This window comes from Streptomyces sp. NPDC049954, assembly GCF_040656295.1.
Classification (GTDB): Bacteria; Actinomycetota; Actinomycetes; order Streptomycetales; family Streptomycetaceae; genus Streptomyces.
The window spans coordinates 427,686-543,028 of the sequence record NZ_JBFALS010000004.1; the positions used below are offsets into that span (position 1 = coordinate 427,686).

The following is a 115,343-nucleotide window of genomic DNA, read 5'->3' on the forward strand; positions in this document are numbered from 1 at the left end:
CCCCGGCGCCCCCGCTCGCCGCGGCGCGCGCGCCGGCCCCCCCCCCCCGCGCCCCGCCCCCCCGCCCCCCTTCCCCATGTGCGCTGCCTCGGGCCGTTCGCGCTGCTTCTCGGGCGGCCTTCCCGGGGCTCAGTCCTCAGTGGCCGAACCAGCCCCCGTCGTTGCCCCGGCCGCCACCGCCACCGTTGCCGTTCCCGTTGCCGTTGCCGTCCCCGCCGTTGTTTCCGGGGAACAGGTCGCCGAGGCCGCCGTCGGGGTGGTCGTCCCCGCCGCCCTGCGGCTGGTCCGGCTGGTCGGGCTTGGCGTCGTTCTTCGGCTTCTTCGGGTCCTTCTTCTTCGGGTCCGGGATGTCGACCAGGTTGAAGTTGGGTGCCTCCTTCCCGGCCAGCGCCCCGTTCACCGCGTCGCGCCAGATCGGGCCCGGGACCGCGCCACCGAAGACCAGCTCGTTGTACTGGCCGCCGATCGTGATGTCGCGCATCTTGACCTGCTGCGTCGCGCTGCCGACCCACACCGCGCCCGACATGTTCGGGGTGTAGCCCACGAACCAGGCGTTGCGGCGCTCGTCCGTCGTACCCGTCTTACCGGCGCTCGGGCGGTTGTCGAGCCCGGCCTCCTTACCGGTACCGGAGTCGATCACGCCGTTCAGCAGGGTGTTTATCGTGTCGGCGGTCTTCTCGGACATCGCCCTCGTGCAGTTCGACTTCGGGACCGCGATCGGCTTCTTGTCCATGCCGGTCACCGACTCGATCGCGACCGGGGTGCAGTACGTGCCGCGCGTCGCGAAGGCCGCGTAGGCCGAGGCCATCGTGAGCGGGGACAGGCCCTTCGCGCCGAGCGCGATCGAGGGGACCTGCGGCAGCTTCTCGCCGCTGCCCTGCACTATCCCGAGCTTGTCGGTCAGCTGGGTCACGGGGCAGGTGCCGACCTCGGAGATCAGCGAGATGAAGTAGGTGTTGATGGACTTCGCCATCGCCTCCTTCATCCGGTACGGGCCCTTCTCGGTCTCGTTCTCGTTCTCGACCTTCGCGTGTTCCTCGTTGGTCCACGGCTTCTCGCAGCCCTGGACCGGGCTCGGGTACTCCATCGAGTACGGCGAGGGGTACTCCTTCGTCGCCGGCATCCCCTTCTCGATCGCCGCCGCCGCCACGAAGGGCTTGAAGGTCGAACCGGTCGGGAAGCCGAAGTTCGAGCCGCTCATGTCCTTGTTGACGCTGAGGTTGTAGGCCGACTCGTTCTTGCCGTTGCCGTACGGCTTGGACTGGCCCATCGCGAGGATCTTGCCGGTGCCCGGCTGGACCAGCGTGCTCGCCGCGTCCACCGGGTCCGTCTTGTAGACGTGCTCGGCCAGCGACTTCTGCACAGCGTCCTGCGCCTGCGGGTCCAGCGTCGTGCGGATCGTGAGCCCGCCGCGGTTCCACAGCTTGGCGCGGTCCGCCTTCGTCTTGCCGAAGGCCGGGTCGGTCATGAACACGTTCTCGACGTACTGGCAGAAGAAGCCGGCCCCGCGCGTGGCGGTGATGCAGCCGCTGTGCGGACGCTGCACCTTCAGCCCCAGCGGCTTCGCCTGCGCGGCCTGCATCTCACCGCGCGTGATGTCGTGGACCTCGAACATCCGGCGCAGCACCGTGTCCCGTCGCTTCTTCGCCTCGTCCGGGGCGTTGACGGGGTCGTAGCGGGTCGGCGACTGCACGATGCCGGCCAGCATCGCGGCCTGCTCCAGCTTCAGGTCCTTGGCGTGGATGGAGAAGTACCGCTGCGAGGCGGCCTCGACTCCGTACGCGCTCTGCCCGAAGAAGGTGATGTTGAGGTAGTTCTCCAGGATGCCCTTCTTGCCGAGTTCCTTCTCGATCTGAATGGCGTACTTGAGTTCCTTGATCTTGCGGCCGATCGTCTGCTGCGTGGCCTGCGCGACCTTGTCGGGGTCGTCCCCCGCCTCCTCGATGAAGACGTTCTTCACGTACTGCTGCGTCAGGGTCGAGGCGCCCTGGGCCACTCCGCCGCTCTGGGCGTTCTGGTTGACCGCGCGCAGGACACCCTTGAGGTCGACCGCGCCGTGCTCGTAGAAGCGCGCGTCCTCGATGGCGACGAGCGCCTTCTGGACGTACGGCGACATGTCCTTCAGCGGTACGACGGTGCGGTCGCGGGAGTAGACGGTCGCGATCTGGCCGCCCTGCGAGTCCAGGATGGTCGAGCGCTGGCTCAGCGGCGGGCGCTTCAGATCGGCCGGGATCTCGTCGAACTCCTGGACGGTCCCCTTGGTCGCCAGTCCCAGGGCACCGACGGCGGGCAGGGCGATCCCCGCGAGCACCGCTCCCGAGAGCACACTGACACCGAGGAACTTGGCGGCTTGCTGGACAGGGGAGAGTCCACCGCCCGAGCGCTTCTTTCCCATGCAGGGCAGCCTACGTTCTCAATCGCCGGACATCCGTATATGCCTTGGCCTAAGCTGCACCCAACTGTCACAGCAGCGGTCACGGGAGCGCAATCCCGTCCCCGAGCTGTTGCCCGACTGTTGCCCAGCCGCTCGTCCTCCCCGGTCAGCGCCCGTGTGTCCCCCCACCCAACCGCTGTCCGGTTCCCTTCCTTACGTCCCCCCTCGTCCCTCGCGTGGCAATCGAACTGTCCCGAACAGTACGTATTGACGCGATTGTCGTGCGCTCACTCCGTTGGGTGATGTGCCGCATGCGCATAGTCCGTTCGGGCCATTCAAGATTGGGCCCGAAGGGGGTGTTGCGCTGTGCCCACGTTCCGTAACGTCCTGGACTGGCGGCGGTGAATATGCCGCTGCCGCCGTGGGGGAGCCTCGATTCGGGAGAGGACGGCGCCGGCATGGGCTGGGTTACCGACTGGAGTGCGCAGGCTGCCTGCCGCACTACCGATCCGGATGAACTGTTCGTACAAGGGGCAGCGCAGAACAGGGCCAAGGCGGTGTGCACGGGTTGCCCCGTGCGGACCGAGTGCCTGGCCGACGCGCTGGACAATCGTGTCGAGTTCGGTGTCTGGGGAGGGATGACTGAACGGGAACGCCGCGCGCTGTTGCGCAGGCGCCCCACCGTCACCTCCTGGCGCCGGCTGTTGGAGACCGCGCGCAGCGAGTACGAGCGCGGGACGGGCCTGTTGCCCGCAAACGCCGACGTGGGCCTCGACCTGGGCCTGGACGTCGGTGTGGACAGCGGCGCCGGGCTGACCGGGGTCGAGCTGCCGGAGAGCGGCGGTGGTGACAGGGAGAGCAAGGGCGCACGGGAACGGGAGCGGCACGAGGCCGCCGCCCAGGTGCTGCGGTTCGGGCGGTACGCGGCCGTGGGGTGAGGGTGTCCGGCTGTTTCGCGTGCTGACTGCCGACCTCTGACCTCTGACCTCTGACCTCTGACCGCTGACCGCTGACTGCCGACCGCTGGCTGCTGACCACTGCCTGCTGTTCCGTCGGCTGTCGCGGCGCTGACAGCCGGCCCGCTCAGTGGCCTGGTGCGGTACGGGTGTTGGCCGCCCGGTGGCGTGTCCTGCCATGCCGTGGCCAGTCGCGCCGTGGCGAGTCGCGCCGCGCCGTGGTGCGGCATGCCGTGCGCGGGTGCTGGTGAGTGGTTGACGGCCGCCGAGTGAGCGATCGCCGGTTGGGGGCTCACCGGTGCGGCGGTACGGCGGCGCGGTGGGCCGTTCGGCGCGTCGGCCTGTCCTGTTCCGTCGGCCCGCGCCCTCTCCTTGCCCGCTTCCTCGTCCTCGCTCTCGCCTCGCTCTGGGCTCAACTCTTCTTGCTGTCCTCGTCCTTCTTCATGTCCGCTTGTTCCGCTGACGGGCGGGGCTCCTCGGCCGCCGCCGCGAGGCGGTCGCCGATCACGCGCAGGCCGGTCAGGTCGTGCACGTCGCCGGGGAGCGCGGCCACCTCGGCCACCGGCACCTCGGGGTGCAGGGCCGTGAAGCGGTCCCGGGTGCGCTGTTCGCGGTCGAGCAGGCGCATCCGTTCGGCGTGCAGGCGCAGCAGACCCGCTGCCACGCGGGCCGCGGCAGCCGAGTCCTCCTCGTCGGGCAGCGCCGCGGAACCCGGTGCGTCCTCGGGGGAGTCGAGGGCCGCGGAGTTCGTTTCGCGGGCGTTACCGACACCAGCTTTCCCGGCCCGCTGATCGACAATGCCGCTCTCGTCAAGATTTTCGGCGGCGGCCAGCGCGCGTTCCGCCGAGAGCCCGGCGGCGCCGCTGCGGTGCGTGCGGTTGAGGACGAGACCGGCCAGCGGCATCCCGTCGGCGGCCAGTCGCTGCACGAAGTACGCGGCCTCCCGCAGCGCGTCCCGCTCGGGTGCCGCGACCACGAGGAACGCCGTCCCGGGGGCCTGGAGGAGGCGGTACGTCGCGTCCGCACGGGTGCGGAAACCGCCGAACATCGTGTCCATCGCCGCGACGAAGGTCTGTACGTCGCCGAGGAACTGGCCGCCCAGCAGCTTGCCGAGGGTGCCCGTCATCATGGACATCCCGACGTTGAGGAACTTCATCCCGGCCCGGCCGCCGGCCTTCGCGGGCGCCATCAGTACGCGGATGAACTTCCCGTCGAGGAAGGAGCCGAGGTTCTTGGGCGCGTCCAGGAAGTCCAGCGCCGAACGCGAGGGCGGGGTGTCGACCACGATGAGGTCCCACTCGTCCCTGGCCCGCAGCTGGCCCAGCTTCTCCATCGCCATGTACTCCTGCGTACCGGCGAAACCGGCGGACAGGGACTGGTAGAAGGGGTTCTCCAGGATGGCCCTGGAGCGCTGCGGATCGGCGTGCGCCTCGACGATCTCGTCGAAGGTCCGCTTCATGTCGAGCATCATCGCGTGCAGTTCGCCCCCGCCCTTGACGTCGGCGACGCGGCGCGGGGTGTTGTCGAGGGCGTCGATCCCCATGGCCTGCGCGAGGCGGCGGGCCGGGTCGATGGTGAGGACGACGACCTTGCGTCCGCGTTCGGCGGCGCGCAGTCCCAGGGCGGCGGCCGTCGTCGTCTTGCCGACGCCGCCGGAGCCGCAGCACACCACGATGCGGGTCCCCGGGTCGTCCAGCAGCGGATCGATCTCCAGGGCGGGCGCCGGGTCCAGGCTCATATGTCCTTGTCCCTCTCGGTGGCGTGGGGCGGTACGGCGGTGGGCGGCGGGGCGCCGGGGCGGGGCGGAGCCTGGGGAGACGGCGGCGGGGACGTCCGTGGTGGCGCGGGAGCCTGCGGGGACGGTGCCGTGGGAGTCCGCCGGGACGGCGGCGGTGGCGCGGTCACAGGCCCTGGCTCCGCAGCTCCTTCGACAGGCGGTAGACCCCGGCCAGGTCCATTCCCCCCGCGTAGAGCGGCAGTTCGTGCAGCGGCTGGCCGAGCCCGGCGAGGGCCTCGCGCTGGGCGGCCTCCAGGGCGTGCCGTTCCGCGTACTCGGCGGCCTGCTCCAGCAACGGGGCCACGAGCCGCTGTGCGGGGCCCCCGCGCCGCGCGGAGCCGAGGCCCGCCGCCGACAGGGTCCCGGCGAGCGCCGCGTGCCGGGCGCCGCCGTCGCCCTCGTCCAGGGCCCGGCCGAGATCGGCGTCCCCGATGAGCGCGGGGCGCACCATGTTGACGAGGACGCGGCCCACCGGGAGCCGTGCGGCGCGCAGTTCGGCGATGCCGTCGGCGGTCTCCTGGACCGGCATCTCCTCCAGCAGCGTCACGAGGTGCACCGCCGTCTCCGGGGACTTCAGCACCCGCATGACGGCCTGCGCCTGGTTGTGTATGGGGCCGATCCTGGCGAGCCCGGCGACCTCGTCGTTGACGTTGAGGAAGCGGGTGACCCGGCCGGTCGGCGGGGCGTCCATGACCACGTAGTCGTACGCGAACCGGCCCTGCTTGTCCTTGCGGCGCACCGCCTCGCACGCCTTGCCGGTGAGGAGGACGTCGCGGACCCCGGGCGCCATGGTCGTCGCGAAGTCGATCGCGCCCATCTTCTTCAGCGCGCGGCCCGCGCTGCCGAGCCGGTAGAACATCTGGAGGTAGTCGAGCAGCGCGAGCTCCACGTCGATGGCGAGCGCGAACACCTCGCCGCCGCCGGGGGCCACCGCGATCTTGTGCTCGCCGTAGGGCAGCGGCTCCGTCTCGAAGACCTGCGCGATGCCCTGCCTGCCCTCGACCTCCACGAGGAGGGTGCGCTTGCCCTCGGTCGCGAGGGCGAGCGCCAGAGCGGCGGCGACCGTGGTCTTTCCGGTCCCGCCCTTGCCGCTGACGACCTGGAGCCTGCTCACATCCACCTCATGCCCGCGAGCCTAAATCCTCACCGGCTCCAGTGGAGGGGGTGGGGAGGTTCGTCCCCTTTGTGTAGTTGCCTGCGTGCTGTTGTGTGCGTGCCCGGGGAGACGTTGGGCCCCGTCCCGGCCAGCCGTTACAGTCGCCGCATGACCAAATGGGAATACTCGACTGTGCCGCTGCTCGTCCACGCGACCAAGCAGATCCTCGACAACTGGGGCGAGGACGGCTGGGAACTCGTGCAGGTCGTTCCGGGCCCGAACCCGGAGCAGCTGGTGGCCTACCTGAAGCGCGAGAAGCAGGCGTGAGCGCCGTCGAGCAGCGCCTCGCCGACCTGGGACTGAACCTGCCCGGCGTGGTGCCGCCGCTGGCCGCCTACCAGCCGGCCGTACGCAGCGGCGTGTACGTGTACACGGCCGGGCAGCTCCCCATGGTCGACGGGGCGCTGCCGACGATCGGCAAGGTCGGCGCCGAGGTCACCGCCGAGGAGGCCAAGGAGCTGGCCCGGGTGTGCGCGCTCAACGCGCTGGCCGCGGTCAAGTCGGTGGCCGGGGACCTGGACCTGGTCGCCCGCATCGTCAAGGTCACCGGCTACGTGGCCTCCGCGAGCGACTTCACGGGACAGCCCGCGGTGCTGAACGGGGCGAGTGAACTGCTGGCCGAGGTGTTCGGCGACAAGGGTGTGCACGCGCGCAGCGCGGTCGGCGTCGCGGTCCTGCCGATGGACGCGCCGGTCGAGGTCGAACTGATCGTCGAACTGCTGGCCTGAGACTGTCCGGCGGCCGGTAGCCGGAGAGCGGCCGTTGGCCGGTGACCGGAGAAGGGCCGTCGGCCGGTGGCCGGAGAACGGCCGTCGGCCGGAGACGGGGCCCGGAGACGGGGCCGGGGCCGGGGGGCCCGGAAGCGAGGCCCGCCCCGGCTCTTTGGCGCGCGGCCCCGCCCCGCCCTCGTACGCGCCTCGCCGCCCCGTTCGCACTCCGTTCGTACTTCGAACTGTCGCTCGGGAAGAGTTAGCCTCCGGCCATGGGTAATGGTCGTCATGGACAGTGGTATCCCGCCGAGTGGCCCGAGCGGATCAGGGCGCTCGCCCGCGGGGAGCTCGAACCCGTGACGCCGCGCCGCGCGTCCACCGTGCTGTTGCTGCGTGACGTGCCGGACGGCGCCGGCGGTCTCGCCGTGCACATGCTGCGGCGGCGGGCCTCGATGGCCTTCGCGGCCGGGGCGTACGCGTATCCGGGCGGCGGCGTCGACCCGCGCGACGACGAACAGCAGGTGCGCTGGGCCGGGCCCCCGCCCGCCGACTGGGCCGTACGGCTGGGACTGGACGAGCCCGCCGCCGCGCAGGCCGTCGTGTGCGCCGCCGTGCGCGAGACCTTCGAGGAGTCCGGGGTCCTGCTCGCCGGGCCCACCGCCGACACCGTCGTCTCGGACGTCTCCGGCGCCGAGTGGGACGCCGAACGGGCCGCCCTCGTCGCGCACGAACTGTCCTTCGCCCAGTTCCTGAACCGCCACGAGCTCGTGCTGCGCAGCGACCTGCTGGGCGCGTGGGCGCGCTGGATCACCCCCGAGTTCGAGTCCCGCCGCTACGACACGTGGTTCTTCGTCGCCGCGCTCCCCGAGGGCCAGCGCACCCGTGACGTCTCCACCGAGGCCGACCGCACCGAGTGGGTCCGCCCCGTCGACGCGCTGGGCCGGTACGAGGACGGGGCGCTGCAGATGATGCCGCCGACCGTCGCGACCCTGCGCGCCCTCGTCCCGTACGGCTCGGTCGTCGGCGTCATGGACGACCTCGACGCCCCCGACCTCACCCCCGTCCTCGCCCAGGCGCGGCTGGAGGGCGAGGAGGTCGTCCTGACCTGGCCCGGGCACGAGGAGTTCACCAAGCGGGTCCCGGAGGCGCCGGAGGTCCTGGAGGCCCCCGCCGGGCCGCGTAGCGACGTACCGGCGGTGGACGTACCCGCCCCGGGGGCACGGGCCGAGGAAGGCCGGGGCGCGCTGTGAGCGCCGTGCCCGCGCCGCCCGGCAGCCCCCGCGACGCCGTCGTGAGCGGCCCCGCGAGCGAGCGGGCCGTCAACGTCCTGGCCCCGAACCCGTCCGTCATGACGCTCGACGGCACCAACACGTGGATCGTGGCCGAACCGGACTCGGACCTGGCCGTCGTCGTCGACCCCGGGCCGCTCGACGAGGCGCACCTGCGCGAGGTCGTCGCGACCGCCGAGCGGGCCGGCCGCCGCATAGCCCTGACCCTGCTCACCCACGGGCACCCCGACCACGCCGAGGGCGCGGGGCGCTTCGCCGAGCTGACCGGGACGGCCGTACGCGCCCTCGACCCGGCCCTGCGGCTGGGCGAGGAGGGGCTGGCCGCCGGGGACGTCGTCACGACCGGCGGACTCGAACTGCGGGTCGTGCCGACCCCCGGCCACACCGCCGACTCGCTCTCCTTCCACCTGCCGGCGGACGGCGCCGTCCTGACCGGCGACACGATCCTCGGGCGCGGCACGACGGTCGTCGCCCACCCGGACGGTCGGCTCGGCGACTACCTCGACTCGCTGCGCCGCCTGCGGTCCCTGACCACGGACGACGGCGTGCACACGATCCTGCCGGGCCACGGGCCGGTCCTGGAGGACGCGCAGGGCGCCGTCGAGTTCTACCTCGCCCACCGCGCCGCCCGCCTCGCCCAGGTCGAGGAAGCCGTCGCCGCCGGGCTCACCTCCGCGCCCGAGGTCGTCGCCCGCGTCTACGCCGACGTGGACCGCTCCCTGTGGCCGGCCGCCGAATGGTCCGTCGCCGCCCAGCTGGAATACCTGCGGGTACGAGGCTGAGCCCGCCTCTCGTGCCGGTGGCCCCGCGCGTACGACGCTGAGCCCGCCTCCCGTGCCGGTGGCCGCGCGGACGACGTCTCGTACCGGCACCCGGACCCGTGCGCGTACGACGGCGGCCGGCCCCGTGAAGAGGGGGCCGGCCGCCGTCGTCGTCCGCCCGCTCGCGCGGGCCGGGGGTCAGCGCGAGCGCTTCGCCAGCCGCTCCACGTCGAGGAGGATCACCGCGCGGGCCTCCAGACGCAGCCAGCCGCGGCCCGCGAAGTCGGCGAGCGCCTTGTTGACCGTCTCGCGGGAGGCGCCGACGAGCTGGGCCAGCTCCTCCTGGGTCAGGTCGTGCACGACGTGGATGCCCTCCTCCGACTGCACGCCGAAGCGGCGCGAGAGGTCGAGCAGGGCGCGGGCCACCCGGCCGGGGACGTCCGAGAAGACCAGGTCGGACATCTGGTCGTTGGTCTTGCGCAGCCGCCGGGCCACGGCACGCAGCAGGGCCGCGGCCACCTCGGGACGGCCGTTGAGCCAGGGCTGGAGGTCGCCGTGGCCGAGGCCGAGCAGCTTCACCTCGGTCAGCGCGGAGGCGGTCGCCGTGCGCGGGCCCGGGTCGAACAGCGACAGCTCGCCGATCAGCTCGCCGGGGCCGAGCACCGCGAGCATGTTCTCGCGGCCGTCGGGCGAGGTGCGGTGCAGCTTCACCTTGCCCTCGGTCACCACGTAGAGGCGGTCTCCCGGCTCGCCCTCGTGGAAGAGAGCCTCTCCACGGGCGAGGGTCACCTCACTCATGGAGGCGCGGAGTTCCGCAGCCTGTTCGTCATCGAGCGCCGCGAACAGCGGGGCGCGTCGCAGAACGTCATCCACGAGTTCTCTCCTTGTCGACCTGCTCAGGGGACCGGTCGGACCCCATTTTGCCGGACGTGCCAAACAGTGTGATCAGTCACAAGTCTGCCGCACGCTTGTCGTGTCCCGAGCGGTAGGGGGCCGATTGGAGTGCTCTACCCCGTCCTCGACGTCGAATGTCCGAGCCGCCCTCTACGCTGACCGAGTGTCCAACACACCCGTGAGAGCACAGGCCAGAGGGGTGGGCGGCGTCGGACCCGACCCGCGATTCCGCTCTGGGCGAACATGCACCTGATGGGCCCGTAAGAGCGCATGAGAGCGGCAGGCGACACACCGGCGAAGGGCCTCGACGGAGGGTTCGGAGGGCACGACGTGACAGCGAAGAAGACCGAGAAGAAGACGGCGGCGACGGGAACGGCGGCTGCGGAACCGGCTGCGACGGAACCGGCTGCGGCGGGAACGGCCAGGACCGCCACGACCGGGGCGGCCGCGAAGAAGGCCGTCACGAAGAAGGCCGTCACGAAGAAGGCGGCTGCGACGAAGGCGGCCGGGAAGGCTTCCGCGAAGGCGCCCGCGAAGAAGGCGCCCGCGAAGAAGGCCCCTGCCAGGAAGGCCGCGGCGAAGAAGACCTCCGCCCCCGCCAATCCCCCCGGTTTCGCGAAACGGGAGTCGCGGGCCGCGATGACCCACCGGGCGCACCTCATCAACGAGGAGCTGGCCGAGGTCTACCCGTACGCCCACCCCGAACTGGACTTCGAGAACCCCTTCCAGCTCCTCGTCGCCACGGTGCTGTCCGCGCAGACCACCGACCTGCGGGTGAACCAGACGACCCCGGCGCTGTTCGCGAAGTACCCGACCCCGGAGGACATGGCGGCGGCGGTCCCGGAGGAACTGGAGGAGGTCATTCGGCCGACCGGGTTCTTCCGCGCCAAGGCCCGCTCGCTGCTCGGCCTCTCGGCGGCCCTGCGCGACGAGTTCGGCGGCGAGGTCCCGGGCGAGCTGAAGGACCTCGTGACCCTGCCCGGAGTGGGCAGGAAGACCGCCTTCGTCGTCCTCGGCAACGCCTTCGGGGTCCCGGGGATCACCGTCGACACGCACTTCGGGCGGCTCGCCCGGCGCTGGAAGTGGACGGCGGAGGAGGACCCGGTGAAGGTCGAGGCGGACGTCGCCGCGATCTTCCCGGAGAGCGAGTGGACGATGCTCTCGCACCGGGTGATCTTCCACGGCCGCCGGATCTGCCACGCCCGCAAGCCCGCGTGCGGCGCCTGCCCGATCGCCCCGCTCTGCCCCTCGTACGGCGTCGGCGAGACGGACCCCGAGAAGGCCACGAAGCTGCTCAAGTACGAGAAGGGCGGGATGCCCGGGCAGCGGCTCAAGCCCCCGCCCGGCTTCCCCGGCCCGCCCGCCCCGCCCCTGGGCGGCGCCTGACCCGCGCGCCCGACCTGGTCCCGACCTGGTCCTGACCTGCGAAGGAACGAACCGGGCGAGGACAGGCGTTGTGCGGGGAAACGCGGGGCATGGATGGCGGGGGAGCGGGAGAGCGGCGCGCCATGAAGGACACGGACCGACGACGATCCGGCCGGGAACGGCCGGAGGAAGCACCTGGCGGTGAAGCGACACTGAGCACGGACGGCACGACCGAGAACGCACGCGGCGCGACCCGGAGCACCGCGACACGGAGCACACGGAGCGCGGGCGGCGCGACCAGCGCCACGGCGGCGGTGGGCGCCCCCGCCCCGCCCCCCTCGCACCGGGCGGGCGCGCGCTCCGCGGAGAGCGACCAGAAGGACACCCGGTGGGAGGTGCCGGGCCCGGTCGGCCAGGCCCCCGCCCCCGCCGTCCGCACCGACGGCCTCCCCGGGTGGCTCGACCCGGTCGTGCGGGCCGCCGGGGCCGTACGCGGTGAGCAGCTCAGCCGGTTCCTGCCGCCGGAGGACGGCGCGGGCCGGCAGTCCGCCGTACTGATCCTGTTCGGGGAGGGCGCAGACGGCCCCGAGATACTGCTGACCGAGCGCGCCACCTCGCTGCGTTCGCACGCCGGGCAGCCCTCGTTCCCCGGCGGCTCCCTCGACCCCGTCGACGGCGATCCGCGGACCACCGGGCCGCTGCGCGCCGCGCTGCGCGAGGCCGAGGAGGAGACCGGACTCGACCCGGCCGGAGTGCAGGTCTTCGCGGTGCTGCCGCGGCTCTACATCCCGGTCAGCGAGTTCGTCGTGACCCCGGTGCTCGGCTGGTGGCGCAGTCCGAGCCCGGTGCGCGCCGTGGACCCGGGGGAGACGGCCCGGGTCTTCACCGTGCCCGTGAGCGAACTCACCGACCCCGCCAACCGCGCCACGGCCGTGCACCCCCGCGGCCACGAGGGCCCGGCCTTCCTCGTACGCTCCGCGCTGGTCTGGGGATTCACCGCCGGAGTGATCGACCGCGTCCTGCACCTCGCGGGCTGGGAACGCCCGTGGGATCGCCGTAAGCGTGTCTCACTCGACTGGCGCTCGTGACAGGGTGGCTCAGTGAACGCGCTGGACATCTTTCTGCTGGCCGCCGCCGTGTGGTTCGCGATCGTCGGCTACCGCCAGGGTTTCGTCGTCGGCATCCTCTCGGTGATCGGTTTCCTCGGCGGCGGACTCGTCGCCGTGTACGTGCTGCCCGTGCTGTGGGACAGCCTCACCGACAACTCGGAGGTGAGCACGACCGCCGCCGTCGTCGCGGTGATCGTGGTCATCGTGTGCGCCTCGGTCGGCCAGGCCCTCACCACCCACCTGGGCAACAAGCTCCGCACCCACATCACCTGGTCCCCGGCCCGGGCGCTCGACGCGACCGGCGGCGCCCTCGTCAACGTGCTCGCGATGCTGCTCGTGGCCTGGCTCATCGGTTCGGCGCTCGCCGGGACGACGCTGCCGACGCTCGGCAAGCAGGTCCGTAACTCCAAGGTCCTGCTCGGGGTGTCCCGGGCCCTGCCGCAGCAGGCCGACACCTGGTTCGCCGACTTCAGCTCGGTGCTCGCGCAGAACGGCTTCCCGCAGGTCTTCAGCCCCTTCTCGAACGAGCCCATCAAGCAGGTCGACCCGCCCGACCCGGCCCTCGCGAACAGCTCCGTGGCCAGGACCGCGCGTCAGTCCGTCGTCAAGGTCGTCGGCACCGCCACCGGCTGCGGGAAGGTCCTCGAAGGCAGCGGCTTCGTGTTCGCGAAGAACCGCGTCATGACCAACGCGCACGTCGTCGGCGGCGTCAGGGAACCCACCGTGCAGATCGGCGGCGAGGGCCGGCGCTACGACGGGACGGTCGTGCTCTACGACTGGGCGCGCGACATCGCCGTACTCGACGTGCCCGGACTGCCCGCCCCCGCGCTCAAGTTCGCCGAGGGCGACGCCGCCGCGGACAGCGGCGCGATCGTCGCGGGCTTCCCGGAGAACGGCGCGTACGACGTGCGGCCCGCCCGGGTCCGCAGCCGTATCACCGCCAACGGCCCGGACATCTACCACCGCGGCACCGTCCGCCGTGACGTCTACTCGCTGTACGCGACCGTGCGTCAGGGCAACTCCGGCGGACCGCTGCTGACGCCCGGGGGGCAGGTCTACGGAGTCGTCTTCGCGAAGTCCCTCGACGACCCGGACACCGGGTACGCCCTCACCGGCGACGAGGTCCGCGAGGACGCCCAGAAGGGCCGTACCGCCGACCAGCAGGTGGACAGCGAGGGCTGCGCGCTCTGAGCCGCCCGCACCTGACGGAGCACGGAGCACGGAGCACGGAAAACGGGGGCCGGGCAGGCCCGGTCCCCGTATGTCTCGGGTGAGGTGCGAGGGTGGAGGTGATGACGGCCCTCGGTGCGGTGGCCGGTGTGGTGGTGCGCGTGCGGTCAGTCGCGCGTGTGCTTCAGGCGCGCCGAGACCCAGCGGGCCCGGCGGCGAAGGATGCGGGGAATTCCGATCCCCTCCTGGGAGGGATGGTCGTGGCCCGGTACGAACGGGCCGACCCCCTCATGGCTGTTCAGCGCGGTGGCTGAGCGGCGGTCGCGTACGGCGTCACTGTAATCGTGCGTCCAGCCCATACCCCCACGTCTGCCCGGCCCCCAAGGTCGGTAATCGCGGCGCCGGTCCCCAATTGGCCTATGCGGCTGGCAACAAGTGTTCGATGGGCGGTCAGGTGCGTCCGCTGAGCGACGAGCCGGGAGAGGCGCGTGGCGAGAGGGGCGGGAAGCGGAGCGTGCCTGCGGCGCTCAGCGGTCGGGTTCGGGGTCCTTGAGCCAGTTCACCAGCTCCGTGGAGAAGGCCAAGTGGTCCTCCTCGTGCGGGAAGTGGCCGAGGCCGTCGAAGAGCCGCCAGCGGTAGGGGGCCTCCACGTACTCCCCGGAGCCCGCCGCGCTGCGCGTGCGCAGCACCGGGTCCAGCGAGCCGTGCAGATGCAGCGTCGGCACCCGCACGGGACGCTTCATGCGCCGGTAGAACTGCACGCCGTCCGGCCGGGCCAGCGAGCGCACGAGCCACCGGTACGGCTCGACCGAGCAGTGCGCCGTCGACGGGATGCACATGGCCCGCTGGTACGTCGTCACCGTCTTGTCGTCGGGCGGCCGCTGACCGGACCAGTCCCGGATCAGCCGGCCCACCAGCGCGCCGTCGTCCGCCACGAGCTGCCGCTCCGGCACCCACGGCCGCTGAAAACCCCAGATGTGCGAACCTGCCGCGCTCTGCTTGACGTCGGCGAGCATCGCCGAACGCCAGCGGCGCGGATGCGGCATCGAGGACACGGCGAGCCGGCGCACCAGCTTGGGCCGCATCACGGCCGCCGTCCACGCGAGGTAACCGCCCAGGTCGTGCCCGACGAGGGCGGCGTCCGGCTCGCCCAGGGAACGGATGACGCCCGTGATGTCGAGCGCCAGATTGGCCGGGTCGTAGCCGCGTGGTGTGCGGTCGCTGCCGCCGACCCCGCGCAGGTCCATGGCCACGGCGCGGTAACCGGCCTCGGCGAGCGCGGTCAGCTGGTGCCGCCACGCCCACCAGAACTGGGGAAAGCCGTGCACGAGCATGACGAGCGGCCCCTCACCGGCCTCCACGATGTGGAAGCGTGCGCCGTTGGCCGCGACGTCCCGGTGGGTCCATGGACCCTCGATCCGGACGACGGAGGCGGGTTGCGCCGAATAGGGGGCAGTGGCGGTCATGAGGACGAGCGTGCCACAGCCGCGGTGCTGCCTGCCTCCCCCTTGGTGAGGACCGGCTGCTCCTTGGTGAGGGCGGGCTGCTCCAGCGGCGGGAACTTCTCCAGCTCCGGCACCTCCGCACGCGGGTGCGGCTTGGCGTTGGAGAGCACCCCGGCATCGGTCTTGGCGGCGGCGATCGCCTTCTGCGGGCCCCTGCCGTTCTTGGCCTTCTTGCCGAAGACGGCGGCCACCAGCAGGAACAGCAGGGCCACCAGGACGTTCGCGGCGAAGGACAGCAGGAAGCACACCGAGATGTGCCAGTCGCTCCACGCCTGGATGCCGTAGGCCAGGGCGAAACTCAGCATCGGCAGCGAGAAGATCAGGATCGCGCCGGCGACGGCACCCGTGCCGCCACTGACCGCGCCCCGCTTCACGTCCTGCTTGAGCTGCGACTTGGCCAGAGCGATCTCGTCGTGCATCAGGGCGGACATCTCGGCGGTCGCCGAGGCGACCAGTTCGCCGAGGCTGCGGTCCGCGCTGCCGAGTCCGGCGCTCGCGTTGCCGAGTCCGGCGCTCGCGTTGCCGAGGCTGCGGTCCGCGCTGTCAGGTGCGCTCATCGCGTACTCCCTCATCTCTTCCCCGGGCCACCCGGCCAGGGGTGGCCCTGCTGTCGTCCGCCCCGGTGTGTCCCGGCGGCCGGCCCCGGAGGCCCCGGCGCCGCGGCCCGAAACAGGGTCAGGCCTCAGATCATGCCGGACCCTTGTCCTTGCCGCTTCCCCCACCCGGGCCCGCCGACTCCTCAACCCCGTGCCTCGCTTCCCGCGGCTTGCCTCCCACTTGCCGCCTTCCCGCCATGGCCGTCCTCCGGTGTCCCGCTCGCTCTGTCCTTCTGACGTTGCGCCGTACGGGCGTGGCGGAGACGTGCGAACGGGGGAGACGGGACCAGCCGGGGAGACCGAACCAGCCGGGGAGACCGATCTGACGGGGAGGAGTCTTCGTTCCACGGGGGCCTCCCATCTAGCGAGGGGAGGGGTCTCCGTCCTCCTTTCGGGGATCGCCGGCCCCGTGGGGCGTGTCGGTGGGGGAGGCGGGGGTGGCGGGGGTGGCGGGGGCGTCCGTCGAAGCGTTCCCGTTCCCGTCCCCGTCCCTGTCCGCCTCCGCCGGTGTCTGCGCTTGCCCGTGACGGTGCCCGGGACGTTCCGGTGCGGGCGGGCCTTCGCCGAGCGCCGCCGCCCGTCTCCGCTCCGCGGCGGCCTTCCGCTCGTACAGGGCGGCCAGCCGCAGGTGGTGCTCGGGATCGTCCTCCTGGTAGACGTCGGGCACCGCGTCCCGGTCCTCGTCCCGTTCCTCCTCCTGAGCGATCCGCCGGTACACCCGGTTGCGCCGGCGCAGCAGGACCGCCGCGAGCAGTACGGCGATCAGCGAACCGACCAGGACGGCGGCCTTCACCTCGTCGGCCAGCCCGGGATCGTCGGGGAAGGCCAGCTCCCCGATGAGCAGGGACACCGTGAAGCCGATCCCCGCGAGCACGGAGACCGCGAACAGGTCGGCCCAGGCAAGTTCCTCACTGAGCGAGGCCCGCGTGAAGCGCACCGTCGTCCACGTACCGCCGAAGATCCCCAGGGCCTTGCCGACCACCAGGCCCAGCACCACGCCGAGCGTCTCCGGACGGCTGAAGATGTCGCCGAGAGCGCCGCCGGAGACGCTCACCCCGGCCGAGAAGAGCGCGAACAGCGGAACCGCGAGACCGGCGGACAGCGGCCTGACCTGATGATCGATCCGCTCCCCCGGCGAGACCGTCTCACCCTCCCGGCGCGTGCACCGCAGCATCAGCCCCATCGCGACCCCGGCGATCGTCGCGTGCACGCCGCTGTTGTACATGAGGCCCCAGATCACCAGGGCCAGCGGAACATAGAAGTACCAGCCGCGTACGTCCTTGCGGACCAGCACCCAGAAGACGAGAAGCCCGGCCAGTGCCCCGCCCAGCGCCACGAAGTTCAGGTCGCTCGTGAAGAAGACCGCGATGATGAGGATGGCGAACAGGTCGTCCACGACGGCGAGCGTCAGCAGAAAGGCCCGCAGCGGGGACGGCAGCGAGGTGCCCAGCACGGCGAGGACCGCGAGCGCGAAGGCGATGTCGGTCGCCGTGGGCACCGCCCAGCCGCCCAGGTTCCCGCCCCCGAACGCGTTGACCAGCGTGTACACGAGAGCCGGGGCGATCATCCCGCAGGCCGCCGCGACCACCGGAAGCGCCGCCGCCCGCGGATCGCGCAGATCACCCGCGACCAGCTCCCGCTTCAGCTCGGCGCCCGCGACGAAGAAGAAGACCGCGAGCAGCCCGTCGGCCGCCCAGTGCTCCACCGACAGGTGCAGCCCCAGGGAGCCGGGACCGAAGTGGAAGTCCCGCACGGAGGTGTAACTCTCGGACAGCGGGGTGTTCGCCCAGATCAGGGCCAGTACGGCGGCGGCGAGCAGCAGCACCCCACCCAGCGTCTCGGCGCGCAACGCGTCCGTGACGTAGCGGTACTCCGGCAGCGGCAGCCGCCCGAACACCTTGGGCCGGGCACGGGTCGAGGTGGCCCCCGGGAGGCGAGCGGGGTCCGAGGAGCCGGAGTCCGGGGAACCGGGGTGGTCCGAGAAGCCGGAGTTCGAGGGACCGGACGGAGGGGCGGTCGGATCCGACGAGGGGCCCGACGGATCGGACGGGTCGGACGGACCAGACGGTGCGGAGGGACCAGACGCGTCGGACGGGCCCGACAGTTGGGACGGGTCCGACGGGTCCGACGGACCGGACGAGGGTGAGGGTGTCACGGAAGGGTGCCTCCGGGATCTGGGCCGGCGCCCCACAGGCGCCGCGCGGCGGTTCGGTACAGCCGCCGACCAGACTTCCCGGCACCCCTCTTCTGTTGTGACTGCTGTTGTCGCCCACCGCGCGCGTGGGCGTGTGTCTCACCCTAACGGGTGGTCCTCGCCTCCTGCGGACCCCACGAGCCCATCCGGAGGCCGGCGGTGAGGAGCCTCGCTCGATGGGGGCGGCAGGAGCCGGGGAAGGGGCGAAGGAGCCGGGGAAGGGGGCGAAGGAGCCGGGGGAGGGAGCAGGAGCCGGGTTGGGGGAACGGAGCGGAGCCACGGCCGCGAGGGCCGCGAGCGAGCGAGGCCCGGCGCTTTCCCCCGCGCCCCTGCCCTGCCCTGCCCCTCCGTCCCGACCGCCCCAGCCCCGCTCCCGTCCCGTGTCCTCAGTCAGCCCGGTTCAGTCGTCGCTGCCGGCGCTCGGCAGCTGTGTCTGGATGAGGTCCATCACCGTGGAGTCGGTCAGTGTCGTGACATCGCCCAGCTCACGGTTCTCCGCGACGTCCCGCAGCAGTCGGCGCATGATCTTCCCGGAGCGCGTCTTCGGCAGTTCCTGCACCGGCAGGACCCGCTTCGGCTTGGCGATCGGGCCGAGGGTGGCGCCCACATGGTTGCGCAGGCCGGCCACCAGGTCCTCGGTCTCCGAGGCCGAACCGCGCAGGATCACGAAGGCGACGATCGACTGCCCCGTCGTCGCGTCGGCCGCGCCGACCACGGCGGCCTCGGCCACCGCGGGGTGCGAGACGAGCGCCGACTCGACTTCGGTGGTCGAGATGTTGTGCCCCGAGACGAGCATGACGTCGTCGACCCGGCCCAGCAGCCAGATGTCGCCGTCCTCGTCCTTCTTCGCGCCGTCACCCGCGAAGTACTTGCCCGGGAAACGCGACCAGTACGTGTCGATGAACCGCTGGTCGTCGCCCCAGATGGTGCGCAGCATGGAGGGCCACGGCTCGGTCAGCACGAGGTAACCGCCCCCGCCGTTCGCCACCTCGTTGCCCTCGTCGTCCACGACCGTCGCCGCGATTCCGGGCAGCGGCGTCTGTGCCGAACCCGGCTTCGTCGCCGTCACCCCCGGCAGCGGGGAGATCATCATGGAACCGGTCTCGGTCTGCCACCAGGTGTCCACGATCGGGGAGTTGTCGTGGCCGATGTTCTTGCGGTACCACATCCACGCCTCGGGGTTGATCGGCTCACCGACCGAACCGAGCACCCGCAGCGAGGACAGGTCGAACTTCGCGGGGATGTCGTCGCCCCACTTCATGAAGGTCCGGATCGCGGTCGGCGCCGCGTACAGGATCGTCACGCCGTACTTCTGCACGATCTCCCAGAACCGGCCCTGGTGCGGGGTGTCCGGGGTGCCCTCGTACATGACCTGCGTCGCGCCGTTCGACAGCGGCCCGTAGACGATGTACGAGTGCCCGGTGACCCAGCCGATGTCGGCGGTGCACCAGTAGACGTCGGTCTCCGGCTTGAGGTCGAACACCGCGTGGTGGGTGAACGAGGTCTGCGTCAGATAGCCGCCCGAGGTGTGCAGGATGCCCTTCGGCTTCCCCGTCGTCCCCGAGGTGTAGAGAATGAACAGCGGGTGCTCGGCGTCGAAGGCCTCAGGGGTGTGCTCGGCGGACTGGCGCCCGACGATCTCGTGCCACCACACGTCGCGGCCCTCGGTCCAGCCGACCTCCTGGCCGGTGCGCCGGACCACGAGCACGTGTTCGACCGTCTCGAACCGTGAAACCGCCTCGTCCACCGCGGGCTTGAGCAAGGTGGGCTTCGTCCGGCGGTATCCGCCGTCGGCCGTGATGACGACCTTGGCGTCCGCGTCGGCGATCCGGGCCGCGATGGCGTCCGCGGAGAAACCGCCGAAGACCACCGAGTGCATCGCCCCGATCCGCGCGCAGGCCAGCATCGCGATGACCGCCTCGGGGATCATCGGCAGGTAGACGGCCACCCGGTCACCGGTGCTGACACCAAGTTCGAGCAGGGCGTTGGCGGCGCGCGAGACCTCGTCCTTCAGCTCGGCGTAGGTGATGGACCGGCTGTCGCCCGGCTCGCCCTCGAAGTGGATGGCGACCCGGTCGCCGTTCCCCGCCTCGACATGCCGGTCCACGCAGTTGTAGGCGACGTTGAGCTTCCCGTCCGCGAACCACTTCGCGAACGGCGGGTTGGACCAGTCGAGGGTCTCGGTCGGCTCCGTGGCCCAGCTGAGCCTGCGGGCCTGCTCGGCCCAGAAGCCGAGACGGTCCTCCTCGGCCCGCGCGTAGGCGTCCGCCTTCACATTGGCGTGCGCCGCCAGATCCGCCGGTGGCGGGAACTTCCGCTCTTCCTTGAGCATGTTGGCGATAGACGAACGCTCGCTCACTGACCCACCCTCCCGTGGTGTAGACCAATTCTGTCCTGCCATGGGGATTCAACGCTTGCACGCAGACGAGGTCAACCCCCGTCCGCCCCGATCCTGGCAGGGGTGCGCGGATCAGGAGACCCGACACCGATGGCACGTACCTCGCAGGCGGGCGGTTCACCGCACCACACGAACAGCCATGCCCGTGCGAGCCCTCCCGCCTGCTCCTTTGCTTCTTCCACCCCTGACGGTTCGCAACCGCGACCGGCACCCTTTCGGGGTTTTCCCAGGGAAGCGGGACACAGAGTCCGGGGGGCCGTTCGGGGTGCTCTCGGGGTGTTCTCAGGGTTCCCCCATTTTCCGGCCGCCCCGGATCCCTTGCTGCCCCGGCTGGGCCGGATCCCCCGCTGCCCCCGCTGCTCCGGCTTCCCTGTCCCCCGGCCCTCTGTCTCCCCGGCTTCCCTGTTCCCCCATCCGGCGGTCATGACCGGGGGCCCGCTCCGGGCCATGGGCCCCCTCCGGGCTCCGAGGGTTCCGGACGGCGGCGGAGCGCAGGCCGGGGCCCGGCCGAGTGGCCGGGCCCCGGTCGGGTGTGCGGTCTCCCCGTCAGGTCGCGCGCACGCGCTCGAAGAGCCTCGGGCCCCTCGTCTCCGTGTCGCTCCCGTCCTCGGTCAGCAGATACGCCTGGGCCTCACCGACGTGGAAGTACATGCCGTGCAGTTCGAGCGAGCCCTCCGCGAGACGCCGGGCCACCGAGGGGTGCGCCCGCAGATGCCGCAGCTGCTGCACCACGTTGATCAGGCACAGTTGCTCCACCCGGTCGGCAGGGCTGCGGTCCACGAGCCCGGGCAGCTCCTGCCCGGGACCGGACAACAGCTCCAGGCTCGGCCCGCCGTGCCGCAGCCAGCGCCGCAGCGGCGTGACCGGCCCGGCCCCGGGCGCGACGGCGAGCTCGGCCCCGCCCGGCCCGGCCGCCCTCGCTCCAGTGGCCGGCACCGGCTGCGCCGCCTGGTCCGCGTCGCTCAGCAGGGCCTGCATGGCCCCGCAGCCGGAGTGCCCGCACACCGTGATGGAGGCGACGCGCAGGACGTCCACGGCGTACTCGATCGCGGCGGCCACCGAGTCGTCGCCGCTCTCCTCGCCCGGCAGCGGTACGAGATTGCCCACGTTGCGCACCGTGAACAGGTCGCCCGGACCGCTTGCCGTGATCATGCTCGTGACCAGGCGGGAGTCCGCGCAGGTGAGGAAGAGCTGCGAGGGGTTCTGGCCCTCGCGGGCCAGCCGCGCGAGTTCACCGCGTACATGCGGAGCCGTGTCGCGCTGGAAGACGCCGATTCCGGAGGCCAGTTGGTGCTCCCCCGGCCGCGCGACGGCGGGCCGCCCGGGCGCCACGGCCGGATAGCTGTGGTTGCGCCACGGGATCCAGGGCCGACAGTGGCTGTGCGGGTCCGCCTCGGGTTCGGCGATGCGGGTGCCGGCCGGTCCGGTCATCTCGACGGTTCCTCCCTGCGCGAGATGTGCGGTCTCCCAGTCCTGAAGGGTTTCGTAGGCGGCGTGGTCCATGAACGACCCGTCCAGTTCGACGAACACGGGCGCGCCGGATGGTACGAGGTGCAGCGCGCGGCTGAGCCGGGGCACCGCGAGGAAGGTCAACTGGCCGCGTACCCGAACCAGATGGGTGCCGTCCTGCTCGTGGTGGCTGATCCGGGTGTGGGCGAGCCGGTGCAGCGCCGTGGCGACGGCGGCGGCGACCCCGAGTGCGACGCCCTCCAGTACGCCGAACAGGACGACGCCGAGCGTCGTGACCCCGTACACGAGGATCTCGCGGTGCCGGGTGACGGTCCTGATGTGGTTCAGGCTGACCATCTGGATGCCGACCGCCATCACCAGCGCCGCCAGGACGGCGAGCGGGATGAACTCCAGTACGGGCACGAGCAGCAGGGCCGCGACGACGACCCACACCCCGTGCAGCATCGAGGAGTCGCGGCTGACCGCCCCCGCGTTGATGTTGGCCGTGCTGCGGACGGCGACCCCGGCCACCGGCAGCCCGCCCAGGGCGCCCGAGGTGATGTTCGCCGCGCCCTGGCCGAGCAGTTCGCGGTCGAGGTTCGAGCGGGGCACCCGGGCGGCCTGCTCCGGGCGGCCCGCGACCAGCTTGTCGACGGCCACCGCGCCGAGCAGTGACTGGACGCTGGTGACCAGCGTCGTGGTGAGAACACCGGCGAGGATGCCGAGGACCGGCCCCTCGGGCAGGCCGGGCAGCGCGTGGTTGCTCCACGAGGGCAGATCGACCCTGGGCAGCCGCAAGCCGCTGAGGGAGGCCACGACGGTCGCGAGGGTCACCGCGACGAGCGCCGCGGGCACCTTGCGGGCGATCCGGCCGAGCCGGCGCGGGAGCCGGGGCCAGAGGTAGAGCACCGCGAGTGCGAGGCCGCTCATCGTGACGGCCTCCCACTGCGCGGCGGCGAGCTGCGCGGGCAGGCCGCGCACGTTGTCGAGCACGACGCTCTGCGGGGTGCCGCCCAGGACGACGTGCAGCTGGGCGACGGCGATGGTGATGCCGATACCCGCGAGCATGCCGTGCACGATCGCGGGGCTCACGGCGAGCGCGGTGCGCGCCACCCGGAGCAGTCCGAGGCCGAGTTGGCACAGGCCGGCGCCCACGGTGATGGCGCACGTGGCGCGCCAGCCGTACTGGTGGATGAGGTCGGCGGTGACCACGGTCAGACCGGCGGCCGGCCCGCTGACCTGGAGCGGGGAGCCGCCCAGCCGGGCGGCGACGAGTCCGCCGATCGCGGCGGCCACCAGCCCGGACTGGAGCGGGGCGCCGGTGGCCAGGGCGATCCCGAGTGACAGTGGCAGCGCGATCAGGAAGACCGCGAGGGAGGCCGAGAAGTCGGCTCCCGCGATACGGAAGGGCTTGCGGCGCGGCGGCGGGGCGTGCGACTCGGGGGAGCCGGAGTCCCGTGCGGGGCCGTGGGGGGTGGGAGTGGATACGCAGGCGGTCATGGTGTTCCCGTCTCCTCCGGGGCTGCGCGGTCGCGGTCTTGGGACGCGGCCGTGGGTCACGGCGTACAGCGGCGGGATGCGCAAAGCGGGTGCGCTGCGCGTAGGACGCGCGGGGGTGGTGTCGGCGGTCCTTGAGCGGTGCTGTGTGTTTCCTACATGTTTCTGGGTTGGTTCAACGTTCGGTAAATGAACCGTAATTCAGAGTAAAGAAGTGTTGTGGATTATCGGGGCAAACGGATCATTAATTCACTCCAAGGAGTTATTTGTAATTTTGTACGGCTTGTCAGGACATGACAGGTCGGCGGGGCGTGTGAGGTTGGCGCCGACCTCGGCCGGACCGGCACCCGCACAGCGCCGGGCCCTCGTCGGTGCGGCCTCAGAGCACGACCCGAGAAAGAAGGTGGGCCGTCATGGCAGCCACCAAGAGGATCGCCGCGGCGGCCGCGCTGGCCGCCGCCTGCGCCACGGCGCTGGCCGGGTGCGGAATCGGCGACAGTCCCCAGGAGACGGAGAAGCACGCGCGCGAGGGCGCGTCGGGCGCCAAGGAGAACGCGGAGCCCGCGCCCGCGCCCAAGAACGCCGTACGCCTCATCGGCGACGGCTCCACCGCCTTCACCGGCCTCCAGCCGCACCAGCCGGCCCAGCCGCAGAAGCTCAGACCGGGCCGGCGCCCGCCACAGTTCGTCGTGTTCTCGTGGGACGGAGCGGGCGAGGACAGTCAGAAGCTGTTCTCGCACTTCCGCAAGGTCGCCAAGGAGAACAACGCGTCCATGACGTTCTTCCTGAGCGGCGTCTACCTGCTGCCCTCCGAGAAGCGCGACATGTACCACCCGCCGATGCACGACCCGGGCCGCTCCGACATCGGCTTCAACGACGAGAAGGGCATCCGCGACACCGTGACCCAGCTGCGCGCGGCGTGGCTGGAGGGCAACGAGATCGGCACCCACTTCAACGGCCACTTCTGCGGGAAGGGCGGGGGCGTCGGGGAGTGGTCGGTCGCCGAGTGGCGCAGCGAGATCAACCAGGCCAAGAGCTTCGTCAAGACCTGGAAGAGCAACACCGGCCAGCGCAAGGCCGATCCGCTGCCCTTCGACTACGACAAGGAGCTGGTCGGCGCCCGGACCCCCTGCCTCGAAGGGCAGGAGAACTTCATGACGGCCGCCCGGGAGATGGGCTTCCGCTACGACACCAGCGGGGTGCGCAACCAGGTCTGGCCCGACAAGAAGCAGGGCATGTGGGACCTCTCGATGCACCTCGTGCCCGTGCCGGGCCGTGCCTTCGAGACCATCTCCATGGACTACAACTTCCTCGTCAACCAGTCGGGGACGACCAAGGGGGACCCCGCGCAGCACGAGTTCTGGGGCAACCAGATGCGGGACGGGCTGCTCAAGGGCTTCGAGCGCTCCTACCAGGGCAACCGCGCCCCGGTGATCATCGGCAACCACTTCGAGTCCTGGAACGGCGGCACCTACATGCGGGCCGTCGAGGAGACGGTGAAGAGCGTGTGCCACAAGAAGGAGGTCCGCTGCGTCTCCTTCCGACAGCTCGCCGACTGGCTCGACGCACAGGACCCCGCGACCCTGGCCAAACTCCGTGGCCTCGAAGTCGGCCAGGCACCTCAGGGCGGCTGGCAGCGTTTCCTCGCAGCTCCACCCGCGGCCGATCCCGGCAGGACCGGAGACGCCGGACTGACGGGCGACGCCGCAAGGACGGGCAAGGCCGGATCGAAGCCTGAGTAGGCCGAAGCCTGAGTCGATCGAAGTCTGAGCGGTCGGGGAAGGCCGGGCAGTCGGGCGGGCCCGGCCGGCCGGAGCGGGCCGAGCAGTCGGGAACGGCCGGTCAGCCGCAGGCGGCGGACGAGGCGGTGAACTCGGGCGGGGCGGGGGACAGGGCGACGCCCGGGGGAGCCGCTGGGAGTCGTCAGCCGGTGAGTGAGCCGCCTTCCGCTGCCATCGAGCTGCTCTCCCGCTGCCGGGTCTTCCGGGCGGCTCGGGTGTTCCCTCGGCTCGCCTTCCCGACGGGTCGTGCCCCGGCGGCGTCTGACGAGCGGGGTGCGGGAGCCGGCGCGGCCGGGGCGGTTGCCCGGACCGCCGCCGCCCTCCCGCCCCGCTCAGGCCGGCTGCGCGGCCCGCCGCTCGTGCAGGACGAAGGCGGGGTCGACCTGTGCGGCCAGATCGGCGCCGGTCTTCTCGTTTCCCCAACTGCGCGCGTTCTTCAGGTGGAAGTGGACCATCTGACCCGTGTAGCGCTCCCAGTCCCGCTGCCCGTACGCGGCGTCCGCGCACCTTTGAAGCGTGCGCAGCGCCGTCCTGTTGGGCTCCTCCAGCTGCGCGAGGGGAGCGGGCCGGCCCTTCTCCATCGCCCGCACCCAGTCCGAGTGCCCGACGGTGACCAGCAGGTCCTCGCCGACCTCCTCGCGCAGGAACTCCACGTCGTCCGGACCCTGCACCTTGTTGCCCACGACGCGCAGCGCGACCCCGAAGTCCCGCGCGTACTCCTTGTACTGGCGGTAGACGGAGACGCCCTTGCGGGTCGGTTCGGCGACCAGGAAGGTCATGTCGAAACGGGTGAACATGCCCGAGGCGAAGGAGTCCGAACCGGCCGTCATGTCCACCACAACGTACTCGTCCCGGCCGTCTACCAGGTGGTTCAGGTAAAGCTCCACCGCCCCGACCTTCGAGTGGTAGCACGCCACGCCGAGGTCGGACTCGGTGAACGGCCCGGTCGCCATGAGCCGGATCTCCCCGCCCTCCAGTGCCAGGCCGCGGGCGCACGCGTCGTACACCGGGTTCGACTCACGTACGCGTACGAGACGGGAGCCCGAGCCGGGTGGCGTCGTCTTGATCATCGTCTCGACGGAGGCGATCCGTGGATTGCTGCCCCGCAGGTACTCCTTGATGAGGGGCAGTCGCGCGCCCATCGCGGGCAGCCGGGCCGCCTCCTGCTCGTCGAGCCCGAGGGCTACGCCCAGGTGCTGGTTGATGTCGGCGTCCACGGCGACGACGGGTGCGGCGGACGCGGCGAGATGGCGGATGAAGAGCGAGGACAGCGTCGTCTTGCCGCTGCCGCCCTTCCCCACGAAAGCGATCTTCATGTTCACCAAGGGTAGTGGGATGATCGCCCACCGTGCCGCATCGAAGTGAAGAACACCACTCCTTCGAGGGGTCCGGTGCCGGACTGCGTACTGTCGCACTCATGAGTACGACACGTGCGGCCGCCGATCCGCTCGCCCCCCTCGTGGACCTGCCCGGGGTCGCCGAAGCCGTGGAATCCGTCCGCACGACCGTGGACCGGGTCTACGGGCACCGCGTCATGCGTCGGCGCAGCAACGAGATCAGTTCCGAGGCCGCGCTGCGCGGGGCCCGGGGTTCCGCCGCGCTCTCGGGAGCCGACTGGGCGCTGGAGGAGGTGCGGCGCCGCACCGACTTCGGTTCCGAACCGGAGGCGCAGACCATGGGCGCGGCGCTGCGACTGTGTGCCGAGGCCGGTCAGCTCCTGTCGATCTGGAAGCAGTCCCCCCTGCGCGTGCTGGCCCGGCTGCACATGGTCGCCGAGGCGACCGAGGCACCGGAAGTGGGCCGGCCGCGGCTGGCGGGCGAGGTCGCTGACGAACCTCTCGTCGACCTGCCGCTGCCCGACGCCGACGAGACGGCCGCCCGGCTGGAGGGCCTCGCCGGTCTGATCACCGCGGGCAGTTCGGCCCCCGCCCTGGTCACCGCTGCCGTGGTCCACGGCGAACTGCTCGCCCTGCGCCCCTTCGGCAGCCGCAACGGGCTGGTCGCCCGCGCGGCCGAGCGCATCGTCCTCATCGGCAGCGGACTCGACCCGAAGGCCATCTGTCCTGCCGAGGTCGGCCACGCCGAGCTGGGCGCCGAGGCGTACACGCGCGCCCTGGCCGGCTACGCCTCGGGTACGGCCGAGGGTATGGCCGCCTGGATCGGGCACTGCGCACGCGCCGTCGCCCTGGGGGCGAGGGAGTCGACGGCGGTGTGCGAGGCGCTCCAGCGGGGCGCGGCCTGAGGCGGACCGTCGGCGCGCGGCTCGCGGGCGACCCGCGGGCGGCGTGTGGCGCATTTCCCCGCGCCGTCGAAGCGCCCTGGTTTCTTTGGAAGCGCCTTCGGCGAAGGAGGGTGCGACGGCACGAACAGGAGGCGCACCGCCGCACCGCTCCGCGGCCGTCGGGTGAACAGGCGCCTTCGTGTACCCCATCAGGCCGGAGTCTTCGTCCGCTCCTGGTGCGGCTCCCGTAGTCGACGGGTGAACGTCGCTTGGGTACCCGGCGGTCCGCGCGGTCCGTGGGGCCGTCCTGCGTAACAGGCCTTCCTCGCGGATGTCCCTGGTCTCGCGGGCCGTTGCTTCCTTTGTACTCCTCCTCGCGGGCGTACGACAGTGGGGCGGCGGAGGGGTGCCGGGCCACGCCGTGCCGATGCCCCCGGCGGCCCCTGCCGGGCCTGGCTCTGGTGGTGCCTGCCGGGGGTGTGTCAGCGGGAGGCGAGAGCGTTCCGGCGTCGGCCCGCGTACCAGACGAAGCCCGCGGCCGCCGCCGCTCCGAACGCGGCTGCCGCGAACAGCGCGGGTCGCGGCGCGGGGAACCGGGGCAAGCGCTTCTTGAGCCGTACCGGCCGGTGGAAGTCCAGCACCGGCCAGTCGCGGGCCACCGCCTCCTTGCGCAGGGCGCGGTCCGGGTTGACGGCCGCCGGGTGCCCCACGGCCTCCAGCATCGGCAGGTCGGTCGCCGAATCGCTGTACGCGAAGGAACGCGAGAGGTCGTAGCCCTCGGAGGCGGCCAGTTCCTTCACGGCCTCCGCCTTGGTCGGCCCGTACGCGTAGTACTCCACCTCCCCCGTGAAGCAGCCGTCCTCCCCGACGACCATGCGGGTGGCCACCACGCGGTCGGCGCCCAGGAGTTCCCCGATCGGCTCCACGACTTCGACGCCCGAGGCCGAGACGAGCACCACGTCGCGGCCGGCCGCGTGGTGCTCCTCGATCAGCGAGGCCGCCTCGTCGTAGATGATCGGGTCGATCAGGTCGTGCAGGGTCTCGGCGACGATCTCCTTGACCTGCTGGACGTTCCAGCCGCGACAGAGCCCGGACAGGTACTGGCGCATCCGCTCCATCTGGTCGTGATCGGCGCCGCCGACCAGGAAGACGAACTGCGTGTAGGCCGTCCGCAGTGCTGCCCGGCGGCTGATCAGACCGCCTTGATAGAAGGACTTGCTGAAGGTGAGCGTGCTCGACTTCGCAATGACGGTCTTGTCCAGGTCGAAGAAGGCTGCGGTGCGCGGCAAGGAGTGGTTTTCCACATGCCCGAGCATAGGCGCCCACCATTCGGCGTAAGGTGTGGCGTGTGGGTTTGCCTGAGAAGGCTCTCGGGTACACCATGGAAGTCACGGATCGTTCGCGACCGTGGTCAACCCGGCCCGACTCCTCCCCCCCCGAGTCGGCCGTGGAGACGACCCCCGCTCTCCCCCCCGGCGGGGGTCGTCGCATGTCCGAACCCATTTCGGGTGTTTTGCTCCGTTGACGCGTCACATCCCCTCCCTCCTCGCCGCCTTGTGGGCCGCTCTGTTCCGCGCCGACGCGTGTGCGCCGTGAATCCAGTATGTCACTCACCGTAGTCGCGTGGGGGTGCTGGGGGCGATCTGTGGATAACCCTTGAGTTGTCACCGGTATGGGTGATGGGGATATTCGGAACCATCGAGTTGTCCACAGTTTTCGACCAAGATCCACATCATTTCTCTCGCCGTCGCAAGGTGATTCCCGTTCGCGAAGAAGGCGGGCTGTTCACGGAGTTCGTGAGCGGTCCCCGGAGAGCTAATTCGCGGAGTTCACGGATGTTCACGTGCGTATGGCGGGGCCCGCGTGGTCTCGCGGACAAGGGTGTGAATCGGGATGGAAGAGAACAGGCGGAACACTCCGAGCGGGAACGCGGGCAGGGGCCCGAAGCCGGGGGGAGCGGGCGGCGCGGAGCCGCTCGGCCCGTCGCGGTCGGCTCGGTCGGGCGGCGCGGCCGCACACCCGCCGGACCGGATGCGGCGCCCGGGACCGCTGATCGTCACCGAGGACCTCGACCTGCTGGACGATCTGCTGCGCCTGTGCGCGGCGGCGGGGGTGCGTCCGGAGGTGCACCACGGGGTTCCCGAGGCGCGCGGGGGCTGGGAAGCACCTCCGCTGGTGCTGGTCGGGGAGGACGCGGCGCCCCGGGTGCGGCGGGCGGCCCGCAGGAGCGGGGTCCTGCTGGTCGGCCGGGACGCGAGCGCACCGGAGGTCTGGCGCCGGGCCGTGGAGATCGGCGCGGAGAACGTCCTGCGACTGCCCGAGGCCGAGGAGTGGCTGACCTGCCGGATCGCCGACGCCGCCGAGGGGGCGGCCCGGCCGGCGCTCAGCATCGGAGTGGTGGGCGGAAGAGGTGGCGCGGGGGCTTCCACGCTGGCCTGCGCGCTCGCGGTCACGGCGGCGGCGCAGGGCAGCCGCACGATGCTCGTCGACGCCGATCCACTCGGCGGCGGCCTCGACGTACTGCTCGGCGGAGAGACCGCTGAGGGCCTCCGCTGGCCCGCCTTCGCCCGTTCGCGGGGGCGCGTCGCAGGAGGCGCCCTGGAGGAGTCCCTGCCCGAGCTGCACGCGCTGCGGGTGCTCAGCTGGGACCGTGGCGCGGCGAGCACCATCAGCCCTGAGGCGGTACGTGCGGTGCTGGCGGCGGCCCGGCGGCGGGGCGGGATCGTGATCGTCGATCTTCCGCGCCGTCTCGACGAGACGACGGCAGAGGCCCTGGCCCAACTCGACCTCGGACTGCTCGTCGTTCCCAAGGAGTTGAGGGCCCTCGCGGCTGCCAGCAGGGTCGCCGCCACGGTCGGCGCGGTGCTGCGCGACGTACGGGCGGTCGTGGCGGCGGGTACGGGCCCGGTGGCCAAGGGCTTGGACGCGCAGGCGATGGCGCGGTTGCTCGACCTGCCACTGGTCGGCGAAGTTCCCTTCGACCGAGCCTCGTTGGAGGCTCAGGCGGCGGGGCGGCCGCCCGGTGCGGTCGCACGCGGGCCCCTGGCCCGGTTCTGCCGGGACTTCTGGGCGCAGGTGGCCCCGTCCGGCCCGGACGCGGGGCCGCACCGGTCCCCGGTCGCGGCCCCCGGGGTGGGCGCGCCGCCCCCACCTGCCGGTGGGTTCCCGGGTGCCGCGTCGTGGCCGCCCGCCGACGAGGCTTCCGGCCCGGGAGCCGTCTCGCTCGCCGAGGCGCCTCGTACTGCGGAGGTGCTTGCCGAGGGGCCTCGCGCTCCGGAGCTGTTCGCCGAGGCCGCTCGTGACCGGGCGGCGTTCGCCGACGGCGCCCTCACTCGCGGGCCGCGGGTGCCGTCGTGGGTGCGCGGTGACGCCAGTGGGGCGACGCTCGCTCCCGCGTTCGCGGCGGCCGGGGCCACGGTGGGTGCGGCGGTCGAGTCAGGGGCCCCGGTGGGCGGGGCGCCCACGGTGCGGCTTCGGCCTCGCCGGGTGGGGGCCTGGCCCGCGGGCACGCGGCCGTCCACGGTGAGGGTCCCGGGCGGGCACGCCGAAGGCGGTGTCGGCGTATGAGCACCGCGACCTCCGAAGCGTTGCTCGACGGGGTGCGGCAGTGGCTCGCCGAGCGCGGCGCGCAGCCCACTCCGGCCCGGGTGGCGCAGGCACTGCGGGATCAGGGCCGGTTGCTGGGGGACAGCGAGGTGCTGTTCGCCGCCCACCGGCTGCGTTCCGAACTCGTCGGTGCGGGGCCGCTGGAGCCCCTGCTCGCCGACCCCGAGGTCACGGACGTCCTGGTGTCCGGGCCCGATCAGGTGTGGATCGAGCGGGGTGGCGGGCTGGAGCTGACGGGCGTGCGGTTCACCGACGCGGGCGCGGTCCGCAGGCTGGCCCAGCGGCTCGCCGCCGTGGCCGGACGCAGACTCGACGACGCCAGGCCGTGGGTGGACGCCCGGCTGCCCGACGGCACCCGCCTGCACGCCGTACTGCCTCCCGTCGCGGTCGGTTCCACGTGCCTGTCGCTGCGGGTGGTGCGGCCGAGGGCCTTCACGCTGCGGGAGCTGACCGAGGCCGGCACCGTACCTCCCGGTGGCGACGCCGTTCTACGGGACCTCGTGGAGGCCCGGCTGTCGTTCCTGGTGAGCGGCGGGACGGGGTCGGGCAAGACCACCCTGCTGAGCGCCCTGCTCGGCCTCGTCGGGGAGCGGGAACGTCTCGTGCTCGCGGAGGACTCCGCCGAGTTGCGGCCCGATCACCCCCACGTGGTGCGTCTGGAGACGCGACCGGCGAACCAGGAGGGCGCCGGACAGGTGGCGCTCCAGGACCTCGTGCGGCAGGCGCTGCGCATGCGTCCGGACCGGCTGGTCGTGGGCGAGGTGCGGGGAGCGGAGGTCGTCCATCTGCTCGCGGCGCTCAACACAGGTCATGAGGGCGGCTGTTGCACGGTCCACGCGAACACCGCGTCGGATGTCCCGGCCCGGTTGGAAGCGCTCGGAACGGCCGCCGGACTCGACCGGTCGGCCTTGCACAGCCAGGTCGCCGCGGCCCTGTCCGTCGTGATCCATCTCGTGCGGGACCGGAGGGGCCGGCGCAGGATCGCCGAGATCCGCGTGCTGGAACGGGACTCCGCAGGGTTCGTGCGTACGGTGCCTGCGCTGCGCTGGGGGGAGCGGGCCTTCCACCGGGAAACCGGCTGGCCCAGGCTGCGGGAACTGCTGGACGAGCGGGGCTGCGCGGAGCCGGCGTCATGACGGGCCGGGAACAACTCGGCGCCGACTCGCTGAACGGGGCGGCCGGGCAGCTCACGTCGCTGCCCTGGGCGCTCGCGCTGTTGGCCGTGGCGGCCGTGGCCGTGCTCCGGGGCGGGGGACGCGATCCCGTTCCCGCCCGCGCGGCGCGCCTGTTCGCGGACGGCTGGGACGGTCCGAAGGGCGCTCAAGCGTCTCCGGCCCGGGAACGAGCGATCGGCCTGGTGCGCACACGGATGCGGCCGCAGTGGTGGTGCCCGGTCGTGGGCGTGCTGGCCGCCGCGGGCACCGAGTCCCTGCTGCCGCTCGTGCTCGGCGTCCTGAGCATGCCTTTTGTGCGGCGGGCGTGCCGAAGCCGTGCCGTGCGCAGAACAAGGGGCGTACGGACCGACGCGGTCATCGCCCTGTGCGGGGTGCTGGCCGGCGAGGTCCGGGCGGGTGGGCAGCCCGCGGCGGGGCTGTTGACGGCGCTGCGCGAGTGCGGAGGGCTCGGCGGGGCGGAGGCGTCCGTGGTGGCGGCGGCCCGCTTCGGCGGGGACGTCCCCCGGGCGCTGCGCTCCGCGGCCCGGGAGCCGGGCGCCGAGGGGCTGGTCGGCCTGGCCGCCTGCTGGCGAGTGGCGGTGGACCGGGGCGCCGGGCTCGCGGCCGGGCTGGAGCGGCTGGAGCGTTCCCTCACCGCCGAGCGCGACCAGCGGGCGGATCTGGAGGCGCAGTTGACCGGGGCGCGGGCCACGGCGGTGCTCCTGGCCGGCCTTCCACTCCTCGGCCTGCTGGTGGGCACGGCCCTCGGCGCGCATCCGCTGCGGGTGCTGCTCCACACCTCGGCGGGCCTGATGTGCCTCGGGGTGGGGGGAGCGCTGGAGGCGGTCGGCCTGTGGTGGGCGCTCGGGCTCGTGCGCCGGGCGGAGACCGGGGCCGGTAGGGGGCGGGCCCGGTGAACGGCGCGGAAGTTGTCCACAGGCTGGGGGTGGTGGTGTGGGGGACGGTCGCGGTCCTGGTGGTCCTCGCGTGGGCCCTTGAGCGGTACGGAACGCGACGGGTGCGGTGCAGGGCCGACCGGCTCCTGTGCGGCGACGCCGGCCCACGGGTGGAGGCGCACTGGGCGCTCCTGGACTCGGCCGAGTTGTGGCGCCGGGTCATGACCCGACTGTCGGGGGAGCACGGCGGGCCGGGCCGACTGCGGGGTTGGGCGGAGGTGGTGGGGGCGGTCGCCGCCGGCTACGTCCTCGTCGGGGGAGTGACGGGGGTGCTCGCCGGATGCGTGGGCGGGTTCCTCGTACGGCGCCGACGCGCCCGGCCCCCGGGCGGGATGCACCGGAGCGGGAAAGCCGTAGGCGGGTCCTCCTACGGGGTGGCGGACACCGGCGGTACGGAGTGCGCGGCGCAGATGCCGCTGGCGGCCGATCTGTTGGCCGCCTGCGTGGCCGCGGGTGCCGGGCCGGTGGAGGCCGCGGAGGCGGTCGGCGACTCGCTGGGAGGCCCTGTGGGGACCCGGCTCGCGCAGGTCGCCGCGGAGATCCGGCTCGGGGGTGATCCGGCCCGTGCCTGGGCGGGCTTCGGGGCTCTGCCGGGGGCTGGAGGACTGGCCCGGCTGCTGGAGCGGGCGACCGCATCCGGGGCGCCCGCCGCCGATCCCGTGACCCGCCTCGCGGCCGACTGCCGGGCGCGCTGGAACCGCGCGGCGACGGCACGGGCCAGACGGGCCGCCGTGCTGGTCACCGCACCGCTCGGTCTCTGCTTCCTGCCGGCCTTCCTGGTCGTCGGGGTCGCCCCCGTCCTGATCGGCCTGGCCGGCGCACTCCTGAACGGGGCGTGATCGGCAGGTACGGACGGGCGACCCGCAGCGGGCAGTCAGCAGTATTCGGCAGCACTCAAGCAGCACGGAGACAGCAATGAACAGGACGGAGACAGTGATGGACAGGACGGAGACAGTGATGGACAGCTCGAAGCCGGGGATGGACAGGCCGAAGCCGAGGGTGGACACGGCGAAGACGGGGGTGGACACGGGCGGCACCGTGAGGAACGGCATCAGGACGGGCGCGGACGGGCAGCGTTGCGCGGCCGGGCTCAGGACGGGCGAACGACGCGGTACGGAGATCGCCACGCTTGCCGGAAGGCCGAGGCCGAGGCCGAAGGGCGCCGGGAGGCTGCCGGCAGTGGCGCGGAGGAGGAGCGCGGACGGCCCGCCCGGCGTCCGCCCGGTGACGCGGCTCCGTCCGGTCGGGGTCCGGCCCGCGGCGCCTCCGCGTGAGCGGGCCCGGGAGGCCGTGTGCAGGAAGAGGGTGCTTCTCGCCCTGCGCCTGCGGTGGGCCAGGAGGGTGGCACACCAGGACGCCGGGATGGCCACGGCGGAGTACGCCATGGCACTGCTCGCGGCGGTCGGGTTCGCCGGGGTCCTCTACAAGATCGTGACGGGCGGAGCCGTGCGGTCCGCGCTGGAGGCCCTGGTCACGAAGGCACTCCATGGCTAGGGAGGCGGCGGACGGCGTCGGCGGCCGAGCAGTGGGGCACCGGCGCGACGCGTCGGCCGGGGGCCGGTTCACCCACCGGCCCCCGGGCCGCCCACGGCGGAGTCGTCACCGCTGGTCCGGGGACGACAGAGGGACGGTGACGGCCGAGGCCGCCGTGGTGCTTCCCCTCCTCGCGCTGTTCGCGATGGGGCTCGTCTGGGCCCTGTTCGCGGCGGCGGCCCAGGTGCAGTGCGTCGACGCGGCGAGAGCGGGGGCCCGCTCGGCGGCGCGCCAGGATACCGGCGGGGAGACCTTGGACACGGCGCGCGGCGCGGCACCGGCGGGCGCGAAGGTCACGGTCAGCAGGGAGGGCGACCTGGTGCGGGTCCACGTCAGCGCCGAGGCGCCGGGTCCGCGCGGGCTCGGGGTCCGGCTCAGTTCGACGGCGGTGGCCCTCGCGGAGGAGACGGTCGGCACCACGCCGGGCGGTGCACCTGAACCGGTCCCAGCACCGGCCGGCACGGGCCGGGACTCCCCGTCGGCCGGCGACGCGGGGGCCTCGGCGGCCGCCGACCGTCCGGTCGCGGTGACAGGGGCTGCTGCGGACCGCCCGGTCGCGGTGACGGGGGCTGTCCCGGTTTCGGTCTCGCGTGAGGAGGTGGTGGGGCCGTGAAGCAGCCCCGTCGAGCCAGGGAGGGCCGGTCGGCGGGCGCCGTGAGCGCGGTGGTCGCAGCACCCGGGGTGCGCTCGGGAGCGCGGTCCGATCGTGGGGCGGCCACCGTGTGGGTCGTGGTGACGATGGCGGTGCTCGGGCTGATGTGCGCGGCCGCGCTGGGGATGGGGCAGGCCGTCGTGGCGCGGCACCGCGCTGCCGGGACGGCGGATCTCGCCGCGCTCGCGGCGGCCGACTCGTGGGCCCGGGGACCGGAGGCGGCCTGCGCGGCGGCCCGGCGGGTGGCCGGGGCGCAGGGCGGACTGATCGAGGTCTGCTCGATACGGGGCCAGATCGCCGAGGTCGCGGCGCGGGCGGCGTTCGGGCCGTACGCGGTGCGCGTCAGGGCGCGGGCGGGGCCCCCTGGAGCAGGACCGTGAGCAGGCGTACGGCGGCGCGCTTGTGCAGGGGCTCGTTGCCGTTGCCGCACTTGGGGGACTGCACGCAGGAGGGGCAGCCCGCCTCGCACTCGCACGCGGCGATGGCCTCACGGGTCGCCGTCAGCCACTCCCTGGCGGTGTGGAAGGCGCGTTCAGCGAAGCCCGCGCCGCCCGGATGGCCGTCGTACACGAAGACCGTGGGAAGGAGGGTGTCGGGATGCAGCGGCACGGAGACGCCGCCGATGTCCCAACGGTCGCAGGTCGCGAAGAGGGGGAGGAGACCGATGGAGGCGTGTTCGGCGGCGTGCAGGGCGCCACCGAGCTGCTCGGGGTTGATCCGGGCGGCGTCGAGCTGGTCCTCGGTGACCGTCCACCACACGGCGCGGGTGCGCAGGGTGCGGGGCGGCAGGTCGAGTTTGGTCTCGCCGAGCACCTCGCCGGTGATGAGCCGGCGGCGCAGATAGGAGACCACCTGATGGGTGACCTCGACGGAGCCGAAGCACAGCCGGCCCTCGCCCCACGGGATCGTCGTGTCGGTCTCCAGCACGGAGACGGCGGTGGTGTCCCGGGCGGTGGTCGAGTAGGGCGGAGCGGCCTCCTCGACGAGGGCGACGTTGTCGTCCAGGTCGAAGCGGCGCACCTGGTAGGTGCGGCCCTGGTGCAGGTGGACGGCGCCCTCGTGGACGGTGGTGTGGGCGGCGGAGGCGTCGACCGTGCCGAGCAGGCGGCCGGTGCCGTCCTCGACGATCTGCACGGGGGAGCCGCCCTCGCCGCGGATGTCGGCGAGGTCGGCGGCGCGCTCCCTGCGGGTCCAGTACCAGGAGGCGCCGCGGCGTCGCAGCAGCTTCGCGGACTCCAGTTGCGGGAGCAGTCCGGCGACGGCGGGGCCGAACAGGTCGAGGTCGGCCTCGGTCAGGGGGAGTTCCGCCGCCGCCGCGCACAGGTGCGGGGCGAGCACGTACGGGTTGTCGGGGTCCAGGACGGTCGACTCGACGGGCTGGTCGAAGATCGCCTCGGGGTGGTGCACGAGAAAGGTGTCCAGCGGGTCGTCGCGCGCCACGAGCACGGCGAGGGCTCCCTGACCGGTGCGTCCCGCCCGTCCGGCCTGCTGCCACAGGGAGGCGCGGGTCCCGGGGTAGCCGGCGATGACCACCGCGTCGAGACCGGCCACGTCCACGCCCAGCTCCAGGGCCGTGGTCGCGGCGAGGCCGAGGAGTTCGCCGGAGTGCAGCGCCCGCTCCAGGGCGCGCCGCTCCTCCGGCAGGTAACCGCCCCGGTAGGCGGCGACCCGGGCGGGCAGTGAGCGGTCGATCTCACCGAGGCGTTCCTTCGCGATGACCGAGATCAGCTCCGCGCCACGCCGGGAGCGCACGAAAGCGACGGATCTCACACCCTGGAGCGTGAGGTCGGTGAGGATGCTCGCCGTCTCGGCGGTCGCGGTCCTTCGTACGGGTGCGTTCTTCTCGCCCACCAGTTCGGTGAGCGGCGGCTCCCACAGGGCGAAGACGACCTCGCCGCGCGGGGAGCCGTCGTCCGCGACCTCGGCGACCGGCAGCCCGGTCAGGCGGCGTCCGGCCACGGCGGGCTCGGCCGCCGTGGCGGAGGCGAGCAGGAACACCGGCTCGGAGCCGTAGCGGGCGCACAGCCGGCGCAGTCGCCGCAGGACCTGGGCGACGTGCGAGCCGAAGACGCCGCGGTAGACGTGGCACTCGTCGATCACCACGTAGCGCAGGGCACGCAGGAAGGAGGACCAGCGGGGGTGCGAGGGCAGGATGCCCCGGTGCAGCATGTCGGGGTTGGTCAGCACGTAGTTCGCGTACTGGCGCACCCACTCGCGCTCCTCGACCGGCGTGTCCCCGTCGTAGACGGCGGGGCGCACGGAGCGGCCCAGCGGCTCCGCAAGCGCTTTCACCGCCCGGCGCTGGTCGGCGGCCAGGGCCTTGGTGGGGGCGAGGTACAGGGCCGTGCTGCCGCGCCCGTTCGGGGCCTCGGAGCCGTCGAGGAGGGCGGACAGGACGGGCACCAGGTAGCCGAGCGACTTCCCGGAGGCCGTACCGGTCGAGACCACGACCGACTCCCCGTCCAGGGCGTGCTCGGCGGCCTCGGCCTGGTGGGACCACGGATGCTCGATACCGGCGGCCTGCACGGCCGCGACGACCTCGGCGCGAACCCGGTCGGGCCAGACGGCATAGCGGGCCGCACGTGGGGGCAGGTGCTCCGTATGAGTGATGCGCTCAGCGCGGCTCGCCCCTGCGGCGATGCGGTCGAGAACCGCTCGGGGAGAGTGCTGTGCGGCCGTGCCCTCGGAGGGGCGGCCGGTCGTGGAGAACGTGGCCATCGGCATCGAGTGTGTCACTGGTGCGGCGGACAATGCGTTGAAGCGTCGTGCACGCGTGCAGGTAAGTGATTGAATGCCATGGCGGCTGGCGAACCGTCCCGGGGGCTCAGGCCGAGGTGTCCCGAGGGACGACCGCTCGATAGCAAGGTGCTGGAGGATCAGTGGACCTGTCCCTGTCGACTCGCAATGTTTCCGGCCCCAGCGGCGACCGTACGGTCGTCCTGGTAGGCGGCGAAATCGACGTGTACACCGCTCCCAAGCTGCGTGAGCAGCTCGTGGAGCTGGTGAACGACGGCAATTTCCATCTCGTCGTCGACATGGAGGGAGTCGACTTCCTCGACTCCACCGGACTCGGTGTCCTGGTGGGTGGCTTGAAGAGGGTGCGGGCCCATGAGGGCTCGCTGCGCCTGGTGTGCAACCAGGAGCGCATCCTCAAGATCTTCCGTATTACCGGCCTGACCAAGGTCTTCCCCATTCACAACTCGGTCGACGAAGCCGTCGCGGCGACCGACTGAGCAGCGTGTGACCCCGGGCCCGAGCGGTCCGGGGGTCAGGCGTGGGTGGCGCGGGGCGCGGAGCCCCGGCGTCGCCCGAGCACGTACGTATGTCTGAGGGGGACCGCATGGCCACCGTCGAACTCCGCTTCAGCGCTCTGCCCTCGCACGTCAGGACAGCCCGGCTCGTCGCCGCCTCCGTGGCGCGCAGGTCGGGGGTGGACGAGGCCGTGCTCGACGAGGTTCGCCTCGCGGTCGGCGAGGCGTGCACGCGCGCCGTCGGCCTGCACCGCAACCACGACGTCTCGGAACCGGTCAGCGTGCTGCTGATCGAGGAGGAGAAGCAGTTCTCCATCGAGGTGGTCGACCAGGCGCCGCACGCTTCGGCGACCGACGCCTCGCCCGGCGCGATGCTCAACTCCGAGGATGTCGACACGGAGGGTGAGGACGAGATGGGTCTCGCCGTCATCAGCGGCCTCGTCGACGACGTCGAGGTGACCACGGCCGAGGACGGGGGGCGGCTGCGGATGACCTGGCCGACCACCCCCGCGCAGAGCGGGCCCGCCGCAGGCTCCTGAGACGGCCGTGCCTCTGAGGCGGCCGCCGCGGTATCGACAGGGCCCGCCGGGGCCCCTGGGGTGACTTGAGGAACCTCTGGCCTCTGGCCGCTCTTGCCTCGAAGTGACGTTTCGTCATGTCTGCCTGTCCGGTACGTCCGCACGTCCGCGTGTCCGAACGTCCGCGTGTCCGGATGTCTGCGTGTCTGCGTGTCTGCGTGTCCGCGTGTCCGCGCGGCTTCCCTCCTCCCTCCCTCCCTCCCTCCCTCCCTTCCTTCCCTCCTCCGCCCTGCTTTCCGTTCGTGTCTCTCGCTGGTTCCGCCCGCCCGGGCCGGCGCGTTCACCGTGCCCGTCGGGTGTCGCCGTACGGCTCGTCAGGTGGTGAGCGCGCAGGGCCAAACGGGGGCGAAGTGGGCCGTGAGACATCTCTCCTGTGGTGCGAACGGCCTAAAATCTGACAAAACGTATGCAAGTCAACCTGTGGTTGATCGACTGCCGTGTAAGTTCCGGGGCCGAGACCATGGAGGGACCGATCCGGTGAACAAGAAACTCGCGTTCGCACTGTCCGGCAGTGCGGTACTGGTGCTGGCCCTGTCGGGATGCGGGGACGACAAGAACGACAAGCTCGACAGCTGGGCGAAGACTTTCTGCGGTGACGTACAGCCGCAGGTCAAGAAGATCGAGGGCGCCAACGACGCGATCCAGAAGCAGACCTCGGACACGAGCGCGCCGGCCGATGTCCAGAAGACGGACTCGAAGGCGTTCCAGGATCTGTCGGACGCGTACAAGGGCATGGCGTCCGCCGTGACCAAGGCGGGTGCTCCTCCGGTCGACGACGGGGAGAAGACCAAGGACGACGCGGTGAAGGAGCTGAACTCCATCTCCGCGTCCTACGCCGACCTCAAGAAGAGGGTCGACGCCCTGGACGTCAAGGATCAGGCGAAGTTCGCGGACGGCCTGAAGGATGTCGCCACCCGGCTCGGCAAGATCAGCCAGAACGGCAACCGCGCCCTCGACAAGCTCCAGTCCGGCGATGTCGCGAAGGCGATGAAGGACCAGGAGAGCTGCCAGAACGCCTCGCCGGCCGCCACCGCCAGTCCGTCCTGACGGAACTTCGGTCGTCTCCTGACGGCCTCCCACGCGCCAGTGCACAGAATGCTTCTGACGGGACCTCTGTTCTTCCGGTGGTGAGTGTTGGGCGGAGGCGAGAACCTGTTGGCAGGAAGTTCGCGTCCCCGTCCGGCGCGGCAGGCCGGGCGGGCGGTGGGCGCGATTGTCGGTGGGGGCGGACACAATGGACGGGTGAGCAACAGTTCCATGAGCCCGAACAGTCCCGCTGATCCCCAAGGCCCCCGCGGCCGGTCCGCCGGCCCGTCCCGGGCGTCCGGCCAGGCCGGTCCGTCCCGGGCGTCCGGGGCGCCGGGGGAGTCCGACGCACCGCGCCCCCAGTCGGGCCTCCCCTCCCACGAGGGGAGCGGGGCCGAGGTGGCCGGCCGGTTGGGGGAAGCCCTGCGGAAGGCCGAGTTCACCGCCGATGGGCTGCTCGACCTGCTCGGCGCTCCGGCCTACGCGGCGCTCGCCCGCGGGGAGACCGTGCCCGCGCTGCGGGCGACCCGGGGGCAGAGCCCCGTCGCCGTTCTCGTCCGCCTCTTCCTGCTCCAGGACACGGTGGAGTACGGGGCGCTGGCGGCGGTGCTGTCCGAGGAACTGGTGCGGGACGCCGAGTCGGCGGGCTGGCTGGTGCGTGACGAGCGCGGGCAGCCGCGTGCCGCGGTCGACGTCCGGCCGTACGGCGGGCCGCAGGGCGAGGACTGGTTCATCGTCTCCGACCTCGGATGCGCGGTCGGCGGAGCCGGCGGCATCGGCAGCCGGGACGAGGGCGTCGTGCTCGGGGTCGGCGGCGCCTCCACGACGCTCGCGGGCCTCACCGTGCGTACGCCGGTCGGCAGCGCACTCGACATCGGTACGGGCTCCGGGGTGCAGGCGCTGCACGCCTCGCCGTACGCGAGCCGCGTCACCGTGACGGACCTCAACCCCCGGGCCCTCGTCTTCGCGGCGCTCACCCTCGCCCTGTCGGGGATGCCGCCCGCCGTGGCGCGGGCCGGTTCGCTGTTCGAGCCGGTCGGCGAGGAGACCTTCGACCTGATCGTGTCGAACCCGCCGTTCGTGATCTCCCCCGGCGCCCGGCTGACCTACCGGGACGGCGGGATGGAGGGGGACGCGCTGTGCCGGAGCCTCGTCGGAGGGGCGGGGCAGCGGCTCACCGTGGGCGGATACGCGCAGTTCCTCGCCAACTGGGAGCACGTCGAGGGCGAGGAGTGGAGCGAGCGGGTCCGCTCCTGGGTGCCGGCCGGCTGCGACGCGTGGATCGTGCAGCGCGAGGTGCAGGACGTCACGCAGTACGCCGAACTCTGGCTCCGCGACGCGGGGGACCACCGCCGCGACCCGGAGGCGTACGCCCGGCGGTACGAGGAGTGGCTCGACACCTTCGCGGCGCGCGGCACCAAGGCGGTGGGCTTCGGCTGGATCACCCTGCGCCGTACCGCGGCGGACGTGCCCTCCGTGACGGTCGAGGAGTGGCCGCACTCCGTCGAGCAACCGCTCGGTGGCGCGGTCCTCGGCCATTTCGCCCGCGTCGACTACCTGCGCTCGCACGACGACGCGGCGCTGCTCGCGGACCGCTTCCGGCTCGCCCCCGAGGTGGTGCAGGAGCAGATCGGGGCCCCGGGGGCCGAGGACCCCGAGTACGTCGTGCTGCGGCAGCACCGGGGGATGCGCCGGGCCACGAAGGTGGACACCGTCGGCGCCGGGTTCGCCGGGGTCTGCGACGGGACGCTGACCGCCGGGGCGATCCTTGACGCCATCGCCCAGCTCGTCGACGAGGACCCGGTCCAGCTCAGGGACCGCACCCCCGCCCAGATCAGGCTGCTCGTGGAACAGGGGTTCCTGGAACCCGTCGAGTAGCCGACGACGGGCGTGTCGGCGCCACGCACCCGCACCCCCTCCTCGTCCCCGCCCCGCGTTCGGCCGCCTGGGGCAGCGCGCTCTCCTGTCGGCCGTGTGCCGCTGTCCTGGAGTTCACCCGGGGTTCGTGTCCGCGACGTGCCGGGCTGCCAGCCTCCCGATCCTGTGGGCGGTCACCGGGCTCGACCGGGCGGCCGCCGCCGGTGCGGCGAAGCGGGGGAACACATGGACGCGATCACGGAGAGCCTGCCCGCGATATTCGCGGGCGCGGTCTTCCTGCTCTTCGGCGGCAGTCTGCTTCTGTGGACCTGCGTACGCCTCGTGCACCGGGCGCCCGTGGCAGACGGGGTGCATCCGCTGACCTCGGCGACGCTCGGACTGCTGATCGGTGCCGGCGCCGTCCTCCTCGCCCTCTGGTGCTTCAGCCGTATCTGAAGCCGTGTTCGAGGAGATCCCTCAGGCCCCTCAAGTCCCTCAAGGCCTCCCAGGCCCCTCAGGTCCTCAAAGCCTGTCCGGAGCCGCGTCCGACGTCGGACGGGCCCGGCCTCGTCCCCGAGGTGCTCGGGTGCTCGGGGTGCCCGGCCCCGGGGCGAGGTGGTCCCCCGTAAATCCGTGCGCCCCCGGCGCGGCGCGGGGCCCGCGACCGGAGGCCGGTCGTGCGCCCGTCGCGGTTCTCGGTCCCCCGGCAGGCTCTTCCGGCGGACGCTCAGATGCCGCCGAGAGGGCCTTGCGGCGGTCTCCATGTGGGCCCCCACCTGCGACGGAGCCCAGCGCCCCCGGTATGGGTGCACATGGCCCGAAACGGCGTACAGGCGGTCCGGGCGGCAGGAATGGCGGTAGTCGGGTTACCGTTCGAGTGGCCGTTGCGGGCTTTTCCCGTTTGACACGGGGGCGGGAGGTACCGTCACACTCCGCAGCGTCAGCAGTCACCCACCCGCAGGAGTGTGGGCGGCACGGACCCCCTCGGGTCCGGCCCCCGGGCGTTTCCCGCGGGCCTTGAGCCTCGACCGGAGAGAAGAGCCACGTTGTCCCCGACCAGCGAGACCGCACACGGCGGTCGCCGACTCGTCATCGTCGAGTCGCCTGCCAAGGCGAAGACGATCAAGGGCTACCTCGGCCCCGGCTACACCGTCGAAGCGAGCGTCGGGCACATTCGCGACCTCCCCAGCGGTGCCGCCGAGGTGCCCGAGAAGTACACGGGCGAGGTGCGCCGGCTCGGCGTGGACGTCGAGAACGACTTCCAGCCCGTCTACGTCGTCAACGCTGACAAGAAGGCGCAGGTCAAGAAGCTCAAGGATCTGCTGCGCGACTCCGACGAACTCTTCCTCGCCACCGATGAGGACCGCGAGGGCGAGGCCATCGCCTGGCACCTCCAGGAAGTGCTCAAGCCCAAGATCCCCGTCCACCGCATGGTCTTCCACGAGATCACCAAGGACGCGATCCGGGCCGCCGTGGCCAACCCGCGCGAGCTGAACCAGAAGCTGGTCGACGCCCAGGAGACCCGCCGCATCCTCGACCGCCTCTACGGCTACGAGGTCTCGCCGGTCCTGTGGAAGAAGGTCATGCCGCGGCTGTCGGCCGGCCGCGTGCAGTCGGTCGCGACCCGGCTCGTCGTCGAGCGGGAGCGCGAGCGCATCGCCTTCCGTTCCGCCGAGTACTGGGACCTCACCGGCACCTTTGGCACCGGCCGCACCGGTGACGCGAGCGATCCGTCCACGCTGACCGCGCGGCTGTCCGCCGTCGACGGCAAGCGCGTCGCGCAGGGCCGTGACTTCGACTCCCTCGGGCAGCTCAAGTCCGGCACGCTCCACCTCGACGAGGCGAACGCCCGCGCGCTGGCCGCCGGTCTGGCAGACAGCAGTTTCGCGGTCCGCTCGGTCGAGTCGAAGCCGTACCGCCGCTCGCCGTACGCGCCCTTCCGCACCACGACGCTCCAGCAGGAGGCGAGCCGCAAGCTCGGCTTCGGGGCGAAGGCCACGATGCAGGTCGCGCAGAAGCTGTACGAGAACGGCTTCATCACCTATATGCGTACCGACTCCACGACGCTCTCGGACACCGCGGTGTCCGCCGCGCGGGCCCAGGTCACGCAGCTGTACGGCGGCGCCTACCTGCCCGACAAGCCGCGTACGTACGCCGGGAAGGTCAAGAACGCCCAGGAGGCGCACGAGGCGATCCGCCCCTCCGGGGACCGCTTCCGCACCCCCGCGGAGACCGGCCTGACCGGTGACCAGTTCCGGCTGTACGAGCTGATCTGGAAGCGGACCGTCGCCTCCCAGATGAAGGACGCGGTCGGCAACAGCGTCACCGTCAAGATCGCCGGTACCTCCGCCGACGGCCGGGACGCCGAGTTCTCCGCCTCCGGCAAGACCATCACCTTCCACGGCTTCCTCAAGGCGTACGTCGAGGGCGCGGACGACCCGAACGCGGAGCTGGACGACCGCGAGCGCCGGCTGCCGCAGGTCGCCGAGGGCGACGCGCTGAGCGCCCGGGAGATCACCGCCGACGGCCACTCCACCAAGCCGCCCGCCCGCTACACCGAGGCCAGCCTGGTCAAGGAGCTGGAGGAGCGGGAGATCGGCCGCCCGTCGACGTACGCGTCGATCATCGGCACGATCCTGGACCGCGGCTACGTGTTCAAGAAGGGCACGGCCCTCGTGCCGTCCTTCCTGTCCTTCGCCGTGGTCAACCTGCTGGAGAAGCACTTCGGGCGGCTCGTCGACTACGACTTCACCGCGAAGATGGAGGACGACCTCGACCGCATCGCGCGTGGCGAGGCCCAGTCCGTGCCGTGGCTGCGCCGGTTCTACTTCGGCGAGGGCGATGCCGGAACCGTCGGTTCCGCCGCCGACGCGGGAGGGGACGGCGATCACCTCGGCGGCCTGAAGGAACTGGTCACCGACCTCGGCGCGATCGACGCCCGTGAGGTGTCCTCCTTCCCCGTCGGCGCCGGCATCATGCTGCGCGTCGGGCGTTACGGGCCCTACGTCGAGCGCGGTGAGAAGGACTCCGAGAACCACCAGCGCGCCGACGTCCCCGAGGACCTCGCCCCCGACGAGCTGTCCGTCGAGTACGCCGAGGAGCTGCTGGCCAAGCCGAGCGGCGACTTCGAGCTGGGCGCCGACCCGGAGACCGGCCGGCAGATCGTCGCGAAGGACGGGCGCTACGGCCCGTACGTCACCGAGATCCTGCCCGAGGGCACGCCGAAGACCGGCAAGAACGCGGTCAAGCCGCGTACCGCCTCGCTCTTCAAGTCGATGTCCCTCGACACGGTGACCCTCGCCGACGCGCTCAAGCTCATGTCGCTGCCGCGGGTCGTGGGCGCGGACCCGGAGGGCGTCGAGATCACCGCGCAGAACGGGCGGTACGGTCCGTACCTCAAGAAGGGCACGGACTCGCGCTCGCTCCAGACCGAGGAGCAGCTCTTCGAGATCACCCTCGAAGAGGCGCTCGCGATCTACGCGCAGCCCAAGCAGCGCGGGCGGGCCGCCGCCAAGCCGCCGCTCAAGGAGCTGGGCGAGGACCCGGTCAGCGGGAAGCCGGTCGTCGTCAAGGACGGGCGCTTCGGCGCGTACGTGACCGACGGCGAGACCAACGCGACGCTGCGGGCCGCCGACAGCGTCGAGGAGATCACCCCGGAACGCGGCTACGAGCTGCTCGCCGAGAAGCGGGCCAAGGGCCCCGCCAAGAAGACGGCGAAGAAGGCCGTCAAGAAGGCGCCCGCGAAGAAGACGGCCGCGAAGTCGGCGGCGAAGAAGACGACGACGGCGGCCAAGAAGACGACCACCGCGGCGAAGAAGACCACCGCGACGGCCGCGAAGAAGTCCTCGGCCACGGCGAAGAAGGCGTCGGCGGGCAAGTCCTCGGCCTCCGGGGAGTCGGCCACGGCCGGTGACTGACGAGGGCTGAGACCCCCTGTGACGGGGCCGCTGCGGGAAGGGTCCCGGGGCGGCCCCGCCGTCGTGCCGGGGCTGGGAGGACGGATGCGCGGGGCGGCCCTCGTGGCGTGCCGGGCCGATCCTCGTGGGGCGCGGGGCTTCGGTCGGCCTCCCCGGGTTCCCGCTCCTCGGCGGTCGAAACCGCCTGGTCGAGCGCGATTGCAAACGGTTGTGCGGGGCACGCCGGGAGCGGAGACGTTTGTTCGGACGGGCCTTCGAGGTGTCGTATCCGGCCGATAGGCTGTCGGAATGACGCGAGCCGAGCAGCCACCGGTCGTCAAGACGACCTCAGACACCGCCCTGGTCGCAGATTCCCAGGAGCGCGCGATCCGCGCTCTGCTGCGCTCCCAACCGTTGAAACGCCTCTGGAGCGCCCAGCTCGTGGGGGGTGTCGGCGACTGTCTCGCCCTCCTGGTGCTGGTCGTGCTGGTCCTTCAGGCGGACCTGTTCCAGGACTCGTTCGGCGGCGGCTACCGGGGAGCGGCGTTCGCGGTCGCCACCGTCTTCGGAGTGCGAATCCTCGCGACGCTGCTGTTCGGAGCGGTGCTGCTCGGACCGGTGTCGGCGCTGACCGCCCCCGGCGGGGCGCTCGACCGGCGCTGGACGATGCTCGTCGCGGACGGCGTACGCGCCGCGCTCATGATCGTCGCGCCGCTGTGGATCGACTGGACCCCGGACAACGCGCTCACGATCCTGCTGGTCACCGCGTTCCTCGCCGGGGGCGCCGAACGGCTGTGGACGGTGTGCCGGGAGGGCGCCGCCCCCGGGCTGCTGCCCGCTCCACCGCCCGAGGGCGATGCCGTACGGCCGCTCCCGGACCATCTGGAGACCCTGCGCCGCCTCTTCCAGCGCACCACGTTCTGCGCGCTGCCCGCCGCCGCGCTGACCCTCGTCGCCGTGTCCCTCGTCGGGAACCTGCTGGGCGCCGGACTCGACTGGTTCGCGCAGCACCAGGCCGCGCTCGCCTCGTACGTCGCGGCCGGACTGTTCGCCGCCTCCCTGTCCGTCGTCTCCGCCCTGGAACTGCCCTCGGCCCGCACGCCGCGCGCGCGGTCCCCGCTCGAAGGGCTGCGCCGCCCGCGCGGCGCGAGCCCGCGACCCCGGAGCGCGGGCCAGGACACCGGGACCGGATCCCCGGCCGCCGCCACCCCCGAGGCCGAGCCCGCGGACAAGGGACGTACGGGGGCCGTCCCCGTCCTCGTCGGGGCCTGCGGCGCCGTGGCCGCCGCGATCGGCGCGGCCGTCTCGGTCGGCGTACTGCACGCCAGGGACCTGGGCGGCGGCCCGGTCGCGTACGGCCTGATCGTGCTCGCCCTGACCGGCGGCACCGTCCTCGGCATCCGTACGGCGCCCTCGGTGCTGCCCACCCTGTCCCGGCGCAGGCTGCTGTCGCTCACGATCGCCGTGGCCGGAGTCGCGCTGCTGGTCGCCGGGCTCGTCCCCGACATCACCACCGTCCTGCTGCTCCTGCTGCTCGCCGGGGTGAGCGCGGGCATCGCCGCGAACACCGGGCACGTCCTGCTCGACCAGGAGACCGAGGAGGCCCGCAGGGCCCGTACGACCGAGCACCTCCAGGCCGTCGCCCGGGTGGCCGTCGCGGTCGCCGCGGTCGTCGCGCCGGTGTTCGCCGCGCTCATCGGCCCGCACCGCGTCGTCAACGGCAAGTTCACCTTCGAGCACGACGGGGCCTCGTTCGCGCTGATGCTCGTGGGCGCGCTGCTGCTCCCGGTCGCCGCCTTCGTCCTCGCGAAGACCGACGACCGGCAGGGCGTACCGCTCCGCCGCGACCTGCGCGAGGCGCTGCGCGGCGGCGACCCGGCCCAGGCGCCCGCGGCCACCGGCTTCTTCGTCGCCCTGGAGGGCGGCGACGGCGCGGGCAAGTCGACGCAGGCCGAGGCGCTCGCCGAGTGGATCAGGGCCAAGGGCCACGAGGTCGTCGTGACCCGCGAGCCCGGCGCCACCCCGGTCGGCAAGCGGCTGCGCTCGATCCTGCTCGACGTCTCCAGCGCCGGCCTCTCGCACCGCGCCGAGGCCCTGCTGTACGCGGCCGACCGGGCCGAACACGTCGACACCGTCGTACGGCCCGCCCTGGAACGCGGGGCCGTCGTCATCTCCGACCGGTACATCGACTCGTCCGTGGCCTACCAGGGCGCGGGCCGGGACCTCTCCCCGGTCGAGGTGGCACGGATCTCGCGGTGGGCGACGGACGGGCTCGTCCCGCACCTGACGGTGCTGCTCGACGTGGCGCCCGAGGCCGCGCGGGAACGGTTCACGGAGGCGCCCGACCGGCTGGAGTCGGAGCCCGCCGAGTTCCACGCCCGGGTCCGTTCCGGGTTCCTCACGCTCGCCGCCGCCGACCCCGGCCGCTACCTCGTGGTCGACGGGGCGCAGGAGCCGGAGGCCGTCACGACGACGATCCGGCACCGTCTCGACCAGCTGCTTCCCCTCTCCGAGGCCGAGATCGAGGCCCAGGAGGAGGCGCGCAGGGCCGCCGAGGAGGAGGCCCGTCGCAAGGCCGAGGAGGAGGCCGAACGGAAGGCCGAGGAGGAGCGGCTGGAGCGCGAGCGCCAGGAACAGCTCGCGAGGCTGCGCGCCGAGGAGGAGGAGCGCAAGCGCCGCGAACTGGAGGAGGCCCGCCGCCAGGAGGAGGAGCGCCTCGCCGAGGAGGCCAGGCAGCGCGCCGAGGAGGAACGCCGCCAGGCCGAGGAGGAGGCCCGCCGCAAGGCCGAGGAGGAGGCAGCGCGCGAGGCCGAGCAGGAGCGTCTGCGCCGGCAGGCCGCGGAGGAGAAGCGGCTGCGCGAGGAGGCCGAGGCCAAGCGCCGCGAGAAGCAGCGCAAGGCCGAGGAGTCCCTGCTCCGTGCCGAACAGGCCCGCAGGCTCGCGGAGGAACAGGCCCGCCAGCGCGCCGAGGAGGAGGACCACCGCCGCCGCGCCGCGGAGGCCGAGGCTGAGGCGGCCAGGGTCGAGGCGGCCCGCGCCGCCGAGGAGGCGCGGGCCGCCGAGCAAGCCAGGGTCGAGGAGGCCAGGGCCGCTGAGGAGGCGCGCCGCGCTGAGGACCGCGCCGAGGACGCCGCCGGTGGACGTGACGCGACCTCACGTCAGGGCTCGGGTCCCGTTCCGGACAACGAGACGACGGTGCCGACGCCGATCTTCCGGCACGGCGACGAGACGACGATCTCCACCCCGGTCGTCCGCCCCCAGGACGCGCGCCCGGTGTACCCGGAGGACGAGACGACGGTGCTCCCGCAGTTCCGGGAGGGGACCGACGCCGAGGAGGGCCGGGAGGGCGGGGCGACGCCGCACCCGGGAGCCCAGGACGAGACGACGGTGCTGCCGCAGTTCCGCGACGGTGCGACGGACGCCGCCGGAGGTACCAAGGACGCCGGTGCGAGGGACGCCGCCGGAGCGGAAGGGGCGAAGGACGGCAAGGGGGGCGGGAGCCCTTCCGGGGAGACCCGTACGGGTGGCTCCGGCGAGGCCCGTCAGGGTGGTTCAGGTGCGGCTTCCCGGCGGCCCTTCGCCGGCGCGCCGACCGACAACCCCGCCGACCGCGTCCCGCCCGGGTTCTTCCGCGACGAGGCCCCGGCGGCCGGGCGCGGGGACCGGCAGCGGCCCGGCCCGGGAGCGGCCGGGAACACCGGGAGGGCCGACGCCCTCGGCCCGAACGACCGGACCAGGGAACTCCCGCAGCTCGACGAGACCGGGGTCCCGCGCCGCCGCCCGCGCCCCGACTGGGCGGAGGAGACCCCGCTCGACGACCTCCCGACCCTCGCGGACGAACTGCTCGGCCCCCGCTTCGACGAGGAGGAGGACGACGGTCCGGGACGGGGCGACGGGGGCGGCCGCGGCAAGGGCCGGCGGGGCTGAGACCGGCCGAAGGGCTGAGCAGGCGGGGGCGGTGGGCCACACGTGGCCGCATCCGCCCCCGCCTGCCCCGTCCCGGTCCCGTGTTCGTCCTCGTCCCGGTCCCGTCCTCGTCCCGGTCCCGTATTCGTCCTCGAAGTACCTGTCCTCCGTTCAGTTACCTGCCCTCCGTTCAGTGCCTGTCCTCCGTTGTCAGAGGCGTCGCCGACAATGGACGAACGCGCGAGGCGAAGACGGAGTGAGGGAAAGGCAGTGACCGCATGACGGTGTGGGACGACCTGGTGGGTCAGGAGCGGGTGAGCGCGCAGCTCGCCGCCGCCGCCAAGGACGCGGACACGCAGGTCACGGCCGTGGCGGGTGGTGAGGCAGGTCCCGAGGGCTCACGGATGACGCACGCCTGGCTGTTCACGGGCCCGCCCGGTTCGGGCCGCGCGGAGACGGCGCGCGCCTTCGCCGCCGCGCTCCAGTGCGTGAGCCCCGACCGGGCCCTGGGCGCCGACCCCGGCTGCGGGTTCTGCGAGGGCTGCCACACGACCCAGGTCGGTACGCACGCGGACGTCGAGTTCGTACGGACCGACCTGCTGTCCATCGGCGTCAAGGAGACCCGTGACCTCGTCAGACGGGCCCAGCTCTCCCCCGCGGTGGGCCGCTGGCAGGTCATCGTCCTGGAGGACGCCGACCGGCTGACCGAGGGCGCGGGCAACGTCCTGCTCAAGGCCGTCGAGGAACCGGCCCCGCGCACCGTCTGGCTGCTGTGCGCCCCGTCCCTGGAAGACGTGCTTCCCACGATCCGGTCCCGCTGCCGCCACCTGACGCTGCGCACGCCGCCGGTGGACGCGGTCGCCGACCTTCTCGTCCGCAGGGACGGCGTCGAACCGGCCCTCGCGGCGACGGTCGCGCAGGCCACACAGGGCCACATCGACCGCGCACGGCGCCTCGCGACGGACGAGCGGGCCCGGGCCAGGCGCGCGGCGGTGCTGAAACTGCCCACGCGGGTCGGGGACGTCGGCGCGGGCCTGCGGGCCGCGCAGGAGCTGATCGACGCGGCGGGCGACGACGCGAAGCAGGTCGCGGAGGACACCGACGCGAAGGAGACCGAGGACATGCGGGCCGCGCTCGGCGCGCAGGCGGGCGGCCGGATGCCGCGCGGCACGGCCGGGGTGATGAAGGACCTCCAGGACCGTCAGAAGCGCCGCTCGACCCGTACCCAGCGCGACAGCCTCGATCTGGCGCTCGTCGACCTGACCGGTTTCTACCGCGACGTGCTGGCCCTCCAGTTCGGCTCCCGGGCCCCCCTCGCCAACGCTGACGTGCAGGACGCGGTGGAACGGATCGCACGCGACAGCAGCCCCGAGGCGACGCTGCGCCGCATAGAGGCCATCGGCGCGTGCCGCACGGCTCTGGAACGCAACGTGGCCCCGCTCCTCGCCGTCGAGGCGATGGCGATGGCCCTGCGCGCGGGCTGACCCGCCCTCGGGCGGCGCGCCGGCCGAGGCGCGGCGGACGTGCGCCGACGCGACGGGTCACTCGATAGGGCGGAAGTTCCGTGCGTAGGGTAATGGTGGAAGTGCGTACGGTTAGCCTCGTTGGATGAAGTTCACCGTCACCACGAGGAAGTTCACCGTCACCACGGCGAGGGCCCTGCCGGTCGCCGCTGCCCTGCTGGCCGCGGCGTGTCTCTCCGGTACGGCGAGTGGCTCCGTGTCGGAGGAGGCGGCCGAAAGTCCCGCGCGGGTGCGCGGGACGGCGGCGAGCTCCCCGGTGGCGGCCTCCCCGCAGGCGCCGTCCGGGGGCGGGCCGGTCGCCGCGTACGAGGGGCAGCGCCTGCGGTGGCGGCCGTGCGCCCCGGCGGGTTCGGGCGGGGACGGTTCCGCCCCGGCGGGTTCGGGCGGGGACGGTTCCGCCCCGGCCGGTTTTCAGTGCGCGACGCTGAAGGCCCCGCTGGACTACGCGCACCCGGCACGGGGCCGCGTCGAGCTGGCGGTGGCGCGGAAGAGGGCGACCGGCCCCGGCGAGCGCCTCGGTTCCCTCCTCGTGAACCCCGGCGGTCCGGGCGGCTCGGCGGTGGACTACCTCACGGCGTACGCGGGTGAGCACTACCCGGAAAAGGTGCGGGCCCGCTACGACATGGTCGCGGTGGACCCGCGCGGGGTCGCCCGCAGCACCCCCGTCACCTGCCTGGACGGCCCCCGCACGGAACGCTGGACACGGACCGACCTGACCCCGGACGACCAGGCCGACAAGGACGAGCTGGTCCGCTCCTTCAAGGACTACGCGGCGGCGTGCGCGGAGCACTCCGGGAAGGTCCTCGGGCACGTCTCCACGACCGACTCGGCGCGGGACATGGACCTGCTGCGCTCGGCCCTGGGTGACCGGAGACTGAACTACGTGGGCGCCTCGTACGGCACGTTCCTCGGGGCGACGTACGCGGGACTGTTCCCGGGGCGCTCGGGCCGCCTGGTCCTGGACGGCGCGACGGACCCGTCACTCGACGCGCTGCGCGTGAACCTCGACCAGACGGCCGGCTTCGAGACGGCCTTCCGGTCCTTCGCCGAGGACTGCGCGACCCGCGCGGACTGCCCGCTGGGCCGGGGCGGCCCGGAAGCGGCCGGCCGCAGGCTGAAGGCGTTCTTCGACCGCCTGGACGAGAAACCGCTGCACACCTCGCAGACGGGCCGCGACCTGAGCGAGGCGCAGGGCACGACGGGCGTGATCGCGGCGATGTACAACGAGGCGGCCTGGCCACTGCTGCGCAAGGCCCTGACCCGGGCCGTCGGGCACGGGGACGGCTCGACACTCCTCACCATGTCCGACGCCTACTACGAGCGGGACGACAAGGGCGCCTACTCGAACCTGATGGCGGCCAACGCGGCCGTGAACTGCCTGGACCTCCCGCCGGCCTTCTCCGGCCCCGAGGCCGTCGAGGCGGCGCTCCCGGACTTCGAGAAGGCGTCCCCGGCCTTCGGCGAGAGCATGGCCTGGGCCGCCCTGAACTGCACGTACTGGCCGGTGCGGGCCACGGGGAAGTCGCAGCGCATCACCGCACAGGGCGCGCCCCCGATCCTGGTGGTCGGCACGACCCGCGACCCGGCCACCCCCTACCGCTGGGCCCGCTCCCTCGCCGCCCAGCTCGGCTCGGGCGTCCTCCTGACCTACGAGGGTGACGGCCACACCGCGTACGGCCGGGGCAGCACGTGCGTCGACACCCACGTCACGACGTACCTCCTGACGGGCCGCGCCCCGCAGCAGAACACCCGCTGCTCCTGACCGACGAGCCCCTCCGGAGGTGGTCAGAACCACCCCCGGAAACTGTGTAGACTTGCCGAGGCCGCTGCCCCACGATGGTCAGCACGCCAAGCCGCCTTAGCTCAGTTGGCCAGAGCAACGCACTCGTAATGCGTAGGTCTCGGGTTCGAATCCCGAAGGCGGCTCGGAATCGCCCCAGGACTCACTCGCCGTGACCTGGGGCTTTTTCATGTGCGGGGCCTGCCGGGCCGCACGACGGGAACGCCGTGGAAGTGCTTGCGTGAGCGATGCATGAGCGGAGCGGCTCAGGGACCTACTTCTTGGGCTTCCGGCGCTTGGCCTTCTTGCCCGCCTTGGCCTGGGCTTTCGCCTTGTCCTTCGGCTTGCCGCACTTTGCCTTGCCGGCGTTCTTGGCCTTCTCCTTCTTCGCGGCCTTGCGTGCCGCTTTCTCGGCCTCGGCCTTGCGCTGGAGAGGGACGAGCTTCGCGGTCGCCTCGGCGACGCTCCTGCCGACCTGGGGCAGGACGCTCTGGTAGATGTCCCGCGTGATGCGGGTGTCGCTGTGCCCGAGAGTGTCCGACACGATCTTGATGTCGATGTCGGCGGCGAGCATGAGGGTGGCGGCGCCGTGGCGCAGGTCGTGCAGCCGGATCGGCGGGAGGCCGGAGGCGGCGACGAGGCGCTCGAAGAGGTCGGTCACCTTGCCGGGATGGAGCCAGGATCTATCTTCCTGCGTGAAGACATGGCCGGTGTCGGCCCAGGCCGATCCCCGCTCCTCGCGGGCCTTGTCCTGCCGCTCGCGGTGCCGCTTCAGGACGTCGACGGTGTCGTCGTCGAGCGCGACCACGCGGTAGCCGCTGTCTGTCTTGGGATCGGATGTCTCGATCTCCCAGCCGTCCTGCACGAGTTGGGAGGAGACGGTGAGGGAGTGGGTGTCGAGGTTTGTCTCGGACCATGGCTGCCCGCACGCCTCGCCCCGGCGCAGGCCGCGGAAGGCGATGAGGTGCCACATCGCGTACAGCCGGTCCTCGGCGACGAAGTCCAGTAAGGCGCCCGTCTGTTGGGGTGTCCAGACCATCACGGGTGACGGCTTCTCTCCCGTCTGCTCCCACTTGGCGACCCGCTCGTCCGTCCACACGAGCGCCTTCGGCTTGCGTACGGAGTCGATCTCGACGTGGGCGGCGGGGTTGAAGGTGATGATCTGCTGGCCGATCGCGTCATTCAGGGCCGCACGGAGAGTCGCCTTGATGTGCTGGCGCGTGGCGGGGCCAGTGATGCGCCCGGAAGGGTGGCATCTCGTCGATCGCGGCCTTCATCGCCTTGCGGCGGGCTCGGTTCTCGGCGCCCTTCCACGGAACGGTTGCTAGCTCGTCGACTGCGGCCCGCCGTTGGGCGTTGTCCTCCAGGACCTGGGCGTTGGCGTCGCGGATGTCGGTGAACATCTCGCTGAGGTGGCTGACGCGCAGCCGGTCCAGGCGCCGGTTGCCGATGCGCGGCTTCAGGTGGACGCGGATGTCGGTCTCGTAGCGGTTGAGGCCGGACTTGCGTATGCGCTTGCCGGCCAGCCACCGGTCGAGCCACTCGGTGACGGGCAGGCTGCCGATGAGGTCCTGGCCGGCGTTGAGGCGCCGCCGCGTCTCCTCGACCTCGGGCAGGGGCGAGCGCTCGCGGCTGACCTCGGCCAGCACCTCGGCGAGGAGTTCGGTGCCCTCGGGGTCGTCCGATTCGGCGAGTCCGAGGAGGGCGCGTACGTGGTCGAGGTCGGCCTGGGCAGCCTTGAGGCTGCCGTACCCGCCCCGGGCGAAGGAACGCCGGCTGCCGTCCTCGCGGGGTGAGAGCTCCTGGCGTACGGAGTAGGTGAGTGGTTCCTGCTGTTGCGCTTGGGGCAGGAGGTGCCGAGTTCCTTGCCGGTCTTGGGGTCGCGGCAGGAGCAGCGGCGGTAGGTGGAGCCCTTCAAAGATCATTCTCCTCGGTGGTGTCGGGATCGCTCGCTGATGAGTCGATCGCGGTGGCCAAGTCGGGCCACAGGGCCGGGGGTGTGACGCCCTCTTCCTGGATGAAGGCGCGGACTCTGCGCAGGCGGCTGGCGGCGTCGTCGGCCGCCTCGGCGGCCCGTGCCTGAGAGCGCAGGGCTTCTGCCTTCCGGTCGGCGTTCGGGGCAGTCTCGGCGTGGTAGCGCGCATAGTCCTCGTCGAGGAGCGCTTTCCGCAGTTGTTCCTCCGCAGCGTGGTGGGCGCGGAAGTAGCGGAGCATGTCGTCATCCGCGCCGAGATCGGTCTCCTCCCCGGTGAACCAGCGCAACGCGTGCATCGACGTGGTGGGGGGCTGGAGTGGGAGTCGCTGCACGTCGTCGACGTAGCCGACGGGATAGACGAGGCAGATGGGCGGGGTGTTCAGTGCTTCGGCCAGCACGATGACGTCGACCAAGGGCAGGTTGGAGCGGCGCCCGGACTCCATGTTGGCGATGACGTTGCGAGGGATCGGATGGCCGATCTCCTCGCACTTGTCGGCCAAGTCCTGCGCGCTCCAACCCAGTTCCTTCCGTCGTCTGCGGACCTCGCCGGCCACGGTGGACATGACCTGGTCCACCCACTCCGGGACGTCGTCCCCGACCACGCCGACCGCATCCTCACCGACCCCGCCTGGCCGGCTCTCGCCACCGTCCTCGCCGACGCCGAAGCCGGCGGCCACAAACCCCACCAGCTCCTCAAGGAAGCCGCCGCTCAGCGCGAACTCACCACCGCTTGCCAACCCGCCCGCGTCCTGATCACCCGCATCCAGCACACCAGCCGCAACCCCGCACCCAACCCCCGCGCCGAGGCGGCTCGCAGGACTACGACCATGCGACTGTCCGCGACTGCACTGTCGGCCGGTGTGGCTGAGCCCGCACGGTCGGCGGTCCCGGCGGAACAGAAGCACCGTCCACGTCTGTGAGGCAAGAGGCGCTCCTTGCCTCGGAAGTCCTGCATCCAGGCAAGATCCAGTAGGTCGTGGAGCCTTGGTGCTCTCCCGCAGTTCCCCGCCGGAACTTGGAGCGGTCTACGCGGACAAGGTCCCGTCGAGGTAGTCCTGCACCGGCTCGAACAGCCCGTACGGCACGTACTCCGGGATGTCGCCATGGGATACCCAGGCAAGCTCGGCCAGCTCCTCGGTATCGGCGACGTGAGCTGTACCGCCCAGGATCTGGCAGGCGGTGTAGGACATGAGGCGGCCCGTCTTGGGGTGAACGCGCTCGCCGAGCAGCTTGACCGCTTCCACGGCCAGCCCTGTCTCCTCCTGGGTTTCCCGTACGGCGGCGGCCTCACGTTCCTCGCCGGGCTCGACCTCCCCGGCGGGGAACTGCCAGGAGAGCTGCCCCTCGCTCACCCGGCGGCGGACCATGAGCACGCGGCCCTCGTGAACGACGATGGCGGCGGCGATGCCCGGCCGCTCGTCCGTGGTCTGCTGCTTCACGACTGCTCCTCCAAGAGGCCCGGGGTGGGTGGGAAGACCGTATCGGTGGACGTGAAACGGTCGCTGTGTTGCCAGGCCGTTCGTCTCGGGGCTTCCGCCGAAGGCGCGCACGCCAATGACCCGCCCCGGCCACGGGCTCTCGCTGCGGGGACAGCGGGCGCCAGCGTGATCGGGGCGGGGGCTTAACTACGGCGGAAGAGCCTGCTCTGGCCCCGATGCTTGCCGGTTCTCCTGCCGGAGGCCGACTGCCCCACCTCGGCGGAATCGGTCGGCCGGGTGGAGCCGGCCGGGCGGTTCTCGTTGAAGAAGGATTGCCAGACCCGTTCCTGCAGCTCGCCGATGCAGGCGCCGCAGGCGTACATCGGGGCTTGGGCCCCGGCGACTATGGCGGGGCCGATCCACAGGCCGAGCGTCCACCGCTGCCCGCAGTAGAGCCAGCAGGGTCCGTCGACCCACTCGTTGCCGTCGTCGGTGGCCGCCGGTGAGGGCAGTCCTCCTCGGGCGAACTCGGCGATCCCGGGGATCACCCTGTGCTGTAGGGCGACTTCCGTCAGCATCGCTCGTCTCCCTCCGCGATCAACGGTCCTGGGCCGTGGGAGAAGCGTCCTTCTGCTTCTCGGCTTCGGAGAACAGGAGCGTGGGTTCGGCGAGGATGTCGCGCCCGGCCTCGCTCTTGTAGATCTCGTCGACGCTGCCGAACCGGGCCTCGGAGTAGTCGAGGTTCAGCAGCGCGGCGGCCTGGCGCACCGATGCCTCGTCGGGTCCTTCGATCTCCAGGAAGGTGGGGAGGTCGGGCCAGGTGTCGAAGTCGAAGGCGACCTCGCCCAGGCGCCATTCCTCGCGGTAGTTCTCCTGGTACCGGACTTCGGTGAGGCCGACCCGGCGCAGGATGTCGGCCATGGCGTGCAGGTCGGTGACCTCGGTTTCGATCTCCTTGGTGCCGTCGATCGTCGTGGCGTCGGTGACCTGCTTGAGCGTGAGGGTCGAGCGGGTGCCTTCGTCCCGCAGTCGAATCCAGGCTCCGCTGTCGAGGGAGTCGTTTTCGAAGATCTTGCGGGTGAGGAGCGTGCGGGGGAATGCCTGGGCGGCATTGAGGGCGCTCAGTTTGTTTTGGAGGTCGGTGACGTCGACGGCCAGGAACTTCGCCTCGTATTCGTGCTTCATGGGGTCTTCTCTCAGAAGTGGTCGGTGAGGGTGGACGTCCGGGCCGCGAGCAGGAGGCCCATGCGGTGGGTGTGGTCGTGCAGCTGGCCGACGTGGGGCCGCTCGGTGAATTCGGTGGTGCGCAGGGTGAGCAGGACTTCCCAGTCGCCGATGAAGTGGGGGTGGAGGCGTTCCGGGGAGGTGTAGTGCTCGATCATGTGGTGGCGTCTTTCGACGGGCATCATGAACTCCGCGCCGAAGATGCCGCCTGGGCGGACCAGGCGCTGCATGCGGTCGACGAACTCGCCGAGCGGGCGGTGGTGGTTGGCACTGTAGTGCCATGAGCAGCTCGTCCAGACCGCGTCGCACTGCCGGCCCAGGGGTTCACCGTCGAGGAAGTCGTGCTCAACGACCTCTACGCGTTCGTGGAGTTCTTCGAGCTTCAGTCGATCGATCAGTCCCAACGCGTGGGCCTGGCTGTCACCCGGGAGGTGGACGTCGCCCCCGTGGAGGGCGACCGCGTCGCGTTCGATGGCGACGACGCGGTAGCCGGCGGCGGCGAGGGGCAGGACGAACTTGCCGTCGCTCGCGCCGACCACGGCGACGGTGGCGTCAGGGGCGACACGTTCCCGCAGCGTGGCGAGGAACTGGGGGAAGAATGTGAGCGTGTGCTCCCACAGGCTCTGAGTCTGCATGGGGGTGCGCTCCTTGCGTCTCGGTATCCATGATCACTCGGAGGACCTCGTCGGGGCTGCGCCCCGTGGTGTCGACGCGATGCACCGGGAACGATGCGTAGGCGTCCGTCACTCGGTCCGTAACGGTCTCGATCAGTGAGTCCCACCGCGACACCGGCTTGTTCCGCCCAGAGAGTCGGCGTTGTCTCTCGTCGTCGTCGCAGACGAGGTGGTAGGTAGCGGGTGTCGGCAGCCAGCTCGGCAGGGTGATGCCGAGTTGTGCCCCCAGGGCCCGGTGAGTGGTGAGGCACCGGGCGAAGTAGCTCTCGACGACGACCGGGACGCCGGCGTCGAGGTGATGCTGGATCTCCTCGGCCGCGGTGAACAGGCCCGAGAGGTAGAAGCACATCCGTGCCTCTACGTTCGTCCGCTTGTCCAGCGCCTGTCTGAGCGGCTGGTAGGGCAGCGGGACGGTAGCGACGAGGACGGCCTGCCGGGCGGCGGCGAGCATGGGCGCCAGGGTGGATTTGCCGGTGCCGCGTAACCCCTCCAGGCTCTCGAAGCGAGGGCGATCAGGCACGGCCGTACACCACGTCCGGTACCGCGAGGGTGAGCTCGTCGACGGACGAGGGCTTGTGGACGATGCGTCCTGCCGCCTTCTCGTACCAGAAGGCGTGCGCGTCCTTACCCACGGCCTTGCAGGACATGGTCAGCGCACCGCGCGGGTCGACCTCAATGCGGTCGATTTCGCGAGGACCATCGGAGGGGGCGCACACCTGCGGGGCACCGTCCTCGGAGAGGTCCTCGTCGACGATCACTTCCAAGGGCAGATCGGCTGACGCCAGATCGTCCCGGAGCCGGCCGTAGGCGGAAGGGGAGGTGACCAGCAGCTCGGGATGATCGGCGGCGTTGCCGACCGGCCGCAGGTGGTGGAGCTTGAGCTGCCGGACCCCGAGTTCCGCCAAGGCCCGTCCGAGGGGCAGGACTTCGGTGATGTTCCGCGAGGTGACGGTCATGGTCGCACCGGTCGGAACGCCGAGATCCCGAGCCAGCCGGAGCGCCTCCAGGGCACTCTGGTAGCTGCCCTGCTTTCGGATGCCGTCGTTTGTCGACTCGACGCCCTCCAGCGAAACCCTGAGTAGGTCCAGGGAGGGGGCGATCTCGGTCAGACGGCGCTCGATCCGGTACCCGTTGGTGCAGATCTCGACGCGCAGGCCCAGTTCCTCCTTGGCGTGGCGGACGACCTGCGCGAGGTCCCGGTGGACGAAGGGCTCTCCGCCGAGCAGTGTCACGGCCTCGGTGCCGTACTGGCCCCGCATCAGGGTGAGGAGATCCGCGGCTTCGTCGACGGTGAAGGCGTCGGCGTACTGGAGCCGCTTGCCGTGGAAGCAGTGCAGGCACGTGAAGTTGCAGCGGTAGAGCAGCTGCAGGTACAGCATGCGGATCTTCTTGATCCCGGTGACTTCCTCGATCACGTCGGCTCCTTCGGCTGGTTGCCTGGTGGGAGCCTGATAGTGGCCTTCTGCTCGGGGACCTCGACACCGCGTTCGGGGACGGTCCAAGGACGTCCTGGGACGTTTTCAGTGACCTGCGAAGGATTCCAGGATGCCGAGGACACGCTTCGTGTCCGACAGGTCGGGCAGGACTTCGACGGCTCCGGCGGCAGTCAGTTCCTCCTGGGTGTGGATGCCGGAGGCGACGGCGAGGACGCCGGAGCCTGTGGTCAGAGCCGCTTCCACGTCACGAGGAGTATCCCCGACGAGGACGGTGGGGATGTCGGCCGCAACACCATGAAGTCGCTGTGCGCGCTCGCGGGCGACAGCGACCAGGTGGGGGCGGAGTTCGGCGTCCGCTCCGTAGGCGCCGACCGGTAGATCAAGCAGAGAGTCGAGCCCGAACGCGGCAAGCTTCACACGGGCGTTGGCGGAGATATTGCCGGTGAGTACGGAGGAGACCCAACCGGTCTGAGCCGAGGCGGCTTTCAGGGCGTCGTGCACACCGGGCAGGGCGGTCCCGCGCCTGCGCAGCTCCTCCAGGCGCGCTTCCCCTGCCTGGACGAGTGCTGCTTCGATGAGGTGCCAGTCGGGCACGGGCAGCCCTTCGCGGACGAACATGTCGCGCATGATCAGTCGATCCGTACGCCCCTCAGTACGCGCGGGCTCCGTGGGTTCGCGACCTGAGAGGCCACGAAAGGCAGCGGCGTAGATCTCCTTGCTGACCCCCGCGTTCTCGATGAGGGTGTGGTCGATGTCCCACAGGACGAAGAGCTCCATGCCGCCAGAGTAGGCAGTCCGCGAGGTTCCACTACAGCGGACTGCGTCCCGAAACGTCCTTGCGCGATCACGCGCCGTGCCGATTCGATGGCTGCTGTGAACAACCGACTGCGCACCGTGCTCGGCCAACGCGGCGTCTCGCCCGACGCACTCGCCGAGATCTGCGAGGTGGATCCCAAGACGGTCAGCCGATGGCTGGGCGGACGGATTCCCCATGCACGGCACCGCTTCCGCGTCGCGCGACACCTGCGCGTCGAAGAGACCTTTCTCTGGCCCGAGCCGTCCAAGCGTCCAGGCCGGCCGAAGGACGGGTTAGGCACCGAGCTGGTCGGCACCTACCAGAACCGGGCCAGCGTGCCCCGGGACGTATGGCTCACACTGCTGCGAGAGGCTCGGCACGAGATCGGCGTCCTCGTCTTCTCCGGCACCTTCTTCGCCCAGTCCAACCCCCACGTCGCCAAGATGCTCTCCGAGCGCGCCGCCGACGGCGTGCGGGTTCGCCTGTGCTTCGGCGATCCCGGTGGGCAGGCAGTCGCCGTACGGGGCCGCGAGGAGGGAATCGGCGACACCCTCGCCGCCAAGATCCGCGCTTCACTGACGTACTACCGTCCGCTGCTGGGCGAGGCCGGGTGCGACGTACGCCTCCACGACACCACCCTCTACACGTCCATGTTCCGCTACGACGACAACCTGCTCGTCAACCCACACATCTGGGGTCAACCGGCCAGCGCCAACCCCCTCCTGCACCTCAAGAGGGCTGGCAATACAGGGTGGTTCGACAACTACGCTGAAAGCTTCGACGCTGTCTGGGCCGCAGCGAGACAATGGGCACCCGACCAGGAGAGGACCGCCGACCATGGGCAGGACTGAGTACTTCAACGACCCGTCTGCTCCGAAGGCGAACACCCTCATCCCGGCCAGCAACCTGCTCGTCGCCGACGAGACGGGCGCCATCCTCCTCCAGCGTCGGCGCGACACCGGCCAGTGGGCCCTCCCCGGCGGAGCTCAGGACATCGGCGAGACCGCGGCCGAATGCGCGGTGCGCGAGTGCCTGGAGGAGACTGGCATCATCGCGGAGCTCACCGGGTTCCTCGGCGTCTACACCAACCCGAACCACATCGTCGCCTACACCGACGGCGAGATCCGCCAGCAGTACGAGAACACCTACATCGGCCGGCCCGTCGGCGGAGTGCCCACGATCAACGACGAGGCCGACGGCGTTCGCTTCGTCCAGCCAGCCGACCTCGACCAGTACGACATCCACCCGAGCATGCGCCAGCAGATCGGGGACTACCTCGCTGGCACCTACCCCTACCTCGGCTGAGCCGTCAGGGCGGCTTCCACCCGCTCCACGGAGGCAAAGATCTCCGGAGCCGCCCGGCGGATGAACCGCCCGACCACGCTGTCGTCCCCGTAGCGGCTGATGATCTCCGCGACCCGGTCCTGCGCTGTGGTTCGGTCGCCGTCAGGCGTGGTCGTCATGTCGCAGTACACGAGGGCGTCCACCAGCAGCGGCTCCTCCAGCAGGGGGAACTCCGTCGCGAGATCCTCGCGCAGACCGCGCTCCTCGGCCTCCAGAAGCGCAAACGAGTGATTCGCGACCAACCGCACCAGCCGCTCGTCGGCCCTGTACTCGTCACGGAGGAACCGGGCCCCGTCCAGCGGATGGAACCCTGTGGTGGCTAGCCGCGGCGCGTACCCGACATCGTGCAGCGTGGCGGCGCTGATGAGCAGAGAGGAATCCTTGCCTAGAGCGGACCTAATCTCGGTCGCACGGCCAGCCACGCCTTGGATGTGCGCCCACCGCCGTGGAAGGGAGGCCCGTAGCTCTGTCTCTGCCACCTGGATCGCCCACTCAACGATCGAATCGTTCATGCCATGCCTTATACCTCAATGGTGGCGGGAAGTATGAGGCCGTGGACCTACTTTCCGGGAGCGGACTTTAGCCAGTCACGCCCCTTGATGCCTGTCGCACGATGTCCTCGATTCGAGCGCAGGCATCCACCGGATCTTCGTGTTCCCAGACGCGGACGACGGTCCACCCCGCTGCACCGAGCAGGCGGTCGGTCTCGGCATCGCGAGCGCGATTGCCCTCGATCTTGCTACGCCAGAACTCAGCGTTCTTGTGTGACTCCCGAAGGTGCTCGGGGCATCCATGCCAGTAGCAGCCGTCGACGAAGACCGCGACCTTCGGCTTGGAGAACAACACATCGGCGGTTCGTCGCAGTTCGGGCAGCGGCCGTGCCGCTACGCGGTAGCGGAGACCCTGCTTGTGCAGCAAGGAGCGGAGTCGCAGCTCTGGCCGGGTGTCCTTGTTCCTGTTGCCCCGCATCACCGCACGCACGGATGGCGAGGAAGCCCAGGAGCCCTCAGTCGGCGGTTCCTCGGTGAGAAGGCCCTTTTCCCAGGCCACCCTCCAACCCTCGGCGAGGTTCGCGGCCCGAGTCTCGTGCTCGACCTGTCCGAGGTAGCGGGCCGGGGACTTGCCGCCGTCGGACCAGCGCAGGTACGCGCGAATGCGTCGTGTGTCGGGAAGTACCTTCAGCTCTACAGAGGCCCGGGCAAAGCGCCCCTCGCCGAGGTCCACTGATCGTCTGTGACGGCCGCCGGCCGCCCGGTCCTGCTCAGCGGCGATGGCGGAGCGTGCCCTGCCGGGGCGCCCCTTCCACGCCCGGTCCGGCGGCGTGTCGTGCTTCCAGCCGCTCTGCGCTCTGCTGGTCGGCGCCGTCATTTCTGGCGCTCCTCCGCCTCGTCCAGGACGGTGGCGACCGCCTTGGCGAAGACCTCGCCAAGGGCAACGGGTACGGCGTTGCCGAGCTGGCGCATCTTCTCCCCTCGCGGGCCCTTGAGCTCCCACGTGTCGGGGAAGGTCATGACGCGAGCGGTTTCGCGGACCGTCATGTACCGGTACTTGTAACGGACGCCGCCCTGAGCGGCCTTGTCGGCCACCAGCTCGTCCAAGAGCATGACCGACTCGCCACCGGGCACGCCGTGCACGCCGGCCTTGACGGTCTTCGCCGGGCGGTCGAGTTCGTTGGGGGTGTGTCCGTCGTAGATGCGGGCACCGGGCCAGCCGATGTGTTCCGTGAGCCCGCCGAGGAAGTGCTCGGTGCGGTCCAGCCACTCGTCCGGTACCTCTGGCAGTGGCTTATTGTCGCCGATGCCGGCGATCGCGTCGCGCAGGGTGTGCCAGGGGAGCAGGCCGTCGTCCATGGGCATGGTCTTCGGGAGGCGGGCCATGACCCACTCGCGCACGTGGTCGGGCACACTCGCGTGCCGCTCCCAGTAGCTCTCGTCCTCCATGGAGCGGAAGAGCGCAGTCTCGGAGTGTGTCGGCCTCACGAGGTCTTTGAAGAGCTGAAGATCGACGCCCAGGTCGCGACGAAACGCGACGATGATCACGCGATTGCGGATCTGTGGGACTCCGTAGTCGGCTGCGTTCACCGGCATCATGACGGTGTCGTACCGCTTCCTGGGGTCGTCCGGCTCCTTCTCGCGGCGCTCCAGCAGGTACTCGTAGTGCTGCTCCCAGTCGGTGCCGTCGACTCGCTCCTCGAAAGGCAACTCCAGCTCGCGCTGGATGTAGTCGAAGTAGCGACGGAATGAGGGCCTGAGCAGACCACGGACGTTCTCGCAGATTACGGCCTTCGGCTGGATTTGCCGGACGGCCTTGAACACCTGCGGGAACATGTTCCGCTTGTCTTCGTCGCCCTTGGCGACGCCACCGAGGCTGAACGGTTGGCAAGGCGGTCCGCCAGCGAGGACGTCCACTTCGCCGGCCAGGTAGTCCATGTCGAGTTCCTGGACATCGCCCGCGACGAGGGGCACCTTCTCGCCGGGTTCGGGAGCCCGGGTCGGCTTCTGGCCGTCGGGTAGCCGCTGGGCCCCGTTGGCCTCCAGGGTCTCGCACGCCCGCTTGGCGAACTCATTGAAGAGCAGGGGGCGGAAGCCGGCACGGTGGACGGCCATGGCCAGACCGCCGGCGCCAGCGAATAGCTCGACACCCGTGCGGTCCTTCTTTGATCTTTCTTGCAGTTCAGCCATTGCAAAAGCATACCGCGGAGTTGTAGATCTTCAAGCCGCTTCGAGCTGAAGGTTCGTTAGTATGTACAGGTCGCCGATATGCTGCCCGCGATCATGCCGACAAGGGAGTGGGACCGATGACGCCGGTGGTGGGCTCCGACGACGGGACGCAGTACCACAAGGACTTCACCCTCAGCATCACCAGGGCACTGGGTGACCAGCTGGCCAAGGCCCTGAAGGTGCTGGCACGGGCACCTCTCACCGAGGAGAACCTTGCGCGACTCAAAGAGAAGCCCGGGGTCTACCAGCTCTACTTGAACGGCGAGTTCGTTTACGTCGGCAAGGCCGACAAGTCGCTGCCGACCCGCCTCCGCAACCACCTACGCAAGATCTCGGGGCGACGCAACATCACCTTGGACGAGATGGCCTTCTCGTGCCTGTACGTGGCGGAGGACTTCTCCGCCCTCGCCCCGGAACAGTTGCTGATCACCCACTACAAGGGCAACGGCGAAATCCCCTGGAACAACAACGGCTTCGGCAACAAGGACCCCGGCCGCCAGCGGGACAGCACCGTCCTCAAGCAGAACCACTTTGACGTCCTCTTCCCCATCGACCTGGACCGGCCGATCGAGGGCCTGCGGTCTGGCGGGATGACGCTGCAGCAACTGCTGGACGCGACCAAGGCCGGGCTCCCGTATAACTTCCGATACGGGAAGTCGGCGGAATTCAAGACCCGACGCGTCGACGTTCCAGCGGCTGGGATGACAGCTGACGACGTTTTTCACCTGGTCTCGGCGGAGATACCAGCCAAGTGGCAGGTCACCGCCCTCATGGGCTACGTGATCATGTACGACGACAGCCCCAGCGAGTACAAGAGCGCCTGGCGGTACTACCGTGCCGGTAAGTCGCTCAACGCAGTGCCGGAGGCTGAGCCGGCGGGAGATGTCGAAGTAGATCAGCCGATCTTCGGAGACTGATCGGGCCACGACGCATCGCACTGCCTTCAGACGGACGCTGGCTACCAGCGTGGCGCGAGGTGACACACTAGCGACGTGATCAGGGAACCTGCTGAGGCCGTTGTGACGGACGTTGGCACCGTCGAGACCCCTTTGGGGCTGCTCGCGGAGGCTGGCTTGTCTCCAGGCGCCGCTGTCCTCATCTACAGCGGCGGGGACGGGCGAATCATCATTCGCCGCGAGGCTGACGCGATTCGAGACCTCGTGGACAACGGCACGCTGTGAGACCCCCGGGTGTCACCTGAGGATGTGGTCTTCCCTCGAGGGTGACCGTAGGGTGGAACCTCTGCTGGCCGGTGGCCGTGCGGCAAGGGGACAGGTGGGGGCTGTGTGAACGTAAACGTAGAACTCAGGCTGCAGTCGTCGAAGACCATCGACGATCTCATCGGGCTGTCTGAATGGCTTCGGGATGAGCGTCGTCTGCAGGGCCGAGTGCGGCAGGTACGGAGCAGCCCCGAGCCTGGACAGCTGGGCGGTGCGTTCGAAGTGGTTTCTGTGGCGCTGGGGTCTGGTGGGATCGCCACCGTGCTTGCTAGCACTGTTGCGACCTGGCTGCAGAGCCGCCGCAGCGATCCGAAGCTGCGGATCACTATTACGCGAGCTGAACGAACACTGGAGATTGAAGCCAGTAGTGCGGATGAGGCAGAGGACCTGATCAAGCGCTTCATGGATGGCCCCAGTGGAGACTGAGGATATCAGTCATGGTGAATCGCATGCGGTACTCATAGGCGTCTCAACTTATCAAGACCCCTCATTTCCTGCGGTGCCGGCCGCACTCAATAGCGTGCGCGGCATGGCTGACGCGTTGATCGACCCTGAACTTTGCGGGTGGCCAGAAGATCGCGTGACCATCATCGAGAACCCTGAGAATGCAGCCGCGCTTGCGCAGCAGCTCAGGCGGATCGCGGAGCAGACCAGCGATACGCTATTGGTCTACTTTGTGGGACACGGCGTAATCTCGGACTTGGGCGATGTGTGCCTTGCGGTCTGCGGTACGGATTTGCGCGATCCAGATCTGACGGGACTGGAGTACCCCAAGGTTCGGCGCATTGTGATGGGGAGCCCGGCACAGGTAAAAATCGTGATCCTGGACTGTTGCTATTCTGGTCGCGCCATTCAGGGGTTGTCGGCTGGCGGCGACGGCCACTTCGCGGATGCCACCGCCGTGAGTGGCGCTTATACGTTGACTGCGTCAGATGGTACGGCACACGTCGCGCCGCTGGCTGAGCAGATTACCGCCCCTACCTCCTTCACCCGCGCGTTTCTGGATATTGTGCGCCAAGGTATTCAAGACGGTCCTTCGGCGCTTACGCTAGGTGATATCTACCGTGAACTTCGCCCATTGGTTATGGCTCGGGGTCTTCCAGCGCCAAACCGGCGCGGTACAGACACCGCAGATCTGTACACCTTCGCTCGAAATATAGCCTTTCGTCCCCCCGGTCGAAGCGACGAGCGTGCTGGCGATCTCACAGTCAGGCTGATCACCACGGAGGCCGAGGAGCTGTTTATTCAGCTCATGGAAAAGCAAGATCCAGTCGCTCTCACGCATGAGAGTCTGGACGCGCTCGACGATTCGCCGGGAGTCTACCAGTTGCATCGCAGTCAGGGAGGTCCTGGCAGTCGAATTGTCTATGTAGGGCAATCCGACAGGTCGCTGCAGCAGCGGCTTCAAGCGCAGATGGTGAAAATTAGCGGACGCCTCAACATAGATGTGAGCGAGATTTCCTTCACGCGGTTGTACGTAGAAGACGACCTGTCTGTAGTTTATCCCGCGCGCTTGCTAATTAATCGCTTGCTCGATCAAGGGGAAGATGCCCCTTGGCGTATGAACGGCTTCGGCAACTCGGACCCCGGGCGGAATCGAGATCGTACGGTACTGAAGTCTCGACACTTTGACGCGCTATATCCCATCAATCTCGCCTGGGTAATTCGAAATGATGGGCCGCACGGACGGATGACGGCACTTGAGTTCGCCACCCTGATCAAGGGGAAGCTCCCCTATGTTTTCAGATTCGCCTATCAGGGGAGCGAAATTGAAGCCGTTTCAGTGGAAATGCCCGAGGGTGTGATTTCCGCAGATGAAGCATTCCGACTCTTGGCGGAAGCGCTGGGGACGGAATGGCAAATCAGTGCCTTGTCGGGATACGTCGTAATGTATCGGGAGCGGGATGTTGAATACCCGAGCGCGACCCGGTACTACTGCGGCACGCGAGTATGGGATAGCACCCCCGAGCTCTACGGCGCGTAGTTTTCGGCTGGCTTGCTGTCCGAGTGGACGGGTGCTCGTGCTGGTCTTGCCCAAGGGGCGAGGCCAGAACGAGCACGGCTGGGGCGGCCTTGCTCGTGGCCCGCTGACCTTTCCTCAGTCGGCTCCCCATCCACGGTGCGCCTCGGGGCCGTGTGGGCTCCAGCCGTTCAGGTGAGGTGCCAACTCCTCGGGCTTCGGTTCGCGAGCGGTGGGCTTGGCGGGTAGACGGGTCAGTGGGTCGAGCCTCTGAACGTAACGGCGTGCCCAGGCCAACCAACCGTGGGCCGATGCCACCGCCACCTCATCTTCCCCGGCCGCCTCTGCCAGCCGACGCTCCAGGGCGTTGCAGTAGGCGCTCAGGCTCTCCGCTTCCTGCCACTGGCCGGCTTGCGCACGGAGTACCTCGGCGTACTGTTCCTGCGCGGCCAGCTCCTTTGCCTTCTCCATGGCCGCCCGCCATTGGACCTCGCGATTGGCCTTGGCCCGCTCCTCGTCCGCCTTCCGCTGCGCGTCCTCTACAGCGCGGGTCTCGATCTCCCGGAGAACGGCTCCCAGGATGTCCTCCAGCACCCAGCGCTTGCGATCGGCCCAGCGGGACTGCCTGCTGGATCGGCTGTAGCCGAGTTCGATCACGAGGCTCTTCGAGCGCTCTGGGTCGGTGGACTGGGGAGACTCCTGCTGGATCTTGACGGTGTAGGTGAAGCTGTTCACGACCAAGCCCAGTTCGCCCTCACGGAGGGAGTAGCTGGAAGGGTAGTGCCGCCCGTAGTGCGTGTAGGCATGGCTGCGCCGGCGGGAGGGAACTTCATGCTCTTTCACCTTGTGCCCTCGGCGTACTGCCTCGGCGGCGAGGCCCTGGAGAAGCAGCAGCGATCGGCGGCGCAGCGGGGCGGGCATGACGAGCCGGCCCTCGTCGTCTCTCAGCGCGGCCACGGCCGGATGCGGAGAGCGCAACTGAGTGGGTACATGGACGGGCGGCGCCTTATTCGGCCCCTGCCTCAGTGAGTTGGGGTGTGGCCCCTCGACCAGAGAGATCTGCAGGTCGCGATTCAACATGCGGAGACTCTCGATGCGTTTGCCCGCAGGGATGAGGCTGTGGCGTTTCGCGTAGTCGATCACGCGTCGCCACTCCGTCACTGTGGCGTCGTCGGGCTTGGTGACGGTGACCCGCCTGTCCGTAACGAGGCGCTCGATGAGCTTCTTCGCCTTGGTCCGACGGGCGAGTGCGACTGGCCTGTCGGCGTAGGACGCTGAGCGGGTGCTGCCTGCCTCCTTCCCCTTGGCCGCCTTCCGTTCCTTGGTGTGCGCGGGGTCGTCCGGGTGGTGACCGTGCTGGACATAAAAGGTGCCTGCCTCGGTGACCTGGGCATCTACCTCACCCCCGCTACGCTTGATCGTCACCAGCCCTCGGTCGCGCAGCGCGTAGGCCGTGCGGAACTCACCGGGGTCCCAAGCCTCGGACTCCTTGCCGCTTGCGAGCAGGCCGAGCAGGGCGAGCTGCCGTTCGTTCAGGGGAGACCAACGATGCATGGCGACAGCTCATCCCGGGATTCAGCTAGGTGCAATGACTCGTACGGGTGGTCGCTCCTGGAAGGCGAAGCACGCATGGAGTCGTGGACGGTCAGCATCGAAGGCGCAGCTATGGCTTGCGTCTTCGGGGCCTGCTGGGCTTGATGGCAGCCAGCGGGTTGGTGCCATACGCGTGGGCAGAAGCAACGGGCGCGACAGGGTGGTGGAACATGGTGTCGATCGCGTCCAGATCGGCCTCAGAGAAGGTCACAGTGACGCCCTTCCTTGAGTGAGGCAGGCGCCTGATGTTGTCGCGGAGCCACCGTTCCCTGACGCGGAGGACCTCGGCAGCCTCGGGATAGGTGTAGCGCCGCTTCGGGCCGCGTTCCGGCACGTCCGTTTCCGTTTCACTTCCCATTGGTCGCCTTCCTGGCGCGCCTGGCCTGCGCGGACAGGAGGGCGAGCCTCGCGTAGTGCGCCTTGCGCAGCGACTGGGCGGCGTCTTCGATCTGCTTTGACGTACCCGTGGGGTGGAGTTTCCGAGCCTCGCTCAGAAAGCGGGACTCGCTCGCTTTGCGTGCCGCTTCGGTACGGGCGGGACGGTCCGCCGTGTTTGCCCAGCTGAGGTGGGCAGCGAGGCGACTGCGAAGCGAACGTTCCGTGGGGTCCACCGTTGGGCCTCCTTCACCGATGTTCTCTGGTGGATGGTGCTCTGTGAGGTCGCAGCCCGGGCCCGATGGGCAGTCAGATCACGCTTTAGGGTGAAGGACCAACCGTTGCGTCCCGGGTTGAGCCTTCGATCCTGTAGCTTCCCCGTCGGCCGCGCAGGCGCACTAGCTTTGTAAGCCCCGTACGCGTCAAGTCCTCCGGGGGGAATCGATGGCCAAGCTCACTGATGAGCAGAAGGCGAAGCGTGCAGCTGCGCGAGCGCGCCGCGAGGCACTTGCCGCCGAGGAGGAGGATCGCCGGGACACGGAGCGGCGTGAAGCATGGGCGCGTGAAGGTACACGGCTCACCTGGGACGAGTACAAGGCCGGGGTGCCATGTCGGGGATGCGGCGAACCCATGTACGACGGCTTGGGGAGCTGGCCGGGGCTCATGTACCTCACCGAAGAGGAGAAGCGCGACTACGACGTCATGGAAGAGCGGTTCCGGGAGCTGCACCCAGACTGCAAGAGCGGCCGCTGGGGCACAGGCGGGTCGCGCGTGAGGCACTGCGGTCTGTGCTGTCCGCCGCCACCGGTGGGGCCGGCGCAGATCGAGAAGCTCACTCGACTCTTTAAGACCTTCCCCCCTGCCGAGGAACGCAAGAAGGACCTGGACGCCTGGGAGCTGATCCTCACCTGCGATCACGTGACCACCTTCATCCAGCACCGGGAGAACACCTACGTCCGGCGCGTGGTCGACTGCCCGGAGTGTCAGACGCGGCGCGGGGTTGTCGAGAGCAAGCGGCTCGGACCCGCATATACCGACGATGGCGTGGAGGCAGCCCGGAGTGAGGTGGGCCAGGCACGTGTCGTTGCCGAGCTGACCAAGGCGAAGGAGCAGCTCCGCCGCCAGCAGCAGCGTGCTGCTGCTACGAGCAGCCGGATCGAGGAGCTCCAGAAGCAGCTCAGCCCGACTGCCCGGGGCGACGGAATTGCGTGAGCGGTGCGTGAGCGGACTGGGTGGGACAGGGTGGATTGGGCGGCACGCGGGTTGCGGGGCCTAGGTCTCTGACCTGGGGAAACGGGATTCTGCGGCACTGCCCAGCACCACCCGGGATGATTGCGCGGGCCCTCGTAATGCGTAGGTCTCGGGTTCGAATCCCGAAGGCGGCTCAAGTGGGAACCCCAGGTCACTTAACTCGTGACCTGGGGTTTTGTCATTCAGTGAGTGTGAGTGCGACGCCGGGTGAGCCTGCTGCGGGAGCCAGAGGTCTCAGTTCTGTCTCAGTCGACGTCGAGAGTGTGGGCGGCGTGCTCAGCGTCGTACGGGCTGCGTGTGTGAACGCCTGTCGGTCGATTTCATGCTGTTCCCGGTTCAAGATGAGTTCTGCTTCCACCGGGAACGCTTGCTCCGACGCTGCTGAGATTCGTTCATAGTTTTCTGTAAGTGCGTCACGAGCGGCGTTGGAGACCTGACGGTACTGCTGCATGCTCTCCAGCGCTGCACGGAGCATTGGGTGTCCATCCAATTCACGCACGTCTCGTCCTTGTGCCCGATACGAGGTCACGAGGTTTGCGAGGTCCCGATTCCGGCGCTGGAACTCTGCTGTCGCCTCGGCTAGGGCGTTGTTGTTGATGGGACGTTCGTCCACGTCAGCTATCGCTTCTTGGACCTCTGTGGTGAGTCGAGCAACGATCCTTACGTCTCGCTCCATTGTCTTGGACAGAGACTCAGCGGCACGCGTGACGTCCAAGGGGCCGAGTATGGCGATGCGCCGTGCTCGCTCAGCCATGCGGACTGCGGCCACTCGAAGGGTTACCAGCGCCGCTGAATCGGAAGCGTGGTCCTCGGCAGGCGTCTGGGTGATGCGCAGGCACTCATCCCAAGCTCCAAGGAAGCCCTCATACGCGGTCATGCGCTCTTGCCGCATCCAGTGACCGTGCTCGACGGCACCTTGGTCCTGCACCTGTCGTCGAACGGCCTCGGCGTTCTTCTCTGCACCGAACCTGGCTGCTCGCGCCCCAACGAGTGCACCCCAGCCGGCTGCTGCAAGCCCGATGACTGCGATTGCGAGAGGAACCACGAAGTCTTTCACAGCGGTACATCATGTCTGTCAGTCCATGGACTGGGAAGTCCTGTACCCGTTTGCTGTTACCGTCCCTAGGCCGAAAGGTGACTTCGTCCTGGGGCGCTGCTTTCTGCGGATTCGGCGCCGTCTCCGGGACCGCACCGCTTTGCCGTCGGTGGTCCCATCCCTGGTCGCGGGGGTGTCGGGGGTGAGCTGCGGGCCGGGGACGAAGAACTCGCCCATGTGCCGCATCGCGTCTTTCTACAGGTGCGATCGGCCCTGCACGTAGCGGCGAGTCCTGCTGATCTGGGTGTGCCGGAGGATTGCCATGATCGTGGGCATGTCGACCCCGAGTTCGTTCAGGATCGTGCCAGCCGTGTGGTGGCTTCGGCCGTACGGGCGGCGGTCGTCGATTCCGCTCTCTCCGAGCAGCTTCTTGAACCGCTGTGCGTCTGCCTCGTCTCCGTGGGCGCCTCAGTACTTGCGTGGTGGTGGATGCCTTTCGCGGCGGGCTTTGGGGGGCGCGGGGTTATCGGTGGGGCCCCGGTCCGTTCTCCGGGGCTGGTGGCACCGGCAGCCATGTGGCGGTGCGGCGGGCCGCGGAGAGCGCCGCCCAGGAGGCCAGGGTCACCAGGTCGGCGTCGGCCTGGTGGGTCTTTCGGTAGGCCTCGATGACGGTGGGGTCGATCTGGTGGGAGGCGAAGGCGACGAGGAGGGCCAGTCGGCCCGCGGGGCGGTCGGCCGGGGGGAGGGTGGTGAGTGGGGGCTCCACCCAGCTGCGGCTGAGGCCGCGCGGTTGGCCGTCCCAGGTCTCGATCTCCGTGGCGAGGAGTTCTCGGACAGCCGGGGGCACGGTGTGCCGGGCCGCGCGGTCCACGGCGGCGCCGGCCCGGGCGAAGGCCTGGGTGATCGCCGGGTTCGGCCGGGCCCAGCCGAGGTCGTCCGGCACCGGTGCCGGTGGCAGCAGGTCCAGTGCGGCTCCGGGGGCGCCGATCCTGCGGCCGGTCGCGCGGATCAGGGCGCTGAGCACGCGCTCCACCACGGGGAGCCCGGCCCGTGGGGCGTTCGGGGGCATCGGGGCGTCCTCCAGGAAGGTGTTGACCATCCGGTTGAGGTAGTGGAAGACGACGGCGACGCCGGCGTACTCGGGAGCCTGTTCCCGGGTGAACGGCACGTGCGGGGCCTCGTCCGGCCGTGGTCGCCGCGCGGTCGCCGTCGCCCAGGTCGCGGCGGCGCGCAGCCGGGGCTCGGTCACCTCCGCGAGCTGTCCGGCGGCGATGGTCCGGGCGTCCCGGCCGCCGGCCAGGCCGTGCAGGGTGGCACTGTGCACGGACACGCAGTACGGGCAGGCGTTCGCCACCGAGACGGCCGAGGCCACCGCCTCCCGTACCGCGCGGTCGACCAGGCCCGGGGCGAGCAGCGTCTCCCGGAGCATCAGCCAGGCCGCGGCCAGCGTCTCGGGGGCGGGGGAGTGCAGCGCCACCGGGGGCACTAGTACGCCGAACTCCCGTTCCACGCTCCGGTACACCTGGGCGGTGAGGCCGTCCGCCTCGCCCGGCCGGACCGGGGTGACGTGGCGGATCTGGGCGAGGGCGAGTGGGCGCATGGCGCGCGCGGAGATCCGGGCCACGCCCGTCACCCCAGTACCGTGCGGGCGGCCGCCGCGGTGCCGCGCCGGGCCGCGCCCCCGCCGTCGGGGGCGGGCGCGCCGTAGCCGACCTGGACGCCGCGTTCGCGCAGCGCGTGCACGATGCCGGGCACCGCGCGTTCGGCGAGGGCCGCGATCGTGAAGGCCGGGTTGACCGTCAGCGCGCCGGGCACCGCCGAACCGTCGGTCACGAAGATGCCGGGGTGGCCGCGCAGTTCGTGGCGGTCGTCGAGCGCCGAGGTCGCCGGGTCGTCGCCGATGCGGCACGAGGCGAGCGGGTGCACGGTGTACGCGCCGACCACGTCGTTGGTCCACGGCATCACGCGGGACAGGCCGTCGTGTTCGAGTATCTGCCGTACGGCCGCGTCCGAGACCTCCCAGCCTCGGCGCGTGTTCGCGGTGGGGCGGTAGCGCAGCGGGCCGAAGCCCAGGAGCTGCTGGGAGAGTCGCTCGGAGTTGCCGGTGGGCGGCGGCGGCCCGAACACGCCCTCGTTGTCGTCCTCCGACATGGTGAAGACCGTGAGCCAGGAGCGCCAGTCGCGCAGCATCTCCTTCTTCTGCGGCCCGAACCAGGTCGGGCCCGTCGCGTCCGGGACCTGCGCCAGGATGGTGCCGAAGCCGGGCGGGAAGTACAGCTGCTCCAGGGAGAAGCGCTCGTACTCGGGCAGGCCGGCGTCGAGGCGGTCCCAGGAGGCGACGACCGGTCCGCGGCCGATCTGGTACGCGCCGTACGCCTCGGCCTCGTCACGCGAGAGCCCGAGCAGTTCCCGTACCTTGTCGTCGTCCAGGACCGCGGTGTTCAGCCGTTCGCCGTTGCCGGAGAAGTAGCGGCCGACCGCGTGCGGCATCGGGCCGAGTTCGTCCTCGGAGCGCTGGAGGATGACGGGGGTGGCCGCGCTGCCGGCCGCGAGGATCACGATCTTCGCGTCGATGGTGCCGGAGCCGGTGTGCTGCCGGTAGTCGACCTCGTCGACGGTGGTGTAGTGCACCCGGTAGCCGCCGTCGTCCAGCCGGTTGATCCGCTGCACCTCGTGCAGGGGCCTGATCTCCGCCCCGTGGGAGAGGGCGGCGGGCAGGTAGTTGAGCAGCAGGGAGCGCTTGGCGTCGAAGCGGCAGCCGGACATCATCCAGTTGCAGTTGGTGCACAGGCTGGTGTCCACGGCGGACGGGGACGGGTTCGCGGTGTGCCCGGCTGCCCGGCAGGCGGCGGCGAACACCCCGCCGATGTACGGCACTTCGTCCCACGAGGTGGGTTTGACCGGCAGCGCCTCGGCGACCCGGTCGTACCAGGGTTCGAGGACGTCGCGGTCGATGGCGGCCGGCCACATCCGCCGCCCGACGGAGCCGTGCCGCTCGAAGACGAAGCGCGGGGCGCGGGGCATGGTGGCGAAGTAGACGACGCTGCCGCCGCCCACGCAGTTGCCGCCGAGCACGCTCATCCCGTCGCCGACGACGAAGTCGAAGACGCGGGTGGTCGAGGAGCCGAACTTGAAGTCGTGGTCGAACTCCTCGCTGTTCAGCCAGGGCCCGCGCTCCAGTACGGTCACCCGCGCCCCGCCCGCGGCGAGATGGTAGGCGGTGATCGCGCCGCCGAAGCCGCTGCCGACGATCAGCACGTCCGTGTTCTCGGTGGCGTTCACGCGGGGCTCCCGGAGCGGTCGGTGTCGGGGTGGATGTCGGCCAGTCGACGGCCGTAGGAGTAGGAGGGGAAGCGCCACAGCCCGTCCTTGTCGGGGGGCGCGAAACCGAGGATCCTCAGGCCCGGGTGGCCGGACGCGATGGCGTCGACGGTGTGCAGGTGCGCGCCCGTGTCGAAGGCCATGAAGCTGAACATCGCGAGACCCGCCCACATCACGCGCTCCGGGTGGTCGGGCGCGAGCAGTTCGCCGACCAGCGTCAGCCGGTCCGCGTAGCCCAGCCCGACGAACGGTTCCCGGTCGTCCGGGGGCAGTCCGTGCTCGGCGCGGAAGCGGACGGCGTGCCCGTCGAGCGCCCGGGCCAGGTCGTCGAGGGCCGGGGCCATGCCGCCCTCGGGTGTTTCGAGGACGTCGATCGCGCCCGAGGCCACCGCGCCCCCGTCCGTGCTCACCCCGGCGACCGCGCGATCGCCGGGGTGGCGTTTCTCGCCGGGGATGATCGTGTCGGCGAAGGCTTCGAGAACCGCGGTTCTCGACTCCCGGTCTTCCCGGTCTTCCGGGTCTGACATGGCGGACTCCCTCGGCACGCGGCGAAAGCCGTCTGGCGGTCTGTGTCAGTGCGCTTGCCTTTTCTGTCGCGGGGACGATTCTTCGGTCCCGGCGCAAGGCGCGCATCTTCGGGATTGCCGGTTGAGTTCCGGTTCTTGTGTGCCGCTCCGGCGGGCGAACCGGCACCGGGCAACGGCCGAGAAGACATGGGTGCGGCGCGCCAGCAGACTCGTTTCGGCGTGGCCAACAGCCACAACAGCCCACGACTGCCCACAACAGCCCACAACTGCCTACAAAGAAACCCGATTTCCCGGGAAGGACCACTCGTGACGAAATCCTCTGACATATATTCCGATCTCCTGGCCGAGGGCGCGGAGATCGACGCGCTGCTCGACGGTCTGGACGAACGGCAGTGGCAGTCCCCCACCCCGGCCCCGGGCTGGACGGTGGCCCAGCAGGTCGCCCATCTCGCCTTCGTCTGCCACCTCGCCGCCACCTCCGCGCGTGATCCGCAGCGCTTCGAGGGGTACGCGGCGCAGGCCAGGGGTGGTTTCCAGGCGGCGGTGGACGGGGCGCTCGCCGACTTCCTCGCCGGGGGCCCGCAGGCGGCGCGCAAGCGCTGGCGCGCGGAGCTGGCCGACTCGGCGGCCGGGCTCGCGGCCGCCGACCAGCAGAGCACGGTGCCCTGGCTGGTCAATCCGCTGCCGCCGTCGGTGCTGGGCGCGGCCGGACTGATGGAGATCTTCGCGCACGGCCAGGACATCGCGGACGCGCTCGGCGTACGCCGGGAGTACACCGACCGGGTCGGGCACCTGGCCTGGTTCGGCGTGCACACACGGGACTTCGGCTACCAGGCGCACGGGCTGGTCCCGCCGGAGGAGGAGTTCCGCTTCGAGCTGACCGCCCCCTCCGGCACGACCGTCTGGACGTTCGGGCCGCAGGACGCCGTCGACCGGGTCACCGGCCCGGCCGCCGACTTCGCGCTGCTGGTCTCCCGGCGCCGTCACCCCGCGGACCTCGCGGTACGGGCCGAGGGGGCGCGGGCCGAGCAGTGGCTGGGCATCGCGCAGGCCTACCGGGGGCCGGCCGGGGCCGGGCGTGAGCCGGGCCAGTTCGCTCCGGTCCGGCAGGACTGACCGGCACCCGGGAGAGCGCGGGGCCGAGCGGCCCGCGGGCGCGGGGAGGCTCCCGCCGGCGCGAGGAGCCCCGCCGGCCGGAGGTCTGCCTTGTCCCGGTGGGGCTCGGTGGTCCGAGGTCCGTTTTATCCCAATGGGGGCTTCCGTGGCCCGGGTCGATCTCGTTCCGGTGGGGTTTCGGCGGCGGCGTCGGGCCCTTCCGGACCGTGGTGGAAAAGGATCATGAATTCGGGGACCGGTCGCGCCCGGCTTCCGGAATCTATTCTCCCCTTCGGTAAAGAACTGGCAACGCTTGGGTCAAAAGCCGACGTGGCATATTCCGCGCATTCCGTGTGCAGTCCCATCGGATTGATCAGCTGGGCAATTACGGAGAAGTAACGGCGCCCTACGTGGCGCAAATTCGGGGTGGCGCGTCGGGCCGGGGCAGCGTGGTCCCGGAGTCCACGGCGGCCGACGGATCGAGGCGACTGGCCGTGTTGGGCGGCGAGCCGGCCCGGGCGGGCCGGAAGGGACCGTCGCGAAGCCGTCGTTACTCGCGGCTCGTTCCCGCTGTCCGCGAGGTCCTGGTGGGTGTCCCGTTGCGACATGTGAGGAGAGCGCGATGACGCTTGGCGAGCGAATCCGCAGGACGTCGGCGAGGCTGACAGAAGCGGCCTCCGCCGGGCGCCATCGGGCGTCCCCGCCGGTCGCGGGGGGCCGGGGGCCTCGTCCGGCGTCCGGCGCGGCCCGTCCCGCGCCGGGGGGAGCGGGCGGCGGACGGCCGGGGCCGGAGGGGGGTGCGGTGGTCGCGGTTTCCTCGCCGGGGGGCGGGGGGACCAACACCCACGTGAAGGGCGAACGGGTGTCCGGATTAGGTCAGTTGGAGGCGGAGCCGCCGAGAGCCGGCCTCCGGGGCCGACGCCGACGCCGGGCACTCCGCGAGAGCCGCGCCTCCCGGCCGTCCCGTGTCTCCCGGCCGTCCTGCGTCTCCCGGCCGTCCCACACCTCCCGGCCGTCCCGTGCTTCCCGGCCGTCCCCGGTCCCGGCCGGTCGACTCTTCCGGCCGCTTCCGCCGGCCGATCACGACCCGTTCTCCACCACTTCGCGAGAGTCCCCGCCCGAGGGCGACCCGGCTCCGGGGCACGCCGCTGCTCCAGGGGCGACCGAGCCGCCGCCGAGTGCCTCCACGGCCGGGGTGGATCAGAACTCCAAGAACCGTTTCGAGGCACTGCGCCCGCGGTCCGCGCAGCGCGCTGAGCTGCCGAGCTGACCGATGGCCGCCACGGCGTCCACGTCCGTGGCCCTGCCGGTCCCGGCGCCCGCAGTCGTAAGTCCGCGTCCTGATCCGCTCACGCCGACACTCTCACTGGAGGCCTCGTGCAAGACGCTGTGCACCGTGCGATCGAGACGATGTGGAACCACTACAGCGAACCGGTCTCGCTGTCCGACCTCGCCGACGCGGCGATCCTCAGCAGGTTCTACTTCTCGCGTGTCTTCCGGCAGGTGACCGGCACCTCCCCGGGCCGTTTCCTCTCCGCGATCCGGCTGCACCAGGCCAAGGGGCTGCTGAGGAACAGCGCGCTGAGCGTCACGGAGATCTCCTACCAGGTGGGGTACAACAGCCCGGGCACCTTCACCTCCAGATTCACCCGCAGCGTCGGGCTGTCGCCGACGCGCTACCGCGACCAGGCGAGGCTGACCGGCGTCGGGCCCTCGCCGCTGCCGGGGCCGCCCGAACTCGACCCGCGGCGCGGCAACGTGGTCGGCACCGTGAACCGCTCGGGCGTCGTCCCGCTGCGCAACGTGTACGTCGGGGCGTTCGGCAGCCCGATCCCCGAGGGGAAACCGGTCTCCTGGGACGTCCTGGGACCCGGGCAGCCGAGCTTTCAGCTGCACGGCCTCCCCGAGGGTTCCTGGTACATCCGGGCGGCCGGCCTGGACGGCTCGGCCCCCGAGTACAGCGCGCAGCGCCGCATGCTGATCGGCACCTGCCCCATGGTCACCGTCCAGTCCGGGCGGGACATCGAACTCGACATCACCCTGCGCCCCAGCAGCGTCTTCGACCTCCCCGTGCTCTTCGCGCTGCCGGAGCTCGACTGCCGCGACCACGGCCTCATGGCCGGGGCCTACTGACCGTCTGCGCAGGAGGAAAGGAAGAGAATGAACCAACTGACCGGAAAACGTGCCCTGGTGGTCGGCGGGAGTCGCGGCCTGGGCCGCGGCGTCGTCGGGGCCTTCCTCGACGCGGGCGCCGACGTCGTGGCTGTCTCCCGCGACCTCGGCCCGCTCGCCGGACTCGCCACGGAACGGGAGCGGCTCCACCTCGAACAGGGCGACGCGGCCGACCCGGTGTGGGCCGGGTCCCTGCTCGGCCGGCACCAGCCGGACGTGCTCGCGATCCTCGCGGGCGCCTCCCCGCTCCTGCGCCCGATCACCCAGCAGACCTGGGAGACCTTCTCGACGCCCTGGGACGTCGACGTCCGCATCGCCTTCACCTGGGTGCGCGACGCGCTGCTGCTCCCGCTCAAGCCGGGCAGCCGGGTGATCGTGACCAGCAGCGGCGCGGCCCTGCACGGGTCCCCGCTCAGCGGGGGGTACGCCGGTGCCAAGTCGGCCGTCCGGTTCCTCGCTCAGTACGCCGCGCAGGAGGCGGAGCGCGAGGGCCTCGGGATCGGCTTCTCGGCCGTGCTGCCGCAGCTGACACCCGAGACCGGGTTCGGGCGCGCCGCCGCCGAGGCCTACGCGCGTCGGGCGGGGGTCGGTGTCGAGGAGTTCGTGGACGGCATGGAAGGGCCCGCGCTCACCCCGGGACTCGCCGGAGCCGCGTTCCTGAGCCTGGCCACGGCCGGGCCGGAGCAGTCCGGTGCTCATGTGCTCACGGGTGCCGGTCTGCACCCGCTCAACTGACGTACAAGGAGACGTACATGGAGACGAAGACCATACCGGACCGCGCCGGGCCGGCCGCGCGCGCCGCCGGCCTGGTGCCGGTGTTGCGCGAGCACGCCGACTGGTCCGAGCAGAACAGGCGGCTGAGCAACGAGGCGGTCGAGGCGCTGGCCGACGCGGGCGTGCTGCGGATGCGGGTACCCACGCGGTACGGCGGTTACGAGAGCGACGCGACGGACCTGCTGGACGTGGGCATCGAACTCGGGCGCGGCGACGGCGCCGTGGCGTTCACCGTGGCGGTGTGGTGGATCACCTCGTGGAACGTGGGACTGTTCTCCGACGAGGCCCAGGACGAGGTCTTCGCCGATCCGGACACCCGGATCAGCGGCACGCTGGTGATCGGCGGCACGGGCGAGAAGCGGCCGGGCGGCATCCGGGTCAACGGCCGGTGGAACTTCAACAGCGGCGCCGCGCACAGCACCTGGAAGCTGCTGTCCGTGCTGGTGCCCTCCGAGGACGGCGATCCCGAGCCGGTGATGGCGGTCGTGCCGATGCGTGAACTGCGCATGATCGACGACTGGGACGTGGCGGGCCTGCGCGGCACCGGCAGTCTCACCGTCGTGGCCGAGGACCTGTTCGTACCCGACGCGCGCTGCCTGAGCATCCCGGCCTTCAGCCGTGGCGAGTACGCCTCCGAGCGCAACGCGGGGCTGCCGGTCTTCCACGCGCCGCTGGTCGGCGCGGTCGCCGCGTCCACCACCGGCAAGGTCGTCGGCATGGCGCGGGCGGCGGCGGAGGACTTCTTCGGGCGGATCGAGCGGCGTCCGATCACCAACACGGACTACGCGCGCCAGGCCGACGCCCCGATCACCCATCTGCAGGCGGCCGACGCCATGCTCAAGATCGACGAGGCGGAGGGGCACGCGCGACGCCTGGCCGCCCTCATCGACGGCAAGGCGGAAACCGCCGAGGAGTGGACCCTCAAGGAGCGTGCCTACGCCCGGGCCGTCGGCGGCCGGGTCCCGCAACTGGGGGCCGAGGCGGCGGACCTGCTCGCCGGTGCGTCCGGCGCGTCCTCGCTCTACACCGACCAGCTCATCCAGCGCGTCCGCCGCAACCTCCAGGCCGTCACGGTGCACTCGCTGCACCTGCCGACGACCACGATGGAGCTGTACGGGCGCGTGCTGTGCGGTCTGCAACCGAACACCGCCTTCATCTGAGCGGTCCGTTGAGCGGTCCGTGGGGGGAGGGCAGTGGCCCGGGACGTGGCCACTGCCCTCCTTCGACGTCACGCGGCGCCCGCGCGGCCCTCGTCGGCGACGGCCACGATCCGCGCCTTGAAGGCGACGACGGCCATCAGCGGGATCAGTACCGTCAGCGTCCAGCCCAGCCCGATCAGCTCGGCGCACCAGCCCACCAGCGAGGGACCGAGCAGCACACCGCCGTACGTGAACGTGGTGAAGCGGGACACGAAGGCGGCCGCACCCGGCCCGTCGCCCCCGGCATGGCCCGCCGCGCTGAAGAGCATGGGCAGGGGCAGCGCGGTGCCGATCCCGAGGATGCCGAACCCGATGATCGCCGCGATCTTGAACGGGACGAGGATCGCCACCATCAGGCCGAGCACACCGATGGCCGCGCTGGTGCGGAACAGCAGGACGGCCGGGTACCGGCGGTTGAGCCGGTCGCCCACGAGCCGGCCCGCGGACTGGCAGGCGACGTACGCGGTGTACCCCAGGGAGGCCGCCGCGAGGGTGGAGCCCCGCTCGTGGTGCAGGAAGATCCCGCTCCAGTTGTTGACCGCGCCCTCGCAGACCATCAGGATGCCGCCGAGCGCGCCGAAGACCAGTACGGGGCCGCGCCAGCCGGCGCGCCAACTCGTCTTCGTCCGCTCGGGTTTCGGCGTCTGCGGGGTGGTGCTGCGGTCCGTGGCCGAGGGCAGCAGCCGGGCGGTCGCCGGGACGGCCGCGAGCAGCAGCACCGCGCCCATCACCGCGAACTGCGTTCCGGGGGAGACCCCGGCGCGGGTCGACCCGGCGCCGATCAGCGAGGAGAGCACCGCGCTGATCCCCCAGGCCGCGTGGCAGCCGTTCATGACCGGCCGCTTGAGCGTGCGCTCCACCGCCACCGCGTGCGCGCTCATCGCCACGTCGATCGTGCCGTGCGAGGCGCCGAGCAGGAGCAGCGAGACGGCGAGGGCGGCGGCATTGTGGGACAGGCCCACGCAGGCCAGCAGCAGCGGTGCGATCAGCAGCGTGCTCCGGATGACCAGGGCGCTGCCCAGCCGGCCGACCAGCGCCCCGACGAACTGCATCGCGATGATGGCGGCGACACCGAAGGACGAGAGGATCAGGCCGAGTTCGCCGTCGGAGCAGTGCAGGTCCGCCTGGATCGAGGGCACCCGGGCGATCCACGCGGAGATGATCATGCCGTTGAGGAAGAACACGGCGGTGACCGACCAGCGGGCCTGTACGGCGGCTCGCCGGGGGTCCTTGACGTTCGTCGTCGTGGTGGGGGACTCGGTCTCGTCGGAGATGGCCATGGCGCAGGTCACTTCCCGCCGAGAGCCGGGTCGAGGACCTGGACCGAGGCGCCGATCCGCCGGGCCTCGGCGAGGATCAGCTCGCCCCAGCTCGGCCAGAGCCCGGACAGCCGCGAGGTGATCAGCACCAGGTCGACGCTCCGGTCGGGAAGCAGCGTCGTCACGCCGATCGCGTGGTGGGCGGCCGGTCCGTCGTCCGCGCCGGCCGTCGCCCGGTCCAGCAGTTCGCGGTCGAAGTCCAGCACCGCGGTCGCCGACAGCCCGGCCGGCAGCTCACCGCCGCAGCCGAGGACCGCGATCCGGCCCGCGTCGCCGAAACGCGCCGCGGCGTTGGCGAGTTGGCCGGTCACGTCGAGGTCGCGCGCTCGCGCGGACCAGTCCTCGAACTCCAGGTACAGCTCGCGCCACTGCCAGTACCGGTCCGCGTGGGCCAGCGTCCGGCCCATCTCGACGGCCGGTTCGGGGAACTGGCGCAGGAACAGGTCGACGTTCTCCAGGTACAGCGGCCACTGCGAGGCGAAGTCGCGCTCGTGCGGCCACTCGACGACCCAGGCCTCACGTTCGAGGTGCATCGTCACGCCGTGCCGCACCAGGCGCAAGGCGAACTCCTGGTCCTCGGTGCCCCATTGGACGTACTCCTCGTTGAAGCCGCCGATCGCCCAGAAGTCCTCGGCGCGCACCGAGCAGTTGAGCGTGTAGAACAGCCGCCAGGGCAGCGGGGCGCGCTCCAGGTCGAAGCCGTCCAGCGCGAACTGCTCGTGCCGGGTGTCGAGGAAGAGGGGTTCGTCGCGGAACTTCTCCACGACCTGTTCCGGCGGGAACTGGTCGAGGGCCTCGGCCAGGCCCGGGATCGGGTCGGCGACCGGGTCGTAGCCCCACGCGTAGCCGACCACCCCCCGCCCCGGCCGCTCCTCGTGCGCGGCCAGGTGGCGGCGCAGCAGGTCCGGGCCGGGGATGACTCCGGCGTCGAGCAGCAGCAGTACGGGGGCGGAGGCCAGCCGCGCGCCGGCGTTGCGCGCCTTGGAGACCCGGAAGCCCTCGTCCTCCTGGAAGTGGTAGGCGATGCGCAACCGGTCCGCGTACGAGCGGACGACCTGCTCGGTGTCGTCCGAGGAGCCGTCGTCGGCGATGACGACCTCGAACTCGTCGAGCGGCAGGGTCTGACGCAGCAACTGGTCCAGCATCAGGCGGACGGGGCCGGAGCGGTTGTACGTGGGGATGATCACCGACACCCGGGGGCGGGCGGTGCTGACTGACATGGTCGAGTCCTCTTCCGACGTGAGGTGGGACCGCCTGTCCCGTGGCGGGCCCGGCCTGGCATCTGTACGACGAAGCGGGCGGGGCCTGGATCGACACGGCGGCCGACGGATTTCGGGAAGAACCCCGCCGCCCCGGGCGCCGTGGACGCGGCGGCCGGGGCGGCAGGGCGGTGCGTGAGGGTTCAGCGGGTTCTGTCGTTCAGCGGGATCTGTCGTTCGGTGGCCCGGTGGCCGGTGGCCGGTGTCCGGTGGCCCGGTGAAGCACCGGCTCAGCGGGCCGGTGGCCGCGCGGGACGGCGGTTCGGGGGGAGGCCGGCCGGGGTCAGCCGGCGGCGAGGACGCGGCCCATGATCTCCGGGCGCATCAGCGCCTGCGGCGGGTCGATCATCCCGGCGGCCCGCAGGAACGCCTCGGACAGTCCGGGATCCTTCGCCGCCGCGGCCTGCAGCTTGGGGAGGTAGCCGTTGCCCATCCGGATCTCGGGGGTGCGCAGGCCCTGGACGCCGGGGAAGCCGAGGTCGGCGCCCGCGGCCATGGTCCACGGCGCGTCGATCACCCGGGCCAGGTCCTGCTGGTACGCGGTGGGCTTGGGCGGGGTGCCGGCGCTCAGGTGCTCGGCGAGCAGCGCGGCGGCGAGCGCCGCGACGGTCATGCCCTGGGCGTAGACCGGGTTGAAGGTGCACGCCGCGTCGCCCAGCACGAGCAGCCCCTCGGGCAGATCGGGCAGCGCCTCGTAGTGGCGGCGGACGCTGGCCGGGAAGTGGAAGGACTGCGGCTCGCCCATCGGCACCGCGTCCTTGACCGCCTCGTAGATCTCCGGCACCGGCAGCGTCCTGGCGTACTTGAGGAACCCCGTGAGGTCCGTCGGCGGCCGGTCGCCGAGGAGGCCGTTGAGGGAGAGCGAGTAGCGGTCCGGCATCCTGGCGAAGATCGCGCCGCGCGGCGAGGCCGGAGTGGCCACCGGGATCAGCGCGATGTCCTGACCGATCGGGTCGAAGGACAGCGGCCCCTCGAAATCGCAGGTCGTGTAGGTCAGGTCCATGGTGACGCGCTGCTGCGGCACCGGGCCGAAGCCCAGTTCCTCCAGCCAGCGCGGGGTGCGCGAGCCGCGACCCGTGCAGTCGGCCACGAGGTCGGCCTCCACCGTGCGGGCGGCCGATCCCGGCGTCTGGCTCTGCACCCGCACCCCGACGATCCGCTCGCGGTCCGCCGTGGCCAGGCCGAGGATGTCGGTGCGCTCCAGCAGCACCACGCCGGGCAGTGCGGACACCCGCTCGCGCAGGTGTGCCTCCAGCCTGGCCCGGCCCGCGGCGACGCAGACCAGGCCGGTCTCCGTCCTGCGCATCATCTGCCCGTTGAAGTACCAGCCGAGGCTGGTGCCGAAGTCGCCGACCGGCACGCGGCAGGCGATCAGTTCCTCGGTGATGCCGGGGAACAACTCGTCCATGATCTGCTGCCCGCGGGCGAGCAGGGCGTGGATGTGGTGGCCCTGCGGGACGGCGGAGCGCGGACCGTAGGCGCCGGTGAGCGTGTCCCGGTCGACGACGATCACCTCGCGGTAGGCGTCGGAGAGGACGCGGGCGGCGAACAGCCCCGCGATCCCGCCACCGAGGACGACCGCGCGGTCGCCGATGTGTGCTGCCATGGGCTCGAATCTCCTTGCGTAGAGAAGAGCGGACCCGCCGTCACCCGAGCTCCACGCTAGCCGCTGCGGGACGCCGTTCTTCTTCCTCAGTGCCGGAGTTCTTCTTCCTGATTGCCCTGGTCAGCCAGGTGCTTCCGTCACCCCCCGCACGCCGCTAGCGTGAGCCCCGCCCACCGCTTCCGCCGGGTGCGGCACCACCCTTCACCGCACCGCCGTCGCCCTCGACCTCACCCGCCGTAACGTCAAGGAGCGCAGATGCAACCCTTCCGTATCGACATCCCCGAGGCAGATCTGGAGGATCTGCGCCGACGGCTGGCGGACACCCGCTGGCCCGAACTCTCCCCCGGTCTCGGCTGGGAACGCGGCGTACCGCTGGACTACCTGCGCGAGCTGGTGACGTACTGGCGTGAGGAGTTCGACTGGCGGGCCGCGGAGGCCAGGCTCAACACCTTCCCGCAGTTCCGGGTCGAGATCGCCGGCACCCCGATCCACTTCCTGCACGTGCGCTCGCCCGAACCGGACGCCACGCCGATGATCATGACGCACGGCTGGCCCGGTTCCTTCGTGGAGTTCACCGAGCTGATCGGTCCGCTCACCGATCCCCGCGCGCACGGAGGTGATCCGGCGACCGCCTTCCACCTGGTCATACCGAGCCTGCCCGGCTTCGGTTTCTCCAACCCGGTGGCCGACCGCGGCTGGAGCTTCTTCCGGGTGGCGGGTGCCTGGGCCGAGCTGATGAGCCGCCTCGGCTACGAGAGGTACCTGATCCAGGGCGCCGACCTGGGGACCTGGGTGGGCTCCATCCAGGCCGGTCTCGACATCGAGCACGTGGCCGGGCTGCACCTCAACTTCCTCATCACACCGCCCAGTCCGGACCCGGCCGACCTCATGGGGCTGAGCGAGACCGAACTCGGCCGGCTCGGGCTGTTGCAGCTCTTCGCCGACGACGGCTCCGGCTACATGAAGATCCAGGCGACCAGACCGCAGACGCTGGCCTACGGCCTGACCGACTCGCCGGTGGGTCAACTCGCCTGGATCGTCGAGAAGTTCATGGAGTGGACCGACGCGGAGAAGGCGCCCGAGGACGCGGTGGACCGCGACCAGCTGCTCACCAACGCCACGCTCTACTGGCTGACCCGCAGCGGGGCCTCCTCCGCGCACTTCTACTACGACAACGCGCCGCTGCTGCCCACGGCACCGACCCCGCCCCCGCCGCCGCCCGTGCTGCCGGTGCCGCTCGGCGTCTCGGTCTTCCCGCGCGACCCGGCCCAGCCGATCCGCCGCTTCGCCGAGCGCGCCTTCCCGAACATCGTGCAGTGGTCCGAGCACGACCGGGGCGGTCACTTCGCCGCGATGGAGCAGCCCGGCCGCCTCACCGCCGACCTGCGCTCCTTCGCCGCGGCGGTGCGCGAGCCGAACCCCGAATCCGCATGACGAGAACAGAGGGAGACGTGAACGTGCAGAGCACCGCCATACCCACCCGGGCCGAACTCACCCAGCGCGCACGAGATCTGGTGCCGCTGCTGCGCGAACACGCCCCCCGGGCCGAGCACGAGGCCCGGCTCACCGACGAGGTGGTCGCCGCGCTGACCGAGGCCGGGATCTTCCGCATGCGTCTGCCGGCGCGCTACGGCGGCTACGAGTGCGACACGGCCACGCTGGTGGACGTGTCCACCGAACTCGGGCGCGGGGACGGCTCGGTGGCCTTCGACGTCGTGGCCTGGTGGATCATGTCCTGGAACATCGGCCTGTTCCCCGACGAGGTGCAGGACGAGGTCTTCGCCGACGCCGACGTGCGCGTCTGCGGCACGCTGGCCCCGACCGCCACGGCCGCACCCACCGAGGGGGGTGTGCTGGTCGACGGCTCCTGGGCGTTCAACAGCGGTGCCGCGCACAGCTCCTGGAAGGTGCTGTCGGCGATGCTGCCCACGCCCGACGGCGGCGCGGTGCCGATCATGGGCATCGCCCCGATCGACGCCTTCGAGGTCGTCGAGGACTGGCGCGTGGCCGGACTGCGCGGCACCGGCAGCGTCACCCTCGTCGGTCGCCAGGTGTTCGTGCCCGAGGCGCGCTACATCCCCGTCCCGGATCTGCTCCAGCAGCAGTACGCCTCGAAGCTCAACGCCGGCAACCCGATGTACCGGGCGCCGATCGTCGGCGCGGTGTCCGCCGCGACCTGCGGAAAGCTCATCGGCCTCGCCCGCGCCGCCCAGGAGGAGTTCCTCCAGCGCAGCGCCCGGCGCCCGATCACCAACACGGACTACGAGCGGCAGCTCGACGCACCCGTCACCCACCTCCAGGTGGCCGAGGCGGCGCTCAAGACCGACGAGGCCGAGTACCACGCCCGCAGGCTCGCCGCGATGGTCGACGACAAGGCGGCGGCGGGGCAGGAGTGGACGCTCCAGGAACGCGCCTACGCCCGGGTGGCCGTCGGCCGCGTGTGCCAGCTGGCGGCCCAGGCGGTGGACCTGGTGGCCGGGGCGGCCGGCGCCTCCTCCATCTACTCCGACCAGCTCGTCCAGCGCGTCCGCCGCGACGTCCAGGCCATCAACATGCACGCGCTCAACCTGCCGAGCACCAACCTCGAACTCTACGGCCGGGTGCTGTGCGGCCTCGAACCGAACACCTTCTTCGTCTGATCCCCGGAGGGAAACCATGAGCACCAGGACCACGGACACCACGGCCGAAGCCCCCGCCGCCCCGGTCCGGCCGCAGCACGCGCAGGCGGTCCGCGCGCTGGTCGGGCGCATCGTCGAGGCGTGGCGCGAGCAGGACGCCGAGAAGTTCTCGCAGGTGTACGCGCAGGACGCCAGCGTCATCCTGCCGGGCGCGCTGATCAAGGGCCGCGAGGCCGTCCGCGACTACATGGCCGAGGCCTTCCGCGGCAAGTGGAAGGGCACCGAGGTGCTCGGCGTGCCCAAGGAGCTGCGCTACCTCGACGGCAACGAGGAGATCGTGCTGCTCGTCTCCGAGGGCGGCGCCTATCCGCCGGGCGCCACCGAGGTGCCGGTCGAGCACGCGATCCGCGCCATGTGGTTCTTCGCGGAGCGGGACGGTGAATGGGCGGTGGACAGCTACGCGAACACGCCGCTGGAGGGAGTGGTGCCGATGCCCGCGGCTCGCGGCTGAGCCGGCCGGGCGCGGCGCGGGGACCCCGGCCGGGGCGTAGCGAGGGGGACGCCCCGGCCGGGGGCGGGCGAGGGTTGCGCCGGGCGGGGTGAGGGGCCCGCGCGCACCCCTCGTCAGCCCAGCTCCGCGATCCGCTCCCGCAGGAACCCCCGCTCCACGTCGTTCTCCGTGAAGAGCAGCGCCTCCTCGTACGCGACGCGCGCCTGCTCCGACCGGCCGAGGCGGCGCGACAGGTCGGCCCTGGCCACGGCGAGATACGGGTACGTGGCCAGGGACGGCTCGTCCGCCAGCCCGTCCAGCGCGGACAGCCCCGCCTCGGGCCCGTGCGCGAAACCCACCGCCACCGCCCGGTTGAGCGCCGCGACCGGCGTCGGCCTGCGGGACAGCAGCAGGTCGTAGAGCCCGACGATCTCGGGCCAGTCCGTGCCCTCCCACGAGGGCGCCTCGGCGTGCACGGCGGCGATCGCGGCCCGCAGCGCGAACGGTCCGGGCGGAGTGCCGCGCAGCGCCGCACGCACCAGTGCCAGCCCCTCGGCGATCAGCTCGTGGTTCCAGCGGGCGCGGTCCTGGTCGGCGAGGAGCACGGGGCGGCCCGCGTCGTCGAGCCGGGCGGCGCGGCGGGCGTCGGTGAGCAGGATCAGCGCGAGCAGCCCGGTCACCTCGGCGTCGCCGGGGAGCAGCAGCCGCAGGATCCGGGCGAGCGCCGTGGCGTGCTCGACCAGATCGGGCAGGACGAGATCGGGGCCGCTCGGCGCGGTGTGCCCGGTGGCGAACAGGAGGTCGACCACGGTGAGTACCGCGTCGGTCCGCTCGGGCAGGTCCTCGGGCGCGGGGACGCGGTACGGGATGCGCGCCGCGGTGATCTTCTTCTTCGCCCGGGTGATGCGGGCCGCCATGGTCGTCTCGCTGACCAGGAAGGCGCGGGCCACCTGCGCGGTCGTCAGCCCGCACACGAGCCGCAGGGTCAGCGCGACCTGCGCCCGCGGGTCCAGGGCCGGGTGACAGCAGGTGAAGACGAGGCGCAGCCGCTCGTCGGTGAGGTCGGCGTCCTCGCCGGGACCGGCCACGACGCCCTCGTCGCCGGCGAGCAGCGGCAGGGTGCGGCGCTCCAGCGCGGCGCGCCGCAGCAGGTCCACCGCCCGGTTCCTGGCCGTGGTGGTGAGCCAGGCCGCGGGCCGCTCGGGCACCCCGGTCCGCTCCCAGCTGACCAGGGCCTTGGCGTACGCGTCCTGGACGCACTCCTCGGCCAGGTCGAGGTCCCGGCACACCCGCACGGTCGAGGCCAGTACGAAGGCCCACTCCTGGCGGTGCGCCCGCGCGACGGCCTCCGCGACGTCCACCGGGCTAACCGGCGTAGTGCAGGGGCCGCACCTCGACGGCGGCATCGCCCACGGCGCCGAAGTACGGCAGCCGCCGCGCCGCCGCGAGCGCCGCGTCGAGGTCCGGCACGTCGATGACGTAGAAGCCGCCCAGCGCCTCCTTGGTCTCCGCGTACGGCCCGTCGGTCACCAGGTGGCTGCCGCGGCCGTCCTCGCGCACCGTCGTCGAGGTCGAGGTCGGCTGCAGGTGCGCGGTGTACCTCAGCACGTCCCGGTGTTCGAGGCGCCAGCGGTCGTGCGCCGCGTCCCTGGCGCGGACGGCCGCCTCGTCCGCCGCCTCCCCGTCGGCCTCGTTGTCGTGGATCAGCAGCAGGTAGTGCGCCATGGCAGTGTTCCTCTCCCACTCGGTCCGTGTACTTCTACCACCGCGACGAACGGGCCACGCCGGGAACCGGGTTGGCCCCGGCCTCCTCCTGGGGCCCCTGCGCCCGCCGGGGCGTCCGCCGCGCTCAGCCCTCGCGCTCCAGGAGGCCGTCGATCTCCTTCACCTGGTCCGCGGTGAGCGGGCCGTGCGCGAGCGCCCCGGCGTTCGCCTCGACCTGGGGGACGGTCCGGAAACCCGGGATCGGGACGGTGCGCGGGCTGCGCGCCCAGATCCAGGCGAGGGCGCCCTGCGTGAGCGTCCGGCCCTGGGAGGTCAGCACGTCCCGGACCGCGTCCCGGCGCCTGAGCCACCGCTCGGCGGGCCGGCCGTCGGCGAAGTACTTCATCCACTCCGGCGCCCGGGCCCCGCGCACGTCCTCCCGGTCCACCCGGTGGCCCTCGGCGTACTTGGCGCTGAGCAGGCCCATCGCGAGCGGGCCGCGGTTGATGCTCGTCCAGCCCCGCTCCTCGACGAGCGCGAGCATCCGGGGAGCGTCGTCCAGCACGTTCAACTGATGCTGCACCGCGGCGAAATGGGGTCCGGCCATGGCCGCGGGGCGGTCCGGGTCGTCCGTGCTCCAGCCGTAGGAGCGGATCTTGCCCTCGGCCACCAGCTCCTCCAGCACCCCGGCGAGCGCGGCGGCCTCCTCGGCGGTCGCGTCGCCCAGGTGCAGCTGGTACAGGTCGATGCGGTCGGTCTCCAGGCGGCGCAGGGACGCCTCCACGGCCCGGCGGACGTGGCCGGGTCCGGCGTCCCTGCCGGTCAGCTGCCGGGTCTCCTCGTCGAAGACGTTGCCCCACTTGGTGGCGATCAGGATCTCGTCGCGGTGGCCGCCGAGGGCCCTGGCGAGCAGGCGCTCGCTGTGGCCCGCGCCGTAGAGGTCGGCCGTGTCGAACAGCACCACACCGAGTTCGACGGCCCGGCGCAGCGCGGCCGTCGACTCTGCGTCGTCCACGACGCCCCAGCCCAGCGGCGTGTCACCCTCCCAGAAGGGCCCGCCGACCGCCCAGCAGCCCATGCCGAGCGGCGGTATCTCCGTTCCGCAGACAGTGCGGTGTTCCATCACGAGGCTCCTCACGGATTCCGGCCCGAGACCGCGGTCGGCCACCAAGGCCGTTGATCTTCGGCGCCGTTGACAGCTAACACCTACCACCGGACCGGCCCGTCCACGCCACGGCGGGACCTCGGGAGCGGTGCCGGGGCCCGTGGCCGGGAGGAGTCGATCAGATCTTGACGCGATGTGGCGCATCCCGTTGACTCTGGGGGTCGTGCCGGTCCCGCCCGTCCCGGACGCGGACCCGCCGCCGTTCCGCCGCCGTTCCGCCGTGGAGATGAGGGCTGGCTGTGTCCATCGAGCCGTACGACCGTCGCGTCCTGTTACGGGCCCGTACCGCCACGTCCGTCATGTTCCTGCTGTTCGGCGCCGCCCTGGGCGTGTGGACCAGTCGCATCCCCGACGTCAAGAACCGACTCGACCTCAGCGACGGCCTGTTGAGCGTGGCGCTGCTGGCCTTCTCGGCGGGCGCGATCGTGGGGATGCTGGTACTGGGCCGGCTCGCCGACCGCCTCGGCAGCAACAAGGTGATGGTGCCGACCGCGGTGCTGGAGGGGCTGCTGCTGATCCCCCCGGCCTACGTCGACTCGCTGGCCGCGCTGATCGTCGCGCTGTTCCTCTTCGGCCTGACCCACGGCACCCTGAACATCGCCATGAACGCCAACGCCATTCACGTGCAAGGTGCGTGGGGACGGCCCATCATGTCGTCCTTCCACGCCGTGTACAGCATCGGCGGGTTCCTCGGCTCGGTCACCGGCGGCCTCCTGGCCCGCCACCACGTGGGCACCGGCGCGACCTTCGTCTCCGTGGGGGCGGGGGTCCTCGTCCTGGCCTGCTGGGGGGCTCTGTGGGCGCTGCCCGAGGCGCCCCCGGCCCGCCCGGACCCGGCACCCTCCGCCGGGGACGGCGCCCCGGAGGCCGCGAGCGGGAGGACCGCGACCGGGAAGGCGCCGGCCGCGAAGGCCTCGACGGGCAAGGCGCCGGCCGGGAAGAGCTCGATCGTCTCCTTCGACCTGGTGCTTCTCGGTACGCTCGCCATGTGCGCCCTGGTGGGCGAGGGCACCGCGGCCGACTGGAGCGCGGTGTACATGCACGACAGCCTGGGCAGTTCGGCGGGTACGGCCGCGGGCGCCTTCGCCGCCTTCTCGATCCTGATGACGGTCGGCCGACTGGTCGGCGACCGGCTCGCGGCCCGTCTGGGGCCGGTCAGGCTGGTCCGGGTCAGCAGCGTGTTCGCGTCCGCCGGCATGCTCGTGGCGCTCCTCGTCGGGCACCCGGTGGCCGGCATCATCGGCTTCGCCTGCCTGGGCGCGGGCATGTCCTGCATCGCCCCGCAGGTGTACTCGGCGGCCGGGCAGCGCGATCCGGCGCGGGCCGGGGCGGCGCTGTCCCTCGTGGTCAGCCTCGGGTACACGGGCTTCCTCGTCGGGCCCGTCGTGGTCGGCGCGATGAGCACCGTGACCGGGCTCCCGACCGCGCTGGGCGTACCGACGCTGCTGGTGCTGTGCGTCGCCCTCGGCGCCTCCGCGCTGCGCGGGCCCGGCGGCGCACGCGGGGCGGCGGCCGCCCCCGGCCAATCCACCGACCGGCCACGCGACCGTGTCGACGGCGAACAGGGATGACCATGCGCATCATCGAGTGCCACATCGAGTTCAGCGGCTACGACGACCAGTTGGTCAAAGCCGGTACCTCCGTCTACCTGTGGAACCTGGTGCGCCAGTTCCAGGCGGCGGGACACCGGACGGGCGCGGTGACCGCCGCCCACGGACTGCTTCCGGTGATCGCGCGCCAGCACGAGGTCACGGACCTGGACTGGAGCGCGCACGAGCGGATACCGGTCCGGCTGGACCCGGCCCTCTGGCCGGGGTTCGACGAGGAGATCACCCTGGAGGTGACCGCCCGCGCCCACCGGATCACCGTCGAGGGCATCGACATCGTCCTGCTGAGCGGCGGCCTGCTGGACGCCTTCCCGGACAGCTTCCATCCGCCGCGCGAACTGGAGGGGCGCAGCCTCGACTTCCTCAAGCCCCTGGTGTTCCAGGTGATGGCGGCCCGCTACGTGCGCGAGCGGGTCGAGCGGGACGCGGTGGTCCACCTGCACGAGCCGATCCACCACTACCTGCTGCCCGGACTGCTGGCCGGGCACGGCTTCCACGTGGTCTCCACCGTGCAGACCAACCTGGCCGTCAACACGAAGGTGTACGGACCGCAGGTGCGGGCCGTGCTGGCACACCTCGGCTCGGACGCCTCGCTCGCGGACGGACTGGCCGATCCGCCCCTGGACTCCCGCCTGGAACGCGCCATGCGGGCCTTCCTGCCGCGCACCCTGCTGTACCGGGACTACCCGGAGCGCCCGGGGCACGACTACGTCACCATGCTGGGCCTGGTGGTGCGCTCGGTGGCCGCCATGGACTTCCTGTCCGAAGGACAGCTGGACCACGCGCTGACGCAGGCCCAGACCCCCTTCGAGGACCTCTTCGGCCGCCTGGCGGTCCGGCGCGAGCTGCGGGCCCACGCGGACCGGCTGGTGGTGGGCGGCTGCGCGATCGGCGACGAGTGGCTGGACGTGCGCCGCGACGAGGAGGTGCGCAAGCGGACGCTGACCGGTCTGGGCCTGGACCCGGAGCTGCCGACGCTGTTCCACAACGCCCGCTACTCGGTGCAGCACAAGGGCCAGCAGGAGCTGTTCAAGGGCGTACGGGCGCTGCTCGACCAGGGGGAGCGGTGCAATGTCCTGCTGCACTGCCTGGCGCCCCGGCCGCCCGAGGACGAGGACCTGACCGGCCTCGCCGAGGCGCACGGGGACCTCGTACGGGTGAGCACCGGGCCGATGGGCAACGCGGCCATCAAGGACTGGGCGGTCGCCGCCGACTTCTGCGTCTTCCCGTCCAAGTTCGAGATGGACACGTTCCTGATGGCGATGGGGGAGGCGATGGCCTCGGGGGCGGTGCCGGTGGCCACGGCGCAGCGCGGGATGCGGCACTTCCGGCACGCCGCGGACCCGTACGCGCCGGGCGCCACCGGGCTCGCGCTGCCGCGCTCCTTCCGGGTGGACGACCCGCTGCTGACGGAGGCGGTGCGCGCGGGCCTGGAGCGCGTGCTGCGGATGTGGCGCGAGGAGCCCGGGCGGGTGGCCGGGCTGCGGGCCCGGTCGGTCGAGGTGGCCCGCTCCTTCACGTGGGGCGCCGCGGCGGGGCGCTTCCTCGCGGTGTTCGAGGCGGTCCGCGCCGGGCGGCGGCCGGACGAGGCGGTGCCGCGGACACCGGACGCGCCGTCCGGCGCCGGGCCCCTCGCCGCGGGCGCGGGCCGTGCGGTGCGGGACGGCGACGCGGTACGGGTGAGCTGGACCGGCGGGGAGGTCCACCGGGTCGAGATCGTGCCGGTGGAGCCGGACGCCGAGGTGGTGGAGCTGGACCGGGACGGCGAGGGCTTCGCGGGCCGGGTACCCGCGCCGCGGGACGGGGTCCTCGTGACCCTGGTGACCGGGGCGGACGGCCGGACCGCCTGGTCGGAACTCGCGGTGACGAACGCCCCCTGAGACGTGGGGGCGCGGGACCGGGCGATGCCCGGCCCCGCGCCCGCCCGCGCCGCGTGCTCAGTCGACGGTGACCGTGACGCCGACCTTGTCCAGGATGTACTCGCCGGCCACCACGGTCTCCATGCCGGCGCCGCCACCCGTCGGGGCCGGCAGCGGGACGACCTCGGTGTCCGGGTCGGCCTCGAAGAAGCAGACCAGCGAGACGAGTTCCTCGTCGGGGGCCTGTTCGCTGGGGGCGAGGACGCGGTGGCGCAGGGAGCACCAGCGGCCGTCGGTCCACAGGTGCATCAGGTCGCCGAGGTTGACCACGAGGGTGCCCTCGACGAAGGGCGGCGCGAACCAGCCCTCCTGCTCGTTCCACACCTCCAGGCCGCCGACGCCCTGCTGGCGGTCGAGCAGGCTGATGGTGCCGAAGTCGGTGTGCGGGCCCACCCGCATCTGGCCCTCCTGCACCTCCCCGACGGTGTGCAGCGACGGGTACCAGTTGACGTTCTGCGTCCACGTGGCGCGCTGCGACCTCGCGGTGAAGTAGTCCTCGGGCAGGCCGAGGGCGGCCGCGAGGATCTCCAGCACGCCGAGGGCGACCCGGGTCATGTGGCCCGTGTACGCCAGCGCGGTCCTCTCCAGGGCGGGCAGCTCGCCGGGCCACTTGTTGGCCGGGTAGTACGCGGCGTCGAAGGCCGCGTCGCCGGTGCGGTGGCCGGGGCCGACGTGGAAGGCCTCGTGCAGGTCGGAGGCGCCGGACATGCCCTCGACGGCGCCCACGTCCAGCGCGCCCAGTCCGCGCCAGCCGTTGTCGTAGGGGCGGGCGACGGCGTACCGCTGCTTGGTCTCGGCGGGCAGGCCGAAGAAGGAGCGGCCCTCGGTGCGCATCCGCCCGGTCACCTCCGGCGGCACGCCGTGCCCGCGCAGCAGGAACAGGCCGGTCTCGCTCAGTGAGGCGTCGAGTTCGGCGCAGATCGCGCTGCGGCGGGCGGCGTCGGCCGTCCGCCACTCGGTCAGGTCCAGCAGGGGTATGGCGCGTGACATGGTTCTCTGCCCTTCGTCGTCGGGTGGGGCGGCGGGACCGCGGTCTACGGGACGTCCGCCGCCGGCTGCGGCGCGAAGCGGTCGGGGTTGCCGATGGGGGTCTCGGAAGGCCCCCAACTGAGCGCCGGTATGTGGGCGTTGACGAGTTCGCCGTCCTCCCGCAGTACCGCGGACGACGGGTGGTACATGTGCAGCAGCTGGTCGTCGTAGTGGTCGAAGGCCGAGTTGATGTCCATGCGGTAGGCGAAGTCGTTGTCCTCGCCGCCCCAGCCCTCGAAGCGTTCGTCCATGCCGCCGATGCGGTGGAAGGCGCTCGTGCGGACCCAGACGCAGCAGCCGGGGGGCCGGCGCAGCACGAAGGCGCGCAGCCCGTCGGCGTCGGCCTGCGCGGCGCCCCGCCACAGCCGTTCGTCGACGGCCCGCGAGGTGGACGTCTCGTCCAGGCACCACATGTCGCGGTAACTGAGGTGGCCCATGACACCGGGGCGCCTGAAGCGCGCGGCGTTGCGGGCCACGAAGTCCCGGTCGGCCAGCGCGTCGGCGTCCAGGACGCACACGATCTCGGCGTGGCCGGGGGCGTTCACCACGCCGACGTTGACCGCCCAGGACTTGTTGAACAGGCCCGGCTTGTGGGCGAACAGGTAGTGGTCCGCGTAGGGCTCGACGGCGGCGCGCCACCGGGGCCGTTCGTCCGTCTCGACCACCACGACCCGGTAGAAGCCGCGCTCCACGCTCTGGTCGCGCAGCGCCTGGAGGCAGGCCAGGAGGTTGCGCAGCCGCCGGCCTGAGCCCCGGTCGCGGAACGGGATCACCACCAGGACCTCGGGGGTGTCGCCCTCGGCGAGCCGGGGGCCGCCGGTGCGGCCGGCCAGCTCCTCGACGGTCAGGGAGGGGCGTCCGGTGGTGGTGTAGGAACCGCCCAGGTGGTAGCCGAGGCGGGAGTTGGCCTCGGCCTGCCACGCCAGCTCGAACAGGGCGGTGAGTCCGGGCGTGGTGCCCTGCCCGGCGGCGAGGACGAGCCGCCGGGAGAGCGCGTGGTGCAGCCGTGGATCGGCCGGCCGCTCGCGCAGTTCGGCGGCCAGGGCCCCGATCCCGGCGTCCCCGGTCCGCGCGGCGGCCTCCACCACGGCCGCGCGGTGGTGCAGGCCGCGCTCCCAGTAGAAGATGCTGGCCTCGCGGGCTTGCGGATCGGCGTCCACGGCGAGCGTGGTGACGACTGCCGCCGCGAGGGTCTCGGCGGAGCTGGGCGTCAGGGTCTCCACAGGCGTCCTTCCTTCGGTCGGCCGGGGGTGGTCGGCGGGGGCCGGTGCGCTCATCGGTCCTCCCAGCGAAGGCCGTGGGCGGCGCGGCGCCGGGCCTCGGTGCCCCGCTCGTAGGGCAGTTCGCCGTCCGGCATCCGCACCACCTCGACGTAGAGGCCGACGGGGGTGCGCACGTACACCCAGCGGTCCCCGGTCAGCGGGCCCTCGTCGATGGTCTCGGGCGCGCCGAGGACGGTGCAGCCGTGTCCGGCCAGGTACGCGGCGGCGGCGTCGACCTCGTCGACGTACAGGGCGAGATGGGTGCCGCCGACGTCGCTGTTGCGCGGGCGGCCGGGGCGGGGGCCGGGCGTGCCCCGGTACTCAAACAGCTCGATGTTGTCGGTGGGGCCGGCGCGCAGCGCGCTGTGGTGGAGGACGCCGCCGGGCGGTACGCCGTGCGCGGCGGCCAGTGCGGGGTCGGCGAGGTCGTGCGTGGTGCGGCCGAGCGGCTGGGCGCCGAGGACCCGTACGAGGAAGTCCTCGGCGGCGTCGAGGTCGGGCACCGTCCAGCCCAGGTGGTCCAGGCCGCGCACGGAGGGCAGGGCCGCGGGGGAGCCGCCGCCGTCCTCGCGGTTGGTCCACCGGCCGGACGGGTGGTACCGGCCGGCCGCGGCGGGGGCCGGGCCGGGGACCGAGCGCAGTTCCAGGGGGACGCCGAGCGGCGTGGGGACGCGTACCCAGCGGGTACCGGCCCAGGGCCCGGCCTCGCAGGTGCGGACCGGTCCGAACGCCCCCGGGTACCCGCGGTCGCGCAGGGCGCCGAGGACGGCCTCGATGTCGTCGGCGCGCAGGCCGAGGCGGGGGGCGCCGGGGGCGTGCGGGGCGGGCGCGGCGGCGACCCGGCCGGGCGCGGTGTACGCGAAGAGTTCGAGGTTGGTGGTGGGCCCCAGGCGCACCAGCGCGATCTCGGCGGCGGCGCGCGGATGCACGTCGAGGTGTTCCCGCATCCAGTCGTCCGCGTGGCTGAGCGGGGGCAGCCGGTAGACGAGTTCCCCGCCGAGCCCGTGGACGGTGTAGTCCACGGCGGCGTCGAGATCGGGCACGGTGAGGGCGAAGTGGTCCACGCGGCGGGCGGTGGGCACGCCGGAGGTGCCGGTCCGGCCGCCGGGGTCGGTGTGCGTGGTCATCCGGCGCTCCTCGTCCTCGGGGCCTGTGGGGTCGCGTACGTGTCGAGCAGCAGCCGCGTGGCCTCGGGCACCGTCCGGGGCCGCAGCGAGGCGGTCGCGGGGTGGTGCGCGAGCACCTCGCTGGACAGGCAGGTGGAGGCGGGGCGGTTGGCGTAGCGGCCGGCCGCGCGCGGTTCGGCGACCACGCGACCGGGGGGCAGTCCCAGGCCCGCGGCGATACCGGCCGCCCAGTCGGCACGGGAGAGCCGGTCGGGTCCGCCGAGGTGGACCAGCGGGGGGACCTCGGGGGCGGTGGCCAGGGCGCGGGTGGCCTCGGCGACGTCGTCGACCAGGACGGGGGTGGTCCACTGGTCGTAGGGGGCCGTGACTCTCTCGCCGGAGCGCAGCCGGTGCACGCAGGAGGCGAAGAAGTTGAGCCACTTGGGGCTGTCCGCGGCCTCCCAGCCGTAGATGAGGCTCACCCGCAGCAGGACGGCGCCTGGCAGGGCGCCGAGGACGTGTTCGGCGGCGAGCTTGGCGCGTCCGTAGGCGTTGGCGGGCCGGGTGGGGGAGGACTCGGTGAAGGTGGTGGCGCCGCCGTCGAAGACGTTGTCGGTCGAGATGAACACCAGCCGCCGGTCGCCGATCGCCTCGGCCACCGAGCGGGCCGCGCCCGCGTGCCCGGCCATGGCCTCCTCGGGGTGGCTCTCGCACCAGGTGACGTCGGAGGGGCCGTGCACCAGGACGACGCTGTCGGGGCGGACCTCGGCGAGCGCCGCGGCGAAGGCGCCGGGGCGGGTGATGTCGAGGGGGACCCAGGGCGGGGCGACGGGGTGGCCGTCCACGAGCGGCGGGGTGCGGGAGGCGAGTACCGCCTCGTCGCCCTCGGCGAGCAGATGGCGGGCGACGGCGCGGCCCACGAAGCCGCTGCCGACCACGAGGGCCCTCACCGGCCGGCCCCGGCCGGGACCGGCAGCGCGTGGTCGACCATGCGGGCCACCCCGATCAGGCTGTGGTCGTCGTCGTCGGCTCCGAGGGCGAGCATGTCGCGGGTCTCCTGTTCACTCAGTCCGAAGCAGCCCAGCCGGGTCAGGCGGTCTCCCAGCAGGCGGACGAAGCGCGGGCCGACGGCCCGCGCGAATCCGCCGATGAACAGGTAGCGCCGGACGCCGATGGCGGTGAACACGCAGTTCACCGCCTGGGCCAGCGGAAGCAGGCAGTCGTTCAGCACCGTGGTGGCGAAGGGGTCGTCGGCGCGCAGGGCGGCGGCCATCGCCTCGTTGGTGATGCCGCCGGGTCGCCGGCCGGCCGGTCCGGCGAGCGCGGAGGCCGCGAAGCCGTCCGGGTCGGCGGCGGCGGCGCGGCGGGCGGCGAGCAGGACGCCCCGGCCGGAGGCGATCGCGCCGAGGTGGCCGCGTCCGCCGCACTCGCAGGGCACCGCGTCGTCCGAGGCGTCGACGCGCCAGTGGCCGATCTCGCCGCCGTGCCCCGCGTCGTCGACGAGGATCTCGCCGTGCCGGAACACCTTGTGGCCGATGCCGGAACTGATGGTGATGAGGCAGTACGGTTCCGGCTCGGCCGCCGCGTAGCGCCAGGCGGCCGCGGTGATGTCGTTGGCGACGAACACCGGGAGCGGCAGGCGGCGTTCGAGGAGGGCGGCGACGGGCAGGGGGGCTGTCGCGCTCCCCCACAGGGTGGGGCCGGCGAGGACCGTGCCGTCCTTGGCCATCGGGCCGGCGAAGGAGACCCCCACGGCGTCCGCGCCCGCCCCGTGGGGGGACCGCAGGTAGGCGTCGAGTTCGTCGGCGAGTTGCGTGACGACCTTCTCCTGGAGGAGGCGTGGGGACAGCCCGGGGTGGCGGCCGATGCCCTCGGTGGGGACCCGGCGCACGGAGTCCGCGTCGAGGACGCCGTCGGTGACCCGGCCCAGGCGCAGGGTGGTGCCGCCCAGGTCCGCGACGACCCGGGCCCGGGGGCCTCGCGTGGGTGGGGGCGCGGTGGTCATGAGGCGGCACCTCCGGGGGACGGGACGGGTTCGCACTGCTGGACCGTGCCGTCCTCCAGCACGATCGCCGAGGTGAGTCCGGCCCCGGCGGGCACCTGGACGCCGGGGAGCAGGACGCAGTCGCGCACCCGCGCTCCGGGGCCGACGCGGACGCCCGGGTAGACCACGCTGTCCTCGATCCGGCCCTCGTTGACCAGGTCGGCCGCGACGATGCTGGCGCGCACCCCGGCCTCGTCGGCGACCCTGCGGCGGGGCACCTCCGGCCTTACGGTGCGCGGCAGTTCACCCAGGCCGAGGGTGGGCGGATCGGCGAGCAGGCCGCGGTGGGCGCGGTGGTAGCGCTCGACGGTGCCGATGTCGTCCCAGTACCCGGTGACCTCGTAGCCGCGGACGCGTTCGCCCGCGGCCAGCATGGCGGGGATGACGTCGCGGCTGATGTCGTGCTGCCAGTCGGTGCCGTCGAGCTGTTCGAGGTAGCGCCGCAGGACCTTGGCGTCGAAGACGCAGAACGCGGCGAACACCAGGTCGCTGGAGGGGTTTTCCGGCTTCTCGACGAACTCGGTGAGGTTGCCGGAGGCGTCGAAGCCGACCATGCCGAACAGGTGCACCCAGCGCCGCTCGATGCGCTGGTAGGAGACGGTGAGGGCGGCGCGGTCGGCCCGGTGACGGCGGATCATGTCGCCGTAGTCGAAGCGGTAGACGTGGTCCGCGTGCAGGACCATGACCTCGGAGGTGTCCGGGCCGAACACGTAGGGGGCCTTGGCGATGAGGGCGTCCGCCGTGCCGCGCTCCTCGGGCCAGGTCCGCTCGGGGAGCGCGTGCGGGAGCTGGTCGCCGGCCTCGCGGTAGGCGGCGTCGTAGGGGCCGAAGTGCACCCGGTGGCGGGACGGGGCGCGGTTCCACACGGTGTGCAGGTCGTCCATGAGCTGCCGCTCCTCGTACTGGGAGAGCAGGAGCACCTCGTGGAAGCCGGAGTCGCGGGTGTTGGCGAGGCTGAAGTCGATGAGCCGGCTGCTGCCGCCGAAGGGCACCAGGGGTTTGAGCCGCCCGCGGCCCAGGGGCCCCATCCGGCGGCCCTCCCCGCCGGCCAGGAGTACCGCGCGTACGCCGTCCACTCAGGCCCCCTCGGCGGTGCGGGCCAGGACCCGCAGGGCCGCGTCGAGTTCGGCGGGGGTCACGTCGTCGACGAAGCGGACATGGCCGATGCCTTCGGGCAGGGGCAGTAACTGCCTGCCGTCGCGGTGGCGGACGGTGTCCTCCAGCCCGCGCACGATCAGTTCGGTGGTGCACACCGGATGCCACACGGGCAGGCCCAGACCGGCCATCACGCCCAGGACCCGGTGCAGGGCCGCGTCGTCGAGCAGCCCCCGCCGGTGGGCGAGGACGGCGCACAGCGCCATGTCGGTGGAGACGGCCTCGCCGTGCAGCAGTTCGGGCAGGGCGTGCATCTCGACGGTGGGCGAGAAGGTGTGCCCGAAGTCGACCAGGCGCTTGAGGTCGTGCTCCCAGAGGTTCGGTTCCAGCTCCTCCAGCATGCCCGTGATGGCCAGCCGCATCACCTCGGTGGCCACGTCGCCGCTGCCGGTGTCCACGGCCATGCGGTCCTCGACCAGCCGGGGCCCGTGGGCGGCCAGGTACTCGAACAGGGCGGAGTCCTTGACCAGGGCCATCTTGAGTATCTCGGCGAGCCCGTTGCGTATGTGGCGCCGGTCCAGGGTGCCGAGGAACTCGCGGTCGATCAGGGTGACGGCGGACGGGTGGTAGGTGCCCAGCCGGTTCTTGTGCTCGTGGAAGTTGACGCCCGTCTTCGCGCCGATCGCCGCGTCGACCATGCAGATGAGTGTGGTGGGGACCCGCACGTACGGGGTGGACCTGCGGTAGAGGCTGGCGGCGAGGCCGACCAGGTCGGTCAGGACACCGCCCCCGATGGCGATGACGGGTTCGCGGCGCCGGGAGACCCCGAAGGCGTCCATCGCGGAGACGATCTCGAAGACCGTCTCCATGTTCTTCACGGACTCGTGGGCGTCGATGACGCACGGGGCGTACTCGACGCCCCGCTTCTCGAAGTAGGCGCGGACGCGGTCCCCGTACAGCTCGTGGACGGTGGCGTCGACGACCACGAGCCGGCGTCCCGGCCGGGCCGGCTCGGGGGCGCCCGCCGTGGCCAGTGCCGGATTGTCCGGGTCGAGGAGCCCGGCGACCAGGCGCACCTCGTAGGCGACTTCTTTGCTCGTGCTCACCCGCCATCCGTGCGGGCCGGCGGAGTCCTGGGTTCCGGGGGGCGGCAGCACCGCGTGCTGGGCGGAGTCGAGCTGGGCTGTCATGTCGTCATGCCTTTCGTCCGGACGGGCACGTGGGCGCCGGGCCTGGGGGTGTCGGGGACCGGCATGGCACATCGGTACGGCGGACGTCGTCGTCCGTACGAGGCAGGGGGCCGGCACGCCGGAGGGGGGCGTTACGCGCCCGGGGCGTCCGCGGGGGAGGATCTCGTCCTGCGGGGGCCGAGCGGTCGCCACCAGGTGAGGACCACGCTGTCGGGGTCCAGGCACGGCGGCACGGCCATGGTGCGCTGGGCGGTGCGGAAGGCCGCGACGGTCGCCGCGATGTCCTCGGACTCGACGGTGAAGAGGGCGAGGTGGTCGCCGTCGGCGGCGATCCCCGCGTCGGCGTCGTCCGGCAGCGGTGCGAACCGCCGCGCGGCGACGAATCCGGGTACCCGGAGCACTTCTTCGAGGTGGAAGCCGTCGTACCACTCGTGGTACTCGGCCTCGCGGCCGGGGAGCGGGCGGGTGCGGACCGCGAGCCGGAATTCAGCCACGCCGCCGCCCCTCCGGAACGCCGGAATGCGGGAGATACCTCAGAAATCTTTGCCTGTACACTGCACCTGCCCCGTGAAGCATCTCATTTGCTTTGGTTGCAACAGCGACTGCTTGTCCTGCGGAATTCCTGAGGCCCCTCAGACGGGCCCATTAAAGGTGGAGATCAAGTCCGGCGTCAAGCATGGATTCCGGTTTGCCGTCGCGGGGCGGCGGTTCATTCCTTTTGCGGCGCCATCAGGTCCTTTGTCGGCCGGTCGGAATTCCGGACGGCCGCGGGTAAAGCCATTCCGCGCTTTTGGTCAAGGGCGGTCGATGAGTTCCCCGCCGCCGGGGGCCGCCGGCCGGCGGCCCCCGGCGGCGCCGACGAGCGGCGTGTCCGGCGACGGGTGGTCACACCCGTGGGGCCATCAGTTCCCGGTGGATGTCCTCCAGTCGGCGCGCCTTGGTCTCCGGCCCGACCCACAGGAAGATCACCGCGGCCAGCAGCAGCGGCACCGCGCCGATGAGGGCGGTCACGCCGATCGAGGGCACGGTCGCGGCGGCGACGGTGAGCGCGAGGATCAGCACGCCGCCGATCTTGGTCATACCGGCCGCGAGCCCGGTGCCGCGCGAGCGCACCAGCGTGGGGTAGACCTCGGCGGCGTACCCCGCCACCACGGCCACCACGGAGCTGACCCCGGACAGCGGGACGACCAGGAGCAGCGAGGCCAGGAGATGGTCCTTGGCCATCGCGTCACCGGCCACGACGCACCCGATGAGGGTGAGCGCCGTGACGCCGGACACCGTGACGAGGGTCTTCCGGCTGCCCCAGACGCCGTACATCCACGCGGTGAGCACGGTCAGCGGCAGGCCGAGGAGCGCGGCGTTGCGGACGACGTAGTCCGAGTTCACCTCGGAGTAGCCGAGATGCTGGAGGTTGGTGGGCACCCACTGCTGGAAGCCGAAGGTCACCAGGCCGGTGCCCAGACCGAGGATGCCGATCGCGGCGGTCGGCGCCAGCAGACGGCCGCGCAGCAGGGCGAGGTAGCTGCCGTGCCCGGCCGGCTGGCGGTCCGTCTCCTCCGGCTCCTCGTTCTCCTCGGCGACCGCCCCGTAGCGTTCCAGCACGCTCGCGGCCTCCGCACGGCGGCCGCGGGCCAGGAGATAGCGCGGCGACTCCGGTATCCACCGGTTCAGGGCGATGAAGAGCAGCCCGGTCGGCAGGCCGATGAGCCACAGGACGCGCCAGCTGTAGGTGGGGGTGAGCTCCGCCGCGAGCCAGCTCGTGATGACGTACGCGCCCGCGATGTCACCGCCGATCAGCACCAGCAGCCAGCCGCGGTGCCGGGCCGGTACGGTCTCGGCGAGCAGGGTGAAGGTGATGGGCAGCATGCCGCCGGCGCCGATCCCCATGAACGCGCACATCACGAGGTTCCAGGTGAACCCCGGCATGGTGCCGCAGATCGAGGTGGTCACGAACAGCATCCCGGCGAAGAGCAGGGAGGCCCGGCGCCCGATGCGGTCCCCGAGCCACCCCCAGACCAGCGAGCCGATCACCGTGCCGGTGATACCGGCCAGCGGCAGCCAGGCCACGGGGATGTCCCCGCCCGGGTTCAGGGGCGACTTCAGCCCGTACTCGTGCGCGACGCCGGGCGCGACGAAGGACAGGGTGGTCGGCTTCATCACGTCGATCGTCACGGCGATCGCCATGACGATCAGGAGCGCGACGTGCTGGCCCCTGATCGGCGCGTCGTCGAGGGCGCGGACCCGGATGCGCGCCGAACTGCGCCCGATCTCCCGCCCGTCGCGGGGCACGAGGCCGTACAGCACCGCGAGCAGACCGGCGACGATGAGCACCATGCCGAGGATCATCGGGGTGTCGGCCCGCATCCCGTTCATGTGGTAGCCCATGCTCCGGGCGCTCACGTACATGGGCAGGTGCAGCAGTACCCCCGCGGTGCAGGCGAGGGCGCCGGTCCAGAAGGCCCACGGGTGTTCGAAGCCGCGGCCGGCGGTACTGCGGTGGCGGGCTGTTCTTCCTGAGCTGGAAACGGACATGGCATCCTTCGGTGACGTGTCGAAAGGAAGGGGCGGCGGTTGCCGGTGTCGCCGTCCTCGTCCGGTGCGACACGCGTGTCATCGTGTGGGGCGACACGGCGCGGTGGCTTCTCGCAGATTGCCGGGTCCGCCTCCTCCCGGGGCTCCGCGCGGCTCGTCAGGTCCTGACCGGACGGACCGGGCCCGCGGGCGTCACCGGTACCGGGCCGGTCAGCCGCCGGCCGTCCACTGGGCGTGCAGGCCGTGCGGGACGCGCACCGGCAGCGGGACGGTGGCGAGCGGCGGCCCGGTGAAGTCGGCGGTGTCCAGGACGACGAGTTCACCGCGGCCGGTGGCGGTGTCGTGGACGAGGCTGAGCAGCCAGCCGTCCGCCTCGGGGGCGGCGCCGTGGCGCGGGACGAAGACCGCCTCGCCGCCCTCGCGTCCCGGGCCGAAGTCGTGCCGGTCGACCCGGCCGGTGACGAGGTCGTGGCGCAGCAGCGCGGGTCCGGCGAGCGCGGCGCCCTGCCCGGGCCGCAGCCCCACGGTGAAGGCGTAGCGGTACGGGGAGCCCGTGTACCGCTCGTCGATGCGCGGGAACTCCTCCACCGCCTCGCCGAGCCGGTGCTCGGCCACGGTGCCGCTGGAGCGGTCGACGATCCAGCGCCACAGGGCGGGCGAGGACTCGCTGGGATGCAGCGGATCGCGGTCGAAGACCCGCTCGTGGCGGATGACGTCGACCACGGTGTACCGGCCCTGTTCGAACGCGTTGACGGGGTGGAACACGTAGCAGGGGGCGAGGTCCGTCCACCGCACGTCGGCGTCCCGGCCGTCACGGGGCAGCACACCGAGGCGGGCGCCGTGGCCGTCGTCCCACGCGTAGGGCACGTCCGCTCCCGCTGCCGCCGCCCGGGCGCTGTAGGTGACCGGCAGGTCGTAGATCAGCGCGTGCCGGTCGGTCAGCGAGAAGGCGTGCATCATCGGGGTGCCCTTCACCGTGATGTTCTCGCACCGCCGCACCCGGCCGGACGCGTCCAGCGTCAGGAGGTCGACGCCGGGCCGGCCCGGTTCGTACGCCACCGCGTGCATCTCCTGGGTGAGCGGGTCCAGGACGGGGTGGGCGCTGAAGCCGCCGGGCAGGGTGCCGTCGAAGTCGACACGGTCGAGGGTCTCCAGCCGCTCGCCCAGCCGGGTCGGCAGCGCCCCGCCGTCGGCGAGCGCGAGGGTGCGCCCGGCGTGCCGGACGAGGCCGGCGTTGGTGTTGTCCGAGGCGCCGCGGCGGGGCCCGGGCGTGGGCAGTTCACCGAGGGCGCGCGCCGCCCGGCCGGTGCGCACCCAGCGGTTGCGGTACCACTCGGCCCGGCCCCCGCGCAGCCGCAGTCCGTGCACCATCGCGTCACCGCGGAAGGAGTGCTGGCGGGCCGGGTCGTGGCCGCCCAGCGCGTTGGGGCCGATGCGCAGGAAGGTCCCGTCGAGTTCCGCGGGCAGCTGTCCGCGCACCGGCGGGGAGAGCACGGTGACTTCCTCGGTGACGGGCCGGTAGCCGCTGCTCAGCAGATGTGACGTGCTGTTCTGGTGACGAGTGGGCATCGCTGTCCGTCCTCAGGAATCACTGTTACGTAACATCGTTACATCAAAATCGCACCCCCGTGAGAGGATGTCAACGGTGAGCCCACGGACAGCGAATCCCGCCCTCGGCGTCCAACTCCTGGAGGCCGCCGCACAGTTGCTCGCCGAAGAAGGGCCCGCCGCCCTGTCGACACGGCGCCTGGCCGCGGCGGTGGGCGCCTCCACGACGGCGGTGTACACCCACTTCGGGGGAAAGAACGACCTGGTCAGGGCCATGGTTCAGGAGGGTTTCCGGCTGCTCGACCGGCGCTTCGAGGGCGTGGCGCGCTCCTCGGACCCGGTCGCGGACATCTGCGCCCTCGGGGCCGCGTACCGGGACAACGCGCTGGAGCACCGCCATCTCTACGGAGTGATGTTCGGCGGTGCGAGCCTCGGCGGCTTCTCGCTGTCCGAGGAGGACCGTCAGCACGGCCGGTACACGCTGAACGTCCTGGTGCTGGCGGTCGAACGCGCCATGGAGTCGGGCGGGCTGAGGCCGGGGGACCCCCACCTGGTGGCCCATCAGCTGTGGGTCGCGCTGCACGGCCTGGTCACCCTGGAACTCGGGGGCTACCTGATCGAGCCCTACGACGCGGACGTCTGCCTGGAGGCCGAGGTGGTCGGTCTCCTCGTGAGCGCCGGAGCGGACCGGGACGAGGCGGTCGCCGCGTTCCGGGGACGCGGCGGCGCGAGCGGCCTTTAGCAAACCGCCGCGACAGGCTCCCGCCTCGCCGGGTGGCGTCCCCGTCCCGGACGCCCGCCACCACGATCCCTCCCGGTCGTGCTCTCAGGTGCGCCACCGCAATCCCTCCCGACCGCGCCCCCGGGCGCATCCCGCATTCCCGGTGATCGCGCGCTGATCAGGGATGACGGGTCCGGTGGCGGCTATTCCCGTGGTCCGGGCCGGGGGCCGTGTGCGGCCTCTCTTCCAGCTTGCTGTTTTCCTCCCGACTTCGGCGAACCCCGACGGCCCGGCCGTTTCGGGCAATGTCGGAGAGGCACCGCGATCCGCCGTCACCCATTCTCGGAATGCGAACTCAAGCCGAGCAATTGTCCCTTTTGGGCGGTAAGTGAGGGGGAGTGCGATGGATCGACGCGAGCGATTCCGCAGAATGACACCAGGTGTGGTGACGGTGTTGGTGGCCGCGTCACTGTTCTTTACGGTCCGGACTTCCGTAGCCGTGGCCGGCGGTGACGAGGCCGCGGCGAAGTACAAGTTCCAGGAAATGGCCATCGCGCTGCCACCGGGCTACGCGTCACAGCCCATGAACACGGTTCGCAAGGTGAATCCGGCCTATCAGAAGATCCGGTCCTGGATCTCCTCGGTCGGCGCGGGCATCGCCATCAACGACCTGATGGGCCACGGGAAGGCCGACGGCATGTGCATCGTCGACACCCGTACCGACCAGGTCGTGGTGACGTACACGCCGACCGCGCCGAAGGCGGACCGCTTCACCCCGTTCGTCCTCGACGCGGCCCCGCTGCCGATGGACGAGGCGATGGCGCCGACCGGTTGCGCCCCGGGGGACTTCAACGGCGACGGCCGGATGGACCTGCTGGTCTCCTACTGGGGGCGCACCCCCGTCGTGTTCCTGGCCAAGGCGGGGGCGAGCGACCTGTCTCCCGCCTCCTACGTGCCGCGCGAGGTGGTGGCGGCGCAGAGCGACGACGGCGCCTACCACGGCCCCCGCTGGAACACCGACGCCGTCTACGTCGGCGACCTGGACGGCAGCGGCCACCCGTCGATCGTGGTGGGGAACTACTTCCCGGACTCCGACGTGCTCGACCCGCACGGTCTCAAGAACGTGCTGATGAACGACTCCCTGTCCAACGCGAAGAACGCCGGCGGCGACCACGTCATGCGCTGGACCGGTGCCCGCGCCGGGGACGATCCCACCGTCTCCTTCGTGGAGGAGAAGGGGGCCATCCCCTACGGGGCGTCCACCGGCTGGACGCTCGCGATCTCCGGGGCCGACCTGACCGGCGACGACCTGCCCGAGATGTACATCGCCGACGACTTCGGCCACGACCACCTGCTGTACAACCGGTCCACCCCGGGACACATCAGGTACTCGGAGGCCACCGGCAAGCGCACGCCGACCACCCCGAAGTCCTTCGTGCTCGGCAAGGGTTCCTTCAAGGGCATGGGCGTCGACTTCGCCGACGTCGACCGCAACGGCCGCTTCGACATGATGGTCAGCAACATCACCGCCGCCTGGGGCCTGGAGGAGAGCAACTTCCTCTGGATGAACAAGGCCGGCAGCGAGGACGAGGCGCGCCGGAAGCTGGAGTCCGGCGAGGCGCCCTTCGAGCAGGAGGCACAGCAGCACGGGGTGGCCTGGACCGGCTGGGGCTGGGACACCAAGATGGCCGACTTCCTGAACGACGGCGACGTGTCGATCATGCAGGCCACCGGCTTCGTGAAGGGCGAGACCGACCGCTGGCCGTGGTTGCAGGAGATGGCCATGACCAACGACAACCTGCTGTCCAACCCCGCCATGTGGCCGCATGTCCAGCCCGGTGACGACGTCGCGGGCGACGACATCCTCGGCTTCTACGCGAAGACGGAGAGCGGCGAGTACGCCAACGTGTCCAAGCAGCTGGGGCTGGACGTCAAGATCCCGACCCGGGCCCTCGCCACCGGTGACACCACCGGGACCGGCGTCCTCGACTTCGCCGTCGCGCGCCAGTGGGGACCGCCCGCCTTCTACGCCAACCAGGCCCCCAAGAAGGGGAACTACCTGGGCCTGCGCCTGTACCGGCCTGCCACCGACTCCGGTGAGGGCGCGGGCAAGGGCAAGGGCATCGCGAACACCGGCGCCCCCGCCTACGGCGCCACCGTCAAGGTCACCACGCCCGACGGCACCCAGGTCTCCCAGCTCGACGGCGGCGGCGGCCACAGCGGTTTCCGCAGCTTCGACGTGCACTTCGGACTCGGTTCGTACGACGGACCGGCCACCGTGCGGCTGTCGTGGCGGGACGCCGACGGCGGCCGGCACCACACGACCCGGAAGCTCACCCCCGGAACCCACACGTATCTGCTGACCGACACCGCGCAGGAGGTCGCCGACCGATGACCACCGTCACGTCTCCACCCGCCGCTGCCCCTCCGGTGGCCAAACGCGACCCGCGCTACCTGGCGCTGCGCAACTTCGCCATCTCCATGAGCGTGTTCAACGTCCTCGGGTACACCGTGCTCGGCTTCGAACAGCCCTGGCTGTGGCCCGTCCTCGCGGTGGCCGCCGGCTACACGACGGAGATCCTCCTCGAACTGCTGAGCGCCTGGGCCCAGCGCAGGCCGGCGCGGTTCACCGGCCACGGGTTCCGTGGCGTCTACGAGTTCCTGCTGCCCGCCCACATCACCGCCCTCGCGGTGAACATGCTGCTGTACGCGAACAACCAGCTGCTGCCGGTGCTGTTCGGGGTGTTCGCGGGCGTCGCGGGCAAGCACGCGATGCAGGCCCCGGTCGCGGGCCGTATGCGGCACTTCATGAACCCGTCCAACTTCGGGATCACGCTCTCGCTGGTCTGCTTCGGCTCCTGGGTGAGCATCGCCCCGCCCTACGAGTTCACCGAGAACGCCAACACCTTCTTCCGCGCGGCGATCCCGCTGATCATCGCGACCGCGGGAACCATCATCAACACCGCGCTCACCAAGCGGACCGCGCTGATCGTCGGCTGGCTCGGCGGCTTCGTGATCCAGGCCCTGATCCGGCACTGGTTCTGGGACGTGGCCCTCGCCTCCGCGCTCGGCCCGATGAGCGGGGTGGCCTTCGTCCTGTTCACGAACTACATGATCAGCGACCCGGGCACCACCCCCACGAAGGGGCGCAACCAGTTCGTGTTCGGCGCCTCGGTCGCCACCGTCTACGGCGTGATGATGCTGTTCAACGTCGTCTACACCCTCTTCTTCGCCACCACCGCGGTCTGCGCGATACGCGGCATCGGCTGGTGGGTCGCCCATCTCGTCCAGCGCCGCAAGACCCCGGCAGGCTCCGGGGACCACCAGTCCGGGGGCCGCGGTACGGCGCTCGGCGACAAGTCCACGATCGAGGCGGTGGCCGCGTGATGCCCTCCTCCCCCCTTCCCTCCCCCTCGGCCTCCCGCACCGCACCCGCCGGCTCCCCCGGCACCGCCCCCGCCAGGATCGCCGTCGTCGGCCTCGCCTGCCGGTACCCGGACGCGGACGACGCCGAGCAGCTGTGGCAGAACGTCCTGGCCGGCCGGCGGGCCTTCCGCCGGCTGCCCGACGAGCGGATGCGCGCCGAGGACTACTACTCACCCGACCCCGCCGCCCCCGACCGCTTCTACTCGGCCAAGGCCGCCGTCCTCGACGGATTCGAGTTCGACCGGGTCAAGTACCGCGTCGCGGGCAGCACCTTCCGCGCCACCGACATGACGCACTGGCTCGCGCTCGACACCGCCGCGCGCGCCCTTGAGGACGCCGGATTCCCCTTCGGCGAGGGACTCGGCGACCTCAACACCGGGGTCGTCATCGGCAACACCCTGACCGGCGAGTTCAGCCGGGCCAACCTGATGCGGCTGCGCTGGCCCTACGTACGCCGCACCGTCGGGGCGGCGCTGCGCGAACAGGGCTGGGACGACGCCGCCCTGGCCGCCTTCCTCGACCAGCTCGAAGAGCGCTACAAGAGCCCCTTCCCGCCGATCGGCGAGGACACCCTGGCCGGGGGGCTCGCCAACACCATCGCCGGACGGATCTGCAACCACTTCGACTTCAAGGGCGGCGGATTCACCGTCGACGGGGCCTGCTCCTCCTCGCTGCTCTCCACCGCCACCGCGTGCGACGCGCTGGCGAACGGACGGCTCGACGTGGCCGTGGCCGGCGGCGTGGACCTCAGCATCGACCCCTTCGAGGTGATCGGCTTCGCGAAGACGGGCGCCCTCGCCACCGGTGAGATGCGCGTCTACGACCGTGGCTCCAACGGCTTCTGGCCCGGCGAGGGCTGCGGCATGCTCGTGCTCATGCGCGACGAGGACGCCGTCGCCCAGGGCAGGTTCCGGTACGCGACCATCGCCGGCTGGGGCTACTCCTCCGACGGGCGCGGCGGGATCACCAGGCCGGAGGCGTCCGGGCACCGGCTCGCCCTCCAACGCGCCTACGCCGCAGCCGGGTTCGGCATCGAGACGGTGGGCTACTTCGAGGGGCACGGCACCGGTACGGCGGTGGGCGACACGACCGAGCTGCGCGCCTTCTCGGAGGCCCGCCGGGCCGCCGACCCGGACGCGCCGCCCGCCGCCCTCGGCACGGTCAAGGGCAACTTCGGCCACACCAAGGCGGCGGCCGGTGTCGCCGGTCTCCTCAAGGCCGTCCTCGCCGTACGCCACCAGGTCATCCCGCCCGCGACCAGCCACGTCGACCCGCACCCCGAACTGACCGGCGACCGGCCGGCCCTGCGGGTCCCCGGCGAGGCGGAGCTGTGGCCGCAGGACGCCCCCATCCGCGCGGGCGCCTCCTCCATGGGCTTCGGCGGCATCAACGCGCACATCGTGGTCGAGCACGCCGACGGGGTGCGCAAGGAGGACGTCGGCCGGGTCACCCGCAGGCTCGTACGGTCCCGTCAGGACACCGAACTGCTGCTGCTCGACGCCGGCACCGTGGCCGAACTGCGCGGCAAGGCCGCCCGGCTGGCCGCCTTCGTCCCGCAGCTCTCCTTCGCCGAACTCGGCGACCTCGCCGCCACCTTGCAGGGCGAACTCGAAGAGCGGCCGATCCGGGCCGCCGTCCTCGCGGCCTCCCCGGAACAGGCGGAGCAGCGCTTCACGAAGCTGCTCACCCTGCTGGACGGCGGCGCGCGATCGGTGCTCGACACCTCGGGAGGGGTGTTCCTCGGCAGCGCGGCGGCCAGACCCCGCGTCGGCTTCCTCTTCCCCGGCCAGGGCGCCGGCCGGCGCGGCGACGGCGGTGCGCTGCGGCGCCGCTTCGCCCCGGTCGACGAGCTGTACCGCGCGCACCCGCTGCCCACCGGCGGCGACCTGGTCGCCACCGCCGTGGCGCAGCCGCGCATCGTCACCTCCTCCCTCGCCGGACTGCGGGTGCTGTCCGCGCTCGGCATCGAGGCGGTGGCGGCGGCCGGACACAGCCTCGGTGAGGTCACGGCCCTGCACTGGGCCGGAGTGCTCGACGAGTCCTCGGTCCTGCGCACCGCCACCGAACGCGGACGGCTCATGGCCGAGGCGAGCGACGGGGACGGGACCATGGCGGGCATCGCCGCCGCCCCCGCCGACACCGAACCCCTGCTGGCCGGGGAGCCGGTCGTCATCGCGGGCTACAACGGCCCCCGGCAGACCGTGGTCTCCGGTCCGGCCGACGCCGTCCAGCGGGTCCGCGCCCTCGCCGCCGCGCGGGGCCTGGGCACGGCGGCGATCAACGTCTCGCACGCCTTCCACTCCCCGGCCGTCGCGCCCGCCGCCAAGGAGCTCGGCGCCTACCTGGGGACCCAGCGGTTCGCCCCGCCGGCCCGGCGGATGATCTCCACGGTGACGGCGGGCGAGGTCACCCCCGACACCGACGTGGCGGAGCTGCTGACCCGCCAGGTGCTGGAGCCGGTGCGGTTCGCCGAGGCCGTCCAGACCCTGGCCGCCGAGGTGGACCTGCTGATCGAGGTCGGCCCCGGGCGGACCCTGAAGGGACTGGCCGCGGACATCGCCCCCGGGGTGCCCGCCGTCTCGCTCGACGCGGACTCCACCTCCCTGTCCGGACTGCTGACCGCGACCGCGGCCGCGTACACCCTCGGCGCGCCCGTGCGGCACGCCGCGCTGTTCGAGGACCGCTTCACCCGGCCGCTGCCCCTGGACAAGGAGTTCCGCTTCTTCGCGAGCCCCTGCGAGTCGACCCCGGACATCGCACTGCCCCTCGCCGGCGTACGCGTCGACGCACCGACCGTCGCGGAGGCGGCGGACGAGGCGCCGGCCGCCTCGGTGTCCGGGGAGGACGGCAGCCTCCCGGTCCTCCTGCGCCTCGCCGCCGAGCGGGCCGAACTGCCCCTGGAGGCCGTGAACCCGCACAGCAACCCCCTCGACGAACTGCATCTCAGCTCCATCACCGTGGCGCAGATCATGAACAGCGCCACCCAGGAACTCGGCATCCCCGCACCGACGGTCACCACCGCCTTCGCCACCTCCACCCTCGCCGAACTCGCGGAACTCCTCGACGGGCTGGCCCAGGCGGACGCGGGCGGGGCCGAGGAGCCGGTGGTGCCCCTCGGCGTGGCCCCCTGGGTCCGGGCCTTCGCCGTCGACCAGGTACCGGCCGGACCGGCTCCCGCGGCCGGGCCCACCGGCGAGGGGGACTGGGAGCTGTTCGCCCCCGCACGCCATCCGCTGGCCCCCGGCCTGCACGAGGCCCTGCGCAGCGCGGGGCTCGGCGGCGGAGTGCTCCTGTGCCTGCCCCGGGACTGCGACGAGGACCACGCGCAGCTCATGATCTCCGCCGCCCGCGCCGCGCTGTCCCGCTCCGGGGCCACCCGCTTCGTCGCGGTCGGCGACCGGCGGGGCGCGGCGGGCCTGGCCAAGACCCTGCACCTGGAGGCACCGGGCATCGCGACCACCGTGGTCACCGCGGAGCTGCCGGAGCGGATGCCGGCGGAACGCGCCGCTGAGCTGAGCGCCCGCGTCGTGCGCGACGTCGCGGCGACCGGCGGGTTCAGCGAGGTCCACCACGGGGCCGACGGCCGCCGTACCGTGCCGGTGCTGCGCCCGCTGCCGGTCACCTCCCCGGCCGGGGAGCCGGGCGCCGGTACCGGGCCGGAACAGGTGCTCGACGCCCAGGACGTGCTGCTCGTGACCGGCGGCGGCAAGGGCATCACCGCCGAATGCGCCCTCGCCCTCACCGAGTCCACCGGGGCGGGCCTCGCCCTGCTCGGCCGGTCCGATCCCGCCACCGATCCCGAACTGCGGGCCAACCTGGAGCGGATGACCGCGGCGGGCGTCAACGTCCGCTACGTCCGCGCCGACGTCACCTCCGCCGACGAGGTCAAGGCGGCGGTCGACGAGATCCGTACGGCGCTCGGCCCGGTCACCGCCGTACTCCACGGCGCGGGCCGCAACGAACCGCACGCCCTCGCCCACCTGGACGAGGCGTCCTTCCGCCGCACCCTCGCCCCGAAGATCACCGGCCTGGGCAACGTGCTCACCGCCGTCGACCCGGCCTCCCTGCGCCTGCTCGTCACCTTCGGCTCCATCATCGGCCGGGCCGGCCTGCGCGGCGAGGCCGACTACGCCACCGCCAACGACTGGCTCACCGACCTGACCCGCCAGGTGCGGGAGGACTACCCCCACTGCCGTTGCCTGGCCCTGGAGTGGTCCGTGTGGTCCGGGTCCGGCATGGGGGAGCGGCTCGGCGTACTGGAGTCGCTGATCCGCGAGGGCATCGAGCCGATCCCGACGCAGGAGGGCGTGGCCCTGCTCAAGCAGGTGCTCGCCGACCCTGACGCGCCCGCCGCCCTGGTCGTGATGGGACGGGCGGGCGGGCTGCCGACGCTGACGCTGGAGCAGCGGGACCTGCCGCTGCTGCGCTTCGTCGACCGTCCCCAGGCCCACTACCCGGGCATCGAGCTGGTCGTCGACTCCGAACTGACCGCCTCCGACGACCTCTACCTGGCCGATCACGAACTGGACGGCGACCTGCTGTTCCCCGCGGTCCTCGGCATGGAGGCCATGGCCCAGGCCGCCACGGCGCTCACCGGGTTCGAGGGGGCACCCACCCTGGAGGACATGGAGTTCCTGCGGCCGATCGTCATCCCGCCGCACGGGGCGACCACC

General features: G+C 71.7%; 89 protein-coding genes, 1 tRNA gene and 6 pseudogenes (1 of these 96 only partly in view). 48 read left to right on the top strand and 48 right to left on the bottom strand.

Features of this window, described 5'->3' with window-relative positions; all coding sequences use genetic code 11:
• Positions 1 to 136: 136 nt before the first annotated feature.
• Positions 137 to 2,395 carry a transglycosylase domain-containing protein gene (locus AB0J21_RS11125; RefSeq protein WP_363145574.1) on the bottom strand — a complete coding sequence of 753 codons (2,259 nt, stop codon included), beginning with the start codon at positions 2,393 to 2,395 and terminating at the stop codon, positions 137 to 139.
• 386 nt (positions 2,396 to 2,781) lie between these two features.
• Here AB0J21_RS11125 and AB0J21_RS11130 point away from each other — a divergent pair, with 386 nt between their 5' ends.
• Positions 2,782 to 3,312 (top strand): WhiB family transcriptional regulator, encoded by a 531-nt coding sequence (locus tag AB0J21_RS11130; protein WP_363145747.1) that lies wholly within the window; start codon positions 2,782 to 2,784, stop codon positions 3,310 to 3,312.
• A 430-nt stretch (positions 3,313 to 3,742) separates the two neighbouring features.
• On the opposite strand, the gene AB0J21_RS11135 is transcribed toward AB0J21_RS11130, so the two are convergent.
• On the bottom strand, positions 3,743 to 5,068 hold the full coding sequence (locus AB0J21_RS11135) for an ArsA family ATPase (RefSeq protein WP_363145575.1): 1,326 nt from the start codon (positions 5,066 to 5,068) through the stop codon (positions 3,743 to 3,745).
• Between the two features lie 163 nt (positions 5,069 to 5,231).
• A complete protein-coding gene (locus AB0J21_RS11140; protein WP_363145576.1) occupies positions 5,232 to 6,221 on the bottom strand; it encodes an ArsA-related P-loop ATPase in 990 nt (329 codons plus the stop codon).
• 150 nt (positions 6,222 to 6,371) lie between these two features.
• Here AB0J21_RS11140 and AB0J21_RS11145 point away from each other — a divergent pair, with 150 nt between their 5' ends.
• From AB0J21_RS11145 to AB0J21_RS11160, 4 genes are all read left to right on the top strand, one after another.
• Positions 6,372 to 6,530, top strand: a complete 159-nt coding sequence (locus tag AB0J21_RS11145) for a DUF4177 domain-containing protein (protein ID WP_018547934.1) — start codon at positions 6,372 to 6,374, stop codon at positions 6,528 to 6,530.
• Positions 6,527 to 6,991 carry a RidA family protein gene (locus tag AB0J21_RS11150; RefSeq protein WP_363145577.1) on the top strand — a complete coding sequence of 155 codons (465 nt, stop codon included), beginning with the start codon at positions 6,527 to 6,529 and terminating at the stop codon, positions 6,989 to 6,991. Before AB0J21_RS11145 ends, AB0J21_RS11150 begins: the two co-directional genes overlap by 4 nt.
• A 254-nt stretch (positions 6,992 to 7,245) precedes the next feature.
• Entirely contained in the window at positions 7,246 to 8,223 is a 978-nt protein-coding gene (locus tag AB0J21_RS11155) for an NUDIX hydrolase (protein WP_363145578.1), read from the top strand.
• Positions 8,220 to 9,044, top strand: coding sequence for an MBL fold metallo-hydrolase (locus AB0J21_RS11160; RefSeq protein WP_363145579.1), 825 nt, complete (start codon positions 8,220 to 8,222; stop codon positions 9,042 to 9,044). Before AB0J21_RS11155 ends, AB0J21_RS11160 begins: the two co-directional genes overlap by 4 nt.
• A 177-nt stretch (positions 9,045 to 9,221) precedes the next feature.
• Here the strand turns inward: AB0J21_RS11160 and AB0J21_RS11165 are convergent, their stop codons facing one another.
• Complete coding sequence (locus tag AB0J21_RS11165) at positions 9,222 to 9,896, bottom strand: Crp/Fnr family transcriptional regulator (RefSeq protein ID WP_363145580.1); 675 nt, start codon at positions 9,894 to 9,896, stop codon at positions 9,222 to 9,224.
• Positions 9,897 to 10,247: 351 nt separating this feature from the next.
• Between AB0J21_RS11165 and nth the strand changes: the two genes are divergently transcribed.
• From nth to AB0J21_RS11180, 3 genes are all read left to right on the top strand, one after another.
• A complete protein-coding gene (gene nth, locus AB0J21_RS11170) occupies positions 10,248 to 11,303 on the top strand; it encodes an endonuclease III (RefSeq protein ID WP_363145581.1) in 1,056 nt (351 codons plus the stop codon).
• 374 nt (positions 11,304 to 11,677) lie between these two features.
• Complete coding sequence (locus AB0J21_RS11175; RefSeq protein ID WP_363145748.1) at positions 11,678 to 12,370, top strand: CoA pyrophosphatase; 693 nt, start codon at positions 11,678 to 11,680, stop codon at positions 12,368 to 12,370.
• Between the two features lie 12 nt (positions 12,371 to 12,382).
• Positions 12,383 to 13,582 carry a MarP family serine protease gene (locus tag AB0J21_RS11180; protein WP_363145582.1) on the top strand — a complete coding sequence of 400 codons (1,200 nt, stop codon included), beginning with the start codon at positions 12,383 to 12,385 and terminating at the stop codon, positions 13,580 to 13,582.
• 146 nt (positions 13,583 to 13,728) lie between these two features.
• Here AB0J21_RS11180 and AB0J21_RS11185 read toward each other — a convergent pair whose 3' ends face one another.
• From AB0J21_RS11185 to AB0J21_RS11210, 6 genes are all read right to left on the bottom strand, one after another.
• Positions 13,729 to 13,920, bottom strand: a complete 192-nt coding sequence (locus AB0J21_RS11185) for a hypothetical protein (RefSeq protein ID WP_363145583.1) — start codon at positions 13,918 to 13,920, stop codon at positions 13,729 to 13,731.
• Between the two features lie 168 nt (positions 13,921 to 14,088).
• On the bottom strand, positions 14,089 to 15,027 hold the full coding sequence (locus tag AB0J21_RS11190) for an alpha/beta hydrolase (protein ID WP_363145584.1): 939 nt from the start codon (positions 15,025 to 15,027) through the stop codon (positions 14,089 to 14,091).
• Positions 15,024 to 15,623: a phage holin family protein gene (locus AB0J21_RS11195; protein WP_363145585.1), complete on the bottom strand. Its 600-nt coding sequence runs from the start codon at positions 15,621 to 15,623 to the stop codon at positions 15,024 to 15,026. Before AB0J21_RS11195 ends, AB0J21_RS11190 begins: the two co-directional genes overlap by 4 nt.
• A 400-nt stretch (positions 15,624 to 16,023) precedes the next feature.
• Entirely contained in the window at positions 16,024 to 17,559 is a 1,536-nt protein-coding gene (gene nhaA / locus AB0J21_RS11200) for a Na+/H+ antiporter NhaA (protein ID WP_363145586.1), read from the bottom strand.
• Positions 17,560 to 18,256: 697 nt separating this feature from the next.
• Entirely contained in the window at positions 18,257 to 20,188 is a 1,932-nt protein-coding gene (gene acs, locus AB0J21_RS11205) for an acetate--CoA ligase (protein WP_363145749.1), read from the bottom strand.
• Positions 20,189 to 20,800: 612 nt separating this feature from the next.
• Positions 20,801 to 23,203 carry a SulP family inorganic anion transporter gene (locus AB0J21_RS11210; RefSeq protein WP_363145587.1) on the bottom strand — a complete coding sequence of 801 codons (2,403 nt, stop codon included), beginning with the start codon at positions 23,201 to 23,203 and terminating at the stop codon, positions 20,801 to 20,803.
• Positions 23,204 to 23,613: 410 nt separating this feature from the next.
• On the opposite strand from AB0J21_RS11210, the gene AB0J21_RS11215 reads away from it, so the two are divergent.
• Entirely contained in the window at positions 23,614 to 24,942 is a 1,329-nt protein-coding gene (locus AB0J21_RS11215) for a hypothetical protein (RefSeq protein ID WP_363145588.1), read from the top strand.
• A gap of 371 nt (positions 24,943 to 25,313) precedes the next feature.
• Here AB0J21_RS11215 and AB0J21_RS11220 read toward each other — a convergent pair whose 3' ends face one another.
• Positions 25,314 to 26,297: an ATP-binding protein gene (locus AB0J21_RS11220; RefSeq protein ID WP_363145589.1), complete on the bottom strand. Its 984-nt coding sequence runs from the start codon at positions 26,295 to 26,297 to the stop codon at positions 25,314 to 25,316.
• A gap of 101 nt (positions 26,298 to 26,398) precedes the next feature.
• Here AB0J21_RS11220 and AB0J21_RS11225 point away from each other — a divergent pair, with 101 nt between their 5' ends.
• Positions 26,399 to 27,223, top strand: a complete 825-nt coding sequence (locus AB0J21_RS11225; RefSeq protein WP_363145590.1) for an oxidoreductase — start codon at positions 26,399 to 26,401, stop codon at positions 27,221 to 27,223.
• Between the two features lie 461 nt (positions 27,224 to 27,684).
• Here AB0J21_RS11225 and AB0J21_RS11230 read toward each other — a convergent pair whose 3' ends face one another.
• Entirely contained in the window at positions 27,685 to 28,518 is an 834-nt protein-coding gene (locus AB0J21_RS11230; RefSeq protein WP_363145591.1) for an HAD-IB family hydrolase, read from the bottom strand.
• 715 nt (positions 28,519 to 29,233) lie between these two features.
• Here AB0J21_RS11230 and ssd point away from each other — a divergent pair.
• The 7 genes and pseudogenes from ssd to AB0J21_RS11265 form a co-directional block, all read left to right on the top strand.
• A pseudogene (gene ssd / locus AB0J21_RS11235) lies at positions 29,234 to 30,277 on the top strand (septum site-determining protein Ssd); the annotation flags it as partial.
• A gap of 488 nt (positions 30,278 to 30,765) precedes the next feature.
• Positions 30,766 to 31,944: a TadA family conjugal transfer-associated ATPase gene (locus AB0J21_RS11240; protein ID WP_363145592.1), complete on the top strand. Its 1,179-nt coding sequence runs from the start codon at positions 30,766 to 30,768 to the stop codon at positions 31,942 to 31,944.
• Entirely contained in the window at positions 31,941 to 32,879 is a 939-nt protein-coding gene (locus AB0J21_RS11245; RefSeq protein ID WP_363145593.1) for a type II secretion system F family protein, read from the top strand. Before AB0J21_RS11240 ends, AB0J21_RS11245 begins: the two co-directional genes overlap by 4 nt.
• Before the next feature lie 32 nt (positions 32,880 to 32,911).
• A complete protein-coding gene (locus tag AB0J21_RS11250; RefSeq protein ID WP_363145594.1) occupies positions 32,912 to 33,757 on the top strand; it encodes a type II secretion system F family protein in 846 nt (281 codons plus the stop codon).
• A gap of 139 nt (positions 33,758 to 33,896) precedes the next feature.
• On the top strand, positions 33,897 to 34,412 hold the full coding sequence (locus AB0J21_RS11255; protein ID WP_363145750.1) for a DUF4244 domain-containing protein: 516 nt from the start codon (positions 33,897 to 33,899) through the stop codon (positions 34,410 to 34,412).
• A gap of 136 nt (positions 34,413 to 34,548) precedes the next feature.
• Positions 34,549 to 34,866 (top strand): annotated as a pseudogene (locus AB0J21_RS11260) (TadE family type IV pilus minor pilin); the annotation flags it as partial.
• A 194-nt stretch (positions 34,867 to 35,060) separates the two neighbouring features.
• The gene (locus AB0J21_RS11265; protein ID WP_363145595.1) at positions 35,061 to 35,483 is read left to right on the top strand and encodes an Rv3654c family TadE-like protein; all 423 of its coding nucleotides are present in this window, start codon (positions 35,061 to 35,063) and stop codon (positions 35,481 to 35,483) included.
• On the opposite strand, the pseudogene AB0J21_RS11270 reads toward AB0J21_RS11265, so the two are convergent.
• Positions 35,446 to 37,901 (bottom strand): annotated as a pseudogene (locus AB0J21_RS11270) (DEAD/DEAH box helicase). The gene AB0J21_RS11265 and the pseudogene AB0J21_RS11270 sit on opposite strands and share 38 nt — an antisense overlap.
• A gap of 81 nt (positions 37,902 to 37,982) precedes the next feature.
• On the opposite strand from AB0J21_RS11270, the gene AB0J21_RS11275 reads away from it, so the two are divergent.
• From AB0J21_RS11275 to AB0J21_RS11320, 10 genes are all read left to right on the top strand, one after another.
• Positions 37,983 to 38,336, top strand: a complete 354-nt coding sequence (locus tag AB0J21_RS11275; protein ID WP_363145596.1) for an STAS domain-containing protein — start codon at positions 37,983 to 37,985, stop codon at positions 38,334 to 38,336.
• Positions 38,337 to 38,443: 107 nt separating this feature from the next.
• Positions 38,444 to 38,893: an ATP-binding protein gene (locus AB0J21_RS11280; RefSeq protein WP_363145751.1), complete on the top strand. Its 450-nt coding sequence runs from the start codon at positions 38,444 to 38,446 to the stop codon at positions 38,891 to 38,893.
• A gap of 516 nt (positions 38,894 to 39,409) precedes the next feature.
• Positions 39,410 to 39,979: a small secreted protein gene (locus tag AB0J21_RS11285; protein ID WP_363145597.1), complete on the top strand. Its 570-nt coding sequence runs from the start codon at positions 39,410 to 39,412 to the stop codon at positions 39,977 to 39,979.
• Between the two features lie 378 nt (positions 39,980 to 40,357).
• Complete coding sequence (locus AB0J21_RS11290; protein WP_363145598.1) at positions 40,358 to 41,836, top strand: methyltransferase; 1,479 nt, start codon at positions 40,358 to 40,360, stop codon at positions 41,834 to 41,836.
• Positions 41,837 to 42,061: 225 nt separating this feature from the next.
• The gene (locus AB0J21_RS11295; RefSeq protein WP_363145599.1) at positions 42,062 to 42,271 is read left to right on the top strand and encodes a hypothetical protein; all 210 of its coding nucleotides are present in this window, start codon (positions 42,062 to 42,064) and stop codon (positions 42,269 to 42,271) included.
• Positions 42,272 to 42,861: 590 nt separating this feature from the next.
• Positions 42,862 to 45,732: a type I DNA topoisomerase gene (gene topA / locus AB0J21_RS11300; RefSeq protein ID WP_363145600.1), complete on the top strand. Its 2,871-nt coding sequence runs from the start codon at positions 42,862 to 42,864 to the stop codon at positions 45,730 to 45,732.
• A gap of 288 nt (positions 45,733 to 46,020) precedes the next feature.
• Positions 46,021 to 49,638: a dTMP kinase gene (gene tmk / locus AB0J21_RS11305; protein ID WP_363145601.1), complete on the top strand. Its 3,618-nt coding sequence runs from the start codon at positions 46,021 to 46,023 to the stop codon at positions 49,636 to 49,638.
• A 257-nt stretch (positions 49,639 to 49,895) separates the two neighbouring features.
• Entirely contained in the window at positions 49,896 to 51,101 is a 1,206-nt protein-coding gene (locus AB0J21_RS11310; RefSeq protein ID WP_363145602.1) for a DNA polymerase III subunit delta', read from the top strand.
• Between the two features lie 124 nt (positions 51,102 to 51,225).
• Positions 51,226 to 52,902, top strand: a complete 1,677-nt coding sequence (locus tag AB0J21_RS11315; protein ID WP_363145603.1) for an alpha/beta hydrolase — start codon at positions 51,226 to 51,228, stop codon at positions 52,900 to 52,902.
• A 90-nt stretch (positions 52,903 to 52,992) separates the two neighbouring features.
• Positions 52,993 to 53,066 (top strand) — tRNA-Thr (locus AB0J21_RS11320).
• Positions 53,067 to 53,194: 128 nt separating this feature from the next.
• On the opposite strand, the pseudogene AB0J21_RS11325 reads toward AB0J21_RS11320, so the two are convergent.
• Both AB0J21_RS11325 and AB0J21_RS11330 read right to left on the bottom strand, forming a co-directional pair.
• Positions 53,195 to 54,838, bottom strand: a pseudogene (locus tag AB0J21_RS11325) (tyrosine-type recombinase/integrase).
• Entirely contained in the window at positions 54,835 to 55,458 is a 624-nt protein-coding gene (locus AB0J21_RS11330) for a helix-turn-helix transcriptional regulator (RefSeq protein ID WP_363145604.1), read from the bottom strand. The pseudogene AB0J21_RS11325 and the gene AB0J21_RS11330 overlap by 4 nt, the downstream one beginning before the upstream one ends.
• 27 nt (positions 55,459 to 55,485) lie before the next feature.
• Between AB0J21_RS11330 and AB0J21_RS11335 the strand changes: the two are divergent.
• A pseudogene (locus tag AB0J21_RS11335) lies at positions 55,486 to 55,815 on the top strand (mobilization protein); the annotation flags it as partial.
• 105 nt (positions 55,816 to 55,920) lie between these two features.
• Here AB0J21_RS11335 and AB0J21_RS11340 read toward each other — a convergent pair.
• From AB0J21_RS11340 to AB0J21_RS11370, 7 genes are all read right to left on the bottom strand, one after another.
• A complete protein-coding gene (locus tag AB0J21_RS11340) occupies positions 55,921 to 56,334 on the bottom strand; it encodes an NUDIX hydrolase (protein WP_363145605.1) in 414 nt (137 codons plus the stop codon).
• 182 nt (positions 56,335 to 56,516) lie between these two features.
• Positions 56,517 to 56,891 (bottom strand): hypothetical protein, encoded by a 375-nt coding sequence (locus AB0J21_RS11345; RefSeq protein WP_363145606.1) that lies wholly within the window; start codon positions 56,889 to 56,891, stop codon positions 56,517 to 56,519.
• Between the two features lie 19 nt (positions 56,892 to 56,910).
• Positions 56,911 to 57,498 carry a class IV adenylate cyclase gene (locus tag AB0J21_RS11350; protein ID WP_363145607.1) on the bottom strand — a complete coding sequence of 196 codons (588 nt, stop codon included), beginning with the start codon at positions 57,496 to 57,498 and terminating at the stop codon, positions 56,911 to 56,913.
• Positions 57,499 to 57,509: 11 nt separating this feature from the next.
• Entirely contained in the window at positions 57,510 to 58,172 is a 663-nt protein-coding gene (locus AB0J21_RS11355) for a class I SAM-dependent methyltransferase (protein WP_363145608.1), read from the bottom strand.
• On the bottom strand, positions 58,090 to 58,662 hold the full coding sequence (locus AB0J21_RS11360) for a hypothetical protein (RefSeq protein WP_363145609.1): 573 nt from the start codon (positions 58,660 to 58,662) through the stop codon (positions 58,090 to 58,092). The genes AB0J21_RS11355 and AB0J21_RS11360 overlap by 83 nt, the downstream gene beginning before the upstream one ends.
• A 61-nt stretch (positions 58,663 to 58,723) precedes the next feature.
• Entirely contained in the window at positions 58,724 to 59,626 is a 903-nt protein-coding gene (locus tag AB0J21_RS11365) for a radical SAM protein (RefSeq protein WP_363145610.1), read from the bottom strand.
• A gap of 105 nt (positions 59,627 to 59,731) precedes the next feature.
• On the bottom strand, positions 59,732 to 60,424 hold the full coding sequence (locus AB0J21_RS11370) for a haloacid dehalogenase-like hydrolase (protein ID WP_363145611.1): 693 nt from the start codon (positions 60,422 to 60,424) through the stop codon (positions 59,732 to 59,734).
• A 96-nt stretch (positions 60,425 to 60,520) separates the two neighbouring features.
• Between AB0J21_RS11370 and AB0J21_RS11375 the strand changes: the two genes are divergently transcribed.
• Both AB0J21_RS11375 and AB0J21_RS11380 read left to right on the top strand, forming a co-directional pair.
• Positions 60,521 to 61,294, top strand: a complete 774-nt coding sequence (locus AB0J21_RS11375; protein WP_363145612.1) for an XRE family transcriptional regulator — start codon at positions 60,521 to 60,523, stop codon at positions 61,292 to 61,294.
• Positions 61,281 to 61,748, top strand: a complete 468-nt coding sequence (locus tag AB0J21_RS11380; RefSeq protein ID WP_363145613.1) for an NUDIX domain-containing protein — start codon at positions 61,281 to 61,283, stop codon at positions 61,746 to 61,748. Before AB0J21_RS11375 ends, AB0J21_RS11380 begins: the two co-directional genes overlap by 14 nt.
• Here AB0J21_RS11380 and AB0J21_RS11385 read toward each other — a convergent pair.
• The 3 genes from AB0J21_RS11385 to AB0J21_RS11395 form a co-directional block, all read right to left on the bottom strand.
• Positions 61,736 to 62,299: an HD domain-containing protein gene (locus AB0J21_RS11385; protein ID WP_363145614.1), complete on the bottom strand. Its 564-nt coding sequence runs from the start codon at positions 62,297 to 62,299 to the stop codon at positions 61,736 to 61,738. The two genes, AB0J21_RS11380 and AB0J21_RS11385, sit on opposite strands and share 13 nt — an antisense overlap.
• A 67-nt stretch (positions 62,300 to 62,366) precedes the next feature.
• Positions 62,367 to 63,155, bottom strand: a complete 789-nt coding sequence (locus AB0J21_RS11390; RefSeq protein ID WP_363145615.1) for a very short patch repair endonuclease — start codon at positions 63,153 to 63,155, stop codon at positions 62,367 to 62,369.
• Positions 63,152 to 64,468, bottom strand: a complete 1,317-nt coding sequence (locus AB0J21_RS11395; protein ID WP_363145616.1) for a DNA cytosine methyltransferase — start codon at positions 64,466 to 64,468, stop codon at positions 63,152 to 63,154. Before AB0J21_RS11395 ends, AB0J21_RS11390 begins: the two co-directional genes overlap by 4 nt.
• A gap of 116 nt (positions 64,469 to 64,584) precedes the next feature.
• Between AB0J21_RS11395 and AB0J21_RS11400 the strand changes: the two genes are divergently transcribed.
• The 4 genes from AB0J21_RS11400 (at position 64,585) to AB0J21_RS11415 (ending at position 67,711) form a co-directional block, all read left to right on the top strand.
• Positions 64,585 to 65,424 (top strand): GIY-YIG nuclease family protein, encoded by an 840-nt coding sequence (locus AB0J21_RS11400; RefSeq protein ID WP_363145617.1) that lies wholly within the window; start codon positions 64,585 to 64,587, stop codon positions 65,422 to 65,424.
• 75 nt (positions 65,425 to 65,499) lie between these two features.
• Positions 65,500 to 65,688, top strand: coding sequence for a hypothetical protein (locus AB0J21_RS11405; RefSeq protein ID WP_363145618.1), 189 nt, complete (start codon positions 65,500 to 65,502; stop codon positions 65,686 to 65,688).
• A 105-nt stretch (positions 65,689 to 65,793) separates the two neighbouring features.
• Positions 65,794 to 66,153, top strand: coding sequence for a hypothetical protein (locus tag AB0J21_RS11410; RefSeq protein WP_363145619.1), 360 nt, complete (start codon positions 65,794 to 65,796; stop codon positions 66,151 to 66,153).
• Entirely contained in the window at positions 66,143 to 67,711 is a 1,569-nt protein-coding gene (locus tag AB0J21_RS11415; protein WP_363145620.1) for a caspase family protein, read from the top strand. The genes AB0J21_RS11410 and AB0J21_RS11415 overlap by 11 nt, the downstream gene beginning before the upstream one ends.
• Before the next feature lie 114 nt (positions 67,712 to 67,825).
• Here the strand turns inward: AB0J21_RS11415 and AB0J21_RS11420 are convergent, their stop codons facing one another.
• Both AB0J21_RS11420 and AB0J21_RS11425 read right to left on the bottom strand, forming a co-directional pair.
• A complete protein-coding gene (locus AB0J21_RS11420) occupies positions 67,826 to 69,241 on the bottom strand; it encodes a hypothetical protein (protein WP_363145621.1) in 1,416 nt (471 codons plus the stop codon).
• 109 nt (positions 69,242 to 69,350) lie between these two features.
• A complete protein-coding gene (locus tag AB0J21_RS11425; protein ID WP_363145622.1) occupies positions 69,351 to 69,638 on the bottom strand; it encodes a helix-turn-helix domain-containing protein in 288 nt (95 codons plus the stop codon).
• 461 nt (positions 69,639 to 70,099) lie between these two features.
• Between AB0J21_RS11425 and AB0J21_RS11430 the strand changes: the two genes are divergently transcribed.
• A complete protein-coding gene (locus AB0J21_RS11430) occupies positions 70,100 to 70,867 on the top strand; it encodes a hypothetical protein (RefSeq protein WP_363145623.1) in 768 nt (255 codons plus the stop codon).
• A 217-nt stretch (positions 70,868 to 71,084) separates the two neighbouring features.
• Here AB0J21_RS11430 and AB0J21_RS11435 read toward each other — a convergent pair whose 3' ends face one another.
• The 5 genes and pseudogenes from AB0J21_RS11435 to AB0J21_RS11455 all read right to left on the bottom strand — a co-directional run bounded on the left by AB0J21_RS11435 (position 71,085) and on the right by AB0J21_RS11455 (position 75,790).
• Complete coding sequence (locus tag AB0J21_RS11435) at positions 71,085 to 71,963, bottom strand: hypothetical protein (RefSeq protein WP_363145624.1); 879 nt, start codon at positions 71,961 to 71,963, stop codon at positions 71,085 to 71,087.
• 105 nt (positions 71,964 to 72,068) lie between these two features.
• Positions 72,069 to 72,377: pseudogene (locus AB0J21_RS11440) on the bottom strand (integrase); the annotation flags it as partial.
• Between the two features lie 88 nt (positions 72,378 to 72,465).
• Entirely contained in the window at positions 72,466 to 73,575 is a 1,110-nt protein-coding gene (locus AB0J21_RS11445; RefSeq protein WP_363145625.1) for a carboxymuconolactone decarboxylase family protein, read from the bottom strand.
• Complete coding sequence (locus AB0J21_RS11450) at positions 73,572 to 75,224, bottom strand: GMC family oxidoreductase (RefSeq protein ID WP_363145626.1); 1,653 nt, start codon at positions 75,222 to 75,224, stop codon at positions 73,572 to 73,574. Before AB0J21_RS11450 ends, AB0J21_RS11445 begins: the two co-directional genes overlap by 4 nt.
• Positions 75,221 to 75,790, bottom strand: coding sequence for a DUF5987 family protein (locus tag AB0J21_RS11455; protein ID WP_363145627.1), 570 nt, complete (start codon positions 75,788 to 75,790; stop codon positions 75,221 to 75,223). The genes AB0J21_RS11450 and AB0J21_RS11455 overlap by 4 nt, the downstream gene beginning before the upstream one ends.
• A gap of 306 nt (positions 75,791 to 76,096) precedes the next feature.
• Between AB0J21_RS11455 and AB0J21_RS11460 the strand changes: the two genes are divergently transcribed.
• The 4 genes from AB0J21_RS11460 to AB0J21_RS11475 all read left to right on the top strand — a co-directional run bounded on the left by AB0J21_RS11460 (position 76,097) and on the right by AB0J21_RS11475 (position 80,991).
• On the top strand, positions 76,097 to 76,906 hold the full coding sequence (locus AB0J21_RS11460) for a TIGR03084 family metal-binding protein (RefSeq protein WP_363145628.1): 810 nt from the start codon (positions 76,097 to 76,099) through the stop codon (positions 76,904 to 76,906).
• 1,356 nt (positions 76,907 to 78,262) lie between these two features.
• The gene (locus AB0J21_RS11465) at positions 78,263 to 79,018 is read left to right on the top strand and encodes an AraC family transcriptional regulator (RefSeq protein WP_363145629.1); all 756 of its coding nucleotides are present in this window, start codon (positions 78,263 to 78,265) and stop codon (positions 79,016 to 79,018) included.
• A gap of 27 nt (positions 79,019 to 79,045) precedes the next feature.
• Positions 79,046 to 79,792 (top strand): SDR family oxidoreductase, encoded by a 747-nt coding sequence (locus tag AB0J21_RS11470; RefSeq protein WP_363145630.1) that lies wholly within the window; start codon positions 79,046 to 79,048, stop codon positions 79,790 to 79,792.
• A gap of 17 nt (positions 79,793 to 79,809) precedes the next feature.
• Positions 79,810 to 80,991: an acyl-CoA dehydrogenase family protein gene (locus tag AB0J21_RS11475; RefSeq protein ID WP_363145631.1), complete on the top strand. Its 1,182-nt coding sequence runs from the start codon at positions 79,810 to 79,812 to the stop codon at positions 80,989 to 80,991.
• A 68-nt stretch (positions 80,992 to 81,059) separates the two neighbouring features.
• Here the strand turns inward: AB0J21_RS11475 and AB0J21_RS11480 are convergent, their stop codons facing one another.
• The 3 genes from AB0J21_RS11480 to AB0J21_RS11490 all read right to left on the bottom strand — a co-directional run bounded on the left by AB0J21_RS11480 (position 81,060) and on the right by AB0J21_RS11490 (position 85,214).
• Positions 81,060 to 82,310, bottom strand: a complete 1,251-nt coding sequence (locus tag AB0J21_RS11480; protein ID WP_363145632.1) for an MFS transporter — start codon at positions 82,308 to 82,310, stop codon at positions 81,060 to 81,062.
• A gap of 8 nt (positions 82,311 to 82,318) precedes the next feature.
• Positions 82,319 to 83,569 (bottom strand): glycosyltransferase, encoded by a 1,251-nt coding sequence (locus tag AB0J21_RS11485; protein ID WP_363145633.1) that lies wholly within the window; start codon positions 83,567 to 83,569, stop codon positions 82,319 to 82,321.
• A gap of 322 nt (positions 83,570 to 83,891) precedes the next feature.
• Positions 83,892 to 85,214 carry an FAD-binding monooxygenase gene (locus AB0J21_RS11490; RefSeq protein WP_363145634.1) on the bottom strand — a complete coding sequence of 441 codons (1,323 nt, stop codon included), beginning with the start codon at positions 85,212 to 85,214 and terminating at the stop codon, positions 83,892 to 83,894.
• Positions 85,215 to 85,469: 255 nt separating this feature from the next.
• Here AB0J21_RS11490 and AB0J21_RS11495 point away from each other — a divergent pair, with 255 nt between their 5' ends.
• From AB0J21_RS11495 to AB0J21_RS11505, 3 genes are read left to right on the top strand one after another with little or no spacing between them, the layout of a single operon-like run.
• Positions 85,470 to 86,648 carry an epoxide hydrolase gene (locus tag AB0J21_RS11495; RefSeq protein ID WP_363145635.1) on the top strand — a complete coding sequence of 393 codons (1,179 nt, stop codon included), beginning with the start codon at positions 85,470 to 85,472 and terminating at the stop codon, positions 86,646 to 86,648.
• A 23-nt stretch (positions 86,649 to 86,671) separates the two neighbouring features.
• Positions 86,672 to 87,853 (top strand): acyl-CoA dehydrogenase family protein, encoded by a 1,182-nt coding sequence (locus AB0J21_RS11500; RefSeq protein ID WP_363145636.1) that lies wholly within the window; start codon positions 86,672 to 86,674, stop codon positions 87,851 to 87,853.
• A 16-nt stretch (positions 87,854 to 87,869) separates the two neighbouring features.
• Positions 87,870 to 88,343, top strand: a complete 474-nt coding sequence (locus AB0J21_RS11505; protein WP_363145637.1) for an SgcJ/EcaC family oxidoreductase — start codon at positions 87,870 to 87,872, stop codon at positions 88,341 to 88,343.
• Between the two features lie 113 nt (positions 88,344 to 88,456).
• On the opposite strand, the gene AB0J21_RS11510 is transcribed toward AB0J21_RS11505, so the two are convergent.
• The 3 genes from AB0J21_RS11510 to AB0J21_RS11520 form a co-directional block, all read right to left on the bottom strand.
• Complete coding sequence (locus tag AB0J21_RS11510; RefSeq protein ID WP_363145638.1) at positions 88,457 to 89,683, bottom strand: sigma-70 family RNA polymerase sigma factor; 1,227 nt, start codon at positions 89,681 to 89,683, stop codon at positions 88,457 to 88,459.
• 4 nt (positions 89,684 to 89,687) lie between these two features.
• Positions 89,688 to 90,047, bottom strand: a complete 360-nt coding sequence (locus tag AB0J21_RS11515) for a YciI family protein (RefSeq protein WP_363145639.1) — start codon at positions 90,045 to 90,047, stop codon at positions 89,688 to 89,690.
• A gap of 124 nt (positions 90,048 to 90,171) precedes the next feature.
• Positions 90,172 to 91,149, bottom strand: a complete 978-nt coding sequence (locus AB0J21_RS11520; protein WP_363145640.1) for an aldo/keto reductase — start codon at positions 91,147 to 91,149, stop codon at positions 90,172 to 90,174.
• 281 nt (positions 91,150 to 91,430) lie between these two features.
• Here AB0J21_RS11520 and AB0J21_RS11525 point away from each other — a divergent pair, with 281 nt between their 5' ends.
• Both AB0J21_RS11525 and AB0J21_RS11530 read left to right on the top strand, forming a co-directional pair.
• The gene (locus tag AB0J21_RS11525) at positions 91,431 to 92,762 is read left to right on the top strand and encodes an MFS transporter (protein ID WP_363145641.1); all 1,332 of its coding nucleotides are present in this window, start codon (positions 91,431 to 91,433) and stop codon (positions 92,760 to 92,762) included.
• 2 nt (positions 92,763 to 92,764) lie between these two features.
• A complete protein-coding gene (locus AB0J21_RS11530; RefSeq protein ID WP_363145642.1) occupies positions 92,765 to 94,678 on the top strand; it encodes a glycosyltransferase in 1,914 nt (637 codons plus the stop codon).
• Between the two features lie 57 nt (positions 94,679 to 94,735).
• Here the strand turns inward: AB0J21_RS11530 and AB0J21_RS11535 are convergent, their stop codons facing one another.
• The 10 genes from AB0J21_RS11535 to AB0J21_RS11580 all read right to left on the bottom strand — a co-directional run bounded on the left by AB0J21_RS11535 (position 94,736) and on the right by AB0J21_RS11580 (position 106,544).
• Positions 94,736 to 95,707: a 2-oxoglutarate and iron-dependent oxygenase domain-containing protein gene (locus AB0J21_RS11535; protein WP_363145643.1), complete on the bottom strand. Its 972-nt coding sequence runs from the start codon at positions 95,705 to 95,707 to the stop codon at positions 94,736 to 94,738.
• Positions 95,708 to 95,751: 44 nt separating this feature from the next.
• Entirely contained in the window at positions 95,752 to 96,969 is a 1,218-nt protein-coding gene (locus tag AB0J21_RS11540) for a galactosyltransferase-related protein (protein WP_363145644.1), read from the bottom strand.
• A gap of 50 nt (positions 96,970 to 97,019) precedes the next feature.
• Positions 97,020 to 98,135 carry a VOC family protein gene (locus tag AB0J21_RS11545; RefSeq protein ID WP_363145645.1) on the bottom strand — a complete coding sequence of 372 codons (1,116 nt, stop codon included), beginning with the start codon at positions 98,133 to 98,135 and terminating at the stop codon, positions 97,020 to 97,022.
• Positions 98,132 to 99,064 carry a sugar nucleotide-binding protein gene (locus AB0J21_RS11550; protein ID WP_363145646.1) on the bottom strand — a complete coding sequence of 311 codons (933 nt, stop codon included), beginning with the start codon at positions 99,062 to 99,064 and terminating at the stop codon, positions 98,132 to 98,134. The genes AB0J21_RS11545 and AB0J21_RS11550 overlap by 4 nt, the downstream gene beginning before the upstream one ends.
• Entirely contained in the window at positions 99,061 to 100,119 is a 1,059-nt protein-coding gene (locus AB0J21_RS11555; RefSeq protein WP_363145647.1) for an ROK family protein, read from the bottom strand. The genes AB0J21_RS11550 and AB0J21_RS11555 overlap by 4 nt, the downstream gene beginning before the upstream one ends.
• Positions 100,116 to 101,234 carry a sugar phosphate nucleotidyltransferase gene (locus AB0J21_RS11560; protein WP_363145648.1) on the bottom strand — a complete coding sequence of 373 codons (1,119 nt, stop codon included), beginning with the start codon at positions 101,232 to 101,234 and terminating at the stop codon, positions 100,116 to 100,118. The genes AB0J21_RS11555 and AB0J21_RS11560 overlap by 4 nt, the downstream gene beginning before the upstream one ends.
• A complete protein-coding gene (locus AB0J21_RS11565; protein ID WP_363145649.1) occupies positions 101,235 to 102,443 on the bottom strand; it encodes a sedoheptulose 7-phosphate cyclase in 1,209 nt (402 codons plus the stop codon).
• 131 nt (positions 102,444 to 102,574) lie between these two features.
• On the bottom strand, positions 102,575 to 102,937 hold the full coding sequence (locus AB0J21_RS11570; protein ID WP_363145650.1) for a hypothetical protein: 363 nt from the start codon (positions 102,935 to 102,937) through the stop codon (positions 102,575 to 102,577).
• A gap of 391 nt (positions 102,938 to 103,328) precedes the next feature.
• Positions 103,329 to 104,975, bottom strand: a complete 1,647-nt coding sequence (locus tag AB0J21_RS11575; RefSeq protein ID WP_363145651.1) for an MFS transporter — start codon at positions 104,973 to 104,975, stop codon at positions 103,329 to 103,331.
• 210 nt (positions 104,976 to 105,185) lie between these two features.
• Complete coding sequence (locus tag AB0J21_RS11580) at positions 105,186 to 106,544, bottom strand: carotenoid oxygenase family protein (RefSeq protein WP_363145652.1); 1,359 nt, start codon at positions 106,542 to 106,544, stop codon at positions 105,186 to 105,188.
• 76 nt (positions 106,545 to 106,620) lie between these two features.
• Here AB0J21_RS11580 and AB0J21_RS11585 point away from each other — a divergent pair, with 76 nt between their 5' ends.
• From AB0J21_RS11585 to AB0J21_RS11600, 4 genes are all read left to right on the top strand, one after another.
• Entirely contained in the window at positions 106,621 to 107,265 is a 645-nt protein-coding gene (locus AB0J21_RS11585; RefSeq protein ID WP_363145653.1) for a TetR/AcrR family transcriptional regulator, read from the top strand.
• Positions 107,266 to 107,743: 478 nt separating this feature from the next.
• Entirely contained in the window at positions 107,744 to 109,639 is a 1,896-nt protein-coding gene (locus AB0J21_RS11590; protein WP_363145654.1) for a CRTAC1 family protein, read from the top strand.
• Positions 109,636 to 110,631, top strand: coding sequence for an enediyne biosynthesis protein (locus AB0J21_RS11595; RefSeq protein ID WP_363145655.1), 996 nt, complete (start codon positions 109,636 to 109,638; stop codon positions 110,629 to 110,631). The genes AB0J21_RS11590 and AB0J21_RS11595 overlap by 4 nt, the downstream gene beginning before the upstream one ends.
• Positions 110,631 to 115,343 carry the 5' portion of an SDR family NAD(P)-dependent oxidoreductase gene (locus AB0J21_RS11600; protein ID WP_363145656.1) on the top strand. Its footprint extends 1,215 nt past the window's final position, so only the first 4,713 of its 5,928 coding nucleotides appear in the window; its start codon is at positions 110,631 to 110,633; its stop codon lies beyond the right edge, outside the window. Before AB0J21_RS11595 ends, AB0J21_RS11600 begins: the two co-directional genes overlap by 1 nt.

What these genes read in the sequence shown, in the direction of transcription:
- AB0J21_RS11125 (WP_363145574.1), bottom strand. Translation starts at nt 2,395, where the DNA reads ATGGGAAAGAAGCGCTCGGGCGGTGGACTCTCCCCTGTCCAGCAAGCC.
- AB0J21_RS11130 (WP_363145747.1), top strand. Translation starts at nt 2,782, where the DNA reads ATGCCGCTGCCGCCGTGGGGGAGCCTCGATTCGGGAGAGGACGGCGCC.
- AB0J21_RS11135 (WP_363145575.1), bottom strand. Translation starts at nt 5,068, where the DNA reads ATGAGCCTGGACCCGGCGCCCGCCCTGGAGATCGATCCGCTGCTGGAC.
- AB0J21_RS11145 (WP_018547934.1), top strand. Translation starts at nt 6,372, where the DNA reads ATGACCAAATGGGAATACTCGACTGTGCCGCTGCTCGTCCACGCGACC.
- AB0J21_RS11155 (WP_363145578.1), top strand. Translation starts at nt 7,246, where the DNA reads ATGGGTAATGGTCGTCATGGACAGTGGTATCCCGCCGAGTGGCCCGAG.
- AB0J21_RS11185 (WP_363145583.1), bottom strand. Translation starts at nt 13,920, where the DNA reads ATGGGCTGGACGCACGATTACAGTGACGCCGTACGCGACCGCCGCTCA.
- AB0J21_RS11190 (WP_363145584.1), bottom strand. Translation starts at nt 15,027, where the DNA reads ATGACCGCCACTGCCCCCTATTCGGCGCAACCCGCCTCCGTCGTCCGG.
- AB0J21_RS11195 (WP_363145585.1), bottom strand. Translation starts at nt 15,623, where the DNA reads ATGAGCGCACCTGACAGCGCGGACCGCAGCCTCGGCAACGCGAGCGCC.
- acs (WP_363145749.1), bottom strand. Translation starts at nt 20,188, where the DNA reads ATGCTCAAGGAAGAGCGGAAGTTCCCGCCACCGGCGGATCTGGCGGCG.
- AB0J21_RS11210 (WP_363145587.1), bottom strand. Translation starts at nt 23,203, where the DNA reads ATGACCGCCTGCGTATCCACTCCCACCCCCCACGGCCCCGCACGGGAC.
- AB0J21_RS11215 (WP_363145588.1), top strand. Translation starts at nt 23,614, where the DNA reads ATGGCAGCCACCAAGAGGATCGCCGCGGCGGCCGCGCTGGCCGCCGCC.
- AB0J21_RS11220 (WP_363145589.1), bottom strand. Translation starts at nt 26,297, where the DNA reads ATGAAGATCGCTTTCGTGGGGAAGGGCGGCAGCGGCAAGACGACGCTG.
- AB0J21_RS11225 (WP_363145590.1), top strand. Translation starts at nt 26,399, where the DNA reads ATGAGTACGACACGTGCGGCCGCCGATCCGCTCGCCCCCCTCGTGGAC.
- AB0J21_RS11230 (WP_363145591.1), bottom strand. Translation starts at nt 28,518, where the DNA reads ATGCTCGGGCATGTGGAAAACCACTCCTTGCCGCGCACCGCAGCCTTC.
- AB0J21_RS11240 (WP_363145592.1), top strand. Translation starts at nt 30,766, where the DNA reads ATGAGCACCGCGACCTCCGAAGCGTTGCTCGACGGGGTGCGGCAGTGG.
- AB0J21_RS11245 (WP_363145593.1), top strand. Translation starts at nt 31,941, where the DNA reads ATGACGGGCCGGGAACAACTCGGCGCCGACTCGCTGAACGGGGCGGCC.
- AB0J21_RS11255 (WP_363145750.1), top strand. Translation starts at nt 33,897, where the DNA reads ATGGACAGGCCGAAGCCGAGGGTGGACACGGCGAAGACGGGGGTGGAC.
- AB0J21_RS11280 (WP_363145751.1), top strand. Translation starts at nt 38,444, where the DNA reads ATGGCCACCGTCGAACTCCGCTTCAGCGCTCTGCCCTCGCACGTCAGG.
- AB0J21_RS11295 (WP_363145599.1), top strand. Translation starts at nt 42,062, where the DNA reads ATGGACGCGATCACGGAGAGCCTGCCCGCGATATTCGCGGGCGCGGTC.
- tmk (WP_363145601.1), top strand. Translation starts at nt 46,021, where the DNA reads ATGACGCGAGCCGAGCAGCCACCGGTCGTCAAGACGACCTCAGACACC.
- AB0J21_RS11310 (WP_363145602.1), top strand. Translation starts at nt 49,896, where the DNA reads ATGACGGTGTGGGACGACCTGGTGGGTCAGGAGCGGGTGAGCGCGCAG.
- AB0J21_RS11315 (WP_363145603.1), top strand. Translation starts at nt 51,226, where the DNA reads ATGAAGTTCACCGTCACCACGAGGAAGTTCACCGTCACCACGGCGAGG.
- AB0J21_RS11330 (WP_363145604.1), bottom strand. Translation starts at nt 55,458, where the DNA reads ATGTCCACCGTGGCCGGCGAGGTCCGCAGACGACGGAAGGAACTGGGT.
- AB0J21_RS11345 (WP_363145606.1), bottom strand. Translation starts at nt 56,891, where the DNA reads ATGCTGACGGAAGTCGCCCTACAGCACAGGGTGATCCCCGGGATCGCC.
- AB0J21_RS11350 (WP_363145607.1), bottom strand. Translation starts at nt 57,498, where the DNA reads ATGAAGCACGAATACGAGGCGAAGTTCCTGGCCGTCGACGTCACCGAC.
- AB0J21_RS11355 (WP_363145608.1), bottom strand. Translation starts at nt 58,172, where the DNA reads ATGCAGACTCAGAGCCTGTGGGAGCACACGCTCACATTCTTCCCCCAG.
- AB0J21_RS11360 (WP_363145609.1), bottom strand. Translation starts at nt 58,662, where the DNA reads ATGCTCGCCGCCGCCCGGCAGGCCGTCCTCGTCGCTACCGTCCCGCTG.
- AB0J21_RS11370 (WP_363145611.1), bottom strand. Translation starts at nt 60,424, where the DNA reads ATGGAGCTCTTCGTCCTGTGGGACATCGACCACACCCTCATCGAGAAC.
- AB0J21_RS11380 (WP_363145613.1), top strand. Translation starts at nt 61,281, where the DNA reads ATGGGCAGGACTGAGTACTTCAACGACCCGTCTGCTCCGAAGGCGAAC.
- AB0J21_RS11385 (WP_363145614.1), bottom strand. Translation starts at nt 62,299, where the DNA reads ATGAACGATTCGATCGTTGAGTGGGCGATCCAGGTGGCAGAGACAGAG.
- AB0J21_RS11390 (WP_363145615.1), bottom strand. Translation starts at nt 63,155, where the DNA reads ATGACGGCGCCGACCAGCAGAGCGCAGAGCGGCTGGAAGCACGACACG.
- AB0J21_RS11395 (WP_363145616.1), bottom strand. Translation starts at nt 64,468, where the DNA reads ATGGCTGAACTGCAAGAAAGATCAAAGAAGGACCGCACGGGTGTCGAG.
- AB0J21_RS11400 (WP_363145617.1), top strand. Translation starts at nt 64,585, where the DNA reads ATGACGCCGGTGGTGGGCTCCGACGACGGGACGCAGTACCACAAGGAC.
- AB0J21_RS11420 (WP_363145621.1), bottom strand. Translation starts at nt 69,241, where the DNA reads ATGCATCGTTGGTCTCCCCTGAACGAACGGCAGCTCGCCCTGCTCGGC.
- AB0J21_RS11425 (WP_363145622.1), bottom strand. Translation starts at nt 69,638, where the DNA reads ATGGGAAGTGAAACGGAAACGGACGTGCCGGAACGCGGCCCGAAGCGG.
- AB0J21_RS11430 (WP_363145623.1), top strand. Translation starts at nt 70,100, where the DNA reads ATGGCCAAGCTCACTGATGAGCAGAAGGCGAAGCGTGCAGCTGCGCGA.
- AB0J21_RS11455 (WP_363145627.1), bottom strand. Translation starts at nt 75,790, where the DNA reads ATGTCAGACCCGGAAGACCGGGAAGACCGGGAGTCGAGAACCGCGGTT.
- AB0J21_RS11470 (WP_363145630.1), top strand. Translation starts at nt 79,046, where the DNA reads ATGAACCAACTGACCGGAAAACGTGCCCTGGTGGTCGGCGGGAGTCGC.
- AB0J21_RS11475 (WP_363145631.1), top strand. Translation starts at nt 79,810, where the DNA reads ATGGAGACGAAGACCATACCGGACCGCGCCGGGCCGGCCGCGCGCGCC.
- AB0J21_RS11480 (WP_363145632.1), bottom strand. Translation starts at nt 82,310, where the DNA reads ATGGCCATCTCCGACGAGACCGAGTCCCCCACCACGACGACGAACGTC.
- AB0J21_RS11485 (WP_363145633.1), bottom strand. Translation starts at nt 83,569, where the DNA reads ATGTCAGTCAGCACCGCCCGCCCCCGGGTGTCGGTGATCATCCCCACG.
- AB0J21_RS11490 (WP_363145634.1), bottom strand. Translation starts at nt 85,214, where the DNA reads ATGGCAGCACACATCGGCGACCGCGCGGTCGTCCTCGGTGGCGGGATC.
- AB0J21_RS11495 (WP_363145635.1), top strand. Translation starts at nt 85,470, where the DNA reads ATGCAACCCTTCCGTATCGACATCCCCGAGGCAGATCTGGAGGATCTG.
- AB0J21_RS11505 (WP_363145637.1), top strand. Translation starts at nt 87,870, where the DNA reads ATGAGCACCAGGACCACGGACACCACGGCCGAAGCCCCCGCCGCCCCG.
- AB0J21_RS11515 (WP_363145639.1), bottom strand. Translation starts at nt 90,047, where the DNA reads ATGGCGCACTACCTGCTGCTGATCCACGACAACGAGGCCGACGGGGAG.
- AB0J21_RS11520 (WP_363145640.1), bottom strand. Translation starts at nt 91,149, where the DNA reads ATGGAACACCGCACTGTCTGCGGAACGGAGATACCGCCGCTCGGCATG.
- AB0J21_RS11530 (WP_363145642.1), top strand. Translation starts at nt 92,765, where the DNA reads ATGCGCATCATCGAGTGCCACATCGAGTTCAGCGGCTACGACGACCAG.
- AB0J21_RS11535 (WP_363145643.1), bottom strand. Translation starts at nt 95,707, where the DNA reads ATGTCACGCGCCATACCCCTGCTGGACCTGACCGAGTGGCGGACGGCC.
- AB0J21_RS11545 (WP_363145645.1), bottom strand. Translation starts at nt 98,135, where the DNA reads ATGACCACGCACACCGACCCCGGCGGCCGGACCGGCACCTCCGGCGTG.
- AB0J21_RS11555 (WP_363145647.1), bottom strand. Translation starts at nt 100,119, where the DNA reads ATGACCACCGCGCCCCCACCCACGCGAGGCCCCCGGGCCCGGGTCGTC.
- AB0J21_RS11565 (WP_363145649.1), bottom strand. Translation starts at nt 102,443, where the DNA reads ATGACAGCCCAGCTCGACTCCGCCCAGCACGCGGTGCTGCCGCCCCCC.
- AB0J21_RS11575 (WP_363145651.1), bottom strand. Translation starts at nt 104,975, where the DNA reads ATGTCCGTTTCCAGCTCAGGAAGAACAGCCCGCCACCGCAGTACCGCC.
- AB0J21_RS11580 (WP_363145652.1), bottom strand. Translation starts at nt 106,544, where the DNA reads ATGCCCACTCGTCACCAGAACAGCACGTCACATCTGCTGAGCAGCGGC.
- AB0J21_RS11595 (WP_363145655.1), top strand. Translation starts at nt 109,636, where the DNA reads ATGACCACCGTCACGTCTCCACCCGCCGCTGCCCCTCCGGTGGCCAAA.